The 88217-nt window shown below is 72.2% G+C and carries 80 protein-coding genes and 1 pseudogene; 46 read left to right on the top strand and 35 right to left on the bottom strand.

Translation table 11 applies throughout. The annotated features are described in order from the left end of the window. The first annotated feature begins 620 nt into the window (after window positions 1-620). From ACWD12_RS26580 to ACWD12_RS26565, 4 genes are all read left to right on the top strand, one after another. Window positions 621-920, top strand: coding sequence for a hypothetical protein (locus ACWD12_RS26580; protein ID WP_358351317.1), 300 nt, complete (start codon window positions 621-623; stop codon window positions 918-920). Window positions 921-1116: 196 nt separating this feature from the next. Then, window positions 1117-1617 (top strand): hypothetical protein, encoded by a 501-nt coding sequence (locus tag ACWD12_RS26575; protein ID WP_450101644.1) that lies wholly within the window; start codon window positions 1117-1119, stop codon window positions 1615-1617. A 289-nt stretch (window positions 1618-1906) separates the two neighbouring features. Continuing rightward, window positions 1907-2944: a 5'/3'-nucleotidase SurE gene (locus ACWD12_RS26570; protein ID WP_450101643.1), complete on the top strand. Its 1038-nt coding sequence runs from the start codon at window positions 1907-1909 to the stop codon at window positions 2942-2944. 159 nt (window positions 2945-3103) lie between these two features. Continuing rightward, entirely contained in the window at window positions 3104-3973 is an 870-nt protein-coding gene (locus ACWD12_RS26565) for a spermidine synthase (protein ID WP_450101642.1), read from the top strand. A 15-nt stretch (window positions 3974-3988) separates the two neighbouring features. Here the strand turns inward: ACWD12_RS26565 and ACWD12_RS26560 are convergent, their stop codons facing one another. The 4 genes from ACWD12_RS26560 to ACWD12_RS26545 all read right to left on the bottom strand — a co-directional run bounded on the left by ACWD12_RS26560 (window position 3989) and on the right by ACWD12_RS26545 (window position 7793). Further along, a complete protein-coding gene (locus ACWD12_RS26560; protein ID WP_450101641.1) occupies window positions 3989-4741 on the bottom strand; it encodes an FAD-dependent oxidoreductase in 753 nt (250 codons plus the stop codon). A gap of 282 nt (window positions 4742-5023) precedes the next feature. Beyond that, window positions 5024-5836: a GntR family transcriptional regulator gene (locus tag ACWD12_RS26555; RefSeq protein WP_450101640.1), complete on the bottom strand. Its 813-nt coding sequence runs from the start codon at window positions 5834-5836 to the stop codon at window positions 5024-5026. An 81-nt stretch (window positions 5837-5917) separates the two neighbouring features. After that, window positions 5918-7141, bottom strand: coding sequence for a glycosyltransferase (locus ACWD12_RS26550; RefSeq protein WP_450101639.1), 1224 nt, complete (start codon window positions 7139-7141; stop codon window positions 5918-5920). A gap of 13 nt (window positions 7142-7154) precedes the next feature. Continuing rightward, a complete protein-coding gene (locus ACWD12_RS26545; protein ID WP_450101638.1) occupies window positions 7155-7793 on the bottom strand; it encodes a TetR/AcrR family transcriptional regulator in 639 nt (212 codons plus the stop codon). A 100-nt stretch (window positions 7794-7893) separates the two neighbouring features. Between ACWD12_RS26545 and ACWD12_RS26540 the strand changes: the two genes are divergently transcribed. The 3 genes and pseudogenes from ACWD12_RS26540 (at window position 7894) to ACWD12_RS26530 (ending at window position 8966) form a co-directional block, all read left to right on the top strand. Further along, window positions 7894-8319 (top strand): nuclear transport factor 2 family protein, encoded by a 426-nt coding sequence (locus tag ACWD12_RS26540; protein WP_358351280.1) that lies wholly within the window; start codon window positions 7894-7896, stop codon window positions 8317-8319. Window positions 8320-8367: 48 nt separating this feature from the next. Further along, window positions 8368-8574, top strand: a pseudogene (locus ACWD12_RS26535) (TipAS antibiotic-recognition domain-containing protein); the annotation flags it as partial. A gap of 173 nt (window positions 8575-8747) precedes the next feature. Beyond that, complete coding sequence (locus ACWD12_RS26530; protein WP_358351275.1) at window positions 8748-8966, top strand: hypothetical protein; 219 nt, start codon at window positions 8748-8750, stop codon at window positions 8964-8966. Window positions 8967-9082: 116 nt separating this feature from the next. Here the strand turns inward: ACWD12_RS26530 and ACWD12_RS26525 are convergent, their stop codons facing one another. Continuing rightward, window positions 9083-9838 (bottom strand): TetR/AcrR family transcriptional regulator, encoded by a 756-nt coding sequence (locus ACWD12_RS26525; RefSeq protein ID WP_450101637.1) that lies wholly within the window; start codon window positions 9836-9838, stop codon window positions 9083-9085. Window positions 9839-9927: 89 nt separating this feature from the next. On the opposite strand from ACWD12_RS26525, the gene ACWD12_RS26520 reads away from it, so the two are divergent. From ACWD12_RS26520 to ACWD12_RS26510, 3 genes are read left to right on the top strand one after another with little or no spacing between them, the layout of a single operon-like run. After that, window positions 9928-10842: an LLM class F420-dependent oxidoreductase gene (locus tag ACWD12_RS26520; RefSeq protein WP_358351270.1), complete on the top strand. Its 915-nt coding sequence runs from the start codon at window positions 9928-9930 to the stop codon at window positions 10840-10842. Then, entirely contained in the window at window positions 10839-11255 is a 417-nt protein-coding gene (locus ACWD12_RS26515; protein WP_450101636.1) for a hypothetical protein, read from the top strand. Before ACWD12_RS26520 ends, ACWD12_RS26515 begins: the two co-directional genes overlap by 4 nt. Further along, window positions 11252-11785 (top strand): Dabb family protein, encoded by a 534-nt coding sequence (locus ACWD12_RS26510; protein ID WP_450101635.1) that lies wholly within the window; start codon window positions 11252-11254, stop codon window positions 11783-11785. The genes ACWD12_RS26515 and ACWD12_RS26510 overlap by 4 nt, the downstream gene beginning before the upstream one ends. A 98-nt stretch (window positions 11786-11883) precedes the next feature. Here ACWD12_RS26510 and ACWD12_RS26505 read toward each other — a convergent pair whose 3' ends face one another. The 4 genes from ACWD12_RS26505 to ACWD12_RS26490 all read right to left on the bottom strand — a co-directional run bounded on the left by ACWD12_RS26505 (window position 11884) and on the right by ACWD12_RS26490 (window position 18030). Beyond that, window positions 11884-15450, bottom strand: a complete 3567-nt coding sequence (locus ACWD12_RS26505) for an AAA family ATPase (protein ID WP_450101634.1) — start codon at window positions 15448-15450, stop codon at window positions 11884-11886. Then, a complete protein-coding gene (locus ACWD12_RS26500) occupies window positions 15447-16709 on the bottom strand; it encodes a metallophosphoesterase family protein (protein WP_450101633.1) in 1263 nt (420 codons plus the stop codon). Before ACWD12_RS26500 ends, ACWD12_RS26505 begins: the two co-directional genes overlap by 4 nt. A 97-nt stretch (window positions 16710-16806) precedes the next feature. After that, complete coding sequence (locus tag ACWD12_RS26495) at window positions 16807-17325, bottom strand: transglycosylase family protein (protein WP_450101632.1); 519 nt, start codon at window positions 17323-17325, stop codon at window positions 16807-16809. Window positions 17326-17475: 150 nt separating this feature from the next. Then, on the bottom strand, window positions 17476-18030 hold the full coding sequence (locus tag ACWD12_RS26490) for a hypothetical protein (RefSeq protein WP_450101631.1): 555 nt from the start codon (window positions 18028-18030) through the stop codon (window positions 17476-17478). A 217-nt stretch (window positions 18031-18247) separates the two neighbouring features. Here ACWD12_RS26490 and ACWD12_RS26485 point away from each other — a divergent pair, with 217 nt between their 5' ends. Next, on the top strand, window positions 18248-20116 hold the full coding sequence (locus ACWD12_RS26485; RefSeq protein WP_450101630.1) for a phosphatase PAP2 family protein: 1869 nt from the start codon (window positions 18248-18250) through the stop codon (window positions 20114-20116). A 21-nt stretch (window positions 20117-20137) separates the two neighbouring features. After that, complete coding sequence (locus ACWD12_RS26480; protein WP_450101629.1) at window positions 20138-20710, top strand: DUF5655 domain-containing protein; 573 nt, start codon at window positions 20138-20140, stop codon at window positions 20708-20710. A gap of 87 nt (window positions 20711-20797) precedes the next feature. Here ACWD12_RS26480 and ACWD12_RS26475 read toward each other — a convergent pair whose 3' ends face one another. Next, window positions 20798-21379, bottom strand: a complete 582-nt coding sequence (locus ACWD12_RS26475; RefSeq protein ID WP_450101628.1) for a GNAT family N-acetyltransferase — start codon at window positions 21377-21379, stop codon at window positions 20798-20800. A gap of 177 nt (window positions 21380-21556) precedes the next feature. Here ACWD12_RS26475 and ACWD12_RS26470 point away from each other — a divergent pair, with 177 nt between their 5' ends. From ACWD12_RS26470 to ACWD12_RS26460, 3 genes are all read left to right on the top strand, one after another. Then, a complete protein-coding gene (locus ACWD12_RS26470; protein WP_450101627.1) occupies window positions 21557-23605 on the top strand; it encodes a bifunctional glycosyltransferase 87/phosphatase PAP2 family protein in 2049 nt (682 codons plus the stop codon). 135 nt (window positions 23606-23740) lie between these two features. Further along, the gene (locus ACWD12_RS26465) at window positions 23741-24292 is read left to right on the top strand and encodes a hypothetical protein (protein WP_450101626.1); all 552 of its coding nucleotides are present in this window, start codon (window positions 23741-23743) and stop codon (window positions 24290-24292) included. A 479-nt stretch (window positions 24293-24771) separates the two neighbouring features. After that, window positions 24772-26634 (top strand): phosphatidylglycerol lysyltransferase domain-containing protein, encoded by a 1863-nt coding sequence (locus ACWD12_RS26460; protein WP_450101625.1) that lies wholly within the window; start codon window positions 24772-24774, stop codon window positions 26632-26634. A gap of 157 nt (window positions 26635-26791) precedes the next feature. Here ACWD12_RS26460 and ACWD12_RS26455 read toward each other — a convergent pair whose 3' ends face one another. Then, on the bottom strand, window positions 26792-28237 hold the full coding sequence (locus tag ACWD12_RS26455; protein WP_358351236.1) for a WGR domain-containing protein: 1446 nt from the start codon (window positions 28235-28237) through the stop codon (window positions 26792-26794). A 477-nt stretch (window positions 28238-28714) separates the two neighbouring features. Between ACWD12_RS26455 and ACWD12_RS26450 the strand changes: the two genes are divergently transcribed. Further along, a complete protein-coding gene (locus ACWD12_RS26450) occupies window positions 28715-29947 on the top strand; it encodes an MBL fold metallo-hydrolase (protein WP_450101624.1) in 1233 nt (410 codons plus the stop codon). Between the two features lie 42 nt (window positions 29948-29989). Here ACWD12_RS26450 and ACWD12_RS26445 read toward each other — a convergent pair whose 3' ends face one another. Continuing rightward, window positions 29990-30994 carry a universal stress protein gene (locus ACWD12_RS26445; RefSeq protein WP_450101623.1) on the bottom strand — a complete coding sequence of 335 codons (1005 nt, stop codon included), beginning with the start codon at window positions 30992-30994 and terminating at the stop codon, window positions 29990-29992. Next, complete coding sequence (locus ACWD12_RS26440) at window positions 30991-32436, bottom strand: amino acid permease (RefSeq protein ID WP_450101622.1); 1446 nt, start codon at window positions 32434-32436, stop codon at window positions 30991-30993. The genes ACWD12_RS26445 and ACWD12_RS26440 overlap by 4 nt, the downstream gene beginning before the upstream one ends. A gap of 450 nt (window positions 32437-32886) precedes the next feature. Here ACWD12_RS26440 and ACWD12_RS26435 point away from each other — a divergent pair, with 450 nt between their 5' ends. Both ACWD12_RS26435 and ACWD12_RS26430 read left to right on the top strand, forming a co-directional pair. Then, on the top strand, window positions 32887-33831 hold the full coding sequence (locus ACWD12_RS26435) for an anti-sigma factor antagonist (protein ID WP_450101621.1): 945 nt from the start codon (window positions 32887-32889) through the stop codon (window positions 33829-33831). 136 nt (window positions 33832-33967) lie between these two features. Further along, window positions 33968-35488 carry an aminotransferase-like domain-containing protein gene (locus ACWD12_RS26430; protein ID WP_450101620.1) on the top strand — a complete coding sequence of 507 codons (1521 nt, stop codon included), beginning with the start codon at window positions 33968-33970 and terminating at the stop codon, window positions 35486-35488. Between the two features lie 51 nt (window positions 35489-35539). Here the strand turns inward: ACWD12_RS26430 and ACWD12_RS26425 are convergent, their stop codons facing one another. Beyond that, window positions 35540-37768 (bottom strand): MMPL family transporter, encoded by a 2229-nt coding sequence (locus ACWD12_RS26425; protein WP_450101619.1) that lies wholly within the window; start codon window positions 37766-37768, stop codon window positions 35540-35542. 137 nt (window positions 37769-37905) lie between these two features. On the opposite strand from ACWD12_RS26425, the gene ACWD12_RS26420 reads away from it, so the two are divergent. The 5 genes from ACWD12_RS26420 (at window position 37906) to ACWD12_RS26400 (ending at window position 43334) form a co-directional block, all read left to right on the top strand. Beyond that, entirely contained in the window at window positions 37906-38646 is a 741-nt protein-coding gene (locus ACWD12_RS26420; protein ID WP_358351216.1) for a response regulator transcription factor, read from the top strand. A gap of 17 nt (window positions 38647-38663) precedes the next feature. Next, the gene (locus ACWD12_RS26415) at window positions 38664-40262 is read left to right on the top strand and encodes a sensor histidine kinase (RefSeq protein ID WP_450101618.1); all 1599 of its coding nucleotides are present in this window, start codon (window positions 38664-38666) and stop codon (window positions 40260-40262) included. A gap of 104 nt (window positions 40263-40366) precedes the next feature. Beyond that, on the top strand, window positions 40367-41287 hold the full coding sequence (locus ACWD12_RS26410) for a branched-chain amino acid transaminase (RefSeq protein ID WP_450101617.1): 921 nt from the start codon (window positions 40367-40369) through the stop codon (window positions 41285-41287). 122 nt (window positions 41288-41409) lie between these two features. Then, complete coding sequence (locus ACWD12_RS26405; RefSeq protein ID WP_450101616.1) at window positions 41410-42681, top strand: sensor histidine kinase; 1272 nt, start codon at window positions 41410-41412, stop codon at window positions 42679-42681. Beyond that, window positions 42678-43334: a response regulator transcription factor gene (locus tag ACWD12_RS26400; RefSeq protein ID WP_358351206.1), complete on the top strand. Its 657-nt coding sequence runs from the start codon at window positions 42678-42680 to the stop codon at window positions 43332-43334. The genes ACWD12_RS26405 and ACWD12_RS26400 overlap by 4 nt, the downstream gene beginning before the upstream one ends. On the opposite strand, the gene ACWD12_RS26395 is transcribed toward ACWD12_RS26400, so the two are convergent. Continuing rightward, complete coding sequence (locus ACWD12_RS26395) at window positions 43301-44197, bottom strand: helix-turn-helix domain-containing protein (protein WP_450101615.1); 897 nt, start codon at window positions 44195-44197, stop codon at window positions 43301-43303. The two genes, ACWD12_RS26400 and ACWD12_RS26395, sit on opposite strands and share 34 nt — an antisense overlap. 77 nt (window positions 44198-44274) lie before the next feature. Between ACWD12_RS26395 and ACWD12_RS26390 the strand changes: the two genes are divergently transcribed. After that, on the top strand, window positions 44275-45111 hold the full coding sequence (locus ACWD12_RS26390) for an alpha/beta fold hydrolase (protein ID WP_450101614.1): 837 nt from the start codon (window positions 44275-44277) through the stop codon (window positions 45109-45111). A 124-nt stretch (window positions 45112-45235) separates the two neighbouring features. Here the strand turns inward: ACWD12_RS26390 and ACWD12_RS26385 are convergent, their stop codons facing one another. Further along, window positions 45236-46339 carry a protein-L-isoaspartate O-methyltransferase family protein gene (locus ACWD12_RS26385; protein ID WP_450101613.1) on the bottom strand — a complete coding sequence of 368 codons (1104 nt, stop codon included), beginning with the start codon at window positions 46337-46339 and terminating at the stop codon, window positions 45236-45238. Window positions 46340-46729: 390 nt separating this feature from the next. Here ACWD12_RS26385 and ACWD12_RS26380 point away from each other — a divergent pair, with 390 nt between their 5' ends. The 5 genes from ACWD12_RS26380 to ACWD12_RS26360 all read left to right on the top strand — a co-directional run bounded on the left by ACWD12_RS26380 (window position 46730) and on the right by ACWD12_RS26360 (window position 50696). Then, window positions 46730-47713 carry an alpha/beta hydrolase gene (locus ACWD12_RS26380; RefSeq protein ID WP_450101612.1) on the top strand — a complete coding sequence of 328 codons (984 nt, stop codon included), beginning with the start codon at window positions 46730-46732 and terminating at the stop codon, window positions 47711-47713. After that, entirely contained in the window at window positions 47697-48875 is a 1179-nt protein-coding gene (locus tag ACWD12_RS26375; protein ID WP_450101611.1) for an acyltransferase family protein, read from the top strand. The genes ACWD12_RS26380 and ACWD12_RS26375 overlap by 17 nt, the downstream gene beginning before the upstream one ends. Window positions 48876-48997: 122 nt before the next feature. Further along, window positions 48998-49162: a hypothetical protein gene (locus ACWD12_RS26370; protein ID WP_450101610.1), complete on the top strand. Its 165-nt coding sequence runs from the start codon at window positions 48998-49000 to the stop codon at window positions 49160-49162. Between the two features lie 85 nt (window positions 49163-49247). Next, window positions 49248-49484, top strand: a complete 237-nt coding sequence (locus ACWD12_RS26365; protein ID WP_450101609.1) for an AAC(3) family N-acetyltransferase — start codon at window positions 49248-49250, stop codon at window positions 49482-49484. A 267-nt stretch (window positions 49485-49751) separates the two neighbouring features. Beyond that, a complete protein-coding gene (locus ACWD12_RS26360) occupies window positions 49752-50696 on the top strand; it encodes an alpha/beta hydrolase (RefSeq protein WP_450101608.1) in 945 nt (314 codons plus the stop codon). 61 nt (window positions 50697-50757) lie between these two features. Here the strand turns inward: ACWD12_RS26360 and ACWD12_RS26355 are convergent, their stop codons facing one another. Both ACWD12_RS26355 and ACWD12_RS26350 read right to left on the bottom strand, forming a co-directional pair. Next, complete coding sequence (locus ACWD12_RS26355) at window positions 50758-51822, bottom strand: PucR family transcriptional regulator (protein WP_450101607.1); 1065 nt, start codon at window positions 51820-51822, stop codon at window positions 50758-50760. A 379-nt stretch (window positions 51823-52201) separates the two neighbouring features. Beyond that, entirely contained in the window at window positions 52202-53350 is a 1149-nt protein-coding gene (locus ACWD12_RS26350; RefSeq protein WP_450101606.1) for an acetyl-CoA C-acetyltransferase, read from the bottom strand. 125 nt (window positions 53351-53475) lie between these two features. On the opposite strand from ACWD12_RS26350, the gene ACWD12_RS26345 reads away from it, so the two are divergent. Together ACWD12_RS26345 and ACWD12_RS26340 are read left to right on the top strand one after the other, a co-directional pair. After that, a complete protein-coding gene (locus ACWD12_RS26345) occupies window positions 53476-53955 on the top strand; it encodes a winged helix-turn-helix transcriptional regulator (RefSeq protein WP_358351174.1) in 480 nt (159 codons plus the stop codon). A gap of 145 nt (window positions 53956-54100) precedes the next feature. Then, complete coding sequence (locus ACWD12_RS26340; protein ID WP_450101605.1) at window positions 54101-54355, top strand: DUF2277 domain-containing protein; 255 nt, start codon at window positions 54101-54103, stop codon at window positions 54353-54355. Window positions 54356-54379: 24 nt separating this feature from the next. Here ACWD12_RS26340 and ACWD12_RS26335 read toward each other — a convergent pair whose 3' ends face one another. Beyond that, complete coding sequence (locus ACWD12_RS26335) at window positions 54380-54970, bottom strand: NADPH-dependent FMN reductase (protein ID WP_450101604.1); 591 nt, start codon at window positions 54968-54970, stop codon at window positions 54380-54382. Window positions 54971-55088: 118 nt separating this feature from the next. On the opposite strand from ACWD12_RS26335, the gene ACWD12_RS26330 reads away from it, so the two are divergent. Then, window positions 55089-55808, top strand: coding sequence for a hypothetical protein (locus tag ACWD12_RS26330; protein WP_450101603.1), 720 nt, complete (start codon window positions 55089-55091; stop codon window positions 55806-55808). A 75-nt stretch (window positions 55809-55883) separates the two neighbouring features. On the opposite strand, the gene ACWD12_RS26325 is transcribed toward ACWD12_RS26330, so the two are convergent. Next, window positions 55884-57479, bottom strand: coding sequence for an MFS transporter (locus ACWD12_RS26325; RefSeq protein WP_450101602.1), 1596 nt, complete (start codon window positions 57477-57479; stop codon window positions 55884-55886). Window positions 57480-57561: 82 nt separating this feature from the next. After that, window positions 57562-58179 carry an NADPH-dependent FMN reductase gene (locus tag ACWD12_RS26320; protein WP_450101601.1) on the bottom strand — a complete coding sequence of 206 codons (618 nt, stop codon included), beginning with the start codon at window positions 58177-58179 and terminating at the stop codon, window positions 57562-57564. A 145-nt stretch (window positions 58180-58324) separates the two neighbouring features. Here ACWD12_RS26320 and ACWD12_RS26315 point away from each other — a divergent pair, with 145 nt between their 5' ends. After that, window positions 58325-58978, top strand: a complete 654-nt coding sequence (locus ACWD12_RS26315; RefSeq protein ID WP_358351160.1) for a TetR/AcrR family transcriptional regulator — start codon at window positions 58325-58327, stop codon at window positions 58976-58978. Between the two features lie 18 nt (window positions 58979-58996). Here the strand turns inward: ACWD12_RS26315 and ACWD12_RS26310 are convergent, their stop codons facing one another. The 3 genes from ACWD12_RS26310 to ACWD12_RS26300 are packed head-to-tail and all read right to left on the bottom strand — an operon-like array spanning window position 58997 to window position 63110. Continuing rightward, the gene (locus ACWD12_RS26310) at window positions 58997-59689 is read right to left on the bottom strand and encodes a response regulator transcription factor (protein ID WP_450101600.1); all 693 of its coding nucleotides are present in this window, start codon (window positions 59687-59689) and stop codon (window positions 58997-58999) included. Further along, the gene (locus tag ACWD12_RS26305) at window positions 59686-60915 is read right to left on the bottom strand and encodes a sensor histidine kinase (RefSeq protein WP_450101599.1); all 1230 of its coding nucleotides are present in this window, start codon (window positions 60913-60915) and stop codon (window positions 59686-59688) included. The genes ACWD12_RS26310 and ACWD12_RS26305 overlap by 4 nt, the downstream gene beginning before the upstream one ends. Next, window positions 60915-63110, bottom strand: a complete 2196-nt coding sequence (locus tag ACWD12_RS26300) for an MMPL family transporter (RefSeq protein ID WP_450101598.1) — start codon at window positions 63108-63110, stop codon at window positions 60915-60917. The genes ACWD12_RS26305 and ACWD12_RS26300 overlap by 1 nt, the downstream gene beginning before the upstream one ends. A 282-nt stretch (window positions 63111-63392) precedes the next feature. On the opposite strand from ACWD12_RS26300, the gene ACWD12_RS26295 reads away from it, so the two are divergent. The 5 genes from ACWD12_RS26295 to ACWD12_RS26275 all read left to right on the top strand — a co-directional run bounded on the left by ACWD12_RS26295 (window position 63393) and on the right by ACWD12_RS26275 (window position 69012). Next, on the top strand, window positions 63393-64943 hold the full coding sequence (locus ACWD12_RS26295; protein WP_450101597.1) for an MFS transporter: 1551 nt from the start codon (window positions 63393-63395) through the stop codon (window positions 64941-64943). A 150-nt stretch (window positions 64944-65093) separates the two neighbouring features. Next, entirely contained in the window at window positions 65094-67568 is a 2475-nt protein-coding gene (locus tag ACWD12_RS26290; protein ID WP_450101596.1) for a sensor histidine kinase, read from the top strand. After that, window positions 67565-67993 (top strand): roadblock/LC7 domain-containing protein, encoded by a 429-nt coding sequence (locus ACWD12_RS26285; RefSeq protein WP_358351142.1) that lies wholly within the window; start codon window positions 67565-67567, stop codon window positions 67991-67993. Before ACWD12_RS26290 ends, ACWD12_RS26285 begins: the two co-directional genes overlap by 4 nt. A gap of 22 nt (window positions 67994-68015) precedes the next feature. Then, window positions 68016-68381 (top strand): DUF742 domain-containing protein, encoded by a 366-nt coding sequence (locus tag ACWD12_RS26280; RefSeq protein WP_358351139.1) that lies wholly within the window; start codon window positions 68016-68018, stop codon window positions 68379-68381. A gap of 91 nt (window positions 68382-68472) precedes the next feature. Beyond that, window positions 68473-69012: a GTP-binding protein gene (locus ACWD12_RS26275; protein WP_450101651.1), complete on the top strand. Its 540-nt coding sequence runs from the start codon at window positions 68473-68475 to the stop codon at window positions 69010-69012. A gap of 40 nt (window positions 69013-69052) precedes the next feature. Here the strand turns inward: ACWD12_RS26275 and ACWD12_RS26270 are convergent, their stop codons facing one another. Then, window positions 69053-69904 carry an alpha/beta hydrolase gene (locus ACWD12_RS26270; protein ID WP_450101595.1) on the bottom strand — a complete coding sequence of 284 codons (852 nt, stop codon included), beginning with the start codon at window positions 69902-69904 and terminating at the stop codon, window positions 69053-69055. 73 nt (window positions 69905-69977) lie between these two features. Between ACWD12_RS26270 and ACWD12_RS26265 the strand changes: the two genes are divergently transcribed. Both ACWD12_RS26265 and ACWD12_RS26260 read left to right on the top strand, forming a co-directional pair. Continuing rightward, window positions 69978-71213 carry a sensor histidine kinase gene (locus ACWD12_RS26265; RefSeq protein WP_450101594.1) on the top strand — a complete coding sequence of 412 codons (1236 nt, stop codon included), beginning with the start codon at window positions 69978-69980 and terminating at the stop codon, window positions 71211-71213. Then, window positions 71210-71863: a response regulator transcription factor gene (locus tag ACWD12_RS26260; RefSeq protein ID WP_358351131.1), complete on the top strand. Its 654-nt coding sequence runs from the start codon at window positions 71210-71212 to the stop codon at window positions 71861-71863. Before ACWD12_RS26265 ends, ACWD12_RS26260 begins: the two co-directional genes overlap by 4 nt. Window positions 71864-71867: 4 nt before the next feature. On the opposite strand, the gene ACWD12_RS26255 is transcribed toward ACWD12_RS26260, so the two are convergent. The 4 genes from ACWD12_RS26255 to ACWD12_RS26240 all read right to left on the bottom strand — a co-directional run bounded on the left by ACWD12_RS26255 (window position 71868) and on the right by ACWD12_RS26240 (window position 75199). Further along, on the bottom strand, window positions 71868-72728 hold the full coding sequence (locus ACWD12_RS26255; RefSeq protein ID WP_450101593.1) for an ABC transporter permease: 861 nt from the start codon (window positions 72726-72728) through the stop codon (window positions 71868-71870). Continuing rightward, complete coding sequence (locus tag ACWD12_RS26250) at window positions 72725-73627, bottom strand: ABC transporter ATP-binding protein (RefSeq protein WP_450101592.1); 903 nt, start codon at window positions 73625-73627, stop codon at window positions 72725-72727. The genes ACWD12_RS26255 and ACWD12_RS26250 overlap by 4 nt, the downstream gene beginning before the upstream one ends. Before the next feature lie 245 nt (window positions 73628-73872). Continuing rightward, window positions 73873-74367, bottom strand: coding sequence for a VOC family protein (locus tag ACWD12_RS26245; RefSeq protein ID WP_358351123.1), 495 nt, complete (start codon window positions 74365-74367; stop codon window positions 73873-73875). Between the two features lie 124 nt (window positions 74368-74491). Further along, entirely contained in the window at window positions 74492-75199 is a 708-nt protein-coding gene (locus ACWD12_RS26240) for a TetR/AcrR family transcriptional regulator (protein ID WP_450101591.1), read from the bottom strand. Window positions 75200-75416: 217 nt separating this feature from the next. Here ACWD12_RS26240 and ACWD12_RS26235 point away from each other — a divergent pair, with 217 nt between their 5' ends. After that, on the top strand, window positions 75417-77660 hold the full coding sequence (locus tag ACWD12_RS26235; RefSeq protein WP_450101590.1) for an MMPL family transporter: 2244 nt from the start codon (window positions 75417-75419) through the stop codon (window positions 77658-77660). On the opposite strand, the gene ACWD12_RS26230 is transcribed toward ACWD12_RS26235, so the two are convergent. Next, window positions 77636-78328 carry a TetR/AcrR family transcriptional regulator gene (locus ACWD12_RS26230; RefSeq protein ID WP_358351115.1) on the bottom strand — a complete coding sequence of 231 codons (693 nt, stop codon included), beginning with the start codon at window positions 78326-78328 and terminating at the stop codon, window positions 77636-77638. The two genes, ACWD12_RS26235 and ACWD12_RS26230, sit on opposite strands and share 25 nt — an antisense overlap. A gap of 196 nt (window positions 78329-78524) precedes the next feature. Between ACWD12_RS26230 and ACWD12_RS26225 the strand changes: the two genes are divergently transcribed. Then, window positions 78525-80153 carry a long-chain-fatty-acid--CoA ligase gene (locus ACWD12_RS26225; RefSeq protein ID WP_450101589.1) on the top strand — a complete coding sequence of 543 codons (1629 nt, stop codon included), beginning with the start codon at window positions 78525-78527 and terminating at the stop codon, window positions 80151-80153. On the opposite strand, the gene ACWD12_RS26220 is transcribed toward ACWD12_RS26225, so the two are convergent. From ACWD12_RS26220 to ACWD12_RS26210, 3 genes are all read right to left on the bottom strand, one after another. Further along, window positions 80138-80827: an alpha/beta fold hydrolase gene (locus ACWD12_RS26220; protein ID WP_358351109.1), complete on the bottom strand. Its 690-nt coding sequence runs from the start codon at window positions 80825-80827 to the stop codon at window positions 80138-80140. The genes ACWD12_RS26225 and ACWD12_RS26220 overlap by 16 nt on opposite strands. Window positions 80828-80901: 74 nt before the next feature. Next, window positions 80902-81837 (bottom strand): NADP-dependent oxidoreductase, encoded by a 936-nt coding sequence (locus ACWD12_RS26215; RefSeq protein ID WP_450101650.1) that lies wholly within the window; start codon window positions 81835-81837, stop codon window positions 80902-80904. Window positions 81838-82087: 250 nt separating this feature from the next. Then, entirely contained in the window at window positions 82088-82546 is a 459-nt protein-coding gene (locus tag ACWD12_RS26210) for a DUF6069 family protein (protein WP_450101588.1), read from the bottom strand. A 115-nt stretch (window positions 82547-82661) separates the two neighbouring features. Between ACWD12_RS26210 and ACWD12_RS26205 the strand changes: the two genes are divergently transcribed. Then, on the top strand, window positions 82662-83573 hold the full coding sequence (locus ACWD12_RS26205) for a LysR family transcriptional regulator (protein ID WP_450101587.1): 912 nt from the start codon (window positions 82662-82664) through the stop codon (window positions 83571-83573). Between the two features lie 18 nt (window positions 83574-83591). Here ACWD12_RS26205 and ACWD12_RS26200 read toward each other — a convergent pair whose 3' ends face one another. Together ACWD12_RS26200 and ACWD12_RS26195 are read right to left on the bottom strand one after the other, a co-directional pair. After that, window positions 83592-85166: a hypothetical protein gene (locus ACWD12_RS26200; RefSeq protein WP_450101586.1), complete on the bottom strand. Its 1575-nt coding sequence runs from the start codon at window positions 85164-85166 to the stop codon at window positions 83592-83594. Next, complete coding sequence (locus ACWD12_RS26195) at window positions 85166-86305, bottom strand: FAD-dependent monooxygenase (protein ID WP_450101585.1); 1140 nt, start codon at window positions 86303-86305, stop codon at window positions 85166-85168. Before ACWD12_RS26195 ends, ACWD12_RS26200 begins: the two co-directional genes overlap by 1 nt. A gap of 267 nt (window positions 86306-86572) precedes the next feature. Here ACWD12_RS26195 and ACWD12_RS26190 point away from each other — a divergent pair, with 267 nt between their 5' ends. From ACWD12_RS26190 to ACWD12_RS26180, 3 genes are all read left to right on the top strand, one after another. Next, window positions 86573-86884, top strand: coding sequence for a hypothetical protein (locus ACWD12_RS26190; protein WP_450101652.1), 312 nt, complete (start codon window positions 86573-86575; stop codon window positions 86882-86884). Beyond that, a complete protein-coding gene (locus ACWD12_RS26185; protein ID WP_450101584.1) occupies window positions 86856-87299 on the top strand; it encodes a tyrosine-type recombinase/integrase in 444 nt (147 codons plus the stop codon). Before ACWD12_RS26190 ends, ACWD12_RS26185 begins: the two co-directional genes overlap by 29 nt. Window positions 87300-87614: 315 nt before the next feature. Further along, window positions 87615-88016 carry a hypothetical protein gene (locus ACWD12_RS26180; protein WP_450101583.1) on the top strand — a complete coding sequence of 134 codons (402 nt, stop codon included), beginning with the start codon at window positions 87615-87617 and terminating at the stop codon, window positions 88014-88016. The last annotated feature ends 201 nt before the right edge of the window (window positions 88017-88217 follow it).

The following is an 88217-nucleotide window of genomic DNA, read 5'->3' as shown; positions in this document are numbered from 1 at the left end:
CCACCAGACCGGTGACCGCACAGTGCACGCCGGGGTTGTTATTTGGCGTTGACTTTTGGCACGCTGTTGAGTTCTCAAGGAACGGACGCTTCCTTTGAGACCCTTTCACCGGTCTCTCCGGGCGTTACGCTCTTCGGTGTTTCTTTGTTCTTGCTTTTCTTTCCGCGCTTCCAGCTTAGCACACCGTTTCCGGTCTGTTTCGCTTTCCGCTTTGCCTTCGGAATCGACCCTCGCGGGCTTTTCCCTGCGGCGCTCCAGACTTTAGCGGATCGCATTTCGTTTCGCCTAATCGGCGATCCGGTCTGCCATTCCGAGTCCATCCGGAAGGATCCAGGCACACGCCGACCGCGTACGCAGCGCAGAGCGCGCGACGTACCTCGTTCGAGAGTGGTGCTGCGGATCCCCGCTCGCGGGACCAGCCAGCGGGTGCCTCGGGCACACGCTGTCTCAGGTCTCCCTGCTGAGCGGTGGCATGACTGTACCCACGTCGTCACGCTCTCGCAAATCGAGGTTTGCCTCGCGTGTCCCCTTGGTACGCCTGGCCTCCGGGCCCTGGCAGGGCATCCACCCCAGGTCGGACAAGTCCGTTTCACCGAGCGGATCCCGAGCACGGTTCACTCATGAGGACTACGAGGGCATACCGAACACACGCGAACCCGATCGCGATGGTGATCCGGGTTGTCACGGCCATCGTCGTCGGCATCATCGTCCTGCACATCCTGTTGGTGCTCCTCGAAGCCAACCCCGCGAACGATCTCGTCCGGACGATGGGCGACTGGGCCGGCTCCCTGACCGAATGGTCGGAGAACCTGTTCACACCGGACAGCTACAAGGCCCGCATCTTCGTGAACGAGGGCCTGGCGGCGGTCATCTATGCGCTGATCGGCGGCGCGCTGTCCCGCGCCGCGACACGCTTCTGACCCGCACGTCTTGTCTCACGCCCGACGTCAGCCTGAAGTCAGGCTGACGTCGGGCGAACGTCGGGCTGACGCGCATCAGGAGTCTCGGCGGGACCGGCCGCACCGCGGTCGGCCTCCGGCGGGCTTCACGGAGCTCCGGACAAAGGAGTGCCAGGCGAGCGGGCACGCATCGAAGCGGGCCGAGCAGACTGGTCTCATGATGGTGTCGTCATATGACGCCGACCGGAGGACCTTGATGCCGCTGCTCACGCCCGAGACGTTGGGCGACCTGCTGGCCGAGTACGACTTCGACAACGGCTGCGTGACCCGGGTGGGCATCGACGATCCCTTCACCCCCGGCGGCGCGTCGGCCCGGATCGTGGTCGACGCACGGGACCGTGAGCACGGTTGGCCCTGGACGCCCATCGAGTTCCGGTTGGCCGGCCTGCGGGACTACCGGCTGGAGCACGGCAAGGGCTTCTCCGGGATGCTCTATTTCGACCCGGTCGTGTCCCGGTTCGCCGACGAGACGCACGGCGAACTGCTGTACCTCGACCTCGACCCGGTCGACGGCCCCGGCCAGTACGAGCCGGTCGACGCGGTGGACATCGTCGGGCGTTCGCAGTGCTTCTTCGCCGCCGAGCAGATCTCGTGGCACGTGCTGTCCCCAGAGGAGAGCCCGCGACTCGCGTCGGGCTCTCCGTCCTCGGCCGAGTAGGCCGGGCAGGCAACATCCGGACAGGCGGGCAGGCGAGCAGGCGGGGGTGCGGGCGACTCGCACGCCTGCCCGCTCCCCTTTGCTCGGCTCCCCCCAGCTCGCCGGCTCCTTGACTCCCGGGTCCGGACCTCCGTGACCGAGGCACGTTCAGCACGCCCGAACCCCGCGCCCGCACATACGTCACCGTATTGTCGTTTCCGCAGGTCAGCGTGCGCTGACGTACGATCGGAAGGTCACGTTCCGGTTACAAACCTTTCACTAACTCGGTTTTAACTTCTAGTTTCCCGGCATGCACCTCTCCACCAAGCACCTCGTCCCCGCCATGGCTGCCGGCGTGCTCGCGCTCGCACTGACGGCAAGTGCCTCGGCCGCCCCGAACAACCGTCCCCAGCCGAGCCCTTCGCTCGCTGGCATGAAGATCCTGCTGAGCAACGACGACTCGATGCAGAACGCGCGCCCCGACGGCTCCGACGGGCGCGGCCTCTACGAAGTCCGGCGCGCGCTGTGCGCGGCCGGCGCCGATGTCGTCGTGATGGCCCCGTGGCAGTTCATGAGCGGCACCGGCACGAGCATGACCGGCAGCGGCTCGCTGACCGTGTCGCAGCGCACCGCGCTGCCGGCCGGATTCGAGAACGACTGCGCCGGTGCCCCCGCAAAGGGCGTCGTCTTCGGCGTGTGCAAGAGCGCGGCCCCGTGTGGTCCGACGACCCCGAGCGCGACACCGGGCGACACCGTACGCCTGGCCCTGCGCGGCGGCCTGGCCGCCAAGGTCGGCTGGCAGAACGGGCCGGACCTGGTCGTCACCGGTGCCAACTCCGGCCCCAACGTCGGCAATGTGACCTACGAGTCCGGCACGCTCAGCGCGGCGATCATGGCCATCGAGAACGGCAAGCCCGCGATCGCGCTCAGCTCCGGCTTCGACCCCGCGACGTTCGGCATCACCCAGCGCACGTACCGCGAGTTCGCCGACTTCGTCCCCGGCTTCGTCGCCGACCTGAAGAAGCGGCGCCTGCTGACCGACGAGTACGCGATCAACGTCAACTACCCGAACGCCGTCGAGGGCAAGGACCCCGGCCGCCCCGTGTGGACCGAGATCGGCACCGAGACGGTGCTCGCCGTGTCGTACAAGCCGACCGGCGACACGTTCGCGGTGGGCATGGGCGACTGCAACACGCCGGGCACGTTCTGCCGCGACGAGGAAAAGCGCAAGTCGGACTGGGCCGAGCTGAACAAGGGCCACATCACCGTGAGCACGGCGACCGGCGACCGCTCGTACACCGGCAACGACGACCTGCGGCTCGAACTGTTCCTCAAGACCGGCCACTGACCGCGCGCGTCGAGATCGCGGCCCCGGCACGTTTCCGTGCGACGAACGCGCCGGGGCCGCGGTGTGTGCGGCACCGCGCCGCACACACCCGTCACCGGGCGGGGCCTTCTGCCTCTTCGGCATGTGCCCCGCCCGGTGCCACGTGCGGATACTGGTTCCATGGCGGAGAAGCAGCGGCGTACGCGAGGCGCAAGGGAGAGCGTGCGCGCCGTCGTGGACTCGGGGGCCGTCGAACTCGTCCCGGATCCCGACCGGCCCCGCGCCTGGACCCTTCTCCTGGACGGGGCACCGCAGTCACACGTCGACCTCGACGATCCGACGTGGCTGGAGTTCGAGTACATCCGCCGCCTGGGGCACATCGTCGACCTGTGCGCCCCGGCGCGGCAGCCGATGCATGCGCTGCACCTCGGCGGCGGCGCGCTGAGCCTCCCCCGCTACCTGGCCGCGACCCGGCCGCGGTCCCGGCAGCAGGTGGTGGAGATCGACGCGCGGCTGATCGCCTTCGTACGTGAGCACCTGCCGCTGGAGAAGACCGCGCAGGTCCGGATCCGCAACGGGGATGCGCGCGAGGTGGCCGCGAAGGCCCCGGACGCGGTGTTCGACCTCGCGGTCGTCGACGCGTACGGCGGCTCGCGCGTGCCCGCGCACCTGACCTCGGTGGAGTTCGTCCAGGAGATCGCGCGCACGCTGCGGCCCGATGGCGTCTACACCGCGAATCTCGCGGACGGCGGGCGCCTCGACTTCGTACGCGCCCAAATAGCAACCGTGGAAGCGGCCTTCCCGCACGTGCTGATGATCAGCGACCCCGCGGTTCTGCGCGGACGCCGCTTCGGCAACGTCATCGTGGCCGCCTCGCGGCGCGAACTGCCCGTCCCCGAACTGACCCGCCGCACCGCGGCCGATCCCTTTCCGGGGCGCGTGCAACACGGCGAGGCGCTCGACGACTTCACGGGAGGCGCGGCGGTCGTGGTGGACACGACCGCCGCAAGCTCCCCGATGCCGCCGCCCCGCATCTTCGACAAGCGCTGAGCCGCGGGCGGCAGTTCATTTGCGGGATTCCTCGACCCGGCCTTTCAGCATTCCGACGGCGATGAGCAACACCAGCGTCGCCAGAATGAGTGTCGGGGTCACCGCGGAACCCAGCAGGACCTTGCCCCGGTCGGTCAGGGTGAACACCGAGACGGGCAGCGTCCGCCAGTCCGCCGGGTAGATCATGACGGTGGCGCCGACCTCGCCCATCGACAGGGCGAGGGACAGGCTCGCCGCGGCCGAGACCGAGGGCAGGAGCATCGGCAGGCGGATGCGCAGGAGCACCCGGAGCGGGCTCGCGCCGAGGCTCGCGGCCACGTCCGCGAAGGCGCGGTCCGTGCGGTCCAAGCCTGCCGAGACGGTGGCGTACGCGAACGCGACGACCAGCACCGCGTGCGCCGCGATCACGATCCACTTGGTGGGGTCGAGCACCTTCAGACCGCGCTCGGTCGCTTCGGGCAGCGCCAACGCCGCCTCGGCGACCGCGAGTTCGTCGGCGTTGCGGCAGACCGTCAGGGATCCGGCGGACCGGAAGCCGACCCCGGGCACCTCGGCGCCGATCCGCTCCCACAGTTCGCGGGCTCGGACGGCGGTGCGCAGTTCGTCTCCGCCGGCCCGGCCGCCGACCCACACGAGGCCGAAGTTGCGGACCGAGGCGCCGCGCGCCTCGCGCTCGCGCTCGAGGTGGACGACGTCGTGTCCGCGCCGGACCGCCTGCCACGCGTGCATGGTTCCCAGCACGCCACCCCCGACCACGACGATCCGCACGTGGCGCCTCCCGGCTGTTCATGTCCGGGACGGTTCTCCCGGCTGGGCGGTGACCGGCGTGCGCGTGGTCGGTGCCGAGAATGCGGAGGCCGTGTGTCACCTGAATGAACGGCCCGTTAAGGTCCGGACCTGTTACCTCTTCGTTATAGATCTCAGGCGCAAGACCATACGACCCCCCGCTCGTGGAAGTGGTTTTGCCACTCTCTGCGGCAACTGCCCCGGTGTGCCGCCGCCCTCTTTCGGCCGGAGGGTTGGTACGCGGTCCTCTGGGGCCGCCGATCCTCAGGTCGCGGCGCGCAGGCGGGTGGCGAAGCCGATGCGGTCCCCGCGGAAGAGCTGCCGTACGCGCTCGATGGGAACCCCGTGCGGGTCGTACGACGTGCGCATCGTGAGCAGCATCGGCAGCGCCGGGTTGGTGCCGAGCAGCAGCGCCTCGCGCGGCGCGGCGAGCACCGTCTCCACGGTCTCGTCGGCCTCCGCGAACACAACTCCCAGGTCCTCCTGGAGGCAGCGGTACAACGACTCTTCCGGGCGCAGCACTTCGAGGATCGTCGGGAAGCGGTCGAGCGGGAGGTACGTGCTCTCCAGCCCTATCGGCTCCTCGTCGGCGAGCAGCACCCGCTCCAGGTGCACGGTGAGGTCGCCCGGCCGGATCCCGAGGCGCTCCGCGAGGTCGGGCTGCGCGACGTGGTGCTCGACCGTGACGACCCGCCGCCCGGGTCTCATGCCCATCGAGCGGACCGACTCGGTGTAGCTCGCGAGGCTGAGCGGCTGCACGAGCTTGGGCGGGGCGACGTAGGTGCCGCGTCCGCGCGCCGAGCGCAGGCGGCCCTCCATCACCAGTTCGGCGATGGCCGAGCGCAGGGTGCTGCGCGCGACCGAGTACTCGGCGGCCAGCTCGCGTTCGGGCGGCAGCAGCGCGTCCTCGCCGAGTTCGTCCATGAGCCCGAGCAGCCGCATTTTGACGGCGTACGACTTGGGGACGCGGCCGTGTTCGGGGATGCCGTCGCGGTAGGGACGCGCGGTGGAGTCCGGCGGCGCGGGCGTGATCGGAAGCGCGGGACGCGCGGGACGTACGGGCGGCTCGGCGGACATGGCCCCGAGCCTAGATCGTGTCTTCAAATTCTCGCCGGGCCCGCGACGGCTGGCGGGCCTTGGGTCTTCCCGCCGGTCCGTTCAGCGGCCCGGCGCGTCGCGCGAGGATTCCGGGGCCGGGTAGGTACGGCCCTTCCACGCGGCGCCGCGGCCGCGGGCGTGCCGGATCGCGGAGTCGACGGTCATGCCCAGGTAGAGCGTCGCGGCGAAGGGCAGCAACAGGGCCTCGTAGGCGGGGCGTCCGTAGTAGCGGACCATCGGCACGTACGTCGCCGTCATCAGCGCCCAAACCGCGAGGCCGAGCAGCGCGAGCGGCCACGCCCCCGCAATCGCGCCGACGATCAGGGCGACCGGGGCCGCGAGGTAGACCAGGGCGAGGCCGAACACGGTGCCGACCAACAGCAGCCAGGAGTGCCGCAGTTGGGCGAACGCGCTGCGCGAGACCATGCGCCACAGGTCGGCGAGCGCGGGGTACGGGCGGACGCTGTCGACGTGCACCGGCCACCACTCGGTCGCGTGCCGGCGCGGCGGGTCGGCGAGCACCAGCCGGACCCGGCCGCCGCCGCGCTTGACCAGCGTGCCGAGCGAGACGTCGTCGATCACCGCGTCGCGGATCGCGTCGATACCGCCGGCCGCGGCGAGCGACGTGCGGCGGACCAGGACGCACCCGCCCGCGGCGGCGGCGGTCCTGGACTTGTGCCGGTTGACCCGGCGGAACGGGAACAGCTTGCCGAAGAAGTAGACGAACGCCGGCACGATGACGCGCTCCCACCCCGTGGCCACGCGCAGCCGGGCCATGACCGAGACGAGGTCGAGCCGTTCGTCGGCGGCCTCGGCGACCAGGCGGGCCAGCGAGTCGGGGGCGTGCGCGATGTCGGCGTCGGTCAGCAGCAGGAATTCGGCGTCGCCGGCCAGTTCGACGCCGTGCCGGACGGCCCACAGCTTGCCGGTCCAGCCGCTCGGCGGCGGTCCGGGCGTGGTGACGGTGAGCGGGAGGCGTACGCCGGGCGCGTCGCCGAGCGTGCGGGCGAGTTCGCCGGTGCCGTCGCTGCTGCCGTCGTCGACGAGGATCACCCGCGCGGAGCCGGGGTACTTCTGGGCGAGCAGGGTCGGCAGCGCGGCGCCGATGATGTCCGCCTCGTCACGGGCCGGGACCACGACGGCGACCGACGGCGGTTCGGCGGGCGGCGTACGCGAACCCCGCGGCGCGAGGCGCGTGTCGGTCCGCCAGAACCCGCCGTGCGCCAGCGCGAGGTACACCCACGCCGCACCCGACAGGGCGGTGATCCACAGAAGCACGTCCACGAGGCACAGCCTGTCAGGCGCGGGGACCCGGCGCTCGCACCCTCGCCCGCACCGCGTCTTCGCCGGCGTCCGGGTCCGAACCCAGACCCGTGTCCGCTTCCATGTCCGCGCCCGCACCCGCGAGAGCCGCCGCGGCACGGTACGCGGTGCGCGCGGACTCCGGCCCCGGGTCCAGCGCCGCGACCGCGATGGCCCCCTCGGTGAGCAGCATGAGCTGGTCGGCGAGCGCCGGGCCGCCGCCCGTACGCTCGGCGACCTCGCCCAGGAGCCCGCGGAGCGCGCGCTTGTGACCGCGGACGATGTCGAGCACGGCGTCCGAGGTGTACCCGAGTTCGCCGAAGGCGTTGGCGAACGCGCAGCCCCGGAAATCCGGTTCGCCGAACCAGTCGGCGAGCCAGTCGTAGACCGCGCGGAGCGGGTCGTCCGGTGCGGCCCCCACCGCCGCCCGCAGATCGCCGATCCACCGGCCGTCGCGCCGGGCGAGGTAGGCGGCCACCAGGTCGGCCTTCGCCGGGAAGACCCGGTAGAGGCGCTTGAGCGGTACGCCGGACGCGGTCCGGATCTCGTCCATGCCGACCGCCTGCACACCGCGGGCGTAGAACAGCGCCTCCGCGGCGTCGAGCAGGCGGTCGCGGGCTTCGGCGTCGTCCACAGGGCCCTCCATTGCGGCGAGAACGATCGTTCTCTATCGTAACGGACATCGCCGAGAACGCTCGTTCTCGCGCATCGGACCGCCAACCCGAGGAGTCGCCGTGACCGCCGTACGCCCGCCCGTCCCGCCGTTCACCGAGGCCACCGCCCGAGCCAAGGTGCAGGCCGCCGAGGACGCCTGGAACACCCGCGACCCGGAACGCGTCGCGCTCGCCTACACCGAGGACTCGGTCTGGCGGAACCGCGACCGGTTCCTCACCGGGCGCGCCGAGATCCGCGCCTTCCTGGCCGAGAAGTGGGCGCGCGAGCTCGACTACCGGCTGCGCAAGGAGTTGTGGGCGTACACCGGGAACCGCATCTCGGTGCGCTTCGAGTACGAGTGGCACGACGCCGACGGCCAGTGGTGGCGCAGCCACGGGAACGAGCAGTGGGAGTTCGACGACGACGGGCTGATGCGCCGGCGCGAGGCGAGCATCAACGACATCCCCATCGAGGAGGACGAGCGCCGCCTCACCGAACACGCTTGACCTTGCCGCCGCGTCGACTTCCAGCGTGGCAACCGCGTCCAGACCGACGACCCGCACACGCCGGCGGTGGTCGCGGAGCACTACGGATGGGTGTCGGCGTTCTGGACGCCGGACGCCTACGCGTACAGCGGGCTCGGCCGGCTGTACGTCGACGACCCGCGCTTCCACGAGGTCTACGACGGCACTCGCGCGGGGCCGGCCGACTACCTGTCCGACGCGATGACGGCCTACGCACTGGTGCATCTCGTCGACTGATCCGCGCCCGTTGGGCCGTTCGGCGGTACTGCCGTTACCCCGTGCAGATGAATCGGTCTTTAATCACTCAAATGCCCTCAAGCCAGGCGGCCAGTCAGCCGAAAGTACCGACGCGGGGGTCTGTAACGGCCGACGTGGTCGCGACGGCCACCGGCCAGAAGGGCGGTGCCCTCATGGGTGATACCAAGTCCAAGTCGTGGGGCCAGGGCTATCCGGTCGGAACGCGCGTGCGCGTTCAGGTCGGCCTGAGCGCGGGTGAGCTGGGCGAGGTGGCGGACGTCTACGGCGACGCCCACCGGCCGCCGATCGCCCCCTTCCGTTGGTACGGCGTGCGTCTGCTGAACGGCCTGCGCCCGCTCTACCGGCACGACGAGCTCCAGCCCGTGCACTGAACCGGGCGGGCCGGTCGACACACCGACCGGCATCCCGGTCCTGAAGGGCCCTTCGGGCCCGCGTCAGGACAGGGCCGATACGCGTACGCCGACCGCACACAACGCGGAAGCGACAGCTAGGAAGGTCCCGGCGCCGTCAACATCGCGACGACGACCCGGACGAGATCGGCCCGGAACGCCGCACCCTCAACCGGTCGCGGCCGTCCCGCCTGGACGTGCCGCGCCCGGTCGGCGAAAGCCGAGCCGACCAGCATCACCATGAGCTCGACGCGCTCCCTCGCGAGAGCGTCGGGCAGTACCGCGCGGCGCACGCCGTCCCCGGGACCGCCGCCGCCCGTCCGCACCAGCTCGGCGACCCGGGTGAACACACCCCACAGCATGCCGCCGGCCAGCGTCTCGTGCGGACGCCCGTCCCGGAACCCGGTCTCGTGCGCGAGCTGGCTCACGATCCGCAGGCAGTCCCGCCCGCTCTCGTCGCGCAGCTCCGACGCCTCCGCCTCGATATACGCCGCGACGAGCCGGGTGAGCTCCGTCGCTCCGCCGCCCGCCTTTGCGGCTCGCGCTTCCGCGGCCTCCGCCTCCGCGCCGCCGTCCTCGGGCGGTGCGAGACGCACCGCGAGGGCGCGCTCGACGCGCGCCTGGTGCTCCGCGAGGATCGCCCGCAGCAGCCCGTCCCGGGATCCGAAGTGGTAGTGCAGCGCCGAGGAGTTGGCCTGCCCGGCCCGCTCGGTGATGTCCCGGGTCCGCGCCCCGTCCACGCCGTGCTCGGCGAACAGCTGCTCCGCCGCGCGCACCAGTCGGCGCCGCGTCGTCTCCGCGGCGGTCCGCGTCCGTCCACGTCCCGCCGACGCCTCGGTCGGTCTTGTAGTCACGCCCACAACCGGATATTAATCGATCCCATTAGTCAGTCATCTCATCGTCGCGGCACACGGCGCGGCAAGCACCAAGGGCGAGGATCCCCATGCTCAGACTCGGCATGATGGCACCGTTCGCGGACGGATTGATCACTTCCGGCGGTTTCCTGCGCGACTTCGCCGGAACGCTGGAAGAGTGCGGCGTGGAATCCCTGTGGACCGTGGAACACGTGGTCATCGCGGAGAACTACGAGCCGCTGTACCCCTATTCGGAATCGGGCCGCACGCCCAGCGGCGGCGAGAACGTCCCGATGCCCGACCCCCTGGAGACCATCGCGTTCCTCGCGGGCGCCACGGGCACGCTGCGCTTCGGCACCGCGATGGTCGTCGCCCCGCTGCACAGCCCGGTGGTGCTGGCCAAGCGCGCCGCGACGATCGATCGGCACTCGGATGGGCGCCTGATGCTCGGCCTGGGCATCGGCTGGCAGAAGGAGGAGTACGCCGCCGTCGGCGCGCCATATGCCGACCGCGGACGCCGCCTGGAGGAGACCATCGGCGCGATGCGGGCGCTGTGGGCCGACGCCCCCGCGTCGTACGAGGGACGGCACGTGTCCTTCAGCCGCCTCAACTCGCTCCCCCGCCCCGCGTCCGGCGCGGTGCCCGTCGTCCTCGGCGGCAACAGCGACCCGGCGGTGCGGCGGGCGGGCCGGATCGGCGACGGCTGGTTCCCGTACACGATCACCCCGGAGGACTTCGCGACGCAGGCCGCGCTGCTGCGCGAGACGTCGGCCGAGGCGGGCCGGGCCGCGGACGCGGTCGAGATCACCGCATGGCCCGGAAGCTGCGACCGCACCCGCGAGAACGACCCGGCCTGGGTCCGCGGCTACACCGAGCACGGCGCCACGCGCCTGGTCGTCGCCCCGCGCATCGCGGGCGACGACGGCCTGCTCGGCCCACGCGGCCTCGACGCGTTGCGCGACCAGATCGCCCGCTACCGCGACGACGTGCTGGACAAGCTGTGAGCACGGCATCGGCAGCTCCGACGGCCGGGGCAGGGGTGTCGGCGGTGCCGGCGGTGCGCATCCACGACACGGTCGTGCTGCAGCGCGGCCACGCCGACTCCTGGACCGAGCGCCTGCGCCGCGAGTACGCCCCCGGTGCGGCACGTCGGGGGCTCGCCCTGGAATCGGTCGCGCGTGAGCACGTGGGGACGGACACGGTCGCCGTCCACATCCTGTGGACACTGCCCGGCATCCGGGCGTTCTTCGGCATGCGTGCGGCAGCGGGCACGGACCCGTCGGTCGCGGCGTTCTGGTCCGCGACCGACGAGATCGCGGTGCGCCGCGAACGCCGTGTCACCGCCCCGGAACCGGCCGTGGATCCGGCTCTGGATCCGGCCGTGGATTCGCCCGTCGACGGGGAGGTTCCCGCATGACCCGCTGGGTGGCTCTCGCCCCGGCCGAAACGCCGGTCCCGGACGGCGCCGTCGGCGGACCCGACCTGCCCGGGAGCGTCGGAGGCACCGGGGCGACCTGGGACTGCACCGGAGACCGGCCGCCTCCGGGCGCGTCCGAGGCGGTTGCCCTGGTGCCCGTACGCGCCAAGGCCGTTCCGCTGGACGGCCGCCGCGTGAAGCGCACCCTGCTGCTGACCGTGCGCGCGGGCGCCGACGCGGACGCCGTCGCGCGGTTCGAGGCCGACCTCATGGCGATGCCGGACCACATCACCACGATCCGGGGCTGGGCACTCAGCCGGGTCGACCAGGACCGGACGCCGTCGGCGTGGACGCACGTGTGGGAGCAGGAGTTCGCCGACGTCGATGGGCTGACCGGCGAGTACCTGACGCACCCGTACCACTGGACGTACGTGGACCGCTGGTTCGACGGGGAGGTGCCGGGTTCGATCGTGGAGCCGCGCCTCGCACACCTGTTCCGCTGGACGGACGGGCCGGTCCTCGGTCTGTAGCACCGCCGGGCAACCACCCGGTCACCACGCTCGGGACCCGTGGCCCCGCGGGTCAACCGGTTGGCCGCACCGGAGGATCCACGGGTTCCGGCGCGCCTTCAGTTCGCGGAGAACACCGGCAGTTCGTGGACGTGGGCGCGGCCCTGCGGAAGCGCCGTGCGCGCCAGGTCGCCCAGGTGCTCGTGGTGGGTGAACAGCACGATCTGGAAGCGGTCGGCCATCGAGTCCAGCACGTTCAGCAGCGCCCGCGTGCGGCCGTCGTCGAAGGTCATGGCGATGTCGTCCAGGATCAGCGGCATCGTGCGGTCGGCGTCCGCGTAGCGCTCCAGCGTCGCGAGCCGGAGGGCCAGGTAGAGCTGGTCGCGGGTGCCCTCGCTCATCGCCTCGACCAGGACCGGCTCGGTGTCCGGGTCCGCACCGGCGCGCCGCGCCTTGAGGACCGGGCTGCCCTTCTTGGCCTCGGTCTCGGTCACCAGCGCGGTGAACCGGCCGTCGGTCAGGGCCGCGAACAGATCCTGGGCACGCATCAGCACCGGGTCCTGGTTCTCCCGGCGGTACTCGTCGATACAGCGTTGCAGGACCACCCGGGCCAGTTCGAGGCGCACGTACTGCTCGACGTCCACGGCCAGTTCGGCGACCTGGGCGGACGCCGCCTCCTGCGCCTGGGCGGCACGCGCCGAATCGTCGATGGCCGCCAGCACCTGGCGGACGCGGCCCAGCTCGGTGCCCGCGGCGTCGTACGCGGCTTGCGCACGCTCCACGTTCGTGGCCAACTGGAGGAGTTCGGCGTCCAGGTCGGCGGGGGTCCAGTCCCCGGCCAGCCGCTCCAACTCGGCGACCGGCATACCGCTGTCGCGCAGCAGCCCTTCGACGGCGGCCAGTTCGTCGCCGGTCTCGCGCAGGGCGACGGTACGCGCCACCGCCTCGCGCAGCGCCGCGGTGTCGGCCACACCGACCGCCGAGACCAGCGCGGCGAGTTCGCGTTCGGCGGCCTCGGCGACCGCGTCGCCGTTCTCGATCCGGCGACGCAGCCGCTCGGCCTGGGCGGCGTGCAGTTCGCGGGCGTCGCGGGCCGCGCGGGCCCGGGACAGCGCCTCGTGGTGCTCGGCGACCTGGCTGAACCGAGCGGCACCCGCGGCCGGTTCGCTCTGCCACGCGGTGGCCAGCAAGCCCGCCAGCCGCGCGTCGAAGTCGGCGATCCGGTCCGCCGATTCGTCGCGACGCCGGGTGGCCTCCGCGACGGCAAGTGCCTCGCGTCCGACCTCGGCCAGCGTGTCGACGGCCGCCGCCAGGCTCTCCGGCTCGTAGCCGTCCGCGTATCCGTCCAGGTCCAGATCGCGGACGACCGCCGCCCAGACCACTTCCCAGTCCGCCCGGGCCTTTTCGGCGCGGGCCAGGTCCGCCCGGACGTCCTCGAGGTCGGCGGCGGCGGACCGCTCCTTCGCCTCGGCCTGCTCGCGGGCCCGCAGCGTGTCGGCCACGGCGGTGACGCGCAGGTCGGCGAGGCCGGTCAGCTCGCGCAGCGCGGTGGCCGCGGTGGATTCCCCGGACCTCGCCAGCTCCGCATGGAAACGCGTGACGAGCTCCGCCTCCCGCTCGCGCAGCTCACCCAATGTGTGTGCCGCGGCGGCGGATTCACCCACGACATCGACGAGTTCCACGATGCCGTCGAGCAGCTGGCCCGCCGCGGCAGGCTCGGGAACGGCGATGCCGAGCGCGGACCATTCGGTCCACAGCGCCGGCCAGTCGGCGGCGGCCTGCTTGCCGCGCTCGACCAGGACCGCTTGCTCGTCGGTCAGCGACAGCATGCGCGCGCGGTCCCGCCCGACGCCGACTTCCAGTTGCAGGCGCCGCACCGACTCGCTCGCCTGGCGGCGGATCCGGTCGGCGAGTTCGTCCGCGCGTGCGACCGCGCGCTCGAAGGCGTCAGCTGTCGCGTCTGCCGTCGCGGCATCCCTCGCGGCGTCCGCCGGGCCGTCCGTGGCCTTCGCCGAGCCGTCCGTGGCCTCCGCCGAGCCGGTGCGCCCGGCCGTCCGCAGCGCGGTCCACAAGGCGTCCCGGTGTTTGCGGGCGGCACGCAGCTCGTCGTCGGTCGGGGGTGTGTCGCCGCGCAGCAGGACTTCGAGGTCGGCCTCGGCCGTCTTGAGGCGCTCGGCGGTGTCGTCGCGGCGGCCTGCGACGGCTTCCGACTCGGTGCGCAACTTGTCGATCCGGGCCCGGTGTTCGGCGATCAGTTCGCGCGCGGGGCGGGGGAGGCGTACCGCGTCCGCGTCGCCGACGGCTTCCAGGCCGTGCCGGGCGCGGGCCGCCGCGGCCTTCGCGGTGGTCTCGGCGAACCGCTGCTCGTGCCGGGTGATGTCGGCGGCCAGGCCTTCCGGGACGGAGCGGAGCAGCGCCCGCAGAGCCTCGGCGTCGCCGACCATGGGCATGTCGTCGAGGGCGGCGCGGGCCGACTCCCACTTGCCCTCCCGGCGTATGACCTGTTCGCGGGCCGCGGACAGGGCGGTGTCCAGCACGGTCAGGTCGCGGCGCAGGCCGGCGATGCGCTCGGCGACACCAGGACCCAGCGCGTACGCCTCGGGGTCGTCGACCGAGCGTCCGGGGCGCACCCGGTCAAGGAGCTCCTGCGCGTTCCTCCGCAGCCCCCACAACTCGTCCTCGGCACGGGCGAGTTGGGCGGCCGCCTCGCGCACCGCGCTGACGTCGGCGTGCAGGGCCTCGATGGTGTCGCCGTGGTCGAGGTACACCGTGTCGACCTGGAGCGAGGCGAGTTCGGCCTCGGCCTCGCGCAGGGCGGCGCGGTCGTGCTCGGTGTCCGTGCGGGCCTGGCGCAGGCGCTGGGCGGCCCGGTCTAGTTCGTCGACGACGTCGTCGCCGACGACCGGTCCGGTGCCCGCCAACCTGTCCCGCTCGGCACGCAGTTCGGCGCGCAGCAGGAGTTGTGGAAGTGCGGCGCGCACCTGGCCGAGCCGGGCCTGCCCGGCCCTGACCTCGCGCAGGTCCCCCTCCAAGCGGCCGTATTCCTCCTCGGCTCGGGTCACGGCCTTCTCTGCGACCGCGAAGTCCCGGGGGGCGAGCTCGTGTTCCTTGACCTCGCGGCGCAGTTCGCCGAGCCGTTTGAGGGCCGTGTTGATCTTGCGCTTGCCGTTCGGGCGCCACAGTTCGCCGGACTTCTCGATGAGCGCGTCCTGCACGTCGGCGAGCCTGCTGCTGGAGCGCGACTCGAAGAGCGCACGGCCGACGTCGCCCTTGCCGTCCAGCAAGTCCTGTCCGCCCGCGCGGAGTTCGTCGTGGTCCATGGCGAACACCTGGGCGAACTCCTGCGCTCCGATGTCGGCGAGGACGCGGACCAGGTCGGCTTCGGCGATCGGCGTGCCGTCGGGCGCGCACAGCGAGTTCTTCAGCCGCTTGTGCCGGACGATCTCCAGGTGTTGTCCGCGCGCGTCGCGCAGCAACCCGCCGAGGCGCATCGCGGACATCACATGCACGAAGTCGAAGGTGCTGCGGTGGTCGATGCCGTACAGGAGTTGTCCGACGGCGTAGCGGGCGGTGGACTTGCCGGCCTCGTTCGGGCCGCTCACCAGGTGTACGCCGGGCGCCGAGAGATCCAGGCTCCGGTCCGTGAAGCAGCCGAACGCGGTCAGGTCGAGCCGGTCGATCCTCACGCCGTCCCCCCGTTGCCTTGGCCCCGCCCGCCGCCGACCATCGCCGCGAGCAGGTCGACCGCCTCGTCGAAGACCCGGGCCCGCCACTCCGGATCGTCCACGCGCACGCCGTCGGAGTCCACCGTGGCGCCGACCCCGCGCAGGCCGGGCAGGCCGCGGATGAGGCGTTCGAGCGCCGCTTCGTCCTCGCCTATCGCCGCCGCGGTGGTACGCAGGTCGCCGAGCAGGCCGACCAGACCGCCCGCGGCGTCCGGTTCGGTCGCGTGCGTCGTCGCGGCCCGCACCTTCTCGACCCAGACGTCGTCCAACTCACAGGCAGCAGCTCGGAGTTCGTTTTCTATGCGGTCGTGGTCCCGCCACAGCTCCTCGTGTGCGTCCGAGGGGCCGACGAAGCTGACGCGTACCGCGAGCGGACGGCCGTCGGCGCCCCGCACGGCCTCGCGGATGCCCTGCTCGGCAAGGCCGAGGGCGGCGTCGACGTCGGCCGCGCGCGAGCCGTCGACCTCGACGTGCGCCCAGCGCACGACATCGAGGTCGCGGTGCTCGGTGGTGAGGATTGCGCCGTCGGCGCTGATGAGCGTGGCGCCCTTGGCCCCGGTCTCGCGGGCGTGCCTGCCCTGGAGGTTTCCGGGGAAGACGATCCAGGGGTCGCCGTCGCGCACGACCTGGCGGGCGTGGATGTGTCCCAGGGCCCAGTAGTCGTAGCCGCGCGCGATCAAGTCCTCGACACGGCAAGGCGCGTACGTCGCGTGTCCGTCGGCGCCTTCCAGCGCGGTGTGCAGCAGGCCGATGTTGAGGTATCCGTCGCGGGCCTTGGGGTACGCGGCGGCCAGGTTGTCCATCACGGCCTGCTCGGCGAACCCCTGCCCGTGTACGGCCAGTCCGATGTCGTCGTACTCGATCGTTTCGGGCTGTGCGGTGCTGAAGCGGTGCACATTGTCCGGCAGCCGCAGTTCCTTGGTGATGCGGCTCTGCGCGTCGTGATTGCCGGCCACCATGCAGACGGGTATGCCCGCCTCGCGCAGCCGCTGCATCTGCGAGCCGAAGAACAGGCCGGTGCGGTAGTCCTTCCAGTCGCCGTCGTAGACGTCGCCGGCGAGCAGCACCGCGTCGACGCGCTCGTGCAGCGCGAGGTCGACCAGGTTCTCCAGCGCGCGGCGCACCGCGCCGCGGAACTCCTCGGCGGGAGCGCCCGGGTAGCGGGACAGGCCCTTGAGCGGGCTGTCAATGTGCAGGTCGGCAGCGTGCAACAGCTTCATCCGGCCGCTGACCCTCCATCCGGGCGGTTGATCCACGAGTCACCCAGGATAGGCGTCGCGGCGCCGGAGACCGGACGGTTTGCGGATTCGCCCCCGGTTACGTGGGCAACTCCAGGCGCGTGCCGGGCAGCAGGTGGTCGGGGTTGGGTCCGATCACGTTCCGGTTGATCTGGTAGACGGCGTCCCAGCCGCCCGGCACCGAGAACTTGCGGGCGATCGAGGAGAGCGTGTCGCCCTGCTGGACCACATAGCTCGTGGTGATCGGCACCGAGTACAGGTCGAGTTTGCGGGCGCACTGCGGCCAGGCGTCCCAGCCCTGCCAGCGCAGGATCTTCTCCGCGATGGTGATCTGCTGGCGCTTGGTGGCCTGGTGCGGAAGCGGCGCGTACACGCGGCCCCCGGCCTCGTCCCAGGTGGACGGCAGGATTTGCAGTCCGCCGTAGTAGCCGTTGCCGGTGTTGACGTTCCAGCGGCCGCTGCTCTCGCACATGGCGAGCCGGTCCCAGGTGGCGTCGGGCACCGCGTGTGCCGCGGGGGCCGCGAGGACACCCGCGGCCAGCGACAACAGGGTGACAACGGTCAGGTACGCCGATGATCGGACAATCCGTCGGTACATGACTCCCGACGCTAAGCACGCCCGCGCGCTTCACCGCCGATTGCGCGCGCACCACGCCGTACGGTCACCCCCACGGCCCAATTAGCCCGGATTTAGTGAGTTTTGTCCGAATACCTCCGGACATCCGGGAATCCGCGCGCAGTTCCGCTGTCAGCCCAGGCCGCTGGGAAGGTCGAAGTCCGGCGGGATCAGGCCCGAGGGGATCTCGATGTCGGACGGGACCAGGCCGCTCGGCAGTCCGCCGCCGGGCAGTTGCGGCCCACCGGTCTCCTGCTGGTCGCCGGGCTTACCGTCGCCGCCTCCGTCATCCTTGCTCACCAGGATGACCACGGTCACGATGACCGCGATGGCGACGAGCGCCAGGACCACGGTGATGAGCGGGTTGCGCTTGCGGCCCCCGGGCGGCGGACCGGGCTGGTTCGGATCCCCGTAAGACTGCTGACCATATGGCTGTTGCTCATACTGACCGTACGGTTGCTGCTGGCCGTAGGGCTGCTGCCCGTACGGTTGCTGGCCGTACGGCTGTTGCCCGTACGGCTGTTGCCCGCCTTGGCCTGGGCCGGACTGACCTGGCTGGCCGGGCTGACCTGGCTGCCCGGGTTGACTGGAATGCCCCGGTTGACCGGGCTGGCCCTGTTGGCCGTAGGGGTTGCCGGAGCCGCCATAGGGCGACCCGCCGTACGGCGGCGGTTCCTGGTGCGACACGTCTCCACTCCCCCACGACGACCGGCCCCCGTGCGCCACGGCGCGTACCCGCACTTCTGCCGGCATCTCCGCAACCTCATGCTGTCACGAACAACGTCCTCCCGTCGGGTGAAGTCCCCGGACATTACGTCGCCTTGCCCGTGGAGGCGCGAGCCGAGGAACGGTGCGGAGGGCGGTCCTGCCACCACCGAGCCGACACGTCGGTACCGTGGGGCGGATGAGTGGCCTGTCGGATCGTCGGATCGGGTCCGCGCAGGTCAACAAGCCGGTGCTGCATGTGTCGGCGGTCGCCGTCGCGGGCGTCGTGCTGCTTTTGTCGCCTCCCGGCCGCGCCGCGCTCGACACGGCACCGCTGGTGTTCGCGGCGATCGGCCTTGTGCTGCTGGATGTTGCGGTCGGCGGTGGGCTCCGCGGCGGGTCCCGTGTCCAGGAACTCATCAGGGAGCGCACCGAGAAGCGCAACGAGCGCGCCCCTGGCCGCATCCGGCGCATGTCCGGCATGGCGCATGGTGCCGCGACCGGACTTGCCGCGGTCTTCGACCCGGTCGCGCTCGCCGTGCTCCCCGTTCTGTGGCTGACCGGGCGACGGCGGCCGGCGATGCTCGGCGGCGGCGTCGCCGTGCTCGGCATCGTGCCGGCGTCGCTCGCCGACGGGCTGCCCGGGTCGTCATGGCGGCCGCTCCTGACGGACCGTCACCTGGCGGGCGGCGACCCCGACGCGTCGCTGCACGGCATGCTGCTGCGGATCGCGGGGCAGCACACGCACGGCGTCGTCGGCGCGGACACGCCGGTGATGACGCTGGCGTGGCTGATGCTCGGAGCCGCGGTCGTCGTGGTCGCCTCACTGCGCGCGGCCCGGTTCCACGCCGAGGGCCAGCCGTTGCTCGCGGTCGCCGTGGCCACCGCCGCGGGGCTCGCCGTACTGCCGGTGGCGTGGACGTACGAACTCCTGTGGCTGCTCCCGGCCGCCGTCGGCCGGGCCGGCGGACGCCCGGAGGACCGCCCGGTCTGGCCCCTGCTGATCCTCGTCGCGGCGGTGGTCGAACGGGATGTCGTCGACCCGCGCCTGGGCACGTCGTTGTCGGCGGTGTTCGGCAACGTCCCGACGCTGGTCGCGCTGGCCGCCGCGTGCGCGGTGCCGTTCCGGCACCGCGAGGACCCGCACTGGCGGGTGCACCGGGCCGCCCCGCCGCCGCTGCCGCCGGGACGGCGCGCCCTGCTGCCCGGCATGGCGCGACCGGTCACCCGGCCCAACCTGGTGCTCGACCTGATGCTGATCCGGGCCGGCTACTGGGTCTACCAGAACATCCGCGGGGACCTGCGCACTTCCATCCCGAAGCAGCGCGAGCAGGCCGTCGAGAACGCGCGGCACATCGTCAAGATCGAGCAGTTCCTCGGCATCGACGTCGAGGCGGCGGTCAACCGCTGGTCGCTCAGGTCGACGCGACGGTTCGAGCTGATGCTCGACTACTACCGCGAGCTGCACTACGTCGTGCCGGTCACCGTTCTCGCCTGGCTCTACATATGGCACCCGACGCGCTACCGGGCCGCCCGGACCGTCCTCGCGTTCACCACCGGCCTCGCGCTCCTGGGCTACTGGCTCTACCCGCTGTGCCCGCCGCGGCTGTTCCCCGGCAGCGGCATGATCTCGTCGCTGCCGGGCGGCCCGCGCAGCTATACGGTCGCGGTCCACCTGGTGAACCCGTACGCCGCAATGCCGTCGCTGCACTTCGGCTGGGCGCTGTGGTGTGCGGTCGCCGTCGCGTGCGTCGCCCGGTCGCCCTGGCTCAAGGCCGCCGCCGCGCTGTACCCCTGCGCGACCCTCTACGTGATCGTGGGCACGGCCAACCACTGGGTCCTGGACGCCGTCGGCGCGGCCCTCTCGGTCGGCATCGCGGTGCTCGCCCAGCGCGCGCTGACCGGGCGCCGGCTGCGCGACCCCGTGCCGACGTTCCTGGCCCGGCTGGGCACCGCGCCGGCCCCGCGACACGGGACCGAAGTCCCGCCGAAGACCGGCTCCGGCGTACCCGCGGCGCGTACCGTGGGCGCCGTGGGCGAATCGGATGAAGCGCTCACGTCACGGTGAATCCGGCGAATCGGAGACGTCATGGCACGGCCGCGAACCTGGCAGGAGATGCGGGACTCGACCATCGACCTGCTGGTCCGGCGGACCGGCGAGGGCCTCGATGTGTGGAACCGGCGGGTGCGCGACAGCGGTGTGCGGGACGAGGCCGCGCTGCGCGCCTGGCTCGACGAGCGCGACCTCGGCGGATACCCGCAGTCCCTGCTGGTCTGGGAGCGCTTCGGGTACCCGGAGTTCCTGACCGCGAGCGCGGACGACCTGCTCGCCGGGCAGTACGACGACCGCCCCGAGCTGCGCCCCGTCCTGGACGCCCTGCTCGTGGTCGGCACCTCGATCGCGGACACGGCGGTGCAGGTCCGCAAGACCTACGTGACGCTGGTGAGCCCCAAACGGCAGTACGCCCTGATCCGCGCGACCACGCGGGACCGCCTCGACCTCGGCCTGCGGCTGCCCGGTGCCGCGCTGCGGAAGCCGCTGCTGCCGGCCCGCGGGCTCGGCAACGACACCATCAACGTGCGTGTGCCCCTGCACGCCGTCGAGGACGTGGACCAGGACGTCGAGGAGCTGCTCGAGCGCGCGTATCAGGCCAACGTTTAGGCCGACGTTTTAGGCCGACGTCTGGCCGACCGCCGGACGGCGTGCCGTACGACCCGTCGGCCGGCGTCCGGACCGACCGGCGACGCCTCAGGGCTTGGCGAGCGGCTTGACCAGCAGTTCGAACTCCAGATCGGCCCGCTGCGGCAGGCCGAAGCGCTCGTCGCCGTACGGGAACGGCGTCATGCGGCCGGTCCGGGCGTAGCCGCGGCGCACGTACCAGGCGATCAGGTCCTCGCGCTGCCGGATCACCGTCATGTGCATCTCGCCGCTGCCCCAGTCGACGACCGCCGCCCGCTCGGCCTCGGCCAGCAGCGTGCGCCCGAGCCCGCCGCCCTGCTGCGCGGGGTCCACCGCGAACATCCCGAAGTAGGCGACCCCCTCCGCACGGCGCTCCAGCTGACAGCAGCCGAGCAGTTTGCCGTCCCGGAACGCGAGCAGCATTCGGCTGTCCGCACCGTTCACCACGTCGGCGACGCCCTCGGGGTCGGTCCGCTGCCCTTCCAGCAGATCGGCCTCGGTGGTCCAGCCCCGCCGACTGGAGTCGCCGCGATAGGCCGACTCGATCAACGCGACCAGGGCCGGGACGTCCTCGGCCGTGGCCGTCCGGAAGTGGGTCTGCGGGCCGGCCGCGAGCCCGGCTTCCGGTTGGTTTTCCGGCTGGTTTTGCATGGTCCTCCGTCCGCCGCGGGCACTCATCGGTTCTGCGGCTCGTTGTCCGCTGGTCGAGAATACGGGGGACGCCGCCGCGTGTCGGGCGGTCGGCTTTTCGATCCGTCCGGGCAAATGACATGGTGTCCGGAGCGGGAAATCGGCATGGACGGTACGAACTACCAGGAGAAACCGCACATGACTCGGACGGGGGGCTGGAACCTTTCGGACATACGGACCAGGATCCCCCTGGCTCCGGCGGCGCTCTGGATCCTCGCTGCGTCGCTCGCCGTCCGGCAGGCCGCCCACACGCTCAGCCTGCCTCCCGGACGGCGACTCGCCGACCTGGAGACCTGGCTGGGCACCGACGGCGTCCTGCACCTGCCCGGTTCGCTGTACGACGCGGACGCACACGGCAAGCCGTTCTCCGGCACGCCGTTCGCCGGCCTGGTGCTGCGCCCCCTGACGAACGCCGCCGAGCAGACGCTCGGCGTGGTCTGGACCATAGGGACGCTGCTGATCGTGGCGGCGGTCGGCGTCCTGGTGGCCCGCAGCATCACCGCCACGTCGAGCCGCCGGGCCCGCCTGCTCGCCGCACCGGTGCTGATCTCGCTGATGGTCGTGTCGCTGCCGGTCCGCGGCAATCTCAGCCTCGGCCAGCTCAGCCTGCTCCCGGTGCTGCTCGTGCTGCCCGCGTGCCTGGCCCGCGACCCCGGCAGAGGCGCGGGGGCGGCCGCCGGTGCCGCCATGGCGCTGCAACCGGTCATGGTGCTGTTCGCCCCTTTCCTGTGGTTCACCGGACGCCGCAACGCGGCTCTGGCCTCGGCGGGGACGTTCGCCGCCGGAACCGCGCTGGCCTGGGCCGCCATGCCGCAGGACTCGTACAAGTACTGGGTGCACCACGTCGCGGGCGCGGGCCTGGGCGGCGTACCGGACGCGCTGTCGAACCAGTCGCTGCACGGGCTGCTGCTGCGGCTCGGCCTGGAAGGGCCCGCCGAGTACGCGGTGCTGGTGGCGCTCGCGGTGCCGCTGGTCTGGTTCGGCCTGCGCCGCGCAGTGGCGTACGCGCTGGACGGCCAGACCGTGCTGGGCGCCGCGCTGATCGGCTGCATCGTGGTCGCGGTGTCGCCGGTGTCCTGGCGGCACCAGCAGCTGTGGATCCTGCTCGCGGCCGTCGGCCGGCTGGGCAAGGGCCGCGCCGACCGCCTTGTGTGGCCGCTGATAGTCGCCGCCGTGATGATCTTCAACAGCGAGCAGTTGCTGCCCGGCAACCTGTCCGCGGCCCGCACGGTCGCCGACAACGCGCCGCTGCTGCTGGCGGTGCTGGCTGCGGTCGCGATGCCGTTCCTGAAGCATTCGTCGCCGCACTGGGTGGCCAGGACGCCGGAACTGGCCGCCCCCGGCCGCACCCCCGGCCGACGCGTCCCGCTACTGGCCGACGCGCTGCGGGTGCTGTCGCGCCCCAACCTGATACTGGAACTGATCCTGATCCGGGTCGGCTACTCGTTCTACTCGTTCATCCGCGCGTCGGTCCCCGACCAGCGCACGGTGGCCGAGGCGCACGGCCGCCAGATCATCGACATCGAGAAGTTCCTGCACATCGACATGGAGTACCGGCTCAACCACCTCACGGCCGGGCTCGACTGGCTCAAGAGCTTCTGCGGGTTCTTCTACGAGACGTTCCACTTCCTGGTGCCGCTGAGCCTGCTGGCCTGGCTCTACATAACGCGTCCGGCGCAGTACCGCTCGGCGCGGACCGTGCTGTGCGTCGCGACGGCGACCGGGCTGATCGGGTTCTGGCTGTACCCGCTCGCGCCGCCGCGCCTGATGCCGGGCTACAACTACATCGACACCGTGCACGGCCCGCAGGACCTGGCCAATCCGGACTTCGGGGCGCTCACCAACGTGTCGAACCAGTACGCCGCGATGCCGTCGCTGCACGTGGGCTGGGCGCTGTGGTGCGGCCTGGTCATTTTCTTCATGGCACCCAAGGGGTGGATGAAGGCGCTCGGCCTGCTGTACCCGCTCACCACGACGTTCGTGGTCATGGCGACGGCGAACCACTACATCCTGGACGCGGCCGGCGGCGCGGCGGTCATCTCCATCGGCCTCGTGGTCCAGTACCTACTGACCGGGCGCAGCGCGTTCGCCGACGTGGGACCGGACTCGCCGCCGGTGGCGAAAGTCCCGGATCAGGATGAGAACACGAAATTTCGCAAACTACCCATCGCTCGCCAAATGCGATGACACACCGAGGTATTGCCAAGCTTTTGCCGACGTTCCCCGCAACCACCCGGGCAGTCGAGCGGTAGTCACGGTGGCCGATCCGGAGACCGGGTCGGCCACCGTTCAGCGTTCGACTCTCGACCTGCGAGGAGCACGATGACGCACATCAAGCGCCGCGTCGCCCAGTCCGCCCTGCTGATCGCCGCGGCGGGCATGGCGCCCTTGTTCGGCGCCTCCAGCGCGCACGCCGACTCGCCGCTGGGCGGCATCAGCGGGATGAACGGGCTGAGCACGCCGGACGCGACGACCGTCACCGACCAGGTCCCGGGTGCGACGCAGACGCTGACCGGCACCGGCAAGTCGACGGGCAAGGCGGTGCAGAGCGGCGTGCCCGCCGCGGCCAACGGCGCCTCGAACACCACCGGCAAGGCGGTCCCCGCGACCAAGGCCGTCGGCCAGGGCACCGCCGCAGCGACGCCGCCCGCCGCCAACGTGACGCCGGACGCCGCGACGGCCGTCCCGCCCGCGAAGCCGGCTGCCGCCCCCGCCAAGAAGGTCGCCCCGGCACAGCAGACCATCGAGGGTCCGGCCGGCCCGGCCACCGCTCCGGCCGCCCAGGTCAACGCCCCGGTGGCGGCCCCCGCTGCCCCGACGGGCGCCCTGCCCGCGCTCCCCGGCGTCGGCGGCGGGCTGCCCGGCCTCGGCTGACGGCTGACGGCTGACGGCTGACGGCCCTGGGCGACGCCCCGCCCACGAGCCCGGCTCCGGCACCTGGCCTGCCCCACCCCAGGTTCCGCGCGGTCCGCAGCTCGGCCGGAGGGTCAACCACGGAGACCCTCCGGCCGGGACGCGTACCCGCCCGAACCCGCGTCTGTGGTCCGGCACCCGCCAAGGTGCCGGACCACGGCGGTTGTTCGGGTCCGACGCCCGGCCACGCCTTGGGGCGGAGAGCACCCGCGCGCCCGTCATACCCGTGAACGAGGCGATGTCCGCCTCTGTGCTCACGAGCGGAATCCGGTCGGAGCCCTAGTCTCGGAGGGTCCGAAAACTCGCGACAATTCGCCCGGACGGTCTGGCATCACCACGGATCGGACCGGGCATTCGCCTGCCATCGCCCGTTCCGAGGAGCCGTCCCCCATGTGCCCTGCCCAGCCTCCCGCCCGGACCACCCGATCGGCGGTGGACGGGTGAGCGGCAACGGCAAGGCCGCGAGCGAACCGCGCACGCGGCGCGAACGCGTCCAGCACATCTCGGCCCGCGTACTCGTCTGGTACCTGCGGCTCGTCGGCGTGTTCGACCTGCTGGCCGCCCTCATGGTGCCGCTGCGCACCCGCGTCCGGCGGCACGACACCGGTGAGTACTACACGCCGTTCCTGCTGACCGCGAGCTTCACGATCGCCGCACTGGCGATCTTTCTCGCCGTCATGCTCAACCGCCGCAAGCGCGCGGCCTGGGTGTTCACCGCGATCCTGCTGGTCCCGACCTTCGCGTTGTACGCCGTGGCGCTCGCCTTCCACGACTTCCGGCAGCACCCGTTCAACTGGGTCTCGACCGCGGTCTCGCTGGTCCCGTTCGTCGCGCTGTGGCTCGGCCGCGCCGAGTTCTACGCCAAGGGCGAGCGCGGCAATGTGGCCAAGGCGAGCGCCGTGCTGCTCGGCGGCCTGTCGCTGGTGATCCTGCTCGGCGCGACGCTGGTCTCGCTCACCGACCGCCTCGACGAGGCGAGCATGGGCGAGCGGGTCAAGTACACGATGCTGCGCATGTTCACGCTGGCCCGCGAGAGCGCGTACGACAACATCTCGGTGCCGCGCGCGACCGACATCACCATCAACGTCGCGGCCGTGGTGCTCTTCCTGCTCATCCTGTACGTGTTGTTCCGCGCCCCCAAGGGCCGCGAACTGCTCTGCCCCGACGACGAGGTCAAGCTCCGCGACCTCCTCGACAAGTGGGGCGACCGCGACTCGCTCGGCTACTTCGCGCTGCGCCGCGACAAGGCCGTCATGTGGTCGCCGAGCGGCAAGGCCGCGATCGCCTACCGCGTGGTGGGCGGCGTCTCGCTGGCGGCGGGCGACCCGATCGGCGACCCGGAGGCGTGGCCGGGCGCGATCGAGCCGTGGTTGGAGGAGGCCCGCGAGAACGCGTGGGTCCCGGCCGTGATGGGCGCCGGCGAGGAGGCCGGCACCATCTACGCACGGCACGGCCTCGACGCGCTCGAACTGGGTGACGAAGCGATCGTCGAGGTGGCGGAGTTCAGCCTGGAGGGCCGGGCGATGCGGGTCGTGCGGCAGGCGTACAACCGCGTCAAGCGTGCCGGGTACACGACGCGCATAAGGCGGCACGAGGACATCCCGATGGCCGAGATGAGCGCGCTGCTCGACCTCGCGGACCGCTGGCGCGACGGCGAGACCGAGCGCGGCTTCTCGATGGCCCTGGGGCGTCTCGGCGACCCGGACGACGGCCGCTGCATGATGGTCGAGTGCACGGACGGCGACGGGCAACTCCGGGCGCTGCTCAGCTTCGTGCCGTGGGGGCCGAAGGGCATCTCGCTCGACCTGATGCGCCGCGACCGCGAGTCGGAGAACGGCCTGCTGGAGTTCATGATCCTGGACGTCATCGGGCAGGCGAAGGACCACGGCATCGAGCAGATCTCGCTCAACTTCGCGATGTTCCGGTCGGTCTTCGAGCGCGGCTCGAAGCTCGGCGCGGGCCCGGTGCTGCGCCTGTGGAAGGCGGTGCTGACGTTCTTCTCGCGCTGGTGGCAGATCGAGTCGCTGTACCGCGCGAACGCGAAGTACCGGCCCATCTGGGAGCCGCGCTACCTGGTCTTCCGCAAGGCGAGCGAGCTCCCGCGCATCGGGCTGGCGTCCGCCCGCGCGGAAGGCTTCCTGGCGGCGCCGAGCCTGCCGTCGCTGTTCGGCCGCCGGCATGCCGAGGGCGTCGCGCAGATGGCCGAGACGCAGCGCGCCGCGGCGGCGGCGAAGGCGCGGGCCGCGGAGGAGCGCAAGCAGCCCGCCAAGGCCGGCGGCGGTAGCGGGGACCGGCAGGACTGACGTACGGCGCCGTCCCGTGCGTACCTTCCGAAGACGTGTGAAGGGCCCGACAGCGCCGGGCCCTTCACCGTTGCCACTGGTCTTGGCCGGTCATGCGGCCGCCTGGCGCACGCGGCCTCGCGGCTCACGCGACTCTCGGCTCACGCGGCCTTGCGGGTCAGACGAGGCGCTTGATCTCGCCGTGCGCCCGGTAGAAGCCGCCCTGGGCGGACTCCCGCACGCCCTCGACGACGTACCGCGCACCCGGGATACGCATGTTCTTCGGGAACTGCACGTTCCAGCCGGCCTCGTAGCCCGCCGAGACGACGTGCACGCGCAGGCGCGAACCGACGCTGACGCACTCCACGATGATGCCGTCGCCCGCGTCCGAGGTGGTCTCGACCTCGGCGCTCGGCACCACCGCGTCGAGGGTCGCGAGCTTGACGTCGCGGACCTCGGGCACGGTCCCGGCCTCGGCGGCGTGGATGGCCGCCTCGCTCACGTCGATGCACGCGAGCTGGCCGCCGGTGGTCACGATGTAGAGGCGCTCCTCGTGGTACTGCATCGAGTACGCCGACCCGCAGCCGGTGCCGAGCTTCCACAGCCGCGTGCCGTCGGCCTTGAAGCAGTAGACCGACGACGAGCTGTCGCCCGCGAACACGTACTCGCCGTCGCGCGCGGTCGCGCAGCTGAAGACCGAGGCGTTGCAGTCGTAGGTGGCGAGCATCTCGCCGTCGGACTTGCGGATGCGGTGCACCTTGTTGCCGGAGGTGCCCGCGTACACGTCGTCCTTCTCCTGCCAGCCGAAGAGCACCGAGCCCTTGGTCGGCTGGTACCACAGGCGCTCGCCGGTGGCCTTCGAGAAGCCTTCGACGCCCGCGGAGTGGCCGTGGTAGACGGCGTTGCCGTCCACGCGGACCATCCACGCGCCGGTGCCCTTGCCGCGCTCCGCCCACAGGGACTCGTCCTCGTGGTCGATCGTGGTGATGCCGCCGCCGGCGTCGGACACGCCGAGCGTGCCGTCGTGGATGTCGACCCAGTAGATGTCGATGTTCTCGGCGATCTCGTACGCCAGGCGCGGTGCCTTGCCGCCGATGTCGTAGACGTTGCCGTCGTCGCAGCCGGCGTAGATCCACGACTCGTCGCCGACGATGCACTTGACGCCGTCGGGCAGCTGGTAGCGGTTGGTGACCTCGCCCTCGTGGGTCAGCGACCACACGTCGCCGCGCTCGTTGCCGACCATGGCGCGCTCGCCGTCGACGAAGACGCCGAAGGCCGCCGCCCCCGAGTTGTACTTCCACAGCACCGGCGCGCGCTTGACGTTCGACGGCGTACGCGAGGCCGAGGTGCCCTGCGACGGGATGGACCGGCGGGTGACCGAGCGGCGCTTGCGCACGCCGCGCACCGCTTCCTCGTAGCCCTTGCGCTTCTTCTCGGCGAGCTTCTTCGCGGCGGCCGCGGCGGCCTTCTCGGCGGTCGGGTACGGCGTGGTGGTCGCCTTGCCCGGGTCGCCGATTCGGCCGTACGTGATCGTGACATCCGTGCCGGACACGACGACCTCGTAGAACTTGTGCGAGCCCCCGCCGTCCTCGGACAGCTCCAGGTACGACGTCGAGTCGGTCATGGCCGGTCACCCCTTGGCATGGTTTGTGATGTCTTGTGCGCCGCGCGCGGTCGGGAAGTGTCGCCGACCGCACAGGAGTTGACTCCCACCCCCGGGTGCGGCGACGCCCCGAGCCTAAGGGGAGTGGCCGACAGCCCGCTGAGGTCGGGGGTGCATCGTGCCGCGGGGCCCCGCCGTACGACGCCGTCCTGGCCGGTCCGGGCCGGTGGAGCCGGTCGCGGCAGTACGCCGATCGCCGCCGGACAACCGTTCACTCGTCCGGCGCACTCCCCAAGGAGGCCCGCGCGGCTACTCCCGCCGGAGCACCGGGCCGTGATCCGGCCCTCCCGGCGAACGACGTTTCAGGCCGCACGTGGGGGTTAGTCTCCCCTCACCCGACCGCATTCCGATCATCATCCGATCATCGGTGAAGTCGGCGGGTACCGCGGCCGGGCTTCCGCCGACCGCCGCCGAAGTCCTGCGTGGGTTGGAGATTGTGTGACCGGGCAAGCCTTCGCGCCTCAGTGGCCCGCCGCGCTGGGCGCCCGCCCCGCGGGCGAGCGGCTGGCACGCGTCCGCCGTTCTCCGCACTTCGTCGACGGTGCGTTCCGCAACCCCGTGCCCACGCGGCGCATGTCCGACGGCGCGATGCGCCTGATGCTGCGCCAGCAGCGTGCCGCCGCCGGCCTGCGGCGGCCGACCGGGCCGATCCCGCTGACCCCGCGCCGGGCCGCCGACTACGACGTGGCGCCGGAAAGCGGCCTGCGCGCGACCTGGCTCGGGCACGCCACCGTCCTCGTGGAGATCGACGGCCGCCGGGTGCTGTTCGACCCCGTGTGGAGTACGCGCTGCTCGCCGTCGGCGGCGTTCGGCCCCGCCCGGATGCACGCGGTACCGCTGCCCTGGGCCGAACTGCCGCCGCTGGACGCCGTGGTGATCTCGCACGACCACTACGACCACCTGGACATGGCCACCGTCAAGGCGCTCGCGCGGCGCGACACCCGGTTCGCGGTGCCGCTGGGGCTCGGCGCGCACCTGGAGCGCTGGGGCGTACCGCCGGAGCGGATCGTCGAACTGGACTGGCACGAATCGGCGGACATCGAGGGGCTGTCGTTCACGGCCACCCCGGCGCGGCACTACTGCAACAGGGGTGCGCGCGTCCTCGGCACCGTCCTGTGGGCGTCGTGGGTGGTCGGCGGGCCGGAGCACCGGGTCTTCCACAGCGGGGACACCGGGTACTTCCCCGGCTTCGTCGACCTGGGGGACGCCTACGGGCCGTTCGACCTCACGATGATCCAGGCCGGCGCGTACGGGGACGCCTGGCCCGAGGTGCACCTCAACCCCGAGGAGGCCGTGCGGGCGCACCTCGACCTGGCCGGCGACCTGCTCCTGCCCATCCACTGGGGCACGTTCGACCTCGCCCCGCACGCGTGGCACGAACCGGTGGAACGCGCCGCGGCCGAGGCGGCGCGCCTAGGCGTACGGCTGGCCGTGCCGCGCCCGGGCGACTTCCTCGAACCGGCCGTCAACTGGGACGGCGGAGACTGGTGGCGCCCGATCGCCCCGGAAGGCGCGATCCGCGTCGTCGCCGACCCGGACCGGGACACGCCCGGCCCGGCAACGCACCCGTCGGCGCCCACGGGCGGCGGCTCGGCGCACGGCCGTCCATCGGGGACCGCGGAGGAGCCCCCGGTGGACGAACCCCCGGTCAGGGAACCGGTGGCGGGCTGAGCCCCGGACGGCCCGCACGCCGCGTGACGCGTGCGGTGTACGTCACCGCCAGACGTCCAGGCGGGCCCCTCGCGGAAACACCACGACCGGGACCCCGGCCGAGCGGATGATCTTGGACGACACGTCGCCGACGAACACCCGGGTCAAGGGCCCGGCGTCGCTGACCGAGCAGACCAGGAGTTCATCGGCCCAGTCGGCGCCGCTCAGGGCCGACGGGATGTCGTCGCCTTCCGCGAGTTCGACTTCGGCGGCGACGCGCGGCCCCAGGCTCTTGGCGGCGTCGTCCAGGTCCGTGAGCATCTGGTCGCGGGCGACCTGGAACATCTGTTCCTCGACGCCCGCATGCTGCAGGCCGCCGAAGAAACGCTTCGGGCGGGCGAGCACGGTCAGCAGCCGCAGCCGGGTGCCCAGGCGCGTGCTCAGCAGCGTCCCGCACATCAGGGTGGCCGCGGAGCGTGCGGAGCGGTGGAAGGCCAGGGTCGTACGCGACAGCCGTTCCGGCACCGCGGCCGAATAGCCCCACGGCGCGAGCGCGACGGGGACCGGGGATCCGTGCAGGAGTTGGTCCGCGGTGCTGCCGACCGCGACCCGCCCGTGGTGGCCTTCCGGTGCGGAACCGACGACGACCATGGCGGCGCCCCGGCGTTCGGCCAGTTCGCCGAGGCCGCGGCCGCTGCCGCGGTGCGCGTGCACGGTCCGCCGGTAGGGCACGTCCGGGGCGACGACCTGGAGGCGGCGCAAGGCGCCGTCGAGGATCTGGTCCGCTTCCGCGCGGAGGAAGGCCGCCCATTCGGCGTCCACCGCACCGACGGGGGTGCCGGGCCACGACTCGGGCTGCACGTACGCCAGCGTGACGCCCCAGCCCAGTTGCCGGGCCAGGACGCCGGCGAGAGCGACCGCGTCGTCGCCGCGGTCGTCGGGCATGCAGCCGACCACGATGCTCGGCACCGAAGGGTCCCGCGTCGCACCGCTCATCGCGCCAGTCACCGCCTCGCTCGTCTCGCCGCTCGTCTCGCCGCTCGTCGCATCGATTGTCGCCCCGCTCACCGCCGTGGCTCCCGTACCCCGCCCGGGCCCGCCTCCCAGGTCTGGTCGCGCCATCGGGAGTGCCGGTAGCCGTAGAGCCAGTAGACCAGCAGTCCGACGGCGAGCCAGCCGGCGAAGACCGCCCAGGTCTTGGAGTCGAGTTCGGAGATCAAGTAGGCGCAGAAGCCGACGCCCGCAATCGGGGTGAGCGGGAACAGCGGCGTGCGGAAGCTGCGCGGCAGGTCGGGCCGCGTGCGGCGGAGCACGATGACGCCGACGTTCACGATGGCGAACGCGAACAGCGTGCCGATGCTGGTCGCTTCCGCGAGGTACTTCAACGGGAAGATCGCCGCGATGACCGCCACGAAGAGGCCGGTGATCAGGGTGTTCGCGACCGGGGTCTGGGTGCGGCGGTCGATCTTGGCGAAGACCGGCGGGATCAGGCCGTCGCGGGACATCGCGAACAGGATGCGGGTCTGGCCGTAGAGCACGGTCAGCACGACGCTCGCGATGGAGATGATCGCGCCCGCCGAGAGGACGGTCGCGGCCCACGAGCTGCCGGTGACGTCGCTCACGATCCTCGCGAGGGTGGCCTCGGCGTCCTCGAACTCGCCCCAGGGCATGGCCCCGAGCGCCGCGAGGGCGACCAAGACGTACACGATCGTCACGATGAGCAGGGAGAAGAGGATCGCCAGCGGCAGGTCGCGGCGCGGGTTCTTGGCCTCCTCACCGGCCGTGGACGCGGCGTCGAAGCCGATGTAGGAGAAGAACACCTGCGACGCGCCCGCGCTGATGCCCGCGATGCCGAGCGGCGCGAACGGGCTGAGGTTGCCGTCCTCGAACGCGGTGAAGGCGATCGCGCAGAAGAAGGCCAGGGTCAGCAGCTTGATGAAGACCATGACGGTGTTGGCCTTGGCGCTCTCCGACACGCCGCGCACCAGGAGGATGGTGGCGAGGGCCACGACCACGACGGCCGGGATGTTGATGACGCCGCCGCTCTCGCCCGGTGGGTTGGCGATGGCGGCCGGGAGGCTCACCCCGAAGGCGGAGTCGAGGAGTTCGTTGACGTACTGGCCCCAGCCGACCGCGACGGCGGAGATCGACACGCCGTACTCGAGGAGGAGGCACCAGCCGCAGACCCAGGCGATGCCCTCGCCGAGGGTGGCGTACGCGTAGGAGTAGGAGGAGCCGGAGACCGGGATGGTCCCGGCGAGTTCGGCGTACGAGAGGGCCGAGAACAGGGCGGTGACCGCCGCGAGCACGAACGACAGCATGACGGCCGGGCCGGCCTTGGGCACGGCCTCGCTGAGCACCACGAAGATGCCGGTGCCGAGGGTGGCGCCGACGCTGAAGAAGGTCAGCGTGAGGAGGCCCATCGTCCGCTTCAGCCCGGTGCCTTCGGCGCCGTCCACGCCGCCGTGGCCGCTCTCCGCGAGGATCGCGTCCACCGGTTTGGTGCGCATCACCCCGAAACGGGGTTCACGGTGTTGCACGGACAAGTGCGACCTCCCCGCAGGAGCCAGGACGGCGGACGTCCGGGAGCGGGTGTCGGTGCCCCGGCGTGTGTCGGCCGTCGGGGCTCAAGGAAGCCCCGAAGAGGAATCATTGCCCGATTGCGATGCTTTTTCACGTATGACGACCTGTTTGATGACATATTTCCCTCAGAAAGGAGGTGCCCGACCGGGCCGGGAGCGGCGATATCGGCCGAACTCCCCGGGAACGAGCGAGGAACCGTGTGCGAACTACATCTGTGCGGCCCTGATCAGGCGTAGCATCAGGCCCGTCACCGAGCCCTGCCGCCACAGGTCTGTCCGTCCCGACCCACCCGCCCGACCCGCCCGTGCGTGCCGACCGCCTTCGGCGCGCGCCGCCCGGCACGAGAAAGCACCGGTACACACCTGAGGAGGCCCCTGGTGACCACGGGCGCCAATCCGCCCCTGTTCACGGTGCGGGTCACGGTCCCCGCACCCGACCGCGCACGTGTGCACGTGGGCGGTGAGATCGACATGGACAGCGGACCGCGCATCGAGGACCTGATGGTCCGACAGATCGCGGACGGGCGCGTACGGATCGAGGTCGACCTCGGATCCGTCGAGTTCATGGACTCCAGCGGCATCCACATGCTGTTACGGGTGCGCCGCCAGGCCCAGGACGCGGGCGGTGGCCTCGACGTACTGGCCGCCGGACCGCGCGTGGTGCGCCTCCTGGAGGTCACCGGGCTCACCGAGATCCTGCCGGTGCCGCGCCGCGTGCTGCCGGCCCTGGACGCCGACGCGGGGACGGCGACCGGCTCGTACACCTGGAACCTGCGTACGGACGCCTGGTGGTGGTCTCCCGAGACCTACCGCATCCTCGGCCTCGCGCCGGGCAGTGTGCGGCCCAGCACCGATCTGGTCCTCGGCCCTCTCTTCCGGATCCTGCCGGGTCCACGACGCCTGGCCCGCACGCTCGCGGCGTTGCAGGGGCTTGCGGGTACGACCGAGTGCGAGCGCGCCGGCCCCGGTGGCTCCCCCAAGCCCTGTGCCTTGCGGCCGCACGCACCCGACACCTCGGGTCACCCGGCGAGTTCCACGGAGGAGGACCTCGGCCTGCGCCAGCCGGACGACGTCACGGCCGAGGAAGTAGCCGAGCCGCGGCCCGAGGTCTCCTCGGCAGCCCGGGTCGGCGGCGAGCCCTTCACCTCGCGGCACCGCCTCCTGCTCGCCGACGGAAGCGTGCGCACCGTCGCCGTGGTGGGCGAGGTGACGCTCGACGCGTCCGGCGAACCCGTGCAGATGACCGGCTTCTTCGTGGACGTCAGCGACGGCACCGAGGACCGGCCGGACGCGGGACCGGACCTGCCGCCCGGCGCACGCTGACCCGGAACCGGGCCGGCCCGACCGACCTCCGCCGACCGCGTGCCCGGCCACCCGGCGCGCGTCGACCCGGCCCGCTTGCCACAGACTGGACCCGTCGCGCCCGACGTGCGACGGCACCGGAGAAGGAGTGGCAGGCGTGGACGTCGAACGGTTCGCCATGCTCGTCGGCGAGCGGCTGCGTCGGCCCCGCCGCAACGAGCGCCGGTCGCGCGGCGAGCGGCTGGCCGACGCGCTGGCGTCGCTGGTCCGTTCGGGCGATCTCCTGGCGGAGACCCGGCTGCCCTCCGAGCGTGCGCTCGGCGCGGCACTCGGCATGAGCCGGGGCACGGTCGCCTCGGCGCTGGACCAACTTGCGGCGGACGGGCTCGTCGAACGGCGGCACGGCAGTGGGACGTACGTACGCCCGGTCGCGGCCGTGGACCCGCCGCCACCCGGGTCCGGCCCCGATGGCGCCCCTGACTCCGGCACCGGCCCCGGGACCGACCCGCGTACCGGCTCCGCGTCGCGCCGCGACCCCTCGGCCGACACCCCGGAGCCGATCTTCAGCCGCTGGATCCGCGAGGGCACGGTCGTCGTCGACCTCGCCAAGTCGGTGGTGCCCGACGCGTCGCTGCTGCCGCGCCTCGACCTGACCGTCGAGGACCTGCTCGACGTGCACCCGGCCGACGGATACGGCCTGCTCGGCGAGACCCGGCTCCGCGAGCTGCTCGCCGAGCACCCCGCGCCGCCCGGCTACGGCCCCGACCGGCTGCTCGTCGTCGCCGGCGCGCAGCAGGCGCTGCACCTGACCGCCGACACGCTGCTCGCGCCGGGCGACCGGGTCCTGGTGGAGCAGGTGACGTACCCCGGACTGCTCGCCGCGGTCGAGCGCTTCGGCGGCGTGCCGGTGATCGTGCCCGGGGACCGGTACGGATGGTCGCCCGACGCGTTCGCCGAGGCCGTGGAACGGCACCGCCCGGCCTTCGCGTTCACCATGCCCGTGCACAACCCGACGGGTGCCGTGGCCGCGGACCGGCGCGTGCGCGCGTTGGCCTCGGTCGCCCGGGAGGCCGACACGCTCCTGGTCGAGGACCGCTCGCTGGCCGACCTGGTGCTCACCGACGGACCGCCTCCGCCCGTGCCGTCGGCGGCGGCCTACGCTCCCGACCACACGGTGTGCCTGGGCTCGTTGTCCAAGACGATGTGGGGCGGTCTGCGGGTGGGCTGGATCGCCGCCCACGAACCGGTGTTCGCGCGGTTCGTGCAGGCGAAGAGGCGTACAGATCTGGCCACTTCGGCGCTCGACCAGCGGTTGGCCGTCGCGCTCCTCGCCGATCCGGGCGCCGCCGGGCGGCGCGACGCCTGGCGGCGGGACCTGCGCGTACGCCGAGACCACCTGGCCGACCTGCTGGCCGGGCAACTGCCGGAGTGGTCCTGGTCTTTGCCCGCGGGCGGGATGTCGTTGTGGGTACGTCTCCCGGGCGCGGACGGCGAGGCCTTCGCCGACACCGCCCGGCGGCACGGCGTGGCCGTGTCGCCCGGAGCGGTGTTCGGGCCGCCGGGCGGCACCGCTGCCGCGGACCGGATCCGGCTCAGCTTCGGCTGGCCGGAACCGGTCCTCGCGGAAGGCGTCGAAATGCTCGCCACCGCTTGGGCGGAGCACCGCTCACGGCGGTAGTGCCGTCCTGCTTCCGCTCGGCCGCGCCGTCGCGCCCTTCGGTGGAAGCCGTCAGCGCTCCCCGGCACCGACCGGTTCCGGCAGCGGCGGCGCCAGCGGCTTGTCCGGCGGGTCGACGGCCAGGTGCGGCAGACGCTTGTCGAGCCACTGCGGCAGCCACCAATTGGCCTTGCCGAACAGGTGCATGACCGCCGGAACCAGCACCATGCGGAGCAGGAACGCGTCGAGCGCCACCGCACCGGCGAGTCCGAGCCCCGCCATCATGCCCTCGCGGTCGCCGCTCAGGACGAACGAGCTGAAGACGCAGATCATGATGAGCGCCGCGCAGTTGATGACGCGTCCCGTCGCGGCCTGACCGGCGCGCACCGCACGGGAGTTGTCCTTCGTGTGCACCCACTCCTCGTGCATGCGGCTGACCAGGAACACCTGGTAGTCCATGGACAGCCCGAACAGCAGCGGCAGCATGATCACCGGCAGGAAGGACACGATCGGCCCCTCCTTGCCGAGGCCCAGCAGGTCCATGCCCCAGCCCCACTGGAAGACCATCACCAGCAGGCCGAACGACGCGCCCGCCGCGAGGAGGTTCATGACGGCGGAGGTCAGCGGCACCAGCAGGCTGCGGAACGCCACCAGCATCAGCAGCGCGCCGAGTCCGATGATCAGCGCGATGAAGGCCGGCAGGCGGTCGCCGATCACCGCCGCGAAGTCCTTCTGCACCGCGGTGTCCCCGCCGATGTGCACCTTGAGTGTGCTGCCCGCCGCCGCGTTCGGCACGGTGTGGTCGCGCAGCCGGTCGATCAGTTTGTCGGTCGCCTTGGCCTGCGGCGACGTCGTCGGCACGACCTCGATCACACGGGTCGACGCCGCCAGGCCGGACAGGTCGGCGGGCACCGGCATTTCGACGGCGCGGACCACGCCGGGAGTGCGGCGTACCTCCTCGACCAGGGTGTCCAGTGCCTGTCGGTCCCGCTCGCCACCGAGTTCCGCCACCATCAGCAGCGGGCCGTTGAAGCCTGGGCCGAAACCCTCAGCCAACAGGTCGTACGCCTGCCGCACCGTCTGCGAAGGCCGCTGGTTCCCCTGGTCGTTGGCACCCAGTCGCAGCCCGAACACCGGAATCGCCAGAGCCGCCATCACGGCGATCGCGACGGCGCCCAGCAGGCGCGGACGGCGTTGCACCCACGAGGCCCAGCGCACCGCGCCGCGGCCGGCCTCGTCGTCGCCGAGTTGGGCCCTCTCGTCGCCGGAAGCGGCCGCCAGGGCCCGGCGTTCGCGGCGGCTGAGGGTGCGTGGCCCGAGCAGACCCAGCATCGCGGGGAGCAGGGTGGCCGCCGCGAGCACGCTCAGCAGCACGATCAGCGTGGTGGCGATCGCGATGCCGTTCAGGAAGTCGATGTCCACCGCGAAGAGCGACAGCAGCGCGACACACACGGTGCCGCCCGCGAACAGCACCGCGCGGCCCGAAGTGTCGAGCGCCCGGACCGCGGCTTCCTCCGGAGTGAGGCCCGCCTTGAGCCCGTTGCGGTGCCGCGTGACGATGAACAGCGCGTAGTCGATCGCGACGCCGAGGCCGATCAGGCTGCCCAGCAGCGAGGCGACATCCGGGATGTCGACGACATGGCTGAGCAGCATGATCCCGGCGAAGCCGGTGCCGACCGCGAAGATGCCGTTGAGCAGGGGCAGAAGCATCGCGAACAGCGATCCGAACGCGAAGAACAGGATCACCCCGGCCGCGAGCACGCCGACCCCCTCGGCCAGACCGGTCGGCGGCTGCTGGGCGAAGGCGATTGCCTGGCCGCCCAGTTCGACGCGCAGTCCCTCGGTGCGTGCGTCCTTGGCCCGGTCGATCACCTTCTCGGTGTCGGCCTCGTCCAGTTCGTAAACCTGGAGGACGAAGGTGACCTGGGCGTACGCGATGCGGCCGTCGGCGCTGACCTGGCCGGCGCCCTCCGGCTCGTACGGGCCCACCACACGGCCCACGTCGGGCATCCGGGAGATGTCCGCCAGCGCCGCGGACATCCGCTCGCGGACCGCGGGGTCGTGGACCGTCCGTCCCTCGTCGACCTGCCACACGATGGTGTCGACGTCGCCGGAGCGGTCCGGGAAGGCCGCACGCATCCGGTCGTACGCGTCCGACGACCCGGTGCCCGGCAGGCTGAAGACGTTCGAGTACGCGCTGCCCGCCACCACGCTCGCGCCGACCGTGCCGAACAGGGCGGCCACCCAGAGCAGCACCACCGCCCATCGGTGTCTGAGACACCACCGCGCCCACGCCGCCATGTCGTTCCCCTTCCGAAGTGCTTGTGCGCCCACATTCGGTGGCACGGCAGAGGCGGTTCGTGGGTGGGGGCCGGACTCACAAGAAGCTCACAGGTGTTCCCGGGCAGTTCCGCAAGCTGCGGTCCGATACTGGGGAAATGACCACCAGTCGGGCACAGGCGGGGGCGACGATCCTGGTCGTCGAGGACGAGCCGAGCATCGCGGACGTCCTGGCGATCACGCTGCGGTTCCACGGGTTCGAGGTGGTGACCGCGGACTCGGTGCGGTCCGCGCTGCAACTCGCGCGCGGCGTACGCCCGGACGCCGTGCTGCTGGACATATCCCTGCCCGACGGCGACGGCCGCCAGGTGTGCCGGGTGCTGCGCGAGGAGCGCCCCGAACTCGCGGTGGTCTTCCTGACCGCCCGGGACGCACCCGCGGACGTCGTCAAAGGGCTCACCCTGGGCGGCGACGACTACATCACCAAGCCGTTCAACGTCGACGAACTCGTGGCGCGCACCCGTGCGGTGCTGCGCCGCACCCGCCCGGCGGCCGACCCCGCCGCGCCGCCCGCCCCGCGCCCGCCCGTACTGCGGCACGGCGGGCTGGAGTTGGACGAGGCGACGTACACCGCACGGCGCGGCGGGCAGGATGCCGATCTGACCCCGACGGAGTTCGCGCTGCTGCGGCATCTCATGCGGCACGGGGACCGCATCGTCCCCAAGGAGCAGTTGCTGCGCGAGGTGTGGCGGTACGAGCACGCCCCGGACTCGACTGTGGTCGAGACGTACATCAGCTATCTGCGCCGCAAGCTGGACCCCTTGGCGCCGGACGAACCGCCACTCATCGTGACGCGGCGCGGCGTCGGGTACGGGCTGCGGCCGGCCGCACGGACATGAGGCGCATCCGCCACCGGATGGGGCACACGGTCGCGATGCGGGCGAAGCTCGCGATCAGCAGCATCGTGGTGCTGGCGATGGGCCTTGTCGTGCTCATCTCGTTCAGTGTCATGGGCATTCGCCACTACCTGACGTCCTCGATCGACGACGACCTGCAGATGAGCCGGGACGGGATCGAGCAGGCAGGGATGTCGACCGCGACCATCACGCAGCTCGTCAGGAGCACCGATCTCCTGCGCCAGGGCATGCTGTCCGCGGGGCTGCACGGGAACGTCTTCGTCATCCTCGACCCGTCCGGCGCGATCGTGCCGCTCGGCGGCCATGCGGCGGACCCGGCGCAGACCGCACTCGCCGCGACGTCACGGGTCGGACCCGGGGAGACGCTGCGGCGGGCACCGCACGCCGTGTCCCTCGGCGGCGAGGACTACCGGGCCGCCGCGGCACGGCTGCCGGACGGCAACGTCATCGTGCTGGCGCAACCGAGCGGCGACGTCGAGGACGTCGTGCTCAAGGTCGTGCACCTCGAACTGGTGGTCGGCGGCGTGCTCGTCGTGCTGCTCGGTACGTTCATCTATTTCGGGGCGCGCTGGCGGCTGCGGCCGCTGGAGGACATGGTCGAGACGGCCTCCGCGATCGCGGAGGGCGACCCGGACCGGCCGAACCTGTCGCGGCGCGTGGCACCGCGCAAGAAGACGTTCCGCGAAGTCGAGCAGCTGCGTACCGCGTTGAACGCGATGCTGGAGCAGGTCGAGACGGCGTTCGACACGCGCGAGCACGCGGCGGTGCACCTCAAGCGCTTCGTGGCCGACGCGTCCCATGAACTGCGCACGCCGCTCGCGGCGATCCGCGGCTATCTCCAGCTGTACGAGAAGGGCATGCTCGCCGACGAGGAGGAGCGCACGCGGGCGCTCACCCGGATGAGCGCCGAGACCGAGCGCATGGCCAGGCTGGTCGACGAACTGCTCGCCCTCGCACGGCTCGACCAGCGTCCGCAGCTCCGGCCGCGCCCGGTGGACCTGGTGTGCGTGGTGCGGGAGGCCGCGGACGATCTGCGCGCGCAGCAGTCGGAGCGGTGCGTACGCGTGGAGGCTCCCGACGCGTGTGCGGTCCTCGCGGACGAGTCGCTGGTGCGGCAGATCGTGGGCAATCTGCTCACGAACGTGCGTGTGCACACTCCGGTGTCGGCGGATGTGCGGTTGTCGGTGGCGACGGTCACCACCGCCCGCGGCGAACGTGCGATCCTGCGGGTCCGCGACGAGGGCCCCGGAATGCGCGCCGAGGACGCCGAGCGCATCTTCGACCGCTTCTTCCGCGCCACGCACGAGGGAGCGGCCGGCACGACCGGCGTGCCGCCGGGCAGCGGGCTGGGCATGGCTGTGGTCCAGGCGGCAGTTGCCGCCCACGGCGGAAGCGTGCGGGTGACGACGGCGCTCGGACGCGGGCTCACCGTCGTCGTCGAGCTGCCCGCCGCGGGTGCGGAGGGCCTGGCCGGCGGCGGGGCCGGGAAGACCCGCGCCGCCGTTTCCGGCCTCGCCGACCCGGTTGCGCCCGCCGCGGCGACCGCATCCGCCGCGACTCCCGGCTCCGCGGCGTCCCATTCTGCGGAAGCCCCCTAGTGGACTACTGACAACACCTCTAATGTGCCACTGAACAAGTGGCTCGTTCGCCTATCGCCGAATGATCCACTTCAGGCGACGGACGCGGACGTGTGGAGGCGACGGTGGCACTGCCCGAGGCGGACTGGATCTGGATGGACGGCGCGCTCGTGCCCTGGCAGGACGCGAAGGTCCATGTGCTGACGCACGGACTGCACTACGGCACGGGGGTCCTGGAAGGCACGCGGGCCTACCCGACCCCGCGCGGGCCCGCGGTGTTCCGGCTCGACGAACACCTGACGCGGCTGGCCGCGAGCGCCCGGATCCTCGGGATGCGAATCCCGTACGACACCGCCGAGCTGCGCACCGCGACGCTGGACCTCGTGCGCGCGAACGGCCTCGACTCCTGCTACCTGCGCCACCTGGCACACCTCGGGTACGGCGACATGGGACCGCTGATCCGCCCCGACTCCCCCGTCACCGTCTCGATCGCGGCGTGGCGGTGGGGTGCGTACCTCGGCGAGGAGGCCGCGGCGCGCGGCATCCGGCTCAAGACGTGCTCGTGGCGCCGCAACGACCCCAACGCCCTGCCGCCCGCGGCGAAGGCGACCGCCGGATACCTGAACGCGACCCTCGCCAAGACCGAGGCCGTCACCGCCGGGTACGACGAGGCCGTGCTGCTCTCGTCCGACGGCTACGTCAGCGAGTGCAGCGCCGCGAACGTCTTCGCGGTGAAGGACGGGGTGCTGTACACGCCGCCCGCGTCCGCCGGGGCCCTGCGCGGACTGACCATGGACACCGTGCTGACCCTAGCGGCGGACCTCGGTCTGGCGACGCGCGTGGAGAACCTGCTGCGCAGCGACCTCTACACGGCCGACGAGCTGTTCCTGTGCGGCACGGCGTCGGAGGTCGTGCCGGTGCGGGAGATGGACGACCGCGAGATCGGCGTCGGACCGGTCGTGGGGAAGATCCAGGCGGCATACCAGGCGGCGGTGACGGGGACGGACGAGCGGTACGCCCACTGGCTCACGCCGGTCGGCGGCTGACGATCCCGGCGCGGGCGGGCGCCCGTTGCCGGCCCCCGCCGCGGACCCCCTACCGGGGTAGGGGGTCGGCCGGCGTACCCGGGTGTGACGCCGGGCCGGGCCGCGGCCCTTAGCGTGGGACGATGCACGTCCGGGAGATCAGAGACAGCGTCAGGAGCCAGGTCGCGCGCGTGTTGCGCCCCCTGGTCGCGGCGCTGTGGCGCGGTACGGCCGATCCCTGGGAGCCGCGCGGCTGGCCGCCCGGGCTGCGCGGCAAGTGGCCGTTCCGCCGGATCTCCTCGCGCACCGCCGCGCTCGGAGTCGACGTGCTGGCCTCGCTGATCATCCTCGCGACCACGTCGACCTACCTGATCGACAACGTGCCGCACTACTCGCCGAACTTCCTGATCCTGACGGCGGCGGCGCTGTCGGTCCCGCTGATACTGCGGCACTGGCACCCTTTGGGTGCGTGGCGCATGTCCATCCTGGCGACGCTGTGGACCGCGGACCGAAACTGGCAGGGGGACCAGTACGTCGCGGGCGGCGTGATCGTGCTGCTGGTGATCCTGTACACGGTCGCGGTCCGCTGCGAGCGGCACATCACCATCGGTGTGGCGGTGCTGACCGTGGCCCCGCCCTGGGTCATCGACCAGCAGTCGGGATTCGTGGCCGCGATCCTCGTGCTGGTGGCACTGCTCGCCGGCTACAACGTGCGGCTGCGCCGAGTCGGCGCGCGCGAGCTCGAACAGCGCGAGGAGATGCACCGCGAGGAGCGGGCGGTGCTGGCCGAGCGCCAACGCATCGCGCGGGAGATGCACGACGTCGTCGCGCACCACATGTCGGTGATCGCGATCCAGGCGGAGGCGGCGCCGTACCGGGTGCCGGATCCGGACCCCGTGCTGGCCAAGAGCTTCGCGGACATCCGGGCCAACGCGCTCGCCGGCCTGGCCGACCTGCGGAGCATCCTCGGCGTGCTCCGGGAGGAGTCCGCGGCGCCGCTCACCGCCCCGCAGCCGGACCTCGACCGCATCGCCGAACTGGTCGAGAACGCCCGCGGCACCGGAACGCAGGTGACCGCCGAGGTGGCCGCCCCGGCGGACGAACTCCCGCCCGCCGTCGGTCTGGCCGCGTACCGGATCGTGCAGGAGGCGGTGAGCAACGCCCTCAAGCACGCGCCGGGGGCGGCCGTCCACGTGTCGGTCACCGCCGACCGGGACGAGTTGCGGGTCGCGGTACGCAACGAGCGGCCGCGCGCCACGGCACCGGCGTCGGACGCGCCGGCCAGCGGCGGCGGACACGGACTGCCCGGCATGCGCGAGCGCGCCACATCACTGCGCGGCACCTTCACCGCCGCACCCGAACCCGACGGCGGCTTCGCGGTGCACGCGACGCTGCCCCTCACGGAGGACGAATGATCACCGTTCTGCTCGCCGACGACCAGGCCATGGTGCGGGAGGGGTTCGGCGTACTCCTGGGCGCGCAACCCGACATCGAGGTCGTGGGCACCGCGGAGAACGGCGAGGTGGCGGTGCGGCAGGCGGCCGAGTTGGGGCCGGATGTCGTGCTGATGGACGTACGCATGCCCGTCCTCGACGGCCTGGCGGCCACCCGCCGCATCACCGAGGCGTCGGGCGCGACGAAGGTCCTGGTGCTCACGACCTTCGACCTCGACGACTACGTGTACGAGGCACTGCGGGCCGGCGCCAGCGGGTTCCTGCTGAAGGACGCGTCCGCGGGCGAACTGGCCGAGGCGGTCCGGGTCGTCGCGGCCGGCGATGCGCTGATCTCGCCGGGCATCACGCGCCGCCTGATCGCCGAGTTCGCCCGCCTGGGCGGGCCCCGGGCACCGCAGCGCGAACGCGTCGAGGGACTGACCGACCGCGAGACCGAGGTGCTGACGCTCGTCGCGCGCGGCCGGTCCAACTCCGAGATCGCGCGGGACCTGATCGTCGCCGAGCAGACGGTGAAGACGCACGTCAGCCGCATCCTGATGAAGCTGGGCGTACGGGACCGGGCGCAGGCGGTCGTCTACGCCTACGAGACGGGCCTCGTCCGCCCCGGGGAGTGACGCGGAGTCGCGCGTGCCGCTGCCGGCCACGCGACGTCGTCGACGATCAGGAACGGCTCTTCGACGACGGCCGCCGGGGTCGCCCCGGTGAAGGTCACGACGTCGCGGTGCAGGTGGGACTGGTCGAAGTAGCCGCCGTCCGCGGCGACCCGGGCCGCGGACTCGCCGGCGACCAGGCGGTGCGCGGCGCGGTCGAAGCGGACCAGCTTCGCGGCGCGCTTGGGCGGCATCCCGATCTGCGCGTTGAACCGGGACCACAACCGCTTGCGGCTCCAGCCCAGTTCGCACGCCAGGTCCTCGACCCGGACGAGGCCGGCCTCGGCGTTGATGCGGCGCCAGGACCACGCCACTTCAGGGTCCACCCGGGTCCGCGCCGCGGCCCGCCGGGCGAGCAGCATCTCCGTCAGCGCGAATCGCTCCGCCCACGACGTGCACTCGCTCAGCCGCTCCCGGATACGCGATGCCTCCCGGCCCCAGAGGTCGTCGAGCGGCAGCACGGTGGCGCCGGTCAGTTCGGCCGGGGAGATGCCGAGGAGGGTGCAGGCGACCACCGGCGACAGGCGTACCTGCACGCATGCGACGTCCTCGCCCCAGGCCCGTACGTTGCCGCCGAGACCCAGGCCCGGCCCGGCGACGGCGCTACCCCGATGGCGGCGTCCGGAACCGTCGTCCAGGACGTACCCGCCCGCCCCGAACTCCACGATCAGCGTCACGGCCGGGTGCGGGATCATCCGAAGGCCGTCCACGGGCGCGCGGGGCACGTGGAAACCGGCCATGTCGACACCGGCGAGCCGACTGGGCCGCGGCGGACGGGCGACCTCCCACGTCGCCGAATCGTCGTGTGTACTGGCGGTGGACCGCATGATCCGATGCTACGCGGGGCCCGCCGAGGGAACATTTGTCCAATCCACGGGCGGCGGCCGGCAGCGACGTTTGGACCATGACTCTTTCTGACAACCCGCACCTCGCGGCCACCGAGTGCTCGGTCCTGCCCCTGGCCGCCGGCGACATCCACATCTGCCAGGACGGCCCGCGCGACGCCCCGGCGCTGCTGCTCGTCCACGGCTCCGCGGCCTCGTCCACGTCGTGGGAGCTCCTGGTTCCGCTCCTGGCCGCGTCGCATCACGTGATCCGGATCGACCTGCTGGGGCACGGGCTCTCCGCCAAGCCGCTCGGCGGTCCCGGGTACGACGTCGCCGAGCAGGGGCGTACCGTCGGCCAGGCGCTGGACCGGCTCGGGGTGCGGCAGACGATCGTCGTCGGACACTCAAGTGGCGGCTACTCGGCGACGGCGCTCGTCGAGAGCCGTCCCGAACTCGTGAGCGCACTGGTCTTGGTGAACACCGGGCCCGGCATGGACGCGTACACGGCGCCGGACTCCTTCGCGATCGACCCGGCGCACTGGCCGCCGACGGACGAGCAGATCCGCCTGCTCGCGAGCAGCGGCTTCCGCGAGGGCTACGAGATCCCCCAGAACCTGGTCGACGAGGTACGCGAGCTTCCGTTGCACGCATTTGGCGCCACGTTGCAGGCGTCGACCGCGTACCTGACCGAACGAACGCTCCCCGAGCGGCTGAAGGGCCTGGGCAAGCCGCTCCAGGTGATCTTCGGCGACCAGGACCGCCGATGGCGCCCCGCGTCGGCCGCGGACTACGAGGTCGTACCGGGCGCCCGGATCGCCATGCTGCCAGGCGCCGGGCACACCCCGATCCTGGAGGAACCGCAGCGGACGGCCGAACTCCTCCTGGAATTCACCGGGCTGCACACCACACGCTGACCCGCGACGGGTGACGGGGTACCGGGGTACGGCGGTGACGGGGTACCGGGGTGACGGACCACAAGGCCCGTCACCCCGTCGACCATGCCGGCGTCCGGGTCCGGCACGCCGCTGTTTGTGAGCCTCAGGTCGGCTGGGGGCCGATGGGGATTCGTCGCCCGTTTTCGGGGCCGAGCCAAGGGCGTTGCCCTTGGGCGTCGACGGTCAGGCCGAATTGGTGGGACGCGGGTCTGCCGTGGGCGAGCCAGCGATGCCAGGCAGCTTCGAGTTCGTCCCACAGCGACCGCGGACCTGACTGGGCGGCTTGGGACACCATGCCGTCGGCGAACCCCGCCGCGGCCATGGAGTTGTCCGTGAGCGAGTACAGCCAGACGGTGACCCCGTCGTCCGTGGCGGCGTAGTGCTGTGTACAGTCCGGGACTTGCAGGCCGATGGCGAGGGCGGCGTCCCCGATGGCGGTCGACCGGGCCTCGGCGCCGGTCAGTTCCGTCTCGCGGCGGCGCGCGCGGTCGAGCCATCCGGGCGGTGCGTACGCGTCGTGGTCGGGGTGCGCGCGGCGTTGGGCGCGCATCTTCATGAAGGACAGGCCCATGCCGAAGCGGCCGGAGGCGCTTCCGTCCCCGGCCACTTCGAGGGTCAGCAGCCAGTCGTGGGGCGTGAAGTCCGTGCCCCACGGGGCGACGATGCGCGCGCCCGGGACGCACTGGGTGACCCAGGCCGTCGGGATCCGACGTACGCCGCACGTGACGTGCACTCCGTCGTAGGGCGCTTCTTCCGGCCGGCCGTGCCAGGCGTCCGTGTGGATCACCTTCACGTTGCGGACGCCCGCCCGCTCCAGGTTGGCGCGAGCGCCGGCGGCGAGCTCGGCGTCGATCTCGAGTGAGGTGACCGACCCTTCCGGGCCGACCGCGCGGGCGAGCCGGGCGGCGGTCTCGCCCGTGCCCGTTCCGACTTCGAGGTAGTGGCCGCCTGGACGGGGATCCAGGGCCCGCAGCATCGCGCGTACGACCGTGGGCATCGACGCGGACGAGGACGGTACGCGGCCCGGCTCCGCACCGCCGTCGTGCCCGCCGTCGTCCCACTGCGTGACGAGTTGTACGTCGGCGCCGACCAGTTCGGTCCACCGACGCGGGTCGGCCGCCCGGTCGACGACCGACCCGTATGTCTGGCTCCCCGGATCGAACGGCCACACCCGATCCGGAACGAACTGCGCGCGCTCCAGCGTCACTTGCCGTGTCCCGGGTCGGTCGGTGGCTGCCTGCTGTCCGAGGGCGGTGGCGGCGGCGGTGTCGGCATGGGCTGGATCGGTGCGGGCGGTCCCCGGTGCTTCCCGTCGGCCATGTGGCCTCCTTCCAGCGGTACTCCCCCCCATGGTGCCCGACCATCCCGTTGGTGCGGAAGTCCGTTGCCCCGCGTCCCTTGCTTGGGTCGCTTGCTCCGGTCGCTCGTCTCGGACGCTTGGTCCGGTCGCTTGCTCCGGTTCCTCGCGCCGACCCTCACCCCTGTCATACCTCGGTACTACGCGCACAGACCGCTCTTCGGCGCGATTCGGGCTACAACGCCGCCTTCATAGCTTCCTGATCAACCGGCAACACCCGGATGACCAGGAGGGATTCGTATGGCTTCGGCACGTCGTCGTATCCGGTCCGCACTGGCCGCGACCCTGGCGGCCGCGGCTGTGGCGTTGACGACGGCCGCGGCTCCGTCGGGCGATCCGTACGCGGCGCCCACGGCGGCCGTCCCCCTCGGCACGAGCGTCGGCACGAACCCCGGCGCGAGCCTCGACGCACGCTACGGTGCCGTACGCCACGACATCGCCCGCGCCTGGGAGACCGCCACCCGCGTCCATGACGGCGCCATGCGGCGGTCTCTGGCGGATCTGCTCGCCCCCGGAAGGCAGTTTCTGTCCTTCGACGCGCGGGGGTCGGGCCGGGTGGTCGAGGTCTTCGGGGATCTCGCGAGTGCGGAACGCATCGCGGTGGTGGTGCCCGGTGCGGACGGGCGCGTCACGAACTTCGACTCGGGCAAGTTCGCCGGTGGAGGCGCCCGGGCGCTGGCCGGGCAGATCCGCGCCGAGGCACCGGACACCGACGTCGCCGTCGTGGCCTGGCTCGGCTACGCCGCACCCGCCTCGCTGAGCCCGGCAATCCTCACCGACGGCCGCGCCGTCGGCGGCTCGCACCGCCTCGAAGGCCTGGTGGCGGAGCTCCGCACGCTGAACCCCGCCGCCTCCGTCGCCCTGCTGTGCCACAGCTACGGCAGCGTCGTCTGCGCGAAAGCCGCGGACGGCCCGTCAGTCGACGACATCGCCTTCTTCGGGAGCCCCGGGACCGGCGTCGACGAAGCCGAGGACCTGCACACCGACGCCCGGGTCTGGGCCGGACGCGGATCCCACGATTGGATCCAACTCGTTCCGCACGCAAGCCTGTTGGGGTTCGGCTTCGGTGCCGATCCGGTCTCCCGGGGCTACCACGCGCGCGTGTTCGACGCCGGATCGGTGGGCCACAGCGACTACTTCAAGCCGGGCACCGCCTCGCTGCGAAACCTCGCCCGCATCGCCCTCGGACGCGAATCGGAGGTTGGCCGTGCCGACTACCGTTGAGAAGCACCGGACGGCACGCGGGAGTTGGACCGCCGCCGCGTACCGGATCGACGCCGCAACTCCCCCGCACCGCGACCGTGCCGCGGACGCACTGCGCGCGATCGCCATCGCCGGCGTCGTCCTCGGCCACTGGCTGGTGACCGCATTCGTCGACACCGGGGACGGCCTGGGCGTACGCAGCCCGCTCGCCGGCATGCCCGCCTTCACCCCGGTCAGCTGGGTGCTGCAGACGCTCGCGGTGTTCTTCCTGGTCGGCGGATACTCCGGAGCGCTGAGCCTGCGTGGCGGCGAAGTCCCCTACGGCACCTGGGTACGCGCCCGCATGGGCCGCCTGTTCCGCCCCGCACTCGTGCTGCTCGGCGCCTGGGCGGCGGCGATCAGCGTCCTGACCTGGGCCGGCCTGGACCTCGGCACCCTGCGCAGCATGGTCAAACTGGTCTTCAGCCCGCTGTGGTTCCTGGTCGTGTACGCCGCACTGACCGCACTCACACCGGCCGTGGCCGCGTTGTGGCGGCGCACCCGCTGGTCCGGCCTCGCGCTGCTCGTCGGCCTCGTCGCGACCGTGGACGCGGGCCGCTTCGCGGGGGACGGCCCGGCGTGGCTGGGCTGGACCAACATCCTGGCCGGCTGGCTGGTCCCGTACTTCCTCGGCGTGGCCTGGGCACACGGCGCGTTCAAGGGTCGGCGGGCGGCGTACGCGCTGCTCGTGGGCGGGGTGTCCGCGACCGTCGCGCTGGTCCTGGCCGCGGGCTACCCGGCGAGCATGGTCGGCGTGCCCGGCGCCGCGGTGTCGAACCTGAACCCGCCCACCCTCGCGGCCGTGGCCTTCGGTCTCGCCCAGGTCGGACTGGCCCTGCTGGTACGCGAGCCGCTGGGCCGGGTCATGCGGCGCCCCGGCCTGTGGGCGGCGGTCGCGTTCGCGAACCTGTCGGCGATGACGGTGTTCCTGTGGCACCAGACGGCGATGATGACCGTCACGGTGTCGCTCCGCTCGGCCGGTGCCCTGCCCGGGCTGCACACCGCGCCCGACCATCCCCTCTGGATACTCGAACGGCTCGCGTGGCTACCGGTCTTCGCGGTACTTCTGGCTCTCCTCCATGCCGTGTTCCACCGATTCGAGCACAGGGTCGGCACCGCCGGGCGTACGACTTCAGGGCCGTGACGGCGAAACACAGTGTCCGCCCCGCGAGGAGTAGTGGCCCGGACGCGCGGCGCAATCGGTCATCCGTACCGGCAGTAACTACCGTGCGAGCGCCGGTTCTCGCCGAACAATGGGAGTCATGGATGGCGCACACCGCTGCAGTTCTCGACGGGCTGAAGACCGCCGACCTGATCGACTCTCCTGCCATCCCGACCGGCTCGCCTCTCGGCATTGTGCTGCGGACCCAGATTGAGACCGACAGCCCGAGCGGCTTCTCCAGCTACGTGGAGAACGACACGAAGCGCTGAGCGCGTCAGCTCTGACGCGCACCTGCCGGCCCGCCGTACAGAGGCGTCATTCGACGCCCGTGTACGGCGGGCTTCAGGTGGTTCGGTGAGCGCCTCAACCAGGCGAAATCAGGGTGGCAAGCCCTCTTTCACGTACGAGGACGTGCTCCTGGATCTGGCCGACTTCAACCGCATCGGGGCGGCGCTGACGGACCACCTGCCCATCGACGAAGGCTTCGTCGGAGGCGCGCGCGCCAGACTCGTACCGCTGATCCCCGCGGTCGCCTTCGCCGCCGACTGGATGGCACGCCACCGGACGGACGGTATGCCTGCCGTGGCTTAGGTCGCGGTACACAGTCCCCGGACACGTCACCCGACGGGACGAAGCAAGGCTCGGCACCACCTTGAGGCCCGGCTGCCCGGCTGCCCGGCTGCCCGCGCGGCTGTCGGCCGACCGGCACCGATGAACCGACGCATGGCGGCTGCGCATCCGCCGGAACGCGCGGGAAGATCGGGGCGGCCCGAGGCTCCCCCTCTGCCTCGGGCCGCCCGTACCCTCCCGGCAGGCTCCCCTCCCGGCGAGCTTCCTTCCCAGCAGTCGAGGTGACTCATGGCTTACGCCCTGGACCCCGAGGTCGCCGCAGCTGTGGCGAGGATGCCCGGCACCCCGCTCACCGACCTGGTCGCGATGCGCGGCATGGAGTCGAGGCTCGCGGAGTTCTTCGGTGAGCCCGACACCTCCGGCGTCGACGTCCTGGACACGACGGTTCCCGGGCCGGAGGGCGCGCCCGACATCCCGGTGCGGCTCTACACCCCGCAGGGCGTCGAGGGCGGGCCGGTCCCGCTGGTGTTCAACGTGCACGGCGGCGGATTCGTCATCGGCTCGATCGAGCTCGACCACCCCGGCTGCCTGGAGATATGCCGCGAGCTGGGCGTGGTGGTCGCGTCGGTCGAGTACCGGCTCGCACCCGAGAACCCCTACCCCGCGGGGCTCGAGGACTGCTATGCCGCGCTGACCGCCGTCGTCGCGGCGAGCGGCAAGCTGGGCATCGACCCGGACCGGGTCGCCCTGCACGGGGCCAGCGCGGGCGGCGGTCTCGCCGCCGCCCTGGCACTGCTGTGCCGCGACCGCGGCGGGCCGCGGCTGTGCTTCCAGTACCTGGGCATCCCGGAGTTGGACGACCGCCTGGGCACCCCGAGCATGGTCGCGTTCACCGACACCCCGGGCTGGAACCGGCCGAACGCGGAGATCAGTTGGGACGCGTACCTCGGCCCGGGCCGACGCGGCGGAGACGACGTCCCGGTGTACGCGGCACCGGCACGCGCCACCGACCTGACCGGCCTGCCGCCCGCGTACATATCGGTGATGCAGTTCGACCCGCTGCGCGACGAGGGCATCGCGTACGCGCAGGCCCTGCTGGCCGCCGGGGTGAACGTCGAACTCCACCTGTTCCCGGGCACGTTCCACGCCTCGCGGCTCGCCCGGCACGCCGAGGTGTCGCGGCGCGAGGGCGCCGAGGAGATCGCCGTGCTGCGCAGGGCGCTGCTCGGCTGACCCGCAATCTGACAGACACCACCCGGCGCCCGTCCAGGCGGCACCCGTCAGTCGGTGCCCGTCAGGAGCGGGCAAGTCGGCGCAGGGTGAGCGCCAAGGTGGCGCGGAAGCGGTCTGCCGGGTCGGCCAGGTCCCATCCCAGCGCCTCCCCCGCACGGGCCACCCGGTCGGCGACCGAACTGTGGTGCAGGTGCAGGCGGGTCGCCGCACCGCGCAGTGAGCCGCAGCGGCAGAAGGCGGCGAGGGCGGTCAGATCGGCCTCGCCGCCGGGGCGTTGCGCGAACGCCTCCACGGCCGCCAGTTCGGGGCGGTTGCGCAGCGTCTCGGCCGGCAGGTCGGCGAGCATGGCCAGGCTGCCCAGAGCGTCGTACTCGACGACCGGAGCCGTGGCCGCGTCCGTGAACCGCAGGGCGACGCGGGCCTGCTCCCAGGAGCGCCGGGCGTGCTCGGCGCCCATCGCGCCGCCGATCCCGACGGTCATGCCCTCGGCCGGTGTGGGGCCGGTGTACGTGTCCCGGTCCGCCGGCGGCTGGATCAAAACCGCCGCCACGCCGTCGACCACGGTGCGCGGTGCCCCGCACCCGTCGGAGGCGGCGCGTTGTCGCGGCGCGGGCGCGGGCGGCGTTCCGCGTACTGCCGCGACCCGCAGCGGCCGCCCCGGCGCCAGCCCGAGCAGGCGCAGCGCCCGAATGCGGACCTCCGGCTCGACCTGGGCGGACAGCACGAGTTCGACCAGCGCGGGGTCGCCCGGTTCGCGGCGCCGGGTCCCGCCGTGTGACACGGCCGCGGCGGCGACGGCCATCCTCTCCAGCACGAGGGCGTCCAGGGGTGCGGGCGTGCCGGGCCGTTCCAGCCAGACCGTTCCGCAGTCGGAGACGGCGCTCGCGGGCAGCGGGGACGGAGCGGCGGCGAGCGGTCCGAGGGCGGTGCCGTCCGGGGCGTACCGCATCGAGGTCCCGTCGTCCCGGGACCATCCGGCCGGGCACTCGGCCAGCGCGGCGGCGGCCCGGACCAGCGCGTGGGCGGAGGCGCCGTGGGTGACCAGCGCGTCGAAGTAGGCGATCACCCGGACTGCGGCTTCCGCATCAGGGTCGAGCGCCGACAGCCTCAGCAACAGCCCTTCCACACCGGCCGACTCTACGCGCCCCGCCCGGCGGGGAGGAGGCCGCAGGGGCCTCTCGTGCCGCACGGTCGCATCGGACCGATTTGCCCGATCTTTTGGCATTCATTATGAAATGGAACATGAGGCATTTCTGCCCCGCTGACACCGTCGGGGCCAAGCCGTCCGGCCCGACCACGGTCCGGCGTGGGAGACACCGCGCCGAGGGAGGGGGCACGCACGTGGAGCGAAGGTGACTCGAACGCCGGCAGACGGCTGCCATGGCCGTTCGGCGAGGAACTGATGTTCCGCTGCCGGAACGTGCGAACGTACGTTCCGCGACATGCGGTTGATGCGACGGGCCCGACGACCGCGCGGGCCCGTCGCGGATGTTCACCGGCGGGCGTCAGAGCCGTTCGATGATGGTGACGTTCGCCATGCCACCGCCCTCGCACATGGTCTGGAGGCCGTAGCGGCCGCCCACGCGCTCCAGTTCGTTCAGGAGCGTCGCGAACAACTTGGTGCCGCTGGCGCCCAGCGGGTGCCCCAGCGCGATCGCGCCGCCGTTGACGTTGACCTTGTCGAGGTCCGCGCCGGTCTCGCGCTGCCAGGCCAGGACCACGGACGCGAACGCCTCGTTGATCTCGATCCGGTCGAAGTCGTCGATCGTGAGACCGGTGCGCTCCAGGGCGCGGGCGGTCGCCGGGATCGGCCCGGTGAGCATGAAGACCGGGTCGTCGCCGAGCACCGTGAGGTGGTGGATGCGGGCGCGCGGCGTCAGTCCGTGGACGCGCAGGGCGTGCTCGGAGACCACCAGGGTCGCCGAGGCGCCGTCCGAGATCTGGCTCGCGAGCGCGGCGGTGATGCGGCCGTCGGGGCGCAGCGTGGGGAGCGAGCGGATCTTGTCCCAGTCGGGGGCGCGGGGGCCCTCGTCGCGTACGACGTCGCCGTACGGCACCAGTTCGCGCGCGAACCGGCCTTCCTTCTCGGCGCGGATGGCGCGCTCGTGCGAGGCGACCGCGAACTCCTCCATCTCCTCGCGGCTGACACCCCACTTCTCGGCGATGAGTTCGGCCGCGCGGAACTGGCTGATCTCCTGGTCGCCGTAGTGCTTCTGCCAGCCGAGCGCGCCGGAGTACGGGCTGTCGAACCCGAACTCGCGTCCCGCCCGCAGTGACGCGGAGATCGGGATCATGCTCATGTTCTGCACGCCGCCCGCGACCACGATGTCCGCGGTGCCGCTCATGACGGCCTGTGCCGCGAAGTGCACGGCCTGCTGCGACGAACCGCACTGGCGGTCGATGGTCGTGCCGGGGACGGACGCGGGCAGTCCGGCGGAGAGCCAGGACGTGCGCGCGATGTTCCCGGCCTGCGGGCCGATCACGTCGAGACACCCGAACACCACGTCGTCGACGGCGGCCGGGTCGACACCGGTCCGCTCCACGAGGTTGGTGAGGATGTGCGCGCCGAGATCGGCGGGGTGCGCGGACGCGAGTCCGCCGTTTCGCCTGCCGACGGGGGTGCGGATGGCGTCGACGATGTACGCCTCGGTCATGGTGTGCCGCCTTCCGGACGGTGATGACGCCCCTGATCCACGGCCGGACCTCCATAGTTGGAAAATCCAACTCGCGGTACGACCGAAAGTAGCGCCAGTAAGTTTGAAATGGCAACCTTGTGCGCATGGAGACTTCGCGCATCGCCCGCCCGCGGACGGTCGGCCGACCCTGCTCGGTGGCGTCCGCGCTCGCCCTGGTCGGCGAGAAGTGGGCGCTGCTCGCGGTACGCGAGATCCTGCTCCGCAACCACCGCTTCGACGCGATCGCCCGCAACACCGGGGCGCCGCGCGACATCCTGACCACCCGCCTGCGCGCGCTGGAAGAGGCCGGGATCCTGGAGCGGCGCCGGTACCAGGACCGACCGCCGCGCTTCGAGTACCACCTGACGCAGCCCGGCCGCGACCTGCAACCGGTGTTGCAGGTGCTCGCCGCGTGGGGCGACCGCTGGGTGGGCGAGCAGCCGCCGGTGGTGTTCCGGCACGGGGACCACGACCTGGCGGCCGTGCTGATCTGCCGGCACTGCGGCGAGGAGGTGCGGGCCGGCAGCGTGCTTCCGCACGAGCACGCCCCGGGCTGGGACAGCTCGGGGCCCGTCGCGGGCTGAGCCCGGCGCGGCGTTTCCCAGGGCGGCCCCACGGGTGCCGAGCCGTGGATACCGGGCGACGGGTGCCGGGTCACGGATACCGGGACTCGTGATGCCGAGTCGCAGGTCAGGGCCATACGTCGGCCCACGTGCCTACCCTGGGGCCATGTGCCGGAACATCACCACACTCAGGGGCCTTGAGCCCGCCGCGACGCCCGAGGAGATCGAGGCCGCGGCCCGCCAGTTCGTCCGCAAGATCAGCGGCGTGCAGTCCGTCAGTGCGAGCACCGAGGGGGCGTTCGAGCGAGCCGTGCGCACGGTCACCGAGGCCGCCACCGCGCTCCTGGCGGAGCTTCCGCCGCGCAAGCAGCCGCCCAAGACCGAGCCGCCGCTCCGCCGCATCGCCGCCGCGCGCACGTAGCCCGCGGCGCCGCCAAGGCCCTTGCTACCAGGGGTTCCCCGCCCCGGGCCGAACCGGCGCGGACCGCCCCGCGGCCACGGCCGCGACGAGCGAGCCGACGGCAGCCCGCAGCCCCTCGCGTACGCCGGGATCCGCGACCGTGCCGGCCTCCGCGTCGATCGCGGCCCGCGACACCGTCAGGCGTACGCACGCCTCCTCGACGATGCGCGCACCGGTGTAGCCCAGCACCGTGCGCAGTGCGGCATGCGCGCCATCCGCCCGTCCCGGTGCGCCGGAATTCAGCCATGCCGTCGGCTTGTCCACGATCTCGTTGCCGCCGACGGTCCAGTCCAGCAGGTTCTTGAACGAACCCGGCAGATCGCCCGCGTACTCCGGGGTGCTCAGCAACAGCGCGTCGGCGCCCTCGATCACGGCGCGCAACTCCGCGACCGCCGGGTGCAGTGGCTCGAAGTCGTCGTCCGGATTGAAGTGCGGCAGCGCCGCCATGCCGAAGTACATGCGGGCCGCGACGACCTCGGGCTCGAAGACCTCCGCAACGGTCTGGAGCAGCGCGGTGCTCCCCGAACCCGCCCGCAGACTCCCGCTGATCATGGCGATACGCACTGTTTCCGACATGCCCTGATGGTACGTGCCGAAGATTGCCGATCTTCGAACCACCTTGCGGCCCCAACTGGTTGACTGTGCGCCCCACACCGCATGACCTCGTCGGAGACCTCACCCGAAGGAGCGCAGATTGCCCGCGCCCAGAACCGCCCTCACCCTGCCCACCGCCGCGGTCGTCCTTGCCCTCGTCCTCGTCTCCGGCTGCTCGTCGGGCGGCGGGGACACGTCACGCGACGCGGCTGCCTTGGGCGCGTCATCCGCCGACAACACCACCGCTACAGCGACCACCGGCATACCGGCGACCGGCGCGGCCATGCCCCCGTCCGCTTCCGGAACTCCCGCGGCCCAGGCCTCCGCGTCCAGGACCACGGCCGTACCCTCCGCAAGCCCGAGCCCGTCTCCGACCTGGCCGGACCTCCCGGCCGAGCTTCAGGCGTGGAACACCGAGCCGAAGGGCCGGATGGCGCCGGATGCGGAGAGCATCCACCTGCAATCCCGCGCGCTGATCGGCGACATGGAGGACATGTACGGCTCGGCCCGAGGCGCCAAGTGCTGGCCCGAGCGGCCGACGATGTGGACCGACATGTGCGCGCTGGGCGCCACCAAGGCCAACGAGACCGTGCAGAAGTCGCTGGCCTTGATCAGCCACGAACCGGCGGCCTACTTCACGACGTTGCGGGCCAACGCCGCCAAGATCACCAAGGCGGTGTCGACGTATCGCACCAACGGGTGTGCGAAGGACCCGGCTTCGGCGAAGACGCGGCAGACGTGCCAGAACGCCGCGTACACGATCGCGCAGGCGTACAACAGCTTGCGGGACGGGTTCAACGCGGCTCTGAACGGCCACTGACGCAACGGCCGAGGGCCGGAGGCGGGGTGCGCCTCCGGCCCTGCGATGCTCCTGCGACTTCCTGCGACCTTGCGCTCAGTGCCGGTTCGCGCCGACGGGGGTGCGGGCCTCCTTGCGTACGGGTCCCTCCGTCACCGACGCGGACCCGGCACTCTCGTCCACGGCAACTGCCGGGCGCAGCAGGCGGAAGACGGCCACCGCGGCGACGGCCACCAGGACGGCGACGGCCACCAGGATGACCTGCCACGCATCGGTCAGTGCGTCCGCAAGGTGTGCGCCTTCGGGCCCGGCGGGGATGGCGCCGGTGGCCACCCGGGCGGCCGACGGCGCGGAGCCCAGGCTGCCTTCGAGGAGCGTGATCAGCGCGGACCCGAACAGCGCCATCGTCAGCGCCTGGGTGCTGCCGCGCACGGTGTTGAGCAACCCCGCTGCCATGCCCGCGCGTTCCGGCTCCACCGCGCTCATCGCCTGCGCGTCGATCACGCCCGCGACCAGGCCCTGGCCCGAGCCGATCATCACCAGCGGGCCGGCCAGCGCGGCGGCGCCGATGCCCGGGTGCAGCACGGTCAGCCACACGTTCCCGGCGGCCATCAGCAGCAGGGCGAAGGTGATCAGCGCACGGGGCGGGACGCCCTTGGTGACCAGCCGCCCGCCGATCGCAGGCAGGGCCAGGATCGGCAGCGTGGGCATCAGCATGACCAGTCCCGCGTCGCCGGACGACAGCCCGTTGGCGCCTTGCAGGTACGTCGGCAGGTTGGCCAGCATGCCGCCGAACGCGACGCCGCCGGCCATCGCGGCGAGCAGCCAGCCGCTGAAGCGACGGTTGCCGAGCAACGACAGGTCGAGCAGCGGCCGTTCGGCACGACGTGCGACACCGCGTTCGACGGCGACGAAGGCGCCGAGCAGGGCAAGTCCCACGACCCCCGGACCCAGCACCCGCACGCTGCCCCAACCGGCCTGCGCGCCCTGCGTGATCGCGAACATGGTCAGTGCCAGGCCCGAGATGAACAGCACGATCCCGGCCCGGTCCAGGCGCGGCTTTGCGGTGGCGCGTGACTCGGTGAGTGCCCAGGCACCGACGAACAGGGCGATGCCGGCGGCCCCGAACAGGCCGAACATCACGCGCCAACCGATCGATCCGACCAGCCATCCGGCCGCCGTCGGGCCGATGGCGAGGCCGACGCCGGACAAGCTGCCCATCGCCGCGAAGGCTTTCGTCCGTGCGGTGCCGGTGAAGGTGGTGGCGAGGATCGCGCCGCCGCCCGCCATGACGCCGGCGGCGCCGACGCCCGTCAGCGTGCGTGCGGCGTCCAGCAGAAGGATGTTCGGGGCGAACGCGGCGGCGAGGCTGCCGGCCCCGTACACGACCGCGCCCAGCCGGTAGACGCGGCGGCGGCCGAAGAGGTCGCCCAGCGAGCCGGTCACCAGCATGAAGGACGATGCGGCGAGGAAGTAGCCGGTGACGACCCATTGCAGGGACGCACCCGACGCGTCGAGGTCGTCGCCGATGCGGCGGACCGCGACGGTCGCGCCGGACATGGACATCGGGAGCACGAGGTAGCCGAACAGGACGACGGCGAGCGTCGCGGCGTACGTGGCACGGCTGGTGGTCGAGGCGGAAGCGAGGGCGGGGGCGGGCAAAGGTTTCGCGGAGCTGGTGGCGCGGCTCATGGGGGGACTCCTCGGCGGCGGCAGGCGAGCGTGGGGGCGCACGGGGCACGGAGGCAGGTGGGTTCGCGTCGGTCCGGCAGGCTCAGACGTCGTACGGACGCGCCATGCGGGCCTCGGACAGCGTCCGGCTCCACCACTCCAGCTGCGTGAGCATCCCCTTGGCCGCCGATGCGCAGCCCTCGGCGTCGACCGGCTGCCCCTCCTCGTCGAACCGCTCCCAGGCCCCGTGGAAGCTGATGCTGTCGCGCATGCTGACGGTGTGGAGCTCGGCGAAGACGAGGCGCAGCTGCTCGACGGCGCGCAGGCCGCCGCCCATACCGCCGTACGACACGAACCCGACCGGCTTGGCGCGCCATTCGTCGCGGAAGAGATCGATCATGTGCTTGAGCGCGGCCGGGAAGCTGTGGTTGTACTCGGGGGTGACCACGACGAACGCGTCGGCAGCCGCGAGCCGTGCGCCCAGTGCCGCGACCTCGGGCGACTCGGACATGCCCGGCACCTCGATGGCGGCCGGGAGGACGGTGGTGGCGACGTCGATCACGTCGACGTCCCATTCGCCGTGTCCGCGGGCCTGGCCCACGGCCCAGTCCGCGACGACCGGCGCGAAGCGTCCGTCGCGGTTGCTGCCGACGATCACGGCGAGGCGCATCGGGGTGCGGGCGATCGGCGCGGCGGCGGCGGAAGCAGTGGTGACCGACATGTTTGTCTCCTTTGTCAGTTTTGCCAGCGGACGACGAGAAAGTCCGGTCCGGATCCGCTCCCCCGAGCGACCCGACTCAGGTAAAGTACAACGTGTATTGCAAGAAGTACAACAGTCATTGCACTTTTCTTCGAGGAGCGGACGCATGACCGGGATCGACGAGGCTGCGGTGCGTCCGCGGCGCGGGCTGATGGAGAAGCGCCAGGCGGTCGTACGCGGGGCGCTGACGGTCTTCGCGCGGGACGGCTACACGCGCGGCAGCATCGGCGAGATCGCCAAGGAGGCCGGGGTCTCGACGCGCACCATCTACAACCACTTCACGGACAAGGACGAGCTGTTCCGCACGGTCATCGCGGAAAGTGCCTCCCGCGTCCGCGACGCCCACATCGCCCAGATCGACCGGCACTTCGCCAAGATCACCGACCTTGCGGCGGACCTGCGCACCTTCGCGCGCGAGTACGCGACCTCCGGCGCCGAGTTCCCCGAGCACTTCGCGCTGGTGCGCCAGATCCAGGCGGAAGTGGGCCACCTCCCGCCCGAGGTCCTGGAGGCCTGGCAGGAGGCCGGGCCGCGCCCGGTCAACGCGGCGCTGGCCCGCAGGCTCGCCGAACTCGGCGACCGGGGGCTCTTGGAGATCACCGACCCGCGGCGCGCGGCCATGCACTTCGTGCTGCTGACCGGCACGGAAGTGTCCAGCCGGACGTACCTGGGTGCGCTGCCGATGCCGGACGCCGACATCGACCGGATCGTCGACGCCGGCCTGGAGGTGTTCCTGCGGGCGTACCTGCCACGCACGTGACGGGCGGTCGCCCCGCACTCACAGCGCCGTCGGCTCCCCCGGCCGCACCAGTCCCGATTCATAGGCGGCGACGACCAGTTGCGGCCTGTCGCGAATGCCCATCTTGCCCATAATCCGACTGACATGCGTCTTCACCGTCAGGGGGCTCAGGCCCAGCACACCGCCGATCTCGGCGTTGTTCATGCCACGCCCCACGAGCGCCAGCACCTCGCGCTCACGCGCCGACAACTCGGCGACCAGTGCGGCACCCGCCGCCACGGGCGCGGCGACGGCCTCCGGCAGCCGGACCACGCGCGCCACCAGGCGCGCCGTGGGCCCCGGTGACAGCAGCGCGTCGCCGGCCGCCACCACCCGGATCGCGTCCAGGAGTTCGGCAGGCCGGGTGTCCTTCACGAGGAACCCCGCGGCACCCGCGCGCAACGCCGCGAGCACGCTCTCGTCGTCGTCGAACGTGGTCAGCACCAGCACCCGGACGTCCCCGAGGTCGGGGTCGTCCGCGATGCGCCGGGTGGCCTCGATGCCGTCGAGGCCCGGCATGCGGATGTCCATGACGACCACGTCGGGCCGCAGTTCGCGGGTGAGTTGGAGGGCCCGGTGGCCGTCCTCGGCCTGGCCCGCGACGGCCATGTCCGGCGCCGAGTCGACGAGCATCGAGAACGCCGCACGGACCAGGTGCTGGTCGTCGGCGAGCAGGACGCGCAGGGTGGTCACGATGCCTCCGGTGTCGAGGGTGCGGGCACGATCGGCGCGGGAAGCGGCAGAACCGCGCGTACGGTGAATCCGCCGGTCTTCCCCGGCTCCGCGGTCAGCGTGCCGCCCACACTGCGCGCCCGCTCCGCCATGCCCAGGATGCCGAACCCGCCCGGCCCGTCCGCCGGTTCGGGCGACCCGGCGACCACGCCGCGGCCGTCGTCGGCCACGGTCAGACGCAGTAGGCCGCCCTCGCGCACCGCGTCCACGGTCACGCGCGACGCCTGTGCGTGCCGCACGACGTTGGTCAGTGCTTCCTGCACGATCCGGTACGCCGCCACGCCCACCGCGGGTGCCGCCTCGTCGGCGTCCGCGTCCAGCGCCACGTCCACGAGGACGTCGACCCCGGCACCGCGCACGGACTCGGCGAGGTCCCCCACCCCCGCGAGCCCCGGCACCGCGCCCTGGTCCGGCCCCTCGCCCGGGTCGCGCAGCACCGTGAGCGTCGAGCGCACCTCCGCGCGCGCCGCCCGGCAGCCGTCCGCGATGGTCTCCAGCGCCGCGGCCAGGACCTCGCGGTCCGGTTCCGGCTGCCGTGCCAGGTGGGCCGCGACCCCGGCCTGCACGCCGATGAGGGTGATGCTGTGCGCGAGCAGGTCGTGCAGGTCCCGGGCGATGCGTACGCGCTCCTCGGCGACCCGGCGGCGGGCCTCCTCCTCCCGGGTGCGTTCGGCACGTTCCGCCCGGTCGATGATCGACGCGACGTAGGCCGCGTGCCAGCGCCACGCCTGGCCCGCGACGGCCGAGAAGAACACCCAGCCGATGGCGCCCAGGTGGTCGCCGCTGATCCCGCCCTCTTTGAGCACGCCCATGATGCTCAGCACGATCACGACCACGAGCAGGCCGATGACCAGCGCCTTGACCCGGGCCACGCTCGCCGAGAAGGTCGCCAGCGCGACCAGGGCGATCGGCGAGGCGGCCTCGTGCCGGTAGTCCAGCATGTGGAACGGGACGGTGAGCACGAGCACGAGCAGCAGGACCGCCCCGGGCCGCTGCCTGCGCCACGGCAGGGTCGCGCTCGCGGCCAGCAGCAGCACGATGGCCAGCGGATCCGTCGGGCGCGTGCCGGGCGCGGCGATCGCGACCGCCGCGCCCAGCACCGCGATGGCCGCGGCGAGCAGGGTGTCCGTCCGGCTGGGGACGGACACCCCGCTCGCCGTGCCCACCTTGTGGAGATGCCGGTTCATCAGGCCATCATCGGCGATGGGTCTTCCCGGCCGCCCGGTGCGGTGTGGTCGGGGTCGTCCGGACCGTCCGGACCCTTCGCCCCGGCGTCCGCCTTCGCCAGCGCACCCGGCCACCAGACCCGTCGGCCGAGGACCGAACTCGCCGCGGTCACCAGGAACGTCCGTACCACGAAGGTGTCCAGCAGCACGCCCACCGCGACCACGAACCCCAGTTCCACCAGCATCACCAGCGGCAGCACGGTGAGCACCGAGAACGTCGCGGCCAGCACGAACCCGGCGGACGCGATCACGCCGCCCGTCGCGGTCAGCGCGGGCACCACGGTCTTGTCCGACGGCGTGCCCGACAGCGCCTCCTCGCGCATGCGGTGCAGCAGGAAGATGCCGTAGTCGACGCCCAGCGCGACCAGGAACACGAAGCTCAGCAGCGGCAGTCCCGGATCCGCGCCCTCGAAGCCGAACACCGGCTCGAAGACCAGCGCACCGATCCCCAGCGACGCGGCCCAGACCAGCGCGACGGCCCCGACCAGCATCAGCGGCGCGACCAGGCCGCGCAGCAGGATGACGAGGATCAGCAGAACGGCCGCGAGCACCAGCGGTACCACCACCTTCTGGTCCCGCGCGGTCGCACTGTGCTTGTCCATGCCCTCGGCCGTCGAGCCGCCGACCGCCGCCTGCGCACCGCCGACGTCCCCGAGTGCGCCGCGCAGCCTCTTGATCGTCGCCTCCTCGCCGGACGACTCCGGCCGGTCCGTGGCGAAGACCGCGAACTCCGTCCAGCCGTCCGCGGAACGCCCGCGCGCGACGTCGGCCACGCCCTGGGTGTCCTCGGCGACCCGCTGCGCCTCGTCCGCGCGTTCGGTGCGGGCGACCACCGCGATCGGCTGGCTGGCGCGCTCGGGGAACGCCTGGGCGAGCGTCTGCGCGGCGACGACCGAGTCCGGCTTCTCCGTGAAGCTGTCGGCCATGTGCAGGTCACCGGGCAGCTTGACGGTGCCGATCGCCAGCGCGCCGAGCAACACGGTGCCGAGGGCGAGGATGCCGACCGGACGGCGCACGACGTAGGCGCCGATGCGGGCGTACGCGCTGCGCTTGACGCGAGGCGTGCTGCCGAGCGCCGGGATCAGCGGCCAGAACACCCGGCGTCCGAGCAGCACCAGCAGGGCGGGCAGCAGCGTCGTCATGACCGCCAGCGCGCACACGACCGCCACGGCGCCGACCGGGCCGAGACCCCGCAGGTTGTTCATGTCCGCCGCGAGCAGGCACAGCAGGCCGGCCACCACGGTCCCGGCGGAGGCGAGCAGCGCCGGCCCGCAGCCGCGCAGCGACTTCGCCATCGCGTCGAACGGCCGCTCGGTACGCCGCAGTTCCTCGCGGTAGCGGGCGATCAGGAGCAGCGCGTAGTCGGTGCCCGCGCCGAAGACCAGCACCGTCATGATGCCGCCGCTCTGTCCGGTCACGGTCAGGTCGCCGACCTCGACCAGCAGATAGACCACCGCGCGCGTGGCGACCTCCGCGACGCCGACGCAGACGAGCGGCACCAGCCACAGGAACGGGCTGCGGTACGTGACGATCAGCAGGATGGTCACGACCAGCAGCGTCGCGAGCATCAGCGTGCCGTCGATCGAGGAGAAGACCTCGTCCATGTCGGCGTCGGTGCCGCCCGGACCGCCCACCAGCACGTCCAGGCCCGGCGCATGACGGTCCGTCACCTCGCGGACGTCCTTGACCACGTCGCCCGGCTCGCCGGCCGACTCGGCGATCTGGAAGTTGAAGACGAGCGTCTGCCCGTCGGCCGACGCGGCGGGCGTGCCGAGGCCGCCGACCGTCTCGAACCGCCCGGCGATCTCGCGCGCCTGCGCCCCCGCCGCCGCCTGGTCGTCGGCGGTCAGGCCGCCGTCGCGGTGGTAGACGACGGAGATGTCGGTGGTGTCGCCGCCGGGCATGTCCGCCACCACGCGGGCCACATCCGTGGACTGCGCGCTCGCCGGAAGGTACGAGACGACCTCGTCCTCCTGCACGTCCGCGAGCTTGCCGGCGAGCGGCACGAGCGCGGCCGCCAGCACCACCCACAGCGTGAGCACGCCCCACACCCAGGGCCGTGGCCCCTTGCGCCGCCTGCCCGCGCCCGGGGGCGCGCCCGTCCTCGTGCCGGCGCCGGTTCGGCCGCCCGTACCGGTGCCTGTCCCTGCGTCCATGCCGCCCCGCCTCCCGCGAATGCCGTCGGACTCCTGGTAGTCCAGGCTTCCGGCGGACGGCCCGCGGAACGTCGGGCCGACGACGGAGAAGCGCCTTACTGCCGGGGGCGCCTCCGAGCAGGCGTTACTCCCGCGGGAGTAACGCCCGGACGCGCCCGTTCGTCCGCAGGGAGGCGAGACCCGGGACACGGGGTTACGGTCGATGAAGGCGCAAGTCCGGATCCACGGACGACGGCCGACGGCCTGCCGACAGGCTGCCGCCGGAGAGCACCTGGAACCACCATGACGAGCCCGCACCCCGCACCCGCGCACGCGGCATCCGCCCCCGAGGGCGGCGGCCGCAAGGGCATCGCGCTGCTCGTCATCGCGTCGTGCCAGCTGATGGTGGTCCTCGACATCACCATCGTGAACATCGCGCTGCCGCACATCCAGACGTCGCTGGACTTCTCGACCACCGGTCTGGCGTGGGTCATCAACGCCTACACGCTGACGTTCGGCGGCCTGCTGCTGCTCGGCGGGCGCGCGGGCGACATCCTCGGGCGCCGCCGGGTCTTCATCTTCGGCGTCCTGCTCTTCGTGCTGGCGTCCCTGCTCGGCGGACTCGCCCAGGAGTCGTGGCAACTGCTCGCCGCCCGGGCCCTGCAAGGCATCGGCGGCGCGATCGCGTCCCCCACGTCGCTGGCGCTGATCACCACGACGTTCACCGAAGGCCCCGAGCGCAACCGCGCGTTCGGGGTCTTCGCCGCGGTGTCCGCGGGCGGCGGCGCGATCGGCCTGCTGGCGGGCGGCATGCTCGTCGAATGGCTCGACTGGCGCTGGATCTTCTTCGTCAACGTGCCGATCGGCCTCGCGATCGCGCTGGCCACCCCGCGGGCGATCCGGGAATCCGCGCGACATCCGGGGCAGTTCGACCTGGCCGGCGCGCTCGCGTCGACCCTGGGCGTCGGGCTGCTCGTGTACGGCTTCATCCGGGCCGCCCAGGACGGCTGGCGGGACACCCTGACCATGGCGTCTTTCGCGGGCGCCGTCGTCATGCTGGCGGTGTTCCTCACGATCGAGCGCAAGACGGGCCAACCCATCACGCCCCTGCGCATGTTCGCCGACCGCAACCGGTCCGGCTCGTACGCGATCATGCTGTGCCTCGCCGCGGCGATCTTCGGCATGTTCTTCTTCCTGACGCTGTGGGTGCAGGACGTCCTGGGCTTCAGCCCCCTCCGCGCCGGACTCGCCTTCCTCCCGGTGAGCGCCGTGATCGCGGTCGGCGCGGGCCTCGCCTCGCAACTGCTGCCCAAGTACGGTCCCAAGCCGTTCATGGTGACCGGCGCCCTGCTCGCCGCGGGCGGCCTCGCCTGGCTGACGCAGATCGACGTCAACAGCACGTACCTCGGCAGCGTGCTCGGGCCGATCGTGGTCTTCGGCCTCGGCATGGGCATGCAGTTCGTGTCGCTGACGCTCATGGCCGTCTCGAACGTCGCGGAGCAGGACACCGGTGCGGCCTCCGGCCTGCTCAACGCGACGCAACAGGTGGGCGGTTCGCTCGGTTTGTCGATACTTGTCACGGTGTACGGCACCGCGAGCCGGAACGCGGCCGACGACCAAGTGGCGGCGTTCATGCGGGAGGCGACCCCCGAACAGCGCGCCGAGTTCGACCGCACCGGGCAGTTGCCGACGTCGTACGCCCACCAGGTGCTCACCGACGGGATCACCGCCGCGTTCATCACCGCCGCAGCCTTCGCGGTGGTCGCCGCCGTGGTCGCGGCCCTGGTCATCCAGGTGCGCGCGGCGGACCTGGAGCGGCTCAAGGGGAACAGCGTGGGAGCGCCGCCGGGCTGACCCGGTCGCCGCGCCCGCCCGGTCACCGAATCCGACCGCACATGACCGAAATTGTGCTCAGTGCTGGATATGGACATTCGGGCCGCACTCCCGGAAACTCTTCCGGCACATGCCGTTTCCCTCGGCCCGCACTCTTCCCTTAGGGAGACGATGAGATCCCCCCGCCGGGCGCTGACCGGGCTCGACCGGCAGCGGCGCCGTTCCTCGATACGCACGCTGCTCGTCGTCCTCGCGATCGTTCCTTCGCTCGCCCTGGTCGGACTGTGGGGCTTCACCACGCAGTACCTCTGGTCGAAGACCTCGGAGCTGAAGGACCAGAACAACATCGCGACGCAGGCGGGCCTCCCCGCCTACACGGTGATGGCCCAGATGCAGCAGGAGCGCAGCCTCAGCGCGGCGTGGCTGGCGGCACCGTCCGATCCGGTCCGCACCGCGCTGCAGGACGTGCGCGGACGTACCGACGCGGCCCTGGGCGAATTCGTCGGGGTGCTGGGCGGGCTCGCGGACTCCGACTCCGACGTCCTGGACCGCGCGCACGCGATCCAGGAGGACCGCGACCGCCTGCCGGGCGTGCGGGCGGCGATCGACCGGCGCCAGGGGACCCGCGCCGACCTGCTGGCGCCGTACACCGCGGCCGTCGAGAAGCAGATGCTGACGTTCGCCGCGCTGTCGCACATCGACGCCGACGGGCACCTGACCGCCCGGGCCGAGACGCTCGTCGACATGTTCCGCGCCACCGAGATGATCACGCGCGAGGACGCGGTCCTGACGTACGCGGCGGCCTCCGGTCGGCTCGGCGCCGCCGAGTTCGTCGAGTTCGCCGAGGCGGCGGGCGCCCGCCGCTCGCTCTACGCCGAGGAGATCCGGCCCAGCCTCGAACCGGAGTTCCAGGGGCCGTTCCAGGCGCTCACCGAGAGCCCGCAGTGGCGGCTGCTGGTCGCGGTCGAGGACGCCGTGCTCGGCTCGGCGGTACGCGCCCCCTCGGCCGGCGCCGGGATCCCGCTCCCGCCCGAGGCCGCCGGCTGGCGCGCGAACCTGGACGCCCTGTCCCCGCAGCTGACCGAACTGAACACCACACGCGCCGGGGCGATCGTGCAGGACTCGCGCGAGCGCGTCGACGACCTGGAACTGACCGTCTGGCTCATCACCGCACTCGGCCTGCTGGTGGTGGTCGTGGTCAGCCTGCTGTGCTGGGCCGTCGCCCGGTCGCTGCGCCGCCGGCTGCTCGGCCTGCACGCCGCCACCGTCGACGTGGCCAAGAACCGCCTGCCGGACGCCATCGAGCGCCTCAGCCGCGGCGAGGAGGTCGACACCGCAGCCGAACTCCCGGCAATGCCGCACGGCAAGGACGAAATCGGGCAGGTCGCCGAGGCGTTCACCGCGGCGCAGCGAGCCGCCCTCGACGGCGCCGCCCGCCTGGCGCGCGAACGCGCGGGGCACGCCAAGGTGTTCCACAATGTGGCGCTTCGCACCCAGTCGCTGGTCGGCCGCCAGCTGCGGGCGCTCGACGCGATGGAGAACCGGCACCAGGACCCGGAGGTCCTGGAGGACCTCTTCATGCTCGACCACCTCGCGACGCGCCTGCGCCGCTACGAGGAGAACCTCGTCATCCTCAGCGGGCACCACCCGGGGCGCCGGTGGAGCAAGCCGGTTCGTGTCGTCGACGTCGTGCGCAGCGCGGTCGGCGAGGTCGAGGACTACAGCCGCATCGACGTGCACGTGGCCTCCGACCTCGCACTCTCCGGTGCCGCGGTCGGCCCGGTGATCCACCTGCTCGCCGAACTGCTGGAGAACGCCGCGCAGTTCTCGCCGCCCGAGACACCGGTCGAGGTGCGCGGCATGGCGGTGGCCAAGGGCCTCGTCGTGGAGATCGAGGACCGCGGCCTCGGCATGGGCGAGGCCGAATACGCGGCGCTGAACGCCGAGCTGGCGGCGCCGAGGCCGTTCGACATGGTGGCGCTGGCCGACGACGTACGCCTCGGGCTGTTCGTCGTCGCGCAGCTGGCGGACCGGCACGGCATCAGCGTCACGCTGCGGCCGTCGCCGTACGGGGGAACCCTCGCGATCGTGTTCCTGCCCAGGGAACTGATCGTCGGCCGGCCCGACGAGCCGGTCCCGGAGAACCCCGAGGAGCAGGAATTGTCTTCCGGCGAAACGACGGACGCGGCGCGGACGGACGGCGCACCGGTCCCCCTTCCGGTGCCGTCCCACGACGCGGCCGAGGACGCCCAGGAGACCGGGCGTCCCCGAGAACCCGTGGCGGCCGACGTCGGGGCGTCCGCGAGCCCCGCGGAACCGGCCGCGCCGGTAGGCCCCTTGGCCCCGGTGGTGCCCGTGGCCGTGGTGCCGCGGCCCGCCCAGGCCGACCGGGAGGCCCACGCCGGAGCCGACGCCCCGGGCGGACGCGCCAAGCCGCTGCCCCGCCGGGTGCGCCAGGCGAGCCTGGCGGCACCGCTGCGTGCGCAGCCCGAGCCGCCCGCGAACGGCGACGGGGACGGCACCGACGCGCCGGCGGGTCCGACCCCGCAGCAGGCCGCCGCCACGATCTCCGCGTTCCAGCGCGCCTCCGAGCGGGCCAGGGCCGCCGAGCACACCAGCGAACCACCGAAGAGGGACCGCCCATGACCACCCAGCCCACCACCGCCACCGACAGCCGGCTCGACTGGCTGCTGACCGACCTGGTCAAGCGGGTGCCCGGCACCCGGCACGCGGTCGTGTTGTCGCAGGACGGGCTGGTCATGAGCCATTCGGAGACCTTCGCCCGGGACCAGGCCGAGCAGTTGGCCGCCGCGGCGTCGGGACTGTCGAGCCTGGCACGCAGCGTGGGCCGCACGTTCCAGGGCGGTCCGGTGCGCCAGACGCTCATCGAGATGGAGGACGCCTTCCTGTTCCTCACCGCGGCGGGGCGCGGCGCGCACATGGCCGTGCTCACCGATCAGCGCGCCGACGTCGGGGTGGTCGCCTTCGAGATGAACACGCTCGTCAAGCAGGTGGGCGAGTACCTGGGCACGACACCGAGGTTCGACACGGACGCGGCATCGCCCGCATGAGCCGAAGAAGCGAGGCTCCCGCATGAACCGGTACGAATGGGACGAGGAAGCGGGCCCGCTCGTCAGGCCCTACACGCTCACCCGCGGACGCACCCGGCCCGCCGACGACCTGACGCTCATCACGCTGGTCACCACGGCCGACCCCGCGCCGGAAGGACGCGACAGCGCCCTGCACCCGGAGCACCGGGAGATCCTCGAGCTGTGCCGCGCGCCGCAGGCCGTCGCGGAGATCGCGGCCCTGGTCCGGCTGCCGGTCAGCGTCGCGAAGATCCTGATCGGCGACCTGGTGGCCGGCGGCCGGGTGACCGTGCGGGCGCCGATCTCCATGGCCCAGAAACCCAATGCCGAGCTGTTGAGAAAGGTGCGGGATGGCCTCGGTCGGCTCTAGCCACCTCCCCTCTGCCCACATCCCCGCGGTACGCGGCGCCGACGCGAGTGCCCGGGCGGGCGCCCTCGCGGTGCCGGTGCCGGCGTCCGCGATGGCCGTGAAGATCCTGGTGGCCGGCGGATTCGGGGTCGGCAAGACCACGTTGGTCGGCTCGGTCAGCGAGGTTCCGCCGCTGCGCACCGAGGAGGTCATGACGGTCGCCGGGGTGGGCGTCGACGACCTCGACGGCCTGGCCGACAAGGACACCACCACGGTGGCCCTCGACTTCGGGCGCATCACCCTCGACCAGGACCTGGTGCTCTACCTGTTCGGCACACCGGGCCAGGAGCGGTTCTGGTCGATGTGGGACGACCTGGCGACGGGTGCGCTGGGCGCCGTCGTGCTGGTGGACACCCGCCGCCTGGACGCCAGCTTCGGCAGCATCGACTTCTTCGAGCGCCGCGGTGTGCCGTTCGTGGTCGGCGTCAACGTCTTCGACGGGGTCCTGGAGCACACCGAGGAGGAGATCCGCAGTGCCCTCGACCTGGACCCGCACGTACCGACGGTGATGTGCGACGTCCGAGACCGCGCTTCCTGCCGCACGGTGCTGCTCGGCCTCATCGACCTGCTGGCCGGGGCGCCCGCGCACTGAGCGCGGCCGGCAGGCGTCCGCGCGGCGGCGGCTCGCGCCGCTACGACGCGGGGAACAGACCGCGCAGCGCCCGGCTCAGGGAGGTGTCCGGGTCACCCAGGTCCAGGATGACGTCGAAGTGGTTGCGGTCCGGGACCACGAGAGGCTCGTCGTCACCTTTCCACAGGCTGTGGAAAATCCTGGACTGCTCGTGGAAGCCGGACGGCTCGTGGTCCGCGGCCGCGACCACCGCCGGGCAGCGCCGGTCGGTCGCGGAGGCGAGCAGGAACGGGCTCAGCGCCGCGGCCCGCGGTTCGTCCAGGCGCAGCCAGTCGTTGACGTGGGTGTGCAGCAGCGGCCGGATGTCGAACAGGCCGCTGACCGGGAAGCCGCCCACGACCACGTCGTCCGGCAGCCCGAGATCCGCCTGCCAGCCGTCGACCATGGTCATCGCGGCCAGGTGGCCGCCCGCCGAACTGCCGCCGACCACGATGTGCCCGGGGTCGAGGCCGTACGCCGCACCCTCGCGGTACACCCAGGCGACCGCGGCGCGCACCTGGCGCACGATCTCCTCCAGCGTCGCGGTCGGCGCGAGCGTGTAGTCGGGGACGACGGTGGCGATGCCGTACGCGTCCAGCGCCCGCGCCATGAACGCCGAGTCGTGCCGGGACAGCGCCCGCCAGTAGCCGCCGTGCACGAAGACGAACACCGGGCGCGGCCGGTCGCCGGTCCCCCACACGTCCAGCAGTTCGCCGCCCGCCTCGTCGTACGCGACACCGGCTGTCCCGCGCAGTCCCGCGACGGCGGCGGCGGACTCGTCGCGGTAGCGCGCCGTCACGCTCGCGTACTGCTCGGGGGAGATGATCGCGCGGGCCGTGTAGGCGGCGTCGACTTCGGGATCGATGCTCGGCATCCCGTGCACGCTACCGACCGGCCACGTCTTTCGACAGAGGCCGCGCCGCGTGTCGTGGGGTAGCGTCCGAGACATGATCGACCAGTCGGACCGCATATGGCGGCGCAAGCCGCTGCTCGCCGACCTCGCGCTGTGGACGACGGCCACGGCCTTCTGCCTGTCCGTCAACTCCCCGGACCCGTTCCTCTCCACGCGCCTCGCGGTCGCGCTCGGCATCGTCGCCGTGGCGGGCGCCCTGTCGTGGAAGCTGCCGTCGATGTCCCTCGCGATCGGCATCGGGCTCGCGCAGTGGGACGGCCGCTACTACGGCATCGTCGCGCTCGTGGCGTTCCTGGCGGCGCTGCGCAGCGGGCGGCTGCGGCCGCTGGCCTGGGCGCCGGCCCTGGCGGTCCCGGCGTTGTTCGTGGGCGGCGTCGCGTCGGGGATGCGGCCGCTGGGCACGCTCACCGCGGAACTCCTCTTCAGCGTCGCCGTGCCCTGGCTGGTCGGCCGGAACCTGCGGCAGCGCCGCGCGCTCGCCGCGGCCGGCTGGGACCGGGCCAGGCACCTGGAGCGCGAGCAGGAGATGCACGCCGACCGGGCCCGCATGCGCGAACGCGCCCGCATCGCCCAGGACATGCACGATTCGCTCGGGCACGAGCTGAGTCTGCTGGCGCTGCGCGCGGCGGTCCTCGAGGTCGACCCCGCTCTCCCGGAGGCCCAGCGGGCGGCGGCCGCCGACCTGCGCGCGGGTGCGGCGGCTGCGACCGACCGCCTGCACGAGATCATCGGCGTGCTCCAGACCGACAACCGCGCGGCCCCCACGGAACCGGTGCACGAGTCGATCGACGAACTGGTGGCCCGCTCGCGCGAATCGGGCATGTCGGTGGTGCTGGAACGCACCGGCCAGGCCCCTGATTCGCCGCAACTCACGCTCGCCGTCCACCGCGTGGTGCGCGAGTCCCTGACCAATGCGGCCAAGCACGCACCCGGAGCGAAGGTCCGGGTCGCGCTGGCCTACCGCCCCGACGCCGCCGAGGTACGAGTGAGCAACGGCAGGCCCGGCGTGGCCGGTTCGGTGCTCGCCGAACGCGGTCCCGCACCCGGCAGCCGCAGCGGACTGATCGGGCTGCGGGAGCGCGTACGGCTCGCGGGCGGCACCTTCACCGCCGCACCGCGCGCGGGCGGCTTCGAGGTGGCCGCGCACTTCCCGGCGTCCCGTCCGGCCGCCGAGGCCCAGGACGCGGCGCCGTCGGCGCCGACCAAGTCGGACACGCCGCCCGGGTCCGCCGCGCCCGCGCGGCCGGTACGGCGGGAAGTCGCCAGGTGAGTACCCCCGTACGCGTCCTCCTCGCCGAGGACGAGCCGCTGATCCGCGCCGGAGTGCGCGCAATCCTCGCGAGCGACCCGGGGATCGAGGTCGTGGCCGAGGCCGAGGACGGCGCCGAGGCGGTCGAACTCGCCCGGCGGCACCGGCCGGACGTGGCCGTGCTCGACATCCGCATGCCGCGCATGGACGGCCTCGCCGCGGCCGCCGAGCTGCGCCGCCTGCTGCCGGAGGTCGCGGTGGTGATCCTGACGACGTTCGGCGAGGACGCGTACATCGCCGAAGCCATCGACGCGGGTGCCACCGGCTTCCTGCTCAAGTCGGGCGACCCGCGCGAACTCACCACCGGGATCCGGGCCGCGGCCGACGGGGCCGCCTACCTGTCGCCGCGCGTCGCCAAGCGGGTCATCGACACGATGGGCCGGTCGGTGCGCACCGCGCAGGCGGCCGACCGGGTCGCCGTGCTCACCCCGCGCGAGCGCGAGGTGCTGGCCCTGATCGGCGAGGGCATCTCCAACGCGGAGATCGCCCGCCGGCTCAATCTCGTCGAGGGCACCGTCAAGACGCACGTGAGCGCGATCCTGACCCGGCTCCAGGTACGGAACCGGGTGCAGGCCGCGATCCTCGCGTACGAGGCCGGGATGGTGGAATGAGCGGTCAGACGTCGCGGCGGCGCAGCGACGCGTAGCCCGCGAGTTGCGCGGCCACCGTCCACAGCGCGAACAGCACGGCGGCGGTCAGCCGCGAGTACGGAGGGTCCTCGCCGCCCAGCAGGTTGAGGCCGGCGCCGCCGGGCAGATAGGCGGAACGCTCCGCCCCCAGAGTGATGGGCAGCGCGAGCAGCAGCACGATGACCGCGCTCAGCGTGCCGACCGAGTTGCGCAGCAGCGCCCCGACGCCGACGGTGAACACCGCGGCCAGCACGAGGTAGACGATGGTCGCGGCGACGTCCTCGACGGTGGTGCCGCCGGTGCCGTACTCGCCGAGTGTGACGTCCCCGGCGACGACGCCGAGCAGTGCCAGCACGAAGGCGAGAGGCACCACAACGGCGCTCACCGCAAGGGTCTTGGCCAGCAGCACCCGGCCGCGCCGCGGGTCGGCGCACAGCGTGCCGCGGATCGCCCCGGTGCCGAACTCGCCGGTGACCGCGAGCATCGCGAAGGCGATGAGGCCGAACTGCGCGAGCATCGCGGCGTCCGCGGCGGGTTCCGCGATACCCATCGAAGTGCCGTCCGTGACCTCGCCCTTCTCGACGTCACCGGCGAAGTCGCCGCCCATGATCGCGGCGACCCCGGTCATCAGGACGACGGCGGCGCTCAGCGCCCACCAGGTGGAGCGGACGGTCCACAGCTTGATCCACTCGGACCCGAAGGACCGTCGCAGGGCGGCGAATTGCCGCGCGGGCGTTTGGGGTGCTGACGGTTGCGACGCGGGCGGATGCGTAGCGGGCGAGTGCGTAGCGGGCGAGTGCGTGGCCGGGTACGTGGACGATTGCGCGGTCGGGTGCGGCGTGGTCATCGGGTGCCTCCATACTCCACGGCCTCGGCCGTCAGTTCCATGTACGCCTGTTCGAGCGAGACCTGCCTCGGGCTCAGTTCGTAGAGCAGTACGCCGAGGCGATGGGCGGTCCGGCCCACGTCCTCGACGGACGCGCCGCCCACCGAGAGCCGGTCCCCCTCGTCCCGCACGACCGCCCCGCCGGCGGCCAGTTCACGGGAGAGCGCGGTGAGTTCCGGGCCGCGCACGGTCACGCCCGCGGTCGGCGCGCCGGCCAGCACCTCGGAAAGGGGCGCGTCCGCCAGCAGCCGCCCGCGCCCGATCACCACCAACTGGTCGGCGGTGAGCTGCATTTCGCTCATCAGATGGCTGGAGACGAAGATGGTCCGTCCCTCGGCGGCGAGCGACCGGATCAGGCGGCGGATCCACATCACGCCGTCCGGGTCGAGCCCGTTGACCGGCTCGTCGAACATCAGCGTCGCGGGGTCGCCGAGGAGCGCCGCGGCGATGCCCAGGCGCTGGCCCATACCGAGCGAGAAGGTGCCCGCGCGGCGTCCGGCGACGTCGGACAGGCCCACCATGCCGAGGACTTCGTCCACACGACCGCGCGGGATGTCGTGGGTACGGGCGAGCGCGCGGAGGTGGTCGCGGGCGGAACGCCCCGGGTGCAGCGCCTTCGCGTCGAGCAGCGCGCCCACCTCGCGGAGCGGGTGGGCCAGTTCGGCGTACGCCCGGCCGCCGACGAGCGCGCGTCCCGACGTGGGCCGGTCGAGGCCGAGGATCATGCGCATGGTGGTGGACTTCCCCGCGCCGTTGGGGCCGAGGAACCCGGTGACGCCGCCGGGCCGGACGACGAGGCTGAGGTCGTCGACCGCGGTGGTGTCTCCGTACCGCTTGGTGAGGCGTTCCAGAGTGATCATGGGAGAACGCTATGAAGCGGGCGGGGGCCCCGACATCGGCCGAAGGGAAGGGCGCGTCTCTGTCTTTCGACAGAGACGCGCCCTGGTGTCAGTGCTGATTGCCGCGGTATTTGCCGCTTTGACCGCTGCTTTGACCGCCGCTCTGACCAGAAAGTTGGTTTCCGAGTTGGTCGCCGAGTTGGTCGCCGCTCCGACCGTCGCGCCGGTCGCCTCGCGGGCGGCCTGGGCCCGGTGCGCGCCGGGCGTCACTCGCCGGCGTACGCCTTGCGCAGGGTGTCGAGGTCGATCTTCGACATCTTCATCATGGCCTCGGTGGTACGGCGGGCCTTTTCCGGGTCGGGGTCGGTCATCAGGTCGATGATCTCCGCCGGGAAGACCTGCCAGGACAGGCCGAACTTGTCCTTGAGCCAGCCGCACGGGCCCTTCTCGCCGCCCTCGGACAGCTTGTCCCAGTAGTAGTCGACCTCGGCCTGGTCGGCGCACGGGATCTGGAAGGAGACGGCCTCGTTGAACGTGAACTGCGGGCCCCCGTTGAGGCCGACGAACTTCTGTCCGTTGACCTCGAACTCGACCTCCATGACGTCGCCCGGCTTGCCCATCGTGCCCTCGGGGTAGTCACCCTCGGGGTACCGGGCGATGCGGCCGATGGAGCCGTTCTTGAAGATCGACAGGTAGTGCGCCGCGGCCTCCTCGGCCTGGCCGTCGAACCAGAGACATGCGGTGAATCCGCCGCCGGTCATGAGTGCCTCCTGCTTGGTTTCGTGCGCGAATGTGCCGTCTCTCTATGGACTCACCCGCGCACGGGAACTCATCGGTGCCGCGCGGACTTTTTCCCCGGATGCCGGGCGGCGTGCCTCGGCCGGCTCAGCGGCCTTCGCCGCGCGGGCCCCGGCAGAGCCCGAGGGTCGTCTCCACCAGCACGTCGAGGGCGCGCCGCGCGTCCTCGGCGGTCCCGTCGGCCGTCTCGTCGGTGCCCGTCCCGGTCTTGTTCTCGGCGCTGCGCCCCGTGCCGTCCCGGGAGCCGGCCTCGGCGTCGGGTGCCGGCTGGAACAGCAGGTACCGCTGGATGAGGCCGTCCAGTGCGGTCAGGAAGTGGATCGCGATGTCGAGCGCGGGGGTGGCCAGCTCCTGGTCCGCCTCGGCCGCGAGCCCGGTCAGGATGTCCGCGGCGGTCCGCTCGATGGTCCGCTCGTGGGCCCGCATGATGTCGCGGAGCTCGGGGTCGCGCAGCGCCAGCACCGTGAACTCGGTGAGCAGCGTGCTGCGGCCCGGCTCGGCACGGACCCGCGCCCACAGGGCGTGCGCGAGCGTACGCACCTGCTCGTCGAAGCCACCGCCCTCGGGCAGCGCGGACACCGCCACCTGGTCGATGTACTCGGAGGTCAGCGTCTCGACGACGGCCCGGTACAGGTCCCGCTTCGAACCGAACGTGTAGTGCACGGTCGCCTGGGCCACGCCCAGTTCCGCCGCGATGGCCCGGGTGCTGCCGGCCGCGATGCCCTCCCGCGCCATGAGCCTGACGGCGGCCTCGATCAGCTGCGGGCGCCTCTCGGAGGCGGGGACGTGGGCCATCGGGCCAGGGTATCCGGCTGATCGGGGAAACCGGTCGGGCGCCCGGGCCGGCGCTCTCCCGACGAATGACTTCTTGTTCGCATGCCCAGGTCAAGTGACTATGTTGTCTGACTTTGTTATCCGACTTGATTGCTCGACTTTGTCACTTGAACATGTTGCGCGTACGGTGGTCGCAAACGCTCCGGTCCCCTGCCTGGACCCGACGAAGGGCTGACGCATGGCCACGTACCTGTACCGCCTCGGCCGCTACTGCCATGACCGGCGTCGCGCCGTGCTCGCCGCCTGGATCGCCGTGCTCCTCGCCGCGGTCGCCGCCGCGGGCGCGTTCGCGGGCTCGACCAGCGACGAGTTCAAGGTCCCCGGCACCGAGGCACAGCGCACCCTCGACCGTGTGAAGGAGGCCTTCCCGGCCCAGGACCACGGCTCGGCCCAGGTCGTCTTCGCCGCCGACGCCGCGGGCGGCGCCGACACGCCGGAGTCCCGTGCGGCCGTCTCGGCGGCCGTCACCCGCATCGCCGCCGCCCCCGGTGTCGCCGCGGTGCCCGACCCGTACACGACCGGCGCGGTGTCACCGGACGGACGCATGGCCATCGCGCTGGTCGAATTCGACCGCAGCCTGGCCGATGTGACGGACCGTCAGCGCGACGCGGTGCGCGATGCGGCCGAACCGGCGGGCGACGCCGGGCTCGAAGTCGCGTACGGCGGCGACGTCTACACCGAGATGGCCGTCGTCCACGGCGGCGAGGCGATCGGGCTCGCGGTCGCCGCGGTCGTCCTGCTCGTCACCCTGGGAACCCTGGTGTCCGCGGGGCTCCCACTGCTCACCGCCTTCGTCGGGGTCGGCGTCGCGATGGCCGGAATCCTGGCACTCTCCGGGACATTCGAGATCGTCACCACGGCCCCGGTGCTCGCCCTGATGATCGGTCTCGCGGTCGGCATCGACTACGCGCTCTTCATCGTGTCGCGGCACCGCCGCCACCTCGCCGAAGGGCTGCCGCCCGGCGAGGCGGCCGCGCGCGCCAACGCGACCGCGGGCAGCGCCGTCGTCTTCGCGGGCCTGACCGTCGTCGTCGCGCTCGCCGGACTCGCAGTCGCGGGCGTGCCGTTCCTGACCGTGATGGGCCTGGCCGCCTCGGGCGCGGTCGTGGTCGCGGTGCTCGTCGCGATCACGCTGCTGCCCGCCCTGCTCGGATTCGCCGGCCACCGGCTCAACCGCCTCCCGGTGCGCCGTACGCCCGCGCGGGAGGGCGCGGTCGGCGAGCGGTGGGCGCGATTCGTCGTACGCCGCCCGGTCGCCGTGCTGTTGATCGGCCTCGCGGCCCTCGTCACGCTCGCGCTCCCGACCGCCGACCTGCGACTCGGGCTGCCGGGCGGCGGCTCGCAGGCCACCGGGACGGATGCGCGCGAGGCCTACGACCTGGTCACCGAGGGCTTCGGCGAGGGCTTCAACGCCCCGCTCGTGGTGGCGGTCGACGCACGGGGTGCCGCCGATCCGGGCGCGGCGTTCGGTGCGGTCTCCGACCGGCTCACCGAACTGCCGGGCGTCGCCACGCTGTTGCCACCGACCGTCGACGCCGAGGGCGGCACCGCGCTGGTCACCGTGATCCCGCACACCGGACCGGACGACCCGGCCACCAAGGACCTTGTCGAAGCGATCCGCAAGCAGCGCGGCGACCTTCAGGACACCACCGGCGCGCGCATCGACGTGACCGGGACGACGGCCGCCAACATCGACGTCTCGGCAAAGCTCGGCCAGGCGTTGCCGCCGTTCCTCGCGGTCATCGTCGGCATCGCCTTCGTGCTGCTCGCGCTCGCGTTCCGGTCGGTGCTCGTACCGCTGAAGGCGGTGGTCGGCTTCCTGCTCAGCGTCATGGCGTCACTGGGTGCGGTGGTCGCCGTGTACCAGTGGGGCTGGCTCGACGCCGTGATCGACGTCCCGAAGGTCGGCCCGGTGGTGAGCTTCGTACCCATCCTGCTGATCGGCGTGCTGTTCGGACTCGCCATGGACTATGAGCTGTTCGTCGTGTCGGGCATGAAGGAGCAGTACGCGCACGGCACTTCCGCGCGCGAGGCGGTCGTGGGCGGGGTACGCAACGGCGGACGCGTGGTGACCGCCGCCGCGCTGATCATGGTCTCCGTGTTCGGCAGCTTCGTCTTCGGCCACGACCCGATCGTGCAGCCGATCGGATTCGCGCTGGCGGTCGGTGTCCTGGTGGACGCGTTCGTCGTCCGCATGGCGCTGGTCCCCGCCGCGATGGCGCTGTTCGGCAAGGCCGCCTGGTGGTTCCCGCGCCGGCTCGACAAGGTCGTGCCGCACGTCGACATGGAGGGCGAGCGGCTGATGGCCCGCCTTGCGCGGGACTCCGCGCAGCCGGTGCCGCCCGTCACCAACGCGCTTGATGAGGAAGCGCGTTCGGGTGAATCGTCGGAGGATCGTCAGCCCACCCGCACGCGCGCGTAGCGGTCGGCCAGTCCGTGCAGCAGCGCCTCCAGGCCCGCCTCGAACGCGTTCTCGTTGATCTCGCGCTGCGCGTCCGCGAGCAGATGGGCTTGGCCCAGGTGCGGGTACTCCCCCGCGTACAAGGCGGCGTCGTCCGGGAACCCGCCGGCGAACGAGCCGAGCGCGGACCCGGTGACGAAGTAGCGCATCAGGACCCCGACCCGGGTGGCCTGGGCGCGCGGCCAGCCGGAGCGTACGAGCGAGCCGAAGACGGCGTCGGCCATGCGCAGCGCGTTCGGGCGGCGCGCGGGACCCGGAGCGAGCGCCGGCACGAGGTTGGGGTGTGCGCCCAGCACGGCACGGTAGGAACGCGCCCATACGCGCAACGCCTCGTCCCAGGACGTCGCTTCGGCGGCGTCCTGGGACCGGTCGTCGGCCGCGTCCCGCGCCGCGTCCGCGGACACCCTCGCAAACACGGCGATGTCCACTTCGCCGAGGACCGTGTCGACGACCGCGTCGACGATCTCGTCCTTCGTCGCGAAGTGGTTGTACAGCGCGGGACCGCTGACCCCCAGCTCGGAGGCGAGGCGCCGGGTCGAGAGGACGTCCAGCCCCTCCGCGTCGACGAGGGCCAGGGCGGCGTCGACGATGCGGTCGCGGCTGAGCAGTGGTTGGCGGGGCCGACCCACGATGCGTGCCTCCCTGATGTGCGCCGCTTGTCCCAGTCGGCGTCTCGGATGTGCCTCGGCGGTGCTTTCGGTGCGAGTCGGGGCCGGTGCGCGGCGGCGGCTCTTCCCTGGTGGGGCGAGCAAGTCTATAGTCCAAAATTAGCACTGCTAACTATGTGGACGTACCTTGTCGATCACGGGGAACGGAGCACCACAGATGGCCATGTTGTCCCTCGCCGCCGTGCTTGCCGAGCCGGCCTGGCGCCGACCGGAGCACACCGCCCTCGTCGAGGGAGCACTGCGGATCAGCTTCGCCGAGTTGTGGCGGCAGGCGCGTGCGCAGGCCGCGGCGCTCGAGCGGCTGGGGGTGCGGCCCGGCGACCGGGTGGCCCTCATGGCTCCCAACACCGCCGAGTTCCCCCGCGCCTACTACGCGGTACTCGCCGCGGGCGGCGTCGTCGTCCCGGTCCACCTCCTCCTGACCGTCGACGAGGCCGAGCACGTGCTGCGCGACAGCGGCTCGACGCTGCTGCTGTGCCACGCCGCCCAGGCCGAGACGGGTGCCGCGGCGGCGGCCCGGGTCGGGATCCGGATGGTCACGCTGGGCCCCGACGTACCGGTGCCCGGTGCGGACGGGCGCTTGGAGGACCTGGCCGCGACCGTCGAGCCCCTGCCGACGTACGTGACCCGCGACTCCGAGGACCCGGCCGTGGTCTTCTACACCAGCGGCACCACGGGCGTACCCAAGGGCGCGGTGCTGAGCCACCTCAACATGGTGATGAACGCGACCGTCAACGCCTTCGACACCAACGACGTCCGTGCCGACGACGTCGCACTCGGCGCGCTGCCGCTGTTCCACTCGTTCGGCCAGACCGTGAGCATGAACTCCACGTGGCGCGCGGGCGCGACCCTCGTACTGCTGCCGAGGTTCACCGCGGCCGCCGCGGTGGACCTGATGGCCGAGGAGGGCGTGACGTCGTTCCACGGCGTACCGACGATGTACGTCGCCCTCATCGAGGCGGCCCGGCACGCCGCCCGCCTGCCGAAACTGAGGTTCTGCATCTCCGGCGGGGCGGCCCTGCCGACTTCCGTCCTCGAGGACTTCGAAAAGGTCTACGGCGCGCAGGTGTTCGAGGGATACGGGCTGTCCGAGACGTCGCCCGGGACCACCGTCAACCAGCCCGCGTTCGGTGCCAGGGCGGGCACGGTCGGCCACCCGCTGTGGGGCGTCGAGGTCGAGATCGCCCGCGCGGACCTCGACGAGCGCATCGAACTGCTGCCGCGGGACACGCTCGGCGAGGTCGTCATCCGCGGCCACAACGTCTTCAGCGGCTACCTCGGCCGCCCCGAGGCCACCGAAGAGGCCCTGGTGGACGGCTGGTTCCGGACCGGCGACCTGGGCATCAAGGATGCCGACGGCTACCTGCGGATCGTGGACCGCAAGAAGGACATCGTGATCCGCGGCGGGTTCAACGTCTACCCGCTGGAGGTCGAGGACGTGCTGATGCGGCACCCCTCGATCGCCCAGGTCGCGGTCATCGGCCTGCCCGACCCGGTGCACGGCGAGGAGGTCTGCGCCGTCGTCGTCGTCGACACCTCGGCCGACCGGCCGGCGGACGCCTCGACCGGTGCGACGGGCGGTGCGTCGGGCGGTGCCTCGACCGGTGCCGCGTCCGGTGCGTCCGCGGACCCGAAGCCGACCGAGGACGAGATCGTGGCGTGGGCACGCGAGCGCCTCGGGCGCCACAAGTACCCGCGCCGCGTCGAGTTCGTCGACGAGATGCCGCTGGGGCCCTCGCTCAAGATCCTCAAGCGCGAACTGCGCCGCCGCTACTCGGAGGACTGAGCCCGCGCCGCCGCGTCCAGCAGAACCTTCAGGAGCTCGTCGGGGGCGTCGCGCATCACGTTGTGCGCGGAGTCGACCGCGTGGGTGTGCCACGCGGGGTCGGCCGACAGCCGCTCGTACACCTCGGTGAACGGCGACCCGTCGGGCCAACCCGTCGCATAGACGTAGTCCTTGCCGCGGAAGCGGTCCAGGCCCCCGTCGAGGCGGATCGCCTGCATCAGCGACGCGAGCGGGTGCGGGGTGGCGCGCGGGTCCAGGAACGACATCGGGGCACTGGTGTAGCCGTTCTCGCCCACCCCGTCCAGGTACCACGCACGCTCGTTGTCGGTGACCAACTGCCACACGGACTGGCCGTCTTCGGGCAGCACGGCGTCGACGTACACGAGCCCCGCAACCCGCTCGGGCACGCGGTCGGCGGCGCCGGTGACGACCATGCCGCCGTAGCTGTGCCCCACCAGGACCGCGTCGGTGATCTGCTCGTCCTCCATGTGGTGGACGACGTCGAGGATGTGGGTGTCGAGGTTGACCGACGCGTTGAGCAGGTGTTTTCGGCTGCCGAGTCCGGTCAGTGTGAGCGGATACGCCTCGTGGCCCTCCCGGCGCAGGTCGCGGGCGAGCGGTTCGAAGGTCCATGCGCCGTGCCAGGCACCCGGGACGAGAACGAACGTGGTCATCATGGCCTCCAACAGGTCGAAGCAACTTCCGGAGCGGTCTGAGCGACAAAGGCGGCAGCGACGTCGAGGCGTGCCTAATCCACCACGGAGAGCACGATCTTGCCGGTGGTCCGCCCGCTCTCCGCGATCCCATGGGCCTTCGCAGCGTGTTCGAGCGGCAGCACGGTGTCGACGCGCGGCCGCAGCCGACCGCTCTCCGCCAGCGCCGCGATCTCTCGCATACCCGCGTTGTCGGCTTCCACCGCCATGAATGCGGCACGCAGGCCCAGCGGCTCGGCCTGCTCGGCAAGGCGAGCCTCGGCGGGTGAGGCGAGGGAGACGACGATCCCGCCGGGGCGGAGCGTACGCAGCGAGCGCGGACCGTACTCGCCGCCGATCGCGTCGACGACGACATCCACGTCCCGCACCTCCTCGGCGAAGTCGACCTGCGTGTAGTCGACGGCCTCGTCGGCACCGACCTCGCGCAGGAACCCGTGCTTTGCCCGGCGAGCGGTCCCGATCACGTACGCCCCGCGCGCCTTCGCGATCTGCACCGCAAGGTGCCCGACGCCGCCCGCCGCGGCGTGCACGAGAACCCGCTGCCCCTCGCGGACACCCGCCACATCGACCAGTGCCTGCCACGCGGTCAGCGCCGCGAGCGGCAGGGCCGCGGCCTCCACGTGCGAGAGCGCGGCCGGCTTGCGGACCAGGTGGCGGGCGGGCGAAGTGACGTACTCCGCGTACGTCCCGGCCGGAACCGGATGGCGCGGCATGCCGAACACCTCGTCCCCCGGCCGGAAGAGCGTGACGCCGATACCGACGGCCTCGACCACCCCCGACACGTCCCACCCGAGCCGGATCGGCGCCGCGCCCGCGAGGCCGCCGGTGGCGCGGTGCCACACGTCCGTCGGGTTCACCCCCGCCGCGTGTACCCGCACCAACACCTCCGCGGGCCCCGGCACCGGCCGCTCAACCTCGACGACCCGCAGGACCTCCGGCCCGCCGAACGTGTCCTGACCAATCGCGCGCATCTTCATCGCCGTCTCCTTCTTTCCCCGCCAAATTGGCCCCGCCCGACCGCAGCTCGATCCGGCAGCACCAACCCTGCCCCCCACCGCCTCACCCAACGAGTGGCCCAATAGCCACCCTCCAAAAGAATCCGGCCACCATCACTCAGCCACCCGGGCGCATGGAGTACGGCCGACGAATACGAAACGGCCCCGGGGTTGGTGTCCCGGGGCCGTTCTTTGGGGGGTCGGTTGTGCGGGGTGGGGGCTTGGGTCACCGCTCGATCCGGTCGAGGCGCTTGGCGACCACCGGGATGACCGCGACCGCGACGACCACGTGCGAGAGGACGAGCACGAAGCGCGTGTCACCGTCCATGTACGGCGGCAGGAAGGGCAGGGCCAGCGAAGCGGCCACGACGGCCCAGGTGGTCACCGCGTACGTGCGTCCCGGGCGCTTCGCCCACCGTGCCACCGCGACCGCGAACAGGATGCCGGCCACCGCGACCATCGCGGTGAACCCGACGAAGCCGCCCGCCGGGACCGGCTTGGAGTCCGCGGCCGAAGCCCCCATCTCGAACGAGACGCCGGCGGCGCGCACGATCGCCTCGTAGATTCCCGCGACCGCGAGCCCGCCCAGCGAGGCCAGGCTCGCCACCTTCCAGACCGGTCCAGCCGTGCTCGTCGCGCGGCGCGAAGTTCCAACTGCCGCCCGGGTGTTCATCGTGGTGGCCATCTCATCCTCCGAGGGATTCGCATGTTGTCCGTGCTGTCGAAGGGTTAGACCGGCGGCGCCGTCGGGACTCATCGCTCCGCGGAGGATTTCTTTTTCCGCGGTTGCTCTGACGGCCATGGACATCCCCGGGCTCCGAGCTTTCTGCGCGGTCTGCCGCGAAGGCTCGATCAGTGCGGCCGCGCTCAACCTGGGCTACAGCCAGTCCGCGCTGTCACGCCAGATCGCCGGTCTGGAAGCGGAGCTCAAGACCGCGCTCCTGGAGAGGCATGCGCGCGGCGTACGCCCCACCCCGGCCGGCGAGGCGCTCCTCGACCACGCCGTCCTCATCCTGCGCCGCCTCGAACGCGCCGAACGCGACGTCGCCGCTTCGCACACGTACGCGGTCACCCGCCTCCACGTCGGCACCGTCCCCTCGGTCGCGGCCGGTCTCCTGCCGAACGCGCTGAGCGCTTTCACGGCCGAACACCCGCGTGTACGCGTCGCCTTCACCGAGAACGTCACCCCGAACCTCCTGCCGCGCCTGCTGGACGGCGACCTCGACGTCGCCGTCGTCACGGACTACCCGCCCGGCGTACCCGCACACGACGGCCTCACGATGACGCACCTGTTCGACGACGCCCTCGTGTGCCTGCTGCCCGCCGACCACCCGCTCGCCACCGTCGACCGCAACTCCGACAACAACCGCAATGCCGACACCGTCGACCTGGCCGAACTCGCGCACGACACCTGGGTCGAGGACTACGCGGGCGCGGCCTCCGTCCTCACCGCCGCCTGCGCGCGAGCGGGTTTTGCGCCGCGCATCGACATCGAGTGCGGCAGTTGGCTGGGCAAGCAGGCCTTCGTCGCCGCCGGCCACGGCGTGGCCCTCGCGCCGAGCCTCCTGATCCCCTCGCTGCGCCCGGACCTGGCCGTCCGCTCGCTCACCGACCCGCCGACCCGCAACGTGTACGCCGCCGTGCGTACCCTCCCCGACCCTGCCCGAGAGCAAGCCGCAGCATTCGTCGACGCCCTCCTCGCCTGCGCGTAGCACCCCAGAGGCACCCGCTCACGACGACGGACCTCCGCGGCCCTCGGATCCCGCCGAGGCGCTGTCCTTCGACTCGATCGGGCGCGCGCATAGGTAGGGCCGTGCCAGGTAGAGGGCTACGGCGGACAGCAGCATGCCGATGTAGACCGGGGCCAGGTGCAGGAAGTCGGTGTAGCCGATGTGCGAGTGCACGAGTACCGGAGGGAGGAAGCCGACGATCGCCGACAGGGCGAGCGACCACCAGACCCAGGTCGCCCCGCGGCGCCAACTCCAGGCGCTCACCATGACGATGGCGACCGCGGCCGCCATCAGCGCTCCGCCGAAGCCCGCGCGGTCGTGCGCGATGAAGGAGAGCAGACGCGGGTTCGCGGTCTCCAACTCGTCGGAGGTCGTGTCCAGGAAGACCAGGTCGCTGGGCACGAACACCTCGGTCAGGCCGACCACGGAGACGACCGCGCCGCCGATGAACAAGCCCACCCCCGTGGTGATCATGAGGAGTTGGCCGGTGAGTGCCCGGCGCCGCTCGTGTTCCGGCCCGTCCGGCAGGATCGTCCACCGCGGGCGGGCGGGCGCACGCCACACCGCGGCCAGGAACATCGGGAACAGGACGACCGCGACCGCGGTGTGCAGCGGCTCCACGAAGCCGGTGCCGAGGAAATAGAGCAGTGTCGGGAAGCCGATCAACCCGGAGGCCAGCAAGGCGTTCCGGGCCCAGGGCCAGCCGTGCCGGATCCCGCCGTAGGCAAGGCCGGTGTAGAGGATGCCGATCGCCGCCATCGTGGCGGCCATGGTGATCCGGTCGTGCTGCAGGAACGACACGAGGTGGTGGTTGACGCCGTGCAGATGGCCGCGGTCGATGCCCAGGTAGTCGCGGTCGTACCAGAGCAGTACGGGGCCCAGGGTGATGGCGGCGGCGCCCAGCCCCGCGCCGATCATGCCGAGCCCCACGCACACTCCCCACCACCACGCCGGCCAGCGCCGCGGGTCGGGTCCGATGTCGGCGAGGCGCGGCGCCGGCCGGGTGGGTGTGGCCGCTTCGGCGACCCGCTGGAACCAGCCGGGTCCGGCGTCCAGAAGCACCGCCGGAGCCGCGAGCACCGCCTTGGTCTCGTCCTCCAGCGCGTCCAGCGCGGCCGCGACCACCGGAGAGGTCAGGCGGACGAACTCCGCGTCGTCGCACAGCACGTCGTCGACGTAGGGCCCGAGCGCGGCCGACACCTCGGGGGCGTCCGTCAGCACCAGCACCGGAACGCGTCGGCCTACAGCGGCCGCCCGTACCGCGTCGACATCGGACAGGCCCACCGGCGCGACCACGATCAGCCCGGCGCCCTGGGTGGGCAGCGCGCGCACGGCGTCGTACGCCACCTCGGGCGGCACCATCGCCCCCAGTCGGTTCGCCACCGCGATGCCGGCCACCGAGCCGGCGAGTTCGGCAGGAGGCGGACGGTGGCCGAACGCCCTGGTGACGAACCACCGTCCGACCGGCCGCGACGACAACCTGCCCAGCATCCGCAGCGCCGTACGCTGCGAGCGGCGGACTCCGAGCACGGACCCGGCTATGCCGCGCAGCGGCTGGTACGTCCAGTCCGGCATCAGGGCCGCCAGCCCAGGATCGGCGTCATCGAGCGGAGCGTCAGCGCCGCGGGGGTGAGCCGGGCGGCGAGGTCGCGGCCCAATACCGCGGGGGGCCAGGCCAGTTGGCCGATCGTGCCCATGCGCGCGGAGCGACGTACGACCATCTGGGTCCGCGACCTGCGCGCCTGGTCGTAGCGGGCCAGCGCGGCGTCGACGTCGGGGGCGGCGTCCAGGGAGGCGGCCAGCACCACGGCGTCCTCCAGCGCCTGACACGCCCCCTGCCCCAGGTTGGGCGTCATCGCGTGGGCGGCATCACCCAGCAGCGCCACCCGGCCGCGCACGTAGTCGGGCAAGGGCGGCAAATCGTAGATGTCGTGCCGGAGCACCGCGCTCTCCGGCACCGCGGCCAGCAGGTCCGGAATCGGCTTCGGCCAGCCCCCGAACCGCCGGAGCACCTCGGCCCGCTCACTGCCGGGTGCCTTGCCGCCGGCCGGCACCGTCGCGGTGCCGAAGCAGTAGAAACGCCCGCCCGGGAGCGCGGTGAACCCGAACCGCTCACCCCGCCCCCACGTCGCGGCACCGTCGCCGACCGGCGCGGGCATCGGCTCGGTGATCATGCGCCAAGCCGTGTAGCCCGCATAGCGCGGCGCCGCCGCCTCGGGCCACTGCAACCGGCGAACCGTGCTGTGCAACCCGTCGGCGCCGATCACCAAGTCCACCCGCCGGATGCCGCCACCTTCGACCACGACGCCGTCGCCTTCGTCCCGGATCCCGGTGACCTCGGACGACGCCCGCAGTGTCCCCGCCGGAAGCGCCTCGGCCAGGGCCCGGACCAGGTCGGCGCGGTGCAGGACCACCAGCGGCATGCCGAACCGGCGTTCCAGCTCGGAGTTGTCGGTACGGCTCAGCCACCGCCCCGCCCGGTCGCGTACGCCGCCGCCCGCCTCCACCGCGGCCAGATCCCGGACCTGCCCGTCGAGACCCAGCGCCGCCAGCGCATGCAGCGCGTTCGGCCACAGCGACAACCCGGCCCCGATCTCGGTGAACTCGGCCGCGCGCTCCCACACCTCGATCCGCCACCCGCGGCGCGTCAGGGCCAGAGCTGCCGCCAGCCCACCAATCCCACCACCGACGACTGTCGCAGTACGCCCCGTCATTTCGGCAGCGTACCGACCATCCCCGCGCTACCCGATCAAGCCCCCACCCACGGCCAAAATGGGCGCTACGGGTCAAGCAACCCGCGCTCGGCCGCGACCTCCTGACCTCCCGTCGGCCGAGGCGCACGACCCGGCCTCATCCGAAACTGGCACTGGCATGTCGGCAGGTCAGGCCCGTGGTCACGACCTGGGCGGTCAGGGAGCCAGGCGTACGAGCATCTTGCCGACGTTGGCTCCCCGCATCAGCCCGAGGAACGCCGCCGGCACGTGATGACGCGGCTGACCGTGCCTGAGGTCAACGACGTGTGGACGGACATGCTGTCTCGCAGGCTCAGCCCGAACGCAACCCGAATCGCACGTACCGTCCTGAGGGCTGCGTTCACGCAGGCTGAGCGTGAGGGGATCATCGCGCGGAACGTCGTCGCGTTGTCCAATCCCCCGAAGCTGAATCCGTCTGACGGGCTGAGCCTCACCGTCGACCAGGCGAAGGGCTTGCTACGGACTGAAGTCGCGGCGTTCGCGACGGACCCTGTCCCTGACACCCGAGCTGGTGGCGCTGCTCGTGAAGCACCGGGCTGAACAGAAGTGTGCACGGGAGAAGGCCGGCGAGGCGTGGACGGAACTCGGGCCGTCCTCCCCGAGCGACATCGGTACGCCACTCGACCCGGACAATTTCTCGCACGCGTTCTCACGCATCGCGAAGGGTGCCGGACTCGGTCACTCGCATCCGCACGAGCTTCGTCACTCGAGGGCCTCGCTGATGCTGGAGCAGGGCCCTCCCCTACATGTGGTGTCGGAGATCCTGGGCCATGCGGGGATCGCGATCACGAGGGACGTGTACGGGCACCTGGTCGAAAGGGGACAAGCGAACCGCGGCGGTGTCCTCATGACGCCCATGAAATCGGGCCCTCGGCGGCACGAGGTCACAGGGCGCGGACGTAGCTCGGCTCCCAAAAACCAGGGTCCTGAAGAGGCTCGGGAGCCCAACTCCTGAGCTTGGCTCCCAAGTTGGCTCCCAGGGGAAAGCAAGAGGCCCACTCGACTGATCGAGTGGGCCTCTGAGCTGCTGTGCGCTCGGCAGGATTCGAACCTGCAACCTTTTGATCCGTAGCTCGCGCCAGTCCGGGCAAGGCCGGTCATCGAGGTCTGCACAAGACCGGATCCCAGCGCGTGTGGCCAGTGCCGGGCACCGCGGTTGCTGTACTTCGCTGCTGTACAGCAGCGCCACTCGTTCAGCTCGCGCTCGCGGTCAACGTCGGAACCTCGCGTTAGGTTCGCTGGGCAGACATGCAATCAGCTGGGAGACGAAGTGAACGACGACCCCGAACTGTTCGACGATGACGATGACATGTTCTTCAACGACGATCTCAAGGATCGGGAGGGGGTGGTCTCGATCTGGTTGAACGTCTGTTTCGAGGAGGAGAACAAAGTCATCGGTTGGTACGACCACGACTACGAGGAAGGCGGAGGACTCGGCCGTCCGCAGCCGGTACGCCAGTTGCTGTCCAGTGGCAGTTACTGGGAGACCTGGAGTGAAGCCGCTGTGCGGTCGGCCGAGAGACTGGGCATCTCTGAGGCGCGTTATGTCTGGATGCTGTTCGATCACGAGTATGTTGCCCCCGCAGGACGCTTCGACATCGCTACCGATGCAGAGCGATTCGAGGACGAAACCCCTTACTACTTGGGTTCCTTCCCGTACTCGCGCCATTGATCGATGTCCTGGTCATCCGTGAACGCGCCTGCGTCGGCTCGTGCGGTGACTTGTGGGTGGATCGCCGTGTCTGTGCTCGTTTCGGTTCCTCGTGACCCCCGGGCTCAGGGACGTCACCACGAATGCCCACGGCCGCCCGGCCGGTGGGGGACCGCCGCGGCCCGGGGGCCCCCCCCCCCCGCCGGCGGGCCCCCCCCGCCC

The organism is Streptodolium elevatio (assembly GCF_053592165.1).
Note: the sequence above shows the minus strand (reverse complement) of the source record. Positions and strands in the feature narration are given on the sequence as shown.

Coding starts and splice junctions, on each gene's coding strand:
- ACWD12_RS26580 (WP_358351317.1), top strand. CDS start 621: ATGAGGACTACGAGGGCATACCGAACACACGCGAACCCGATCGCGATG.
- ACWD12_RS26575 (WP_450101644.1), top strand. CDS start 1,117: ATGATGGTGTCGTCATATGACGCCGACCGGAGGACCTTGATGCCGCTG.
- ACWD12_RS26570 (WP_450101643.1), top strand. CDS start 1,907: ATGCACCTCTCCACCAAGCACCTCGTCCCCGCCATGGCTGCCGGCGTG.
- ACWD12_RS26565 (WP_450101642.1), top strand. CDS start 3,104: ATGGCGGAGAAGCAGCGGCGTACGCGAGGCGCAAGGGAGAGCGTGCGC.
- ACWD12_RS26555 (WP_450101640.1), bottom strand. CDS start 5,836: ATGTCCGCCGAGCCGCCCGTACGTCCCGCGCGTCCCGCGCTTCCGATC.
- ACWD12_RS26530 (WP_358351275.1), top strand. CDS start 8,748: ATGGGTGATACCAAGTCCAAGTCGTGGGGCCAGGGCTATCCGGTCGGA.
- ACWD12_RS26520 (WP_358351270.1), top strand. CDS start 9,928: ATGCTCAGACTCGGCATGATGGCACCGTTCGCGGACGGATTGATCACT.
- ACWD12_RS26510 (WP_450101635.1), top strand. CDS start 11,252: ATGACCCGCTGGGTGGCTCTCGCCCCGGCCGAAACGCCGGTCCCGGAC.
- ACWD12_RS26500 (WP_450101633.1), bottom strand. CDS start 16,709: ATGAAGCTGTTGCACGCTGCCGACCTGCACATTGACAGCCCGCTCAAG.
- ACWD12_RS26495 (WP_450101632.1), bottom strand. CDS start 17,325: ATGTACCGACGGATTGTCCGATCATCGGCGTACCTGACCGTTGTCACC.
- ACWD12_RS26485 (WP_450101630.1), top strand. CDS start 18,248: ATGAGTGGCCTGTCGGATCGTCGGATCGGGTCCGCGCAGGTCAACAAG.
- ACWD12_RS26480 (WP_450101629.1), top strand. CDS start 20,138: ATGGCACGGCCGCGAACCTGGCAGGAGATGCGGGACTCGACCATCGAC.
- ACWD12_RS26475 (WP_450101628.1), bottom strand. CDS start 21,379: ATGCAAAACCAGCCGGAAAACCAACCGGAAGCCGGGCTCGCGGCCGGC.
- ACWD12_RS26470 (WP_450101627.1), top strand. CDS start 21,557: ATGACTCGGACGGGGGGCTGGAACCTTTCGGACATACGGACCAGGATC.
- ACWD12_RS26465 (WP_450101626.1), top strand. CDS start 23,741: ATGACGCACATCAAGCGCCGCGTCGCCCAGTCCGCCCTGCTGATCGCC.
- ACWD12_RS26455 (WP_358351236.1), bottom strand. CDS start 28,237: ATGACCGACTCGACGTCGTACCTGGAGCTGTCCGAGGACGGCGGGGGC.
- ACWD12_RS26440 (WP_450101622.1), bottom strand. CDS start 32,436: ATGCGCACCAAACCGGTGGACGCGATCCTCGCGGAGAGCGGCCACGGC.
- ACWD12_RS26425 (WP_450101619.1), bottom strand. CDS start 37,768: ATGGCGGCGTGGGCGCGGTGGTGTCTCAGACACCGATGGGCGGTGGTG.
- ACWD12_RS26420 (WP_358351216.1), top strand. CDS start 37,906: ATGACCACCAGTCGGGCACAGGCGGGGGCGACGATCCTGGTCGTCGAG.
- ACWD12_RS26415 (WP_450101618.1), top strand. CDS start 38,664: ATGGGGCACACGGTCGCGATGCGGGCGAAGCTCGCGATCAGCAGCATC.
- ACWD12_RS26405 (WP_450101616.1), top strand. CDS start 41,410: ATGCACGTCCGGGAGATCAGAGACAGCGTCAGGAGCCAGGTCGCGCGC.
- ACWD12_RS26400 (WP_358351206.1), top strand. CDS start 42,678: ATGATCACCGTTCTGCTCGCCGACGACCAGGCCATGGTGCGGGAGGGG.
- ACWD12_RS26395 (WP_450101615.1), bottom strand. CDS start 44,197: ATGCGGTCCACCGCCAGTACACACGACGATTCGGCGACGTGGGAGGTC.
- ACWD12_RS26390 (WP_450101614.1), top strand. CDS start 44,275: ATGACTCTTTCTGACAACCCGCACCTCGCGGCCACCGAGTGCTCGGTC.
- ACWD12_RS26380 (WP_450101612.1), top strand. CDS start 46,730: ATGGCTTCGGCACGTCGTCGTATCCGGTCCGCACTGGCCGCGACCCTG.
- ACWD12_RS26370 (WP_450101610.1), top strand. CDS start 48,998: ATGGCGCACACCGCTGCAGTTCTCGACGGGCTGAAGACCGCCGACCTG.
- ACWD12_RS26360 (WP_450101608.1), top strand. CDS start 49,752: ATGGCTTACGCCCTGGACCCCGAGGTCGCCGCAGCTGTGGCGAGGATG.
- ACWD12_RS26350 (WP_450101606.1), bottom strand. CDS start 53,350: ATGACCGAGGCGTACATCGTCGACGCCATCCGCACCCCCGTCGGCAGG.
- ACWD12_RS26345 (WP_358351174.1), top strand. CDS start 53,476: ATGGAGACTTCGCGCATCGCCCGCCCGCGGACGGTCGGCCGACCCTGC.
- ACWD12_RS26340 (WP_450101605.1), top strand. CDS start 54,101: ATGTGCCGGAACATCACCACACTCAGGGGCCTTGAGCCCGCCGCGACG.
- ACWD12_RS26335 (WP_450101604.1), bottom strand. CDS start 54,970: ATGTCGGAAACAGTGCGTATCGCCATGATCAGCGGGAGTCTGCGGGCG.
- ACWD12_RS26325 (WP_450101602.1), bottom strand. CDS start 57,479: ATGAGCCGCGCCACCAGCTCCGCGAAACCTTTGCCCGCCCCCGCCCTC.
- ACWD12_RS26320 (WP_450101601.1), bottom strand. CDS start 58,179: ATGTCGGTCACCACTGCTTCCGCCGCCGCCGCGCCGATCGCCCGCACC.
- ACWD12_RS26315 (WP_358351160.1), top strand. CDS start 58,325: ATGACCGGGATCGACGAGGCTGCGGTGCGTCCGCGGCGCGGGCTGATG.
- ACWD12_RS26305 (WP_450101599.1), bottom strand. CDS start 60,915: ATGAACCGGCATCTCCACAAGGTGGGCACGGCGAGCGGGGTGTCCGTC.
- ACWD12_RS26300 (WP_450101598.1), bottom strand. CDS start 63,110: ATGGACGCAGGGACAGGCACCGGTACGGGCGGCCGAACCGGCGCCGGC.
- ACWD12_RS26295 (WP_450101597.1), top strand. CDS start 63,393: ATGACGAGCCCGCACCCCGCACCCGCGCACGCGGCATCCGCCCCCGAG.
- ACWD12_RS26290 (WP_450101596.1), top strand. CDS start 65,094: ATGAGATCCCCCCGCCGGGCGCTGACCGGGCTCGACCGGCAGCGGCGC.
- ACWD12_RS26285 (WP_358351142.1), top strand. CDS start 67,565: ATGACCACCCAGCCCACCACCGCCACCGACAGCCGGCTCGACTGGCTG.
- ACWD12_RS26280 (WP_358351139.1), top strand. CDS start 68,016: ATGAACCGGTACGAATGGGACGAGGAAGCGGGCCCGCTCGTCAGGCCC.
- ACWD12_RS26275 (WP_450101651.1), top strand. CDS start 68,473: ATGGCCGTGAAGATCCTGGTGGCCGGCGGATTCGGGGTCGGCAAGACC.
- ACWD12_RS26270 (WP_450101595.1), bottom strand. CDS start 69,904: ATGCCGAGCATCGATCCCGAAGTCGACGCCGCCTACACGGCCCGCGCG.
- ACWD12_RS26265 (WP_450101594.1), top strand. CDS start 69,978: ATGATCGACCAGTCGGACCGCATATGGCGGCGCAAGCCGCTGCTCGCC.
- ACWD12_RS26255 (WP_450101593.1), bottom strand. CDS start 72,728: ATGACCACGCCGCACCCGACCGCGCAATCGTCCACGTACCCGGCCACG.
- ACWD12_RS26250 (WP_450101592.1), bottom strand. CDS start 73,627: ATGATCACTCTGGAACGCCTCACCAAGCGGTACGGAGACACCACCGCG.
- ACWD12_RS26245 (WP_358351123.1), bottom strand. CDS start 74,367: ATGACCGGCGGCGGATTCACCGCATGTCTCTGGTTCGACGGCCAGGCC.
- ACWD12_RS26240 (WP_450101591.1), bottom strand. CDS start 75,199: ATGGCCCACGTCCCCGCCTCCGAGAGGCGCCCGCAGCTGATCGAGGCC.
- ACWD12_RS26235 (WP_450101590.1), top strand. CDS start 75,417: ATGGCCACGTACCTGTACCGCCTCGGCCGCTACTGCCATGACCGGCGT.
- ACWD12_RS26225 (WP_450101589.1), top strand. CDS start 78,525: ATGGCCATGTTGTCCCTCGCCGCCGTGCTTGCCGAGCCGGCCTGGCGC.
- ACWD12_RS26220 (WP_358351109.1), bottom strand. CDS start 80,827: ATGACCACGTTCGTTCTCGTCCCGGGTGCCTGGCACGGCGCATGGACC.
- ACWD12_RS26215 (WP_450101650.1), bottom strand. CDS start 81,837: ATGCGCGCGATTGGTCAGGACACGTTCGGCGGGCCGGAGGTCCTGCGG.
- ACWD12_RS26210 (WP_450101588.1), bottom strand. CDS start 82,546: ATGGCCACCACGATGAACACCCGGGCGGCAGTTGGAACTTCGCGCCGC.
- ACWD12_RS26205 (WP_450101587.1), top strand. CDS start 82,662: ATGGACATCCCCGGGCTCCGAGCTTTCTGCGCGGTCTGCCGCGAAGGC.
- ACWD12_RS26200 (WP_450101586.1), bottom strand. CDS start 85,166: ATGCCGGACTGGACGTACCAGCCGCTGCGCGGCATAGCCGGGTCCGTG.
- ACWD12_RS26195 (WP_450101585.1), bottom strand. CDS start 86,305: ATGACGGGGCGTACTGCGACAGTCGTCGGTGGTGGGATTGGTGGGCTG.